At 41.7% G+C, this 115,343-nt stretch carries 96 protein-coding genes and 1 tRNA gene (1 of these 97 running past the window's edge); 56 read left to right on the forward strand and 41 right to left on the reverse strand.

Annotation, left to right across the window (positions count from 1 at the left end; all coding sequences use genetic code 11):
* On the reverse strand, positions 1-644 hold the beginning of the coding sequence (gene mgtE, locus ACSX1H_RS02745; RefSeq protein WP_439182053.1) for a magnesium transporter. The gene continues 721 nt to the left of window position 1, outside the view; 644 of the gene's 1,365 nt are visible here — the first part of the coding sequence; its start codon is at positions 642-644; its stop codon lies off the left edge, out of view.
* Positions 645-666: 22 nt separating this feature from the next.
* Positions 667-1,443: a 16S rRNA (adenine(1518)-N(6)/adenine(1519)-N(6))-dimethyltransferase RsmA gene (gene rsmA / locus ACSX1H_RS02750; protein ID WP_439182054.1), complete on the reverse strand. Its 777-nt coding sequence runs from the start codon at positions 1,441-1,443 to the stop codon at positions 667-669.
* Positions 1,444-1,606: 163 nt separating this feature from the next.
* On the opposite strand from rsmA, the gene ACSX1H_RS02755 reads away from it, so the two are divergent.
* From ACSX1H_RS02755 to ACSX1H_RS02770, 4 genes are all read left to right on the forward strand, one after another.
* Positions 1,607-2,617 carry a lysylphosphatidylglycerol synthase transmembrane domain-containing protein gene (locus ACSX1H_RS02755; RefSeq protein ID WP_439182055.1) on the forward strand — a complete coding sequence of 337 codons (1,011 nt, stop codon included), beginning with the start codon at positions 1,607-1,609 and terminating at the stop codon, positions 2,615-2,617.
* Positions 2,586-3,533, forward strand: a complete 948-nt coding sequence (locus ACSX1H_RS02760) for a hypothetical protein (protein WP_439182056.1) — start codon at positions 2,586-2,588, stop codon at positions 3,531-3,533. The genes ACSX1H_RS02755 and ACSX1H_RS02760 overlap by 32 nt, the downstream gene beginning before the upstream one ends.
* 74 nt (positions 3,534-3,607) lie before the next feature.
* Positions 3,608-4,717, forward strand: a complete 1,110-nt coding sequence (locus tag ACSX1H_RS02765) for an SPOR domain-containing protein (protein WP_439182057.1) — start codon at positions 3,608-3,610, stop codon at positions 4,715-4,717.
* Between the two features lie 42 nt (positions 4,718-4,759).
* On the forward strand, positions 4,760-5,857 hold the full coding sequence (locus tag ACSX1H_RS02770) for a glycosyltransferase (protein WP_439182058.1): 1,098 nt from the start codon (positions 4,760-4,762) through the stop codon (positions 5,855-5,857).
* A 127-nt stretch (positions 5,858-5,984) separates the two neighbouring features.
* Here ACSX1H_RS02770 and clpX read toward each other — a convergent pair whose 3' ends face one another.
* From clpX to tatC, 6 genes are all read right to left on the reverse strand, one after another.
* Positions 5,985-7,199: an ATP-dependent Clp protease ATP-binding subunit ClpX gene (gene clpX / locus ACSX1H_RS02775; RefSeq protein WP_439182059.1), complete on the reverse strand. Its 1,215-nt coding sequence runs from the start codon at positions 7,197-7,199 to the stop codon at positions 5,985-5,987.
* 77 nt (positions 7,200-7,276) lie between these two features.
* Positions 7,277-7,957, reverse strand: coding sequence for an ATP-dependent Clp endopeptidase proteolytic subunit ClpP (gene clpP, locus ACSX1H_RS02780; RefSeq protein WP_439182060.1), 681 nt, complete (start codon positions 7,955-7,957; stop codon positions 7,277-7,279).
* A gap of 215 nt (positions 7,958-8,172) precedes the next feature.
* Complete coding sequence (tig, locus tag ACSX1H_RS02785) at positions 8,173-9,528, reverse strand: trigger factor (RefSeq protein WP_439182061.1); 1,356 nt, start codon at positions 9,526-9,528, stop codon at positions 8,173-8,175.
* 142 nt (positions 9,529-9,670) lie between these two features.
* Positions 9,671-9,752: transfer RNA gene (locus tag ACSX1H_RS02790), tRNA-Leu, on the reverse strand.
* A gap of 62 nt (positions 9,753-9,814) precedes the next feature.
* The gene (gene lptB, locus ACSX1H_RS02795) at positions 9,815-10,576 is read right to left on the reverse strand and encodes an LPS export ABC transporter ATP-binding protein (RefSeq protein ID WP_439182062.1); all 762 of its coding nucleotides are present in this window, start codon (positions 10,574-10,576) and stop codon (positions 9,815-9,817) included.
* A 3-nt stretch (positions 10,577-10,579) separates the two neighbouring features.
* Complete coding sequence (tatC, locus tag ACSX1H_RS02800; protein WP_439182063.1) at positions 10,580-11,401, reverse strand: twin-arginine translocase subunit TatC; 822 nt, start codon at positions 11,399-11,401, stop codon at positions 10,580-10,582.
* A 363-nt stretch (positions 11,402-11,764) separates the two neighbouring features.
* On the opposite strand from tatC, the gene recQ reads away from it, so the two are divergent.
* The 4 genes from recQ to ACSX1H_RS02820 all read left to right on the forward strand — a co-directional run bounded on the left by recQ (position 11,765) and on the right by ACSX1H_RS02820 (position 20,971).
* Positions 11,765-13,942, forward strand: coding sequence for a DNA helicase RecQ (recQ, locus tag ACSX1H_RS02805; protein WP_439182065.1), 2,178 nt, complete (start codon positions 11,765-11,767; stop codon positions 13,940-13,942).
* Between the two features lie 429 nt (positions 13,943-14,371).
* Positions 14,372-17,848, forward strand: a complete 3,477-nt coding sequence (locus tag ACSX1H_RS02810) for a PPi-type phosphoenolpyruvate carboxykinase family protein (protein WP_439182067.1) — start codon at positions 14,372-14,374, stop codon at positions 17,846-17,848.
* A gap of 164 nt (positions 17,849-18,012) precedes the next feature.
* Positions 18,013-19,818 carry a methyl-accepting chemotaxis protein gene (locus ACSX1H_RS02815; protein WP_439182069.1) on the forward strand — a complete coding sequence of 602 codons (1,806 nt, stop codon included), beginning with the start codon at positions 18,013-18,015 and terminating at the stop codon, positions 19,816-19,818.
* Positions 19,819-19,921: 103 nt separating this feature from the next.
* Positions 19,922-20,971 carry a TRM11 family SAM-dependent methyltransferase gene (locus ACSX1H_RS02820; RefSeq protein ID WP_439182071.1) on the forward strand — a complete coding sequence of 350 codons (1,050 nt, stop codon included), beginning with the start codon at positions 19,922-19,924 and terminating at the stop codon, positions 20,969-20,971.
* A gap of 411 nt (positions 20,972-21,382) precedes the next feature.
* On the opposite strand, the gene ACSX1H_RS02825 is transcribed toward ACSX1H_RS02820, so the two are convergent.
* Complete coding sequence (locus tag ACSX1H_RS02825; RefSeq protein WP_439182073.1) at positions 21,383-21,913, reverse strand: DUF192 domain-containing protein; 531 nt, start codon at positions 21,911-21,913, stop codon at positions 21,383-21,385.
* A gap of 218 nt (positions 21,914-22,131) precedes the next feature.
* Positions 22,132-23,067, reverse strand: coding sequence for a mechanosensitive ion channel family protein (locus ACSX1H_RS02830; protein WP_439182075.1), 936 nt, complete (start codon positions 23,065-23,067; stop codon positions 22,132-22,134).
* 285 nt (positions 23,068-23,352) lie between these two features.
* Between ACSX1H_RS02830 and ACSX1H_RS02835 the strand changes: the two genes are divergently transcribed.
* Together ACSX1H_RS02835 and ACSX1H_RS02840 are read left to right on the forward strand one after the other, a co-directional pair.
* Positions 23,353-23,724 (forward strand): hypothetical protein, encoded by a 372-nt coding sequence (locus ACSX1H_RS02835; RefSeq protein WP_439182077.1) that lies wholly within the window; start codon positions 23,353-23,355, stop codon positions 23,722-23,724.
* Positions 23,725-24,135: 411 nt separating this feature from the next.
* Positions 24,136-24,861 (forward strand): SIMPL domain-containing protein, encoded by a 726-nt coding sequence (locus ACSX1H_RS02840; protein WP_439182079.1) that lies wholly within the window; start codon positions 24,136-24,138, stop codon positions 24,859-24,861.
* 67 nt (positions 24,862-24,928) lie between these two features.
* On the opposite strand, the gene ACSX1H_RS02845 is transcribed toward ACSX1H_RS02840, so the two are convergent.
* The 6 genes from ACSX1H_RS02845 to ACSX1H_RS02870 form a co-directional block, all read right to left on the reverse strand.
* The gene (locus tag ACSX1H_RS02845) at positions 24,929-25,228 is read right to left on the reverse strand and encodes a hypothetical protein (protein ID WP_439182081.1); all 300 of its coding nucleotides are present in this window, start codon (positions 25,226-25,228) and stop codon (positions 24,929-24,931) included.
* 238 nt (positions 25,229-25,466) lie between these two features.
* Positions 25,467-27,947 (reverse strand): TonB-dependent receptor domain-containing protein, encoded by a 2,481-nt coding sequence (locus ACSX1H_RS02850; protein WP_439182083.1) that lies wholly within the window; start codon positions 27,945-27,947, stop codon positions 25,467-25,469.
* 40 nt (positions 27,948-27,987) lie between these two features.
* Entirely contained in the window at positions 27,988-28,869 is an 882-nt protein-coding gene (locus ACSX1H_RS02855; RefSeq protein WP_439182085.1) for a FecR family protein, read from the reverse strand.
* Positions 28,866-29,354 carry an RNA polymerase sigma-70 factor gene (locus ACSX1H_RS02860; protein ID WP_439182087.1) on the reverse strand — a complete coding sequence of 163 codons (489 nt, stop codon included), beginning with the start codon at positions 29,352-29,354 and terminating at the stop codon, positions 28,866-28,868. The genes ACSX1H_RS02855 and ACSX1H_RS02860 overlap by 4 nt, the downstream gene beginning before the upstream one ends.
* A gap of 138 nt (positions 29,355-29,492) precedes the next feature.
* Positions 29,493-30,437 (reverse strand): hypothetical protein, encoded by a 945-nt coding sequence (locus ACSX1H_RS02865; protein ID WP_439182089.1) that lies wholly within the window; start codon positions 30,435-30,437, stop codon positions 29,493-29,495.
* Between the two features lie 286 nt (positions 30,438-30,723).
* Positions 30,724-32,844: a M3 family metallopeptidase gene (locus ACSX1H_RS02870; RefSeq protein ID WP_439182090.1), complete on the reverse strand. Its 2,121-nt coding sequence runs from the start codon at positions 32,842-32,844 to the stop codon at positions 30,724-30,726.
* A 288-nt stretch (positions 32,845-33,132) separates the two neighbouring features.
* Here ACSX1H_RS02870 and lipA point away from each other — a divergent pair, with 288 nt between their 5' ends.
* From lipA to recJ, 3 genes are all read left to right on the forward strand, one after another.
* Positions 33,133-34,005 (forward strand): lipoyl synthase, encoded by an 873-nt coding sequence (gene lipA / locus ACSX1H_RS02875; protein WP_439182091.1) that lies wholly within the window; start codon positions 33,133-33,135, stop codon positions 34,003-34,005.
* On the forward strand, positions 34,005-34,706 hold the full coding sequence (lipB, locus tag ACSX1H_RS02880; RefSeq protein WP_439182093.1) for a lipoyl(octanoyl) transferase LipB: 702 nt from the start codon (positions 34,005-34,007) through the stop codon (positions 34,704-34,706). Before lipA ends, lipB begins: the two co-directional genes overlap by 1 nt.
* 126 nt (positions 34,707-34,832) lie before the next feature.
* Positions 34,833-36,554 carry a single-stranded-DNA-specific exonuclease RecJ gene (recJ, locus tag ACSX1H_RS02885; RefSeq protein ID WP_439182094.1) on the forward strand — a complete coding sequence of 574 codons (1,722 nt, stop codon included), beginning with the start codon at positions 34,833-34,835 and terminating at the stop codon, positions 36,552-36,554.
* A gap of 24 nt (positions 36,555-36,578) precedes the next feature.
* On the opposite strand, the gene ACSX1H_RS02890 is transcribed toward recJ, so the two are convergent.
* Positions 36,579-36,704 (reverse strand): hypothetical protein, encoded by a 126-nt coding sequence (locus ACSX1H_RS02890; RefSeq protein ID WP_439182095.1) that lies wholly within the window; start codon positions 36,702-36,704, stop codon positions 36,579-36,581.
* A 312-nt stretch (positions 36,705-37,016) separates the two neighbouring features.
* On the opposite strand from ACSX1H_RS02890, the gene ACSX1H_RS02895 reads away from it, so the two are divergent.
* Positions 37,017-37,616 (forward strand): class I SAM-dependent methyltransferase, encoded by a 600-nt coding sequence (locus ACSX1H_RS02895; protein WP_439182096.1) that lies wholly within the window; start codon positions 37,017-37,019, stop codon positions 37,614-37,616.
* Between the two features lie 58 nt (positions 37,617-37,674).
* Here the strand turns inward: ACSX1H_RS02895 and ACSX1H_RS02900 are convergent, their stop codons facing one another.
* The gene (locus ACSX1H_RS02900; RefSeq protein WP_439182097.1) at positions 37,675-39,372 is read right to left on the reverse strand and encodes a Na/Pi cotransporter family protein; all 1,698 of its coding nucleotides are present in this window, start codon (positions 39,370-39,372) and stop codon (positions 37,675-37,677) included.
* Positions 39,373-39,664: 292 nt separating this feature from the next.
* Between ACSX1H_RS02900 and ACSX1H_RS02905 the strand changes: the two genes are divergently transcribed.
* The 3 genes from ACSX1H_RS02905 (at position 39,665) to ACSX1H_RS02915 (ending at position 45,139) form a co-directional block, all read left to right on the forward strand.
* On the forward strand, positions 39,665-41,920 hold the full coding sequence (locus tag ACSX1H_RS02905) for a GH92 family glycosyl hydrolase (RefSeq protein ID WP_439182099.1): 2,256 nt from the start codon (positions 39,665-39,667) through the stop codon (positions 41,918-41,920).
* A 611-nt stretch (positions 41,921-42,531) separates the two neighbouring features.
* The gene (locus tag ACSX1H_RS02910) at positions 42,532-43,827 is read left to right on the forward strand and encodes an O-acetylhomoserine aminocarboxypropyltransferase/cysteine synthase family protein (protein ID WP_439182101.1); all 1,296 of its coding nucleotides are present in this window, start codon (positions 42,532-42,534) and stop codon (positions 43,825-43,827) included.
* A gap of 115 nt (positions 43,828-43,942) precedes the next feature.
* A complete protein-coding gene (locus ACSX1H_RS02915; protein WP_439182102.1) occupies positions 43,943-45,139 on the forward strand; it encodes a homoserine dehydrogenase in 1,197 nt (398 codons plus the stop codon).
* Between the two features lie 8 nt (positions 45,140-45,147).
* Here ACSX1H_RS02915 and ACSX1H_RS02920 read toward each other — a convergent pair whose 3' ends face one another.
* Together ACSX1H_RS02920 and hemW are read right to left on the reverse strand one after the other, a co-directional pair.
* Positions 45,148-46,005 (reverse strand): cation diffusion facilitator family transporter, encoded by an 858-nt coding sequence (locus tag ACSX1H_RS02920; protein ID WP_439182103.1) that lies wholly within the window; start codon positions 46,003-46,005, stop codon positions 45,148-45,150.
* Between the two features lie 49 nt (positions 46,006-46,054).
* Entirely contained in the window at positions 46,055-47,182 is a 1,128-nt protein-coding gene (hemW, locus tag ACSX1H_RS02925) for a radical SAM family heme chaperone HemW (protein ID WP_439182104.1), read from the reverse strand.
* 102 nt (positions 47,183-47,284) lie between these two features.
* Here hemW and ACSX1H_RS02930 point away from each other — a divergent pair, with 102 nt between their 5' ends.
* On the forward strand, positions 47,285-47,710 hold the full coding sequence (locus tag ACSX1H_RS02930) for a VanZ family protein (RefSeq protein ID WP_439182105.1): 426 nt from the start codon (positions 47,285-47,287) through the stop codon (positions 47,708-47,710).
* Here the strand turns inward: ACSX1H_RS02930 and ACSX1H_RS02935 are convergent.
* From ACSX1H_RS02935 to rpiB, 3 genes are read right to left on the reverse strand one after another with little or no spacing between them, the layout of a single operon-like run.
* Positions 47,700-48,143 (reverse strand): RrF2 family transcriptional regulator, encoded by a 444-nt coding sequence (locus ACSX1H_RS02935; protein ID WP_439182107.1) that lies wholly within the window; start codon positions 48,141-48,143, stop codon positions 47,700-47,702. The genes ACSX1H_RS02930 and ACSX1H_RS02935 overlap by 11 nt on opposite strands.
* Positions 48,144-48,188: 45 nt before the next feature.
* Positions 48,189-49,559 (reverse strand): lactate utilization protein B, encoded by a 1,371-nt coding sequence (locus ACSX1H_RS02940; RefSeq protein ID WP_439182108.1) that lies wholly within the window; start codon positions 49,557-49,559, stop codon positions 48,189-48,191.
* A gap of 6 nt (positions 49,560-49,565) precedes the next feature.
* Positions 49,566-50,006 (reverse strand): ribose 5-phosphate isomerase B, encoded by a 441-nt coding sequence (rpiB, locus tag ACSX1H_RS02945; RefSeq protein ID WP_439182110.1) that lies wholly within the window; start codon positions 50,004-50,006, stop codon positions 49,566-49,568.
* Positions 50,007-50,464: 458 nt separating this feature from the next.
* On the opposite strand from rpiB, the gene nadA reads away from it, so the two are divergent.
* The 13 genes from nadA (at position 50,465) to uvrC (ending at position 64,888) form a co-directional block, all read left to right on the forward strand.
* Positions 50,465-51,460 (forward strand): quinolinate synthase NadA, encoded by a 996-nt coding sequence (nadA, locus tag ACSX1H_RS02950; RefSeq protein WP_439182111.1) that lies wholly within the window; start codon positions 50,465-50,467, stop codon positions 51,458-51,460.
* Positions 51,461-51,477: 17 nt separating this feature from the next.
* Positions 51,478-51,867 carry a response regulator gene (locus ACSX1H_RS02955; protein ID WP_439182112.1) on the forward strand — a complete coding sequence of 130 codons (390 nt, stop codon included), beginning with the start codon at positions 51,478-51,480 and terminating at the stop codon, positions 51,865-51,867.
* Between the two features lie 6 nt (positions 51,868-51,873).
* Positions 51,874-52,887 (forward strand): Holliday junction branch migration DNA helicase RuvB, encoded by a 1,014-nt coding sequence (ruvB, locus tag ACSX1H_RS02960; RefSeq protein WP_439182113.1) that lies wholly within the window; start codon positions 51,874-51,876, stop codon positions 52,885-52,887.
* Positions 52,888-52,891: 4 nt separating this feature from the next.
* On the forward strand, positions 52,892-54,352 hold the full coding sequence (locus ACSX1H_RS02965; protein ID WP_439182114.1) for a lipopolysaccharide biosynthesis protein: 1,461 nt from the start codon (positions 52,892-52,894) through the stop codon (positions 54,350-54,352).
* On the forward strand, positions 54,349-54,786 hold the full coding sequence (dut, locus tag ACSX1H_RS02970; RefSeq protein ID WP_439182115.1) for a dUTP diphosphatase: 438 nt from the start codon (positions 54,349-54,351) through the stop codon (positions 54,784-54,786). Before ACSX1H_RS02965 ends, dut begins: the two co-directional genes overlap by 4 nt.
* A 31-nt stretch (positions 54,787-54,817) precedes the next feature.
* Complete coding sequence (locus ACSX1H_RS02975) at positions 54,818-56,563, forward strand: tetratricopeptide repeat protein (RefSeq protein WP_439182117.1); 1,746 nt, start codon at positions 54,818-54,820, stop codon at positions 56,561-56,563.
* Positions 56,563-57,411: a lipoprotein insertase outer membrane protein LolB1 gene (gene lolB1, locus ACSX1H_RS02980; protein ID WP_439182118.1), complete on the forward strand. Its 849-nt coding sequence runs from the start codon at positions 56,563-56,565 to the stop codon at positions 57,409-57,411. Before ACSX1H_RS02975 ends, lolB1 begins: the two co-directional genes overlap by 1 nt.
* Entirely contained in the window at positions 57,398-58,546 is a 1,149-nt protein-coding gene (locus ACSX1H_RS02985) for a murein hydrolase activator EnvC family protein (RefSeq protein ID WP_439182119.1), read from the forward strand. The genes lolB1 and ACSX1H_RS02985 overlap by 14 nt, the downstream gene beginning before the upstream one ends.
* 117 nt (positions 58,547-58,663) lie before the next feature.
* Complete coding sequence (locus ACSX1H_RS02990) at positions 58,664-59,071, forward strand: ATP-binding protein (protein WP_439182121.1); 408 nt, start codon at positions 58,664-58,666, stop codon at positions 59,069-59,071.
* Entirely contained in the window at positions 59,071-59,493 is a 423-nt protein-coding gene (ybeY, locus tag ACSX1H_RS02995) for an rRNA maturation RNase YbeY (RefSeq protein ID WP_439182122.1), read from the forward strand. The genes ACSX1H_RS02990 and ybeY overlap by 1 nt, the downstream gene beginning before the upstream one ends.
* A gap of 41 nt (positions 59,494-59,534) precedes the next feature.
* Entirely contained in the window at positions 59,535-61,412 is a 1,878-nt protein-coding gene (gene mnmG / locus ACSX1H_RS03000; RefSeq protein ID WP_439182124.1) for a tRNA uridine-5-carboxymethylaminomethyl(34) synthesis enzyme MnmG, read from the forward strand.
* Positions 61,413-61,437: 25 nt separating this feature from the next.
* Entirely contained in the window at positions 61,438-63,072 is a 1,635-nt protein-coding gene (gene ade / locus ACSX1H_RS03005; RefSeq protein ID WP_439182126.1) for an adenine deaminase, read from the forward strand.
* Positions 63,065-64,888 (forward strand): excinuclease ABC subunit UvrC, encoded by a 1,824-nt coding sequence (uvrC, locus tag ACSX1H_RS03010; protein WP_439182127.1) that lies wholly within the window; start codon positions 63,065-63,067, stop codon positions 64,886-64,888. The genes ade and uvrC overlap by 8 nt, the downstream gene beginning before the upstream one ends.
* A 56-nt stretch (positions 64,889-64,944) precedes the next feature.
* Here the strand turns inward: uvrC and lplA are convergent, their stop codons facing one another.
* On the reverse strand, positions 64,945-65,931 hold the full coding sequence (gene lplA, locus ACSX1H_RS03015) for a lipoate--protein ligase (protein ID WP_439182128.1): 987 nt from the start codon (positions 65,929-65,931) through the stop codon (positions 64,945-64,947).
* Positions 65,932-66,122: 191 nt separating this feature from the next.
* Between lplA and dtd the strand changes: the two genes are divergently transcribed.
* From dtd to deoC, 3 genes are read left to right on the forward strand one after another with little or no spacing between them, the layout of a single operon-like run.
* Positions 66,123-66,575: a D-aminoacyl-tRNA deacylase gene (gene dtd, locus ACSX1H_RS03020; RefSeq protein ID WP_439182129.1), complete on the forward strand. Its 453-nt coding sequence runs from the start codon at positions 66,123-66,125 to the stop codon at positions 66,573-66,575.
* Positions 66,575-66,901 carry a nucleotide pyrophosphohydrolase gene (locus ACSX1H_RS03025; protein WP_439182130.1) on the forward strand — a complete coding sequence of 109 codons (327 nt, stop codon included), beginning with the start codon at positions 66,575-66,577 and terminating at the stop codon, positions 66,899-66,901. Before dtd ends, ACSX1H_RS03025 begins: the two co-directional genes overlap by 1 nt.
* Positions 66,902-66,946: 45 nt before the next feature.
* The gene (gene deoC, locus ACSX1H_RS03030) at positions 66,947-67,837 is read left to right on the forward strand and encodes a deoxyribose-phosphate aldolase (protein WP_439182131.1); all 891 of its coding nucleotides are present in this window, start codon (positions 66,947-66,949) and stop codon (positions 67,835-67,837) included.
* Positions 67,838-67,887: 50 nt separating this feature from the next.
* Here deoC and ACSX1H_RS03035 read toward each other — a convergent pair whose 3' ends face one another.
* Positions 67,888-68,862, reverse strand: a complete 975-nt coding sequence (locus tag ACSX1H_RS03035; protein ID WP_439182133.1) for a polyprenyl synthetase family protein — start codon at positions 68,860-68,862, stop codon at positions 67,888-67,890.
* Positions 68,863-69,049: 187 nt separating this feature from the next.
* On the opposite strand from ACSX1H_RS03035, the gene ACSX1H_RS03040 reads away from it, so the two are divergent.
* The 4 genes from ACSX1H_RS03040 to ACSX1H_RS03055 all read left to right on the forward strand — a co-directional run bounded on the left by ACSX1H_RS03040 (position 69,050) and on the right by ACSX1H_RS03055 (position 73,329).
* On the forward strand, positions 69,050-69,352 hold the full coding sequence (locus ACSX1H_RS03040; protein WP_439182134.1) for an ArsR/SmtB family transcription factor: 303 nt from the start codon (positions 69,050-69,052) through the stop codon (positions 69,350-69,352).
* A gap of 60 nt (positions 69,353-69,412) precedes the next feature.
* The gene (locus tag ACSX1H_RS03045; RefSeq protein ID WP_439182135.1) at positions 69,413-69,862 is read left to right on the forward strand and encodes a 6-pyruvoyl trahydropterin synthase family protein; all 450 of its coding nucleotides are present in this window, start codon (positions 69,413-69,415) and stop codon (positions 69,860-69,862) included.
* 228 nt (positions 69,863-70,090) lie between these two features.
* Positions 70,091-72,868, forward strand: a complete 2,778-nt coding sequence (gene polA / locus ACSX1H_RS03050; protein WP_439182136.1) for a DNA polymerase I — start codon at positions 70,091-70,093, stop codon at positions 72,866-72,868.
* 98 nt (positions 72,869-72,966) lie between these two features.
* On the forward strand, positions 72,967-73,329 hold the full coding sequence (locus ACSX1H_RS03055) for a winged helix-turn-helix transcriptional regulator (RefSeq protein ID WP_439182137.1): 363 nt from the start codon (positions 72,967-72,969) through the stop codon (positions 73,327-73,329).
* Here ACSX1H_RS03055 and ACSX1H_RS03060 read toward each other — a convergent pair.
* Both ACSX1H_RS03060 and ACSX1H_RS03065 read right to left on the reverse strand, forming a co-directional pair.
* A complete protein-coding gene (locus ACSX1H_RS03060; RefSeq protein ID WP_439182139.1) occupies positions 73,305-73,904 on the reverse strand; it encodes a lactoylglutathione lyase family protein in 600 nt (199 codons plus the stop codon). The genes ACSX1H_RS03055 and ACSX1H_RS03060 overlap by 25 nt on opposite strands.
* 558 nt (positions 73,905-74,462) lie before the next feature.
* Positions 74,463-74,612, reverse strand: coding sequence for a PspC domain-containing protein (locus ACSX1H_RS03065; protein ID WP_439182140.1), 150 nt, complete (start codon positions 74,610-74,612; stop codon positions 74,463-74,465).
* A 125-nt stretch (positions 74,613-74,737) separates the two neighbouring features.
* Here ACSX1H_RS03065 and ACSX1H_RS03070 point away from each other — a divergent pair, with 125 nt between their 5' ends.
* Both ACSX1H_RS03070 and ACSX1H_RS03075 read left to right on the forward strand, forming a co-directional pair.
* On the forward strand, positions 74,738-75,313 hold the full coding sequence (locus tag ACSX1H_RS03070; protein ID WP_439182141.1) for an NAD(P)H-dependent oxidoreductase: 576 nt from the start codon (positions 74,738-74,740) through the stop codon (positions 75,311-75,313).
* Positions 75,314-75,401: 88 nt separating this feature from the next.
* Positions 75,402-77,102: an ATP-binding protein gene (locus ACSX1H_RS03075; protein WP_439182142.1), complete on the forward strand. Its 1,701-nt coding sequence runs from the start codon at positions 75,402-75,404 to the stop codon at positions 77,100-77,102.
* Positions 77,103-77,124: 22 nt separating this feature from the next.
* Here the strand turns inward: ACSX1H_RS03075 and ACSX1H_RS03080 are convergent, their stop codons facing one another.
* Positions 77,125-77,505, reverse strand: a complete 381-nt coding sequence (locus tag ACSX1H_RS03080) for a winged helix-turn-helix transcriptional regulator (RefSeq protein WP_439182143.1) — start codon at positions 77,503-77,505, stop codon at positions 77,125-77,127.
* Positions 77,506-77,679: 174 nt separating this feature from the next.
* On the opposite strand from ACSX1H_RS03080, the gene ACSX1H_RS03085 reads away from it, so the two are divergent.
* Together ACSX1H_RS03085 and ACSX1H_RS03090 are read left to right on the forward strand one after the other, a co-directional pair.
* Positions 77,680-78,684, forward strand: coding sequence for a DsbA family protein (locus ACSX1H_RS03085; protein WP_439182144.1), 1,005 nt, complete (start codon positions 77,680-77,682; stop codon positions 78,682-78,684).
* Positions 78,685-78,943: 259 nt separating this feature from the next.
* Positions 78,944-81,739: an NPCBM/NEW2 domain-containing protein gene (locus tag ACSX1H_RS03090; RefSeq protein ID WP_439182145.1), complete on the forward strand. Its 2,796-nt coding sequence runs from the start codon at positions 78,944-78,946 to the stop codon at positions 81,737-81,739.
* A gap of 104 nt (positions 81,740-81,843) precedes the next feature.
* On the opposite strand, the gene ACSX1H_RS03095 is transcribed toward ACSX1H_RS03090, so the two are convergent.
* The 4 genes from ACSX1H_RS03095 to ACSX1H_RS03110 all read right to left on the reverse strand — a co-directional run bounded on the left by ACSX1H_RS03095 (position 81,844) and on the right by ACSX1H_RS03110 (position 90,348).
* The gene (locus ACSX1H_RS03095) at positions 81,844-83,565 is read right to left on the reverse strand and encodes a S41 family peptidase (RefSeq protein WP_439182146.1); all 1,722 of its coding nucleotides are present in this window, start codon (positions 83,563-83,565) and stop codon (positions 81,844-81,846) included.
* Between the two features lie 803 nt (positions 83,566-84,368).
* The gene (pbpC, locus tag ACSX1H_RS03100) at positions 84,369-86,720 is read right to left on the reverse strand and encodes a penicillin-binding protein 1C (RefSeq protein ID WP_439182147.1); all 2,352 of its coding nucleotides are present in this window, start codon (positions 86,718-86,720) and stop codon (positions 84,369-84,371) included.
* Between the two features lie 118 nt (positions 86,721-86,838).
* Positions 86,839-89,613 carry a TonB-dependent receptor gene (locus tag ACSX1H_RS03105; RefSeq protein ID WP_439182148.1) on the reverse strand — a complete coding sequence of 925 codons (2,775 nt, stop codon included), beginning with the start codon at positions 89,611-89,613 and terminating at the stop codon, positions 86,839-86,841.
* Positions 89,614-89,622: 9 nt separating this feature from the next.
* Positions 89,623-90,348 carry a hypothetical protein gene (locus tag ACSX1H_RS03110; protein ID WP_439182149.1) on the reverse strand — a complete coding sequence of 242 codons (726 nt, stop codon included), beginning with the start codon at positions 90,346-90,348 and terminating at the stop codon, positions 89,623-89,625.
* A gap of 170 nt (positions 90,349-90,518) precedes the next feature.
* Here ACSX1H_RS03110 and ACSX1H_RS03115 point away from each other — a divergent pair, with 170 nt between their 5' ends.
* The 5 genes from ACSX1H_RS03115 (at position 90,519) to ACSX1H_RS03135 (ending at position 97,120) form a co-directional block, all read left to right on the forward strand.
* The gene (locus tag ACSX1H_RS03115) at positions 90,519-91,721 is read left to right on the forward strand and encodes a DUF4249 domain-containing protein (protein WP_439182151.1); all 1,203 of its coding nucleotides are present in this window, start codon (positions 90,519-90,521) and stop codon (positions 91,719-91,721) included.
* A 12-nt stretch (positions 91,722-91,733) separates the two neighbouring features.
* Complete coding sequence (locus ACSX1H_RS03120; RefSeq protein ID WP_439182152.1) at positions 91,734-93,401, forward strand: hypothetical protein; 1,668 nt, start codon at positions 91,734-91,736, stop codon at positions 93,399-93,401.
* 65 nt (positions 93,402-93,466) lie between these two features.
* On the forward strand, positions 93,467-95,038 hold the full coding sequence (gene nadB, locus ACSX1H_RS03125; RefSeq protein WP_439182153.1) for an L-aspartate oxidase: 1,572 nt from the start codon (positions 93,467-93,469) through the stop codon (positions 95,036-95,038).
* A gap of 60 nt (positions 95,039-95,098) precedes the next feature.
* Positions 95,099-96,361, forward strand: a complete 1,263-nt coding sequence (locus ACSX1H_RS03130; RefSeq protein ID WP_439182155.1) for a glycosyltransferase family 4 protein — start codon at positions 95,099-95,101, stop codon at positions 96,359-96,361.
* Between the two features lie 6 nt (positions 96,362-96,367).
* The gene (locus ACSX1H_RS03135) at positions 96,368-97,120 is read left to right on the forward strand and encodes a glycosyltransferase family 2 protein (protein ID WP_439182156.1); all 753 of its coding nucleotides are present in this window, start codon (positions 96,368-96,370) and stop codon (positions 97,118-97,120) included.
* Positions 97,121-97,138: 18 nt separating this feature from the next.
* Here the strand turns inward: ACSX1H_RS03135 and ACSX1H_RS03140 are convergent, their stop codons facing one another.
* The 4 genes from ACSX1H_RS03140 to ACSX1H_RS03155 all read right to left on the reverse strand — a co-directional run bounded on the left by ACSX1H_RS03140 (position 97,139) and on the right by ACSX1H_RS03155 (position 100,854).
* Complete coding sequence (locus tag ACSX1H_RS03140) at positions 97,139-98,182, reverse strand: 3-deoxy-7-phosphoheptulonate synthase (RefSeq protein ID WP_439182157.1); 1,044 nt, start codon at positions 98,180-98,182, stop codon at positions 97,139-97,141.
* A 136-nt stretch (positions 98,183-98,318) separates the two neighbouring features.
* Complete coding sequence (locus tag ACSX1H_RS03145; protein ID WP_439182159.1) at positions 98,319-99,338, reverse strand: branched-chain amino acid aminotransferase; 1,020 nt, start codon at positions 99,336-99,338, stop codon at positions 98,319-98,321.
* Between the two features lie 111 nt (positions 99,339-99,449).
* Complete coding sequence (locus ACSX1H_RS03150; protein ID WP_439182160.1) at positions 99,450-100,214, reverse strand: sulfite exporter TauE/SafE family protein; 765 nt, start codon at positions 100,212-100,214, stop codon at positions 99,450-99,452.
* Entirely contained in the window at positions 100,180-100,854 is a 675-nt protein-coding gene (locus ACSX1H_RS03155; RefSeq protein WP_439182161.1) for a TatD family hydrolase, read from the reverse strand. Before ACSX1H_RS03155 ends, ACSX1H_RS03150 begins: the two co-directional genes overlap by 35 nt.
* A gap of 96 nt (positions 100,855-100,950) precedes the next feature.
* On the opposite strand from ACSX1H_RS03155, the gene ACSX1H_RS03160 reads away from it, so the two are divergent.
* The 3 genes from ACSX1H_RS03160 (at position 100,951) to ACSX1H_RS03170 (ending at position 103,795) form a co-directional block, all read left to right on the forward strand.
* A complete protein-coding gene (locus ACSX1H_RS03160) occupies positions 100,951-102,579 on the forward strand; it encodes an amidase (protein WP_439182163.1) in 1,629 nt (542 codons plus the stop codon).
* A 224-nt stretch (positions 102,580-102,803) separates the two neighbouring features.
* Entirely contained in the window at positions 102,804-103,550 is a 747-nt protein-coding gene (locus tag ACSX1H_RS03165; RefSeq protein ID WP_439182164.1) for an alpha/beta hydrolase, read from the forward strand.
* A gap of 50 nt (positions 103,551-103,600) precedes the next feature.
* Positions 103,601-103,795 (forward strand): diacylglycerol kinase, encoded by a 195-nt coding sequence (locus tag ACSX1H_RS03170; protein ID WP_439182165.1) that lies wholly within the window; start codon positions 103,601-103,603, stop codon positions 103,793-103,795.
* Between the two features lie 76 nt (positions 103,796-103,871).
* Here the strand turns inward: ACSX1H_RS03170 and typA are convergent, their stop codons facing one another.
* Positions 103,872-105,668, reverse strand: a complete 1,797-nt coding sequence (gene typA / locus ACSX1H_RS03175) for a translational GTPase TypA (RefSeq protein ID WP_439182166.1) — start codon at positions 105,666-105,668, stop codon at positions 103,872-103,874.
* Positions 105,669-105,825: 157 nt separating this feature from the next.
* Between typA and ACSX1H_RS03180 the strand changes: the two genes are divergently transcribed.
* Positions 105,826-107,148, forward strand: a complete 1,323-nt coding sequence (locus ACSX1H_RS03180; protein WP_439182167.1) for a cobyrinic acid a,c-diamide synthase CobB — start codon at positions 105,826-105,828, stop codon at positions 107,146-107,148.
* Between the two features lie 13 nt (positions 107,149-107,161).
* Here the strand turns inward: ACSX1H_RS03180 and ACSX1H_RS03185 are convergent, their stop codons facing one another.
* A complete protein-coding gene (locus ACSX1H_RS03185) occupies positions 107,162-107,902 on the reverse strand; it encodes a tRNA lysidine(34) synthetase (protein ID WP_439182168.1) in 741 nt (246 codons plus the stop codon).
* 234 nt (positions 107,903-108,136) lie between these two features.
* Here ACSX1H_RS03185 and glsA point away from each other — a divergent pair, with 234 nt between their 5' ends.
* From glsA to ACSX1H_RS03210, 5 genes are all read left to right on the forward strand, one after another.
* Positions 108,137-109,180 (forward strand): glutaminase A, encoded by a 1,044-nt coding sequence (gene glsA / locus ACSX1H_RS03190; protein ID WP_439182169.1) that lies wholly within the window; start codon positions 108,137-108,139, stop codon positions 109,178-109,180.
* A gap of 3 nt (positions 109,181-109,183) precedes the next feature.
* The gene (locus ACSX1H_RS03195; RefSeq protein WP_439182170.1) at positions 109,184-110,383 is read left to right on the forward strand and encodes a DcaP family trimeric outer membrane transporter; all 1,200 of its coding nucleotides are present in this window, start codon (positions 109,184-109,186) and stop codon (positions 110,381-110,383) included.
* 70 nt (positions 110,384-110,453) lie between these two features.
* A complete protein-coding gene (locus ACSX1H_RS03200) occupies positions 110,454-110,939 on the forward strand; it encodes a DUF1905 domain-containing protein (protein ID WP_439182171.1) in 486 nt (161 codons plus the stop codon).
* Positions 110,940-110,945: 6 nt separating this feature from the next.
* Positions 110,946-111,449 (forward strand): O-acetyl-ADP-ribose deacetylase, encoded by a 504-nt coding sequence (locus tag ACSX1H_RS03205; protein ID WP_439182172.1) that lies wholly within the window; start codon positions 110,946-110,948, stop codon positions 111,447-111,449.
* 192 nt (positions 111,450-111,641) lie between these two features.
* Positions 111,642-113,258 carry a methyl-accepting chemotaxis protein gene (locus ACSX1H_RS03210; RefSeq protein ID WP_439182173.1) on the forward strand — a complete coding sequence of 539 codons (1,617 nt, stop codon included), beginning with the start codon at positions 111,642-111,644 and terminating at the stop codon, positions 113,256-113,258.
* 135 nt (positions 113,259-113,393) lie between these two features.
* Here the strand turns inward: ACSX1H_RS03210 and ACSX1H_RS03215 are convergent, their stop codons facing one another.
* The 3 genes from ACSX1H_RS03215 to ACSX1H_RS03225 all read right to left on the reverse strand — a co-directional run bounded on the left by ACSX1H_RS03215 (position 113,394) and on the right by ACSX1H_RS03225 (position 115,288).
* On the reverse strand, positions 113,394-114,455 hold the full coding sequence (locus ACSX1H_RS03215; protein ID WP_439182175.1) for a hypothetical protein: 1,062 nt from the start codon (positions 114,453-114,455) through the stop codon (positions 113,394-113,396).
* Positions 114,455-114,940 carry an RNA polymerase sigma factor gene (locus ACSX1H_RS03220; protein ID WP_439182176.1) on the reverse strand — a complete coding sequence of 162 codons (486 nt, stop codon included), beginning with the start codon at positions 114,938-114,940 and terminating at the stop codon, positions 114,455-114,457. Before ACSX1H_RS03220 ends, ACSX1H_RS03215 begins: the two co-directional genes overlap by 1 nt.
* Before the next feature lie 75 nt (positions 114,941-115,015).
* The gene (locus tag ACSX1H_RS03225) at positions 115,016-115,288 is read right to left on the reverse strand and encodes an acylphosphatase (RefSeq protein WP_439182177.1); all 273 of its coding nucleotides are present in this window, start codon (positions 115,286-115,288) and stop codon (positions 115,016-115,018) included.
* Positions 115,289-115,343: the final 55 nt, after the last annotated feature.

A 115,343-nucleotide genomic window follows, 5' to 3' on the forward strand; every position in this document is an offset into this window, starting at 1 on the left:
ACCTTCACCGAAATAACATCCGAGTTATAAATATCTTTTACCAGCACATCAACCGGGCTGAGTAACATGCGCTTTAATGACAGAGTGCCTTTAAGGATACCGTCATTATCAACCACATACACGTAGTATATTTCATCAATTTCTTCAGCCTGCCGACGCATGCTTCGCAAGCAAGTAGGGATGCCCCAGTTTTCTTTGACCTTGATTAATTCCTTGGCCATCAAACCACCGGCCGTATCCTCATCGTAGTTAAGCAGGTCGGCAATATCACCGGCAGTAGTCACATCATCGATGTGCGACAGTACCTCTTGCTGTCGAGCATTATCCAGCTCCCCAAGTACATCGGCCGCATCATCAGAATCCATGTTATCGATGAAACGACGGGCAATCACGTCACTTGGCAGGCTCTCTAAAAACCGCTTCCGATCATCTTCCTCCAGCTCTGTAATAACATCGGCTGCCGTATCATCATCAATCAGGAAATAAAGATACTTGGCTTCATCAATGCTTAATTCCTCATACACTTCTGCAATATCGGCCGGGTGTAATCCTTCCAAAATTTCTGATATGGCTGTCTCATTTTTAGCCGCAATCAGTTCTTTCAGATTATCGATATACTCCCTAGTCAATTCAAAATTCACCATAATTACAGAGAATTAGAGGTTATTAATTTAGTGCATTAGCCTGAATCATGCTTGTTAATTCGATGAAATCATTTACACTCATTTGTTCAGGACGGCGTGTTAAAAACTCATGATCCGCAATGGCTTCCCGATTAAACGGAATGGCCTTTAAGGAATTACGGATGGCTTTACGACGCTGATTAAATATTGCTTTCACCACCTGCACAAATAAAGTTTCGTCACAAGGCAAGGCTTCCACATCGTTACGTGTTAAACGAATAACACCTGATTGTACTTTGGGCGGAGGATTAAATACATGTGATCCTACTGTAAACAGGTAATCCACCTTATAGAAAGCTTGCAACAACACGCTTAATACGCCATATACTTTTGTTCCTGGTCCGGCTGCCAAACGTTCAGCCACTTCCTTCTGCAGCATGCCTACCACTTCGGGTATCTGATTGCGATGCTCAAAAACTTTAAAAAAGATTGGCCCGGATATGTTGTAAGGAAAATTTCCAATGAGAGAGAAAGGCTCCGTAAAGACCTCCGTCAGATCCATCTTTAAAAAATCTCTAAAAAAGATCCGTCCGTTCAGCTCCGGATAGTGAGCAGTCAGATAGTCAACAGATTCTTTATCAAGCTCTATCAGGTTTAAATCGATGTTTGGTCGCTGCACCAGGTATTGTGTTAAAACACCTGTTCCCGGACCTATTTCCATCACCTTGTTGTGAGTTAGTGACAGGCTCTCGACAATTCGTTGGGCTATATCTAAATCTGTAAGAAAATGCTGTCCTAAATGTTTTTTTGCTCTTACCATATCCCAATCAATTATTTTAAGAAGTGAATCAGCCCGACGCCCGGACCTACTTTGGACAAAGAAATACAAATTTGTATCTTCGACGTCCGTTTGCGCGCAAAGGTAAAAAAACGAGCCTTAAAGCTGTTATTAAGATACCTAAAAATTTAAATTCATTCAATCAGTGAAGAAAACCTTTACCAAGCTATTACAATATATCCTTTTCCCGGCTATTGGCCTGTTTATTATCTATCAGTTATATAAAGATCAGAATGCCGCTGAAATACTGGCAGCCTTACGAAACGATGTTGATTATAAGTGGATTATTCTCTCCATCAGTCTTGGTATACTCAGCCACATAAGCAGGGCCATGCGTTGGCAGATGTTGATTGAACCAATTGAAAAAAAACCGGGCTTTATCAACACCTTTGCAGCGGTGATGATCGGATATCTGGCCAACCTAATTTTTCCTCGCATGGGAGAGGTTTCCAGGTGCGGCGTACTCAGCAAGTATGAAGGTTTATCATTTACACGCGTGGTTGGAACCGTTGTGGCGGAGCGTCTCAGTGATTTATTGATGCTTATTTTGATAATGCTGGCGGTATTAACCCTGCAATTTGATCTACTCGGTGGCTTTTTACTCAAAACATTAAAGCTGGAATCTTTTACCGAAGTACTTCTTTCACCTTTATTCTATGGGGTGCTGGCCCTTACAGCCGTTTCCCTTTTGGTAATCAAAAAATATTCGAAACAGTATCGGTCGCTCATGTTTTTAAAAAACCTGATGAAAAAATTTACCGAAGGGCTCAGTTCAATACGAAAAATTAAGAATAAGCCACTGTTTATTTTCCACACCTTATTTATCTGGCTCATGTATTTTCTGATGATATACGTGTGTTTTTACAGCATGCCCGCTACATCAGTGTTGGGCATTAGTGCCGGCATCACAATTCTGTTGACCGGCAGCCTCGGGATGATAGCTCCGGTGCAGGGTGGGATAGGGGCCTGGCATTTTATGGTCATTGCCACTCTCAAACTGTATGGTATTCCTGGCGAATCAGGTGGTGTATTTGCATTGGTGGTACATGCAGCCCAAAACCTGATGATTATCGGTGCCGGCCTAATGGCCTTTGGCGCACTGCCTCTTCTTAATCGAAATAAACATGAAAAGCCAGCTGTGGTCACTAACAGGTAAAATACTTATTATCCTTTTGTCGCTGATGGCCTATGCATACATTGGCGATAAACTGTGGCACTTTAATCACTGGCACCAACTAATTAGTTCATTACAGTTTTCGACACATACCCTGGGGCTGGTACTATTATTGGTTCTTTTATGGGGATTGAACCTGTTTTGCGAAACCAGAAAGTGGCAGATGCTGATGCGTCCATTCACTCACCTTTCGCTTGTTGATGCCTGGCATCAAGTCATGGCCGGAACCACAACAGCCGTGGGCTCGCCTGCTCGCATTGCCGAAATGGGTGGCCGAATGGCCCTGCTATCAAAACATTTACGAATGAAGGCCGCCATCATGACTACTATAGGTGGCAGTTTTCAAAGCCTTGTAATTCTATCAGTTGGTGTAACAACCATGCTTTTTTTTAAACGGGCCGGCAACTACGTGCAAATACCCTCAACCTACCATACTTTTATTATCACTGGCATAGTTATAATTTTAATTGCACTTACAGCCAGTTATTACCTCAGCCGAACAGTAAGGTATTACTTTCGCGTTATCACTCACATTAAAAAAAATAGTCTGCTTATAGCCTTGGGCTGGACCACAGCCCGCTACATCATCTTTTTAGTGCAGCTATATACCTGGTTCTGGCTCTTTGGCCATCCCATCCATTGCAAAGCCTTTATGCACCTTGCCACACTCTATTTTTTTGTCATTACCATTATTCCCTCTCACATAATGACAGACATGGGGATAAGAGGGAGTACAGCACTATTTTTATTTTCATCACTTCAAATTAGTACTCCAGTCATTATAGCAGCAACGTTTTGCTTATGGGCCAGTAATGTGGTCCTTCCCACCATTATCGGTTCCTATATTTTAATCCGCCAAAAGGTATTAAAACAGGTAGTTATGAAAAAAGAGCACTAAGTCCGTTACGTTTTTTTTAGAAATCTGATTATCTTAGGTGCCTGATTGTATTTGTTAACCAGAACAAACCAGAAATGGAAAACTACATTCTTTCATTAATCAAAGAAAATAACCGCGTTATAGTACCTAATTTTGGAGCCTTTATTGTTGCTAAAGAAAATGGCTTAAAGGTACTCTTTAACAATTTTCTAAGTTTCAACGATGGACTTCTTGTCGATTTTATTGTGGAGAAAGAGGCCATTAGCAAAGAAACTGCTGAGCAGAAGATTAATGAATACGTAGAAGGCGTTAAAGACAGCCTTGACACAAATGGCAAATATGCCATCGATGGGCTGGGAGTGTTCACAAAAGATGCCACTGGTATCCTGCGTTTTGAACAGGCCGATGAACTAGCTGAAGAATCGGAACAAGCAGCTCCAAGCGCCCCCTCATCAAATGAAAATGATGAACTCCTGGATATTGACAATACAGATGAGGAAGCTCCCGCTGACGAACCGGGTGACGTGGTTGTTGATCTGCCCGAAACATCGGTAAACAAAACAACACCCATTGCCGAAGTTGTAGACGACCAACCCGAAAGCGAACCCACTGCAGAGGACTCTGCTGAACCAGAAACAACCATTAACGAAGAAGAAAACTCAGACCCGGTAGCTGTTGCTAACCGATACCTGGAAGAGGATAATTCCAAGCGCAACCGCTCCATTGCCATCTTCCTTTCTGCTTTTATATTGCTCCCATTAATTGGTTTCTCCATCTATTTCTTTTTACTAAAAGACAACTCTCCTAAAACTACTCAAGAGAAATTAAACACAGAAATTAAGAAGGTTGAACCTAAGAATCTAACAACCAGCACTGATGCGGGCAAAATAGAAGCAGGACCAACGGATACACCTTCTGAAAAACAAGAAAAGTTAGTGCCCGTTAAAGAGCCAGAACCAATAGCTGCTAAAACCACCAAGCCTCACCAGCTTATTGTAGGCAGTTTTGGCACAGAAGCAAATGCCAATAAAATGATTGAGAAACTAAAGGCAAAAGGGTTTAATGTTGCTTTCTGTTTCCCACACAATAATCGTTACCTGGTAAGCCTTGAGTCGTTTAGCAAAGTAGCTGAAGCACAAAAGCGCCAGGAGGAAATTTTGGAGAGCGACCGAATGGAGAGCTGGATAATGACCAAACGTCAATAAAAACGCAATAGTCCACTCGCTAAAAACTGGCTTTAAGTAACTATGGCTGTAATATACCTAACCCTTTTACTGCCGCTGTTTGCCTATTCAGTGCAAATAATTTCATGGTATGTACAATGGATGAGAAGCCATGAATACCATGCCGGGCAAACCTCGCAAAAAGGAATTTCACTCATTATCCCTTTTAAGGATGAAGCCTCTAATCTGCCAGCCTTGCTCCAATCATTAGAAGCTCAAACCTACAAAAACTGGGAACTGATACTCGTTAATGACCATTCGACGGATAATGGTGTAGCTATTCTAGAGGAACTCCTTGTTAGCTTTAAGGGACCTGCCACAATTATCAACAGCAGCCAAACTGGCAAAAAAGCCGCATTATTAGAAGGAGCAAAGCAGGCCCAATACCCACTTCTGGTAACCACTGATGCCGATTGTACATTCTCAAGCAATTGGTTAAGCACCCTATCGGCTTATGCAGAAAAATATTCTCCCGATTTATTAATTGGCCCTGTAAGCTTAAAGAAAGCAAAGGGTTTCCTGCAACGCTTTCAGCAGGTTGATTTCACAGCTTTACAAATTAGCGGGGCAGCCGCGGCCTTACAGCAGCAGGCAATTATGTGTAATGGGGCTAACCTTTTGTGCTCCAAAGACCTTTATTTGAAGGCCCATTTGCAACCAAATATTGCCTCAGGCGATGATATGTTCCTTCTGGAGTGGATGAAAAGTCAGCATAAATCCATCCACTTTATAAAATCAAAAGCAGCCTTAGTAGAAACTGCACCCGTGAGCCAGGCGAAAGCCCTTTTGCAGCAACGTGCCCGTTGGGCAGCAAAAGCCCCCCACTACAAAGACAAGCGAATTGTGTTAACAGGTGCTATAGTTGCAGCAGTTAATTTAGTATTGATACTGAGCTTTATTGGCAGCTGGTTCATTCCGGAACTATGGAAGCTATGGGGCATTTACCTCTTTATAAAGTGCCTGGTCGATTACATGCTTCTAAAAGCTGGCTCCGACAGCTATAAACTTAAAATAACCCTTTTTGAAGTGATTTTTTGGCAGCTCTTGTATCCACTATACGTCATTACAGTTCTTCTATTCCCGCTGTTTTTCGAAGTCCGATGGAAAGGCCGCTCCATTTGAGATAGTTGCTTGTTATGCCGGCTAATTAGAGACCGATATCAGACAGACCCAACACTGTTAGTAAATATTTAACCAATAAAAAAGCAGCCCCTGAGAGCTGCTTTCCAGTATTTGATAATGCATCTATTTAGCTGGCTTTTAACCGAGCCATATTTGCATGTTCCATTTTCTTTTTGGCGAAATCAAGTGAGATAACCAGCTCTTTTACCTCTTCTGATGGGGCGTTAAACATGGCATCCATCATGATGGTTTCACAAATTGATCGTAAACCACGAGCCCCCAGTTTAAACTCAACGGCTGTATCTACCACATACTCCAACACTTCATCTTCAAACGTCAGTTTAATTCCATCTATCTCAAACAGCTTTTCGTACTGCTTAATAATGGAGTTCTTAGGTTCGGTTAAGATGCGGCGCAGAATCTCTCTGTTTAATGGCTGCAAGTAGGTTAATACAGGCAATCGTCCGATAATTTCAGGAATTAGTCCAAACGATTTCAAATCCTGTGGCGCAATATATTGCAACAGGTTCTGAGTATCAATTTTATCGTTGGACTTGCTGGCCATGTAACCTACTACTTTGGTATTCAGGCGCTGAGCAATTTTTCGTTCAATCCCATCAAAGGCACCCCCACACACAAAAAGTATGTTTTTAGTATCAACCGGAATCATCTTTTGCTCAGGGTGTTTACGTCCTCCTTGCGGCGGTACATTAACAACTGACCCTTCGAGCAACTTTAGCAGGCCTTGCTGAACACCTTCACCTGAAACATCACGTGTAATGGAAGGGTTATCGCTTTTTCGCGCAATTTTATCGATTTCGTCAATAAATACGATCCCCTTTTCGGCAGCTTCTACATTATAGTCGGCGGCCTGTAACAACCGAGTTAGAATACTTTCAATATCTTCACCTACGTAGCCCGCTTCGGTCAGTACAGTGGCATCCACAATTGTAAAAGGCACGTGTAGCATTTTGGCAATGGTGCGGGCCAATAGTGTTTTACCTGTACCTGTTTCACCGACTAAAATAATGTTGGATTTTTCAATCTCTACCTCGTCGGCACTACTCTTCTGCATCAATCGTTTATAGTGGTTATAAACGGCCACAGATAAGTATTTTTTTGCGGCTTCCTGACCTATTACATATTGATCGAGAAACGTTTTTATCTCCAACGGCTTTAAAAGCGTAATCTCATCAACATTAAAGGAGTTCTTCTTCTTAACCTCTTCATCCAAGATAGAATGCGCCTGTTCAATACAGCTATCACAGATGTGGCCGGACACGCCAGCAATCAGCAGGTTAGTGTCTTTCCGTTCTCTACCGCAAAATGAACATTTATCCATATATCTCCCAGTTATAAAAACACGAATGCAGAGTCAACTAAAAAGCTGATTCTGCATCGCAAGTATAATTTAATATTTTATTTACTCGAATTACGAACCAGGACTTCATCAATCATCCCGTATTCCTTAGCTTCTTCAGCTGTCATCCAGTAATCGCGATCAGAATCTTTCTCTACCTTTTTATAGGTATTGCCGGAGTGATCGGCGATAATTGTATAGAGCTCTTTCTTTAACTTACCAATCTCTCTGGCAGTAATTTCAATATCGGAGGCTTGCCCCTGCGCACCACCCATAGGCTGGTGAATCATAATACGCGAATGCTTCAGAGCCGTCCGCTTGCCTTTGGTTCCGGCCGTAAGTAGCACAGCACCCATAGAAGCCGCCATACCGGTACAAATAGTAGCGACATCGGACGAAATATACTGCATGGTATCATAAATACCTAAACCAGCATATACAGAACCACCTGGGGAATTAAAATAAATCGAAATATCTTTTGAAGAATCAGCCGACTCAAGATACAGTAACTGTGCCTGAATAACATTTGCCACATAGTCGTCAATTGGCAGACCTAAAAAGATGATTCTATCCATCATCAGACGGGAAAAAACATCCATACTGGCCACATTTAACTGCCGCTCTTCTATAATGGTTGGCGAAATGTAACTGTTCGTTACTGAAGTATATTGATCTAAAGCAAGACTGTTAATACCCAGATGCTTTGTTGCATACTTTTTAAAATCTTTTGGATCAATCATTTTCAAAAGTGTTTGTTTGAAAGTGCTAATTTAACAATTTAAGCTGAACTATTTCATATCTATGAACGATATGCCACAAAGTTAACACTTATTATAGTCTGATGGTTTTAGGATAACAACTCGGATTGAATACAGTAAAACGGGCAAGTATAAAAATAGCTCCGGCTAGTACCGGAGCTACACCATCTTTAATAGTTAAAGACTTATTTTTTGTCTTACTTCTCAAACAGTTTGTTGAAGTCATCGCGAGAAATTTCTTTCTCTTCCACTTTTATTGCCTCCTTAATGAAAGCAATCACTTTTTCTTGCATGGCACCTTCAGCCATTTGACGACGCTGCTCATCCTGCTTCATCATCTCCTGTGCATAGTTTTCCAGGTGCTCATCAGGAACACTGGTCAAACCATACTGCATAAACTGCATTTTGGCTGCTTTTTTGGCATACTCAATCACATCAGCTTCTTCAACTTTAATATCGTTGTTTTTGATGAGGCTGTTGCGGATTAACTGCCACTTAAGGTCTTCCAGGAAACGTGGCATTTCAGCTTCCAGAGTGGCCTCATCTAACTTTTCGTTTTCACGGTTAGTAGCCAACAACCAGCGCTTAAGGAAAGCCTCAGGGAATTCAACATCCACTTTACCCATTAATTTATCCTTGGCATCCAAAGAGAAACGGTATTCAGCTTCCATATCAAGGTTCTTGTTAATGTCTTCCTTGATACGCGCTTCAAATTCTTCTTCTGAGTTTACCACGCCTTCACCGAAAGCTTTGTCGAACAGCTCCTGATTCACTTCAGCATTAACAAACTCAGTTACTTCAGTTATAGTATACTGGAAATCACCCGATAAAGCTTCTGCCTCTTCTTTAGTGATTTTCAACATGTGTGAAATTTCGCTATCATTAGGGAAGGCTTTCTTCGGATCGAATACAATTACATCGCCTGCTTTAGCGCCCAATAATTTTTTCTTCTCATCCTCGTCCTTCACAATAGCCATTGACAATACCACATCCTGAGGAGCGATACCGTCTTCTTTTACCTCGCCATTTTCCAGTTGAGCAAAGTTACCTTTTACCAAGGCCTTTTCAGTAACCGCCTCAACTACTTCTGACTTACCAAAACGACCTGTGATAGAGTCTTTTTGTTGGTTAAACATCTCGTCAGAGATAGTAACTTTGTAGAAAGGCAGTTTTTCGCGCTTTGTTAGTTTGATATCCACCTCAGGCGCTAATGCCACGTCGAAAGCAAACTCAAAGTTCTCAGCGTTATCGAAATCAATTAATTCCTGTGATTCAGATGGAAGAGGCTCACCAAGCAAATCAAGCTTTTCATCAACAATAAAGTTGTGAATTTTCTCAGAAACCAGCTTATTCACTTCATCAGCAATAACAGCTTTTCCGTACATTTTCTTAACAACACCCATAGGCACCTTACCAGCACGGAAACCCGGCATGTTAACGCGTTTACGGTAGTCTTTAAGAACATTATCCACTCGGCTTGCGTAGTCCTCTTTCTCAACAGTTAATTTGATAACCGCGTTTAATGCATCAATGTTTTCCTTTGAAATATTCATTTCCTAAAGATTTAAAGTGAACCGCTCCTCTATTGTTTGCTGGAAACCAATGTGAGGATGGAATCTATTTTTATTTCACAATTTCTACAAACTTAAAAAACCGCCTCACCACCGAATTAATTCGTAAGTGAGGCGGTTATAGTGCGGATGAAGGGACTCGAACCCCCACGCCCGAAGGCACTAGATCCTAAGTCTAGCGCGGCTACCAATTACGCCACATCCGCATTTCTTAGTTTCGCGGTGCAAAGATAATTGCTTTTTCTTTGCCTCCAAATTTTTTTTCAAATTATTTTCCAGGTTGGAATTCGCGACGACGCAATTCAAAATCATCCCCCAGATATAACCGCTTCACATCTTCATCCAACGCCAATTCTTCTGCCGTCCCGGCTTTCAGTATCTTACCTTCAAAAAGGAGGTAGGCGCGGTCACAAATAGCCAACGTTTCGTGCACATTGTGGTCCGTTATAAGGATGCCAATATTTTTAAACTTTAGCTTCGCCACAATTTCCTGAATATCGCGCACAGCAATAGGGTCTACCCCGGCAAATGGCTCATCAAGCAAAATAAATTTAGGATTAATGGCTAAAGCCCTGGCAATTTCTGTACGCCGGCGTTCTCCTCCGGATAACTGAATACCCAAGCTTTTTCGAATATGCGTCAGACTAAACTCTTCAAGCAACTCCTCCAGCCTGTTTTTCTGATATTCCTTAGAAAAATCAGTCATCTGCAATACCGCCTTTATGTTATCTTCAACACTTAACTGTCGAAAAACACTTGCCTCCTGCGCCAGATAACCAATTCCCTTTTGGGCCCGTTTGTACACGGGTGCATCAGTTATTTCTTCATCGTTCAAAAAGATTTTACCGCTATTGGGCGTTATTAGCCCTACCATCATGTAAAAAGATGTTGTTTTACCGGCTCCGTTAGGCCCAAGCAAACCAACAATTTCTCCCTGCTTCACATTAACAGATACGCCTTTAACAACTGTACGGCTTTTATACTTCTTAATTAAAGTGTCGGTATGTAATTTTAATGGTTGTTCTTCCATAATTTAAACATTTACAGGCGTGTCAATCCGATTCTTCTTCTCAAGGTTTTTGGCAATAATAATCCCCGATTCATACAATATAATAAGAGGGAAACACACAAGCAACTGACTAATAACATCAGGTGGTGTGATAATAGCTGCCAACATTAGGGCAATTACAATGGAGTGTTTCCTGTATTTTATAAGAAAGTCTGATGTTACCAAGCCCACTTTTGCCAGAAAATAGATAAAGATAGGTAACTCAAAGATGATGCCTCCGGCCAATACAATCGATGTAATGGTACTGATGTATGATCCCAGATTCACAATATTCTCAACCTTCTCACTTACCTGGTAAGTTCCCAGAAAATGAACCGATAAAGGGCAAATAATGTAATAGGCAAACAATATCCCTATCGTGAACAGGGATGAGGCGAAAAATATGGCTCCTCGCGAATTGTTGATTTCATTCTGATACAGGGCGGGTTTTATAAAGCGCCAAAACTCCCAAAATATATACGGAAAGGCTACAACAATGCCGGCCACAAACGACACCCATATATGCGTTGTAAACTGACCAGACATATTTATATTCTGAAAACTAAGCGGTATTTGATTGATACATAGCAAAGGCATGTCCAACGAATCGGCCAGCCTGCATAACAGATCATTCGTAAAAAAGTGAGGACTTGATGGAGCCAATATCACTGTATCAAAAACAAAGCCCTTGAAAACAAAGGCTAAAACAGCAAAAACAAACACGCTGCCAAAAGCTCTGACGATGTGCCATCTTAACACTTCGAGATGCTCAAGAAAGGACATTTCCCTATTAGTTTCTTCAGACATGTAGCTATTCGTTAGTAAATACTTTCTGCGAGCAAAAGTAGATGATCGTACTTTAGAAAAATGTTAAAAATACTTAAAGCAAGCCTCTGAATACTGCATCTACCAGTTACATGCGAAGATAATATACCAATCCTTAACCGCAAACTTTTTGCTTAAACCAAAGATATTCTCTAACTTCATTCAACATTGCAACTCAAATCTAAGTCCATGTGACCAATTCATTATCTTCGCTTGGCTCAGGACATATAAAAGTTAGAAAATTAAAGAAAATTAAAAGGTTATCTTATTTTTGTTGCAATCTAATAATCGAGGATAACAAATACTGCCGACGCTGTGTCGAAAGTATGAAATAGGGAATTTGTTATGGCAAAGCAGGTTGATCTAAGTGCTTCTTTAAAAAAGCACTTTGGGTTTGATACCTTCAAGGGGAATCAAGAGGAGGTCATCAACAATGTATTAAAAGGGAATGACACTTTTGTGTTAATGCCAACAGGTGGCGGAAAATCATTATGCTATCAACTTCCAGCACTTATGCTGGAAGGGACAGCAATTATCATTTCGCCACTCATCGCGTTGATGAAAAATCAAGTGGATGCAATGCGTAACTTCAGTGAAGACGACGGTATTGCTCACTTTTTAAATTCATCGCTCACAAAAACGGCAATTAACAAGGTTAAAGAAGACATTCTTGCGGGAAAAACGAAATTACTGTACGTTGCACCTGAATCATTGACCAAAGAAGAGAACATTGAGTTTTTAAAACAGGTACAGATCTCATTTTATGCGGTTGATGAAGCCCACTGTATCTCTGAATGGGGACACGACTTCAGACCGGAGTACCGGCGTATTCGGCCAATAATAGGAGAAATTGGCGACTCCCCTGTGATTGCACTCACCGCCACAGCGACCCCAAAAGTTCAGCACGACATTCAAAAGAACTTGGGCATGCTCAATGCCATGGTGTTTAAATCTTCCTTTAACAGGCCCAACCTGTTTTACGAAGTACGCCCCAAAATGCACCCCTCAAAGGAAATAATCAAAATCCTGAAAAATTATGTGGGTAAATCATCCATCATATACTGCCTGAGCCGCAAAAAAGTTGAGGAACTGGCAGAAACACTGGTGGTAAATGGCATCAAGGCACTTCCTTATCATGCAGGAATGGATGCTTCAACCCGGGCAAAAAATCAGGATCAGTTTTTAATGGAAGAGACTGATGTGATTGTCGCCACCATCGCTTTTGGTATGGGCATTGATAAACCAGATGTTCGCTTGGTTATCCACTACGATATTCCGAAGAGTTTAGAGGGCTACTACCAGGAAACCGGCAGAGCAGGGCGAGATGGTGGAGAAGGCCGCTGCATCGCTTTTTACAGCTATAAGGACATCCAAAAGCTGGAAAAGTTTATGCAAGGTAAACCTTTAGCCGAACAGGAAATTGGCAAGCAGTTACTATTAGAAACAGTAGCTTATGCCGAATCGTCGGTTTGCCGCCGCAAAACACTCCTGCATTACTTTGGAGAAAAGTACCAGGTAACCGACTGTGAAACCTGCGACAACTGTGTTAATCCGAAAGAAGAGTTTGAAGCGAAAGACAGCATTGTCATGCTCCTTTCAATGATTCTTCAGTTAAAAGAGCGATTTAAATCGGATCATATCATCAATGTTCTCACCGGCAACGCCACCACTGCGGTCAAATCTTACAAACACAATGAACTGGATGATTTTGGTTCTGGTGACGAGTTTGATGAGAAGTATTGGAATGCTGTTGTTCGCCAATCGTTGGTAAGAGGACTCATCATAAAAGATATTGAATCTTACGGACTATTGCATATCAGCAAAACCGGACACGAATTCCTCAAACATCCACACTCAATTATGATGACCAAAGATCATGATTTTGATGTTGTTGAAGAAGAAACGAACACAGGAGGAACGGCTGCTATCGACAATGACCTTTTCAATATGCTAAAAGATCTTCGCAAAGATCTTTCTAAAAAATTGAACCTGCCACCATTTGTTATCTTTCAGGATCCTTCACTTGAAGCCATGTCAACCTATTATCCGGTAAGCATTCAGGAATTGCAAAACATACCTGGAGTAGGCACCGGAAAAGCTTCCCGTTTTGGAAAAGAGTTTGTTAAGCTGATAGCTAAACACGTTGAAGAAAACGAGATTGACCGACCAATGGACATGGTGGTTAAATCGGTAGCTAACAAATCCAAAAACAAGATTGCGATCATACAAAGCATTGACAGACAAATGCCTCTGGACGATATCGCAGCCTCCAAAGGTATGGAGATGAATGAACTGATTAAAGAATTGGAATCTATCGTTTATTCGGGCACACGTGTAAATATCGATTACTACATCGATCAAATCATGGATGAAGATCACCGTGATGATATTTTCTACTACTTTAAAGAAGATGCCGAAACAGATGATATCCAAGCTGCTTTAGAAGAGTTGGGCGAAGATCAATACTCGGAAGAAGACGTTCGAATTGTAAGAATCAAGTTTATTTCAGAGGTAGGTAACTAATAGTTTATGGAGTCTTGCGAAGCGAGACTCCATAAAGTTATTTTCTAATTAATTTTTAAATTATTAGTTATATTTCAATATATAACCAAACTGTTATCTAAAAAGCCTTAATATTTACAATTTTACTACATTACTAGCTTCCCTCAATTAACCAAAGTTAAGTACAACTAAACAACTCCACTCCCTTAACTACTTTATAATAATCTATCAATTAGGAATATACATACAGTCAATAGAGTTGCCTTCCTATTAAAAATAATGCCTCCGGCAGCAAAACAGCACCAATTTAATCTTTATTATTATGTTATAACCAGATTATTTATTGAAATAATTTAGAATAATTAACATTCTAAAAGTGATAAAATGTTATTAATACGTAAGGTATTTTTTTAAATTTGCTGCATATTCATAACTTAAAACGCGTACCAAATGAAAGATGATATGCTAAAAAGGCAGAAACCTAGCAAAAAGGACCGCAAGGATATGATTCAATACATCAACCTGCAACTGGCCTCCATTGGTCAACCTTTGTACTACGATGCTTGTGATGCCGACACTAAGTACTCAAACACCAAATTTCTTTCGCTAACTGAAGGATTAATCAATAGTTTCAAAGAAAAATCACGTTTGTTATCAGATCATCTGTCGCCTGCTGATACGCGTATTCAAAATTTCTTAAACAGTTACCTGAAAGATGTAAACTTTGAGGAGAGTGCTTATCGCTTACCAAGCAAAACATTTGTGCTGAACCAAAAAGGGTTGGCACGGGAAGTAAGTCTGCCACCAGATGCCAACGAGTTTAAAAGTGATCTTGTAAGCTCTTACCGTTTGAAGCAGGGTATTCTTAATAACCCTCTACACGATAAACGCACCACTAAGGGAACTTTCCATATTGTAGCCGGCGGTCTGCCTGTACCTCTTGATAAAAAAGAAGTACCAAAAATCGCATTTGCACACATGCTTAAAGCGGCATTGAACCCGTCTGACGAGATGAACATTCTTCCGTTTACCTCTACGCAGAAGGAGAAAGCCAAAACGATGGTTTCATTGTTACTTCGTCCGGTTGTATGCCCCGAAGTACCAGGTGTTATTTCCGAAAAAAGCATGGAAATACGTTTCTTTGCTCCAGGAACACTTGTTAGCAACCTCGATTTTGTTGAGAACATATTTGGAAATGCCGGCGACCATAACCTGGCCGAAAACGATGCTGCACTGGATGTTGAACACTGGACAGGAACAACTGGCTGCATCATCCTTGCTCCACAATTAATTAAGCTGAAGAAAAAAGATATCGGCCTGCCTCATTACGACGATGCCACTGAACGTCAGCGGAATGATGGTATGTGCTGGAAAGATGAAAATGAACTCTACAACGATGGTGGTGCTTTCAAAATCACTTGTCGCGACGATAGAGGCGTAGTTGTAACGCTTATTGCCGACAACTATTATGGCTATTCGAAAAAAGAAATAAAGACTCAAATTAGCTACTCGGCCAACATGGTTGGTTTGGTAGAAGAGGAGCATGCCGGTGGTGCCATAGCCTACCCTCGAGGTATTATGAGTGATAACGTGTTTGGCGAACTTTTTTCATCCAAATTAAAGGATACCTATACCTTTGATGAAGCAATGGCTTTATTGGGCGACCGCGCCACTATTTACCCTGAAGGCTATGCAGTAGATAACAAATTTACAGAGATTGTATACATTCAGGAGCATGCAGATATTGATATAGATAACTGCAAGGTGATGTGGAAAAAAGATGGTCAGGAACATTCCCTGCAGCTTTCACCGGAAAAAATATATATCCACCCATCGGGTCATAAATTCCAGTTGGCTAAACACCCAACTCAGTCGATGTGGCGAATTGTCAACACCCAACCAGAGGGCGTATTCTGTCACAAACCATGTACGGTATCAGGCGGTGGTAAATCGGAGATTTCAAAATCGATGCAAAATGCTATTCAGTATGGTACATTTAACATCGTTAACCTGGAAGAAGATTTTAAAGCGGCAGATGAAATTATCAACTACGATTTTTCTACGCGCTGGAAAACCATTCAACCAGATGCTGAACCATCACGCCCTTTCTTAAGTCCGCAGCGCACACTTGGCTCGGCTGTAAAACTACTGACTCCGTCAGATCAGTACAGCGACGAGTACAATAAGTACCTGAACACTATTCCATCTCACATTCGTTCATTGGTACTGTTTATTAAGCGCTTGTACCGTAACGAAAGCGAAAAAGGTAATTGGAAAGACTACATGTCGGTTGAATTTATCAACGGCCGTGAAGGAACCACTTTACAGTATAAAAACAACAAAGTAACAGGTAGTTATGTGCGCATCGGCTTTAAACAAGATGGCAACTGGCTGCTTCACAAACTTCGTTCAGACTTTGTTCCAAGCCAGAAGATTCAGATGGAAGATGATATTTCAGCATCCATTGTAATTCCGGCCAGCCAACTGAGCAACCTGAACCCTGAGTATAAAAATAAGAGCTACAAAGTTGTTACAAACTGCGAAAGTCACCTGTTCCAGCGTCCGGATGAGGCCATAATACGTGGCTACGATAAAGGGGCCGAAAAAGATATCGTAACTGAAAACACCTTCTTAACCAACTATGAGCCTTTAACAAAGAAAGATGCGATTGCCTTGTATGAGGATGCCATCAACTTTGATAAATACACTCAACCAGTTAAGGACCTGATTAAAAAGGTAATCGACAGCGATAAAGAAGGCTATTTTGTGGTACCTTCTCACACACGTATCGTTGACGGAACACCAACAAATAACCCTCGTTATCTGGAACGCAATATCTTTAAGGATGATATTATCGATAACTATCTGGGTGAAATTGGGGTGCGCTTATTCCGTAAAATCAAGTCAGAAGAACCGGTAATTGATGTGGTTAATGCCGTATTACCAGGCCGACGTAACAACCCAGCCGACAAGGCGAACGGTATTCGTCCATTGGCTGTATACAACCCAATTCATTACCAGGAGTTACCAGAATTGTTTATGGACTTTATCTGTAGCTTAACAGGTAAATCACCGTCGACAACTGGAGCAGGTACCGAAGGCGCACTTACAAAAGGGCCTTTCAACATGCTGGTACCAACAACCGATTTGAACAATGCGCTTCTTTCATACATATTAACAGAATATCAAGGTTTTAGCTCAGCTGCCGGTTATGTTGGCAACAGTCGATTCGACCACGATATCTCTATTCTGATTCCTGAGATATGGGCACGTTTGGTTCCTGAAGATCGCGATCCGAAGCTATTAATTGAAAATGGCTCGCTGGAGAAAATAGAGGACTTTGAACACAACGGTCAGAAGGTATTGGCCAGCCGCCTTGGATATCGCATTACCGAGAACTTTGCTTTCCGCTGCATGAACCGCTTATTTGATGAGCCACTGGCCGTGTTTAATGAGCAAATGCTGAAGCCTGAGTTACAAGGTATGGATGAGTTTGTTGATGGCATTAACAACATTGTAGAAGCCCAACAAAAGGTTGCCTTGCGTTACTTTGAAGATGGCAGTGTCGAAGGCGCTATTCCTCCATTGAAAATCTTATTGCACATCATGGCTTATGGCCAGTATGAAGGCAAGGAGATTAGTGACCCTGAACTACGCAAGTATTTCGACCGTGACTATGTAATTAATAGTGACTGGTACAAAGAACGCTTGACCTTAAAGCAAGAAAAGGAAGTGAAGTTTCATACTGAGCAAATTGCCTATCTTGAGAACTTTACGTCAAAACCTGAAAATGCAGAGATTAAAGCTGAGCTGAACATAGCCGGACGATTGGAAAAAGCTAAAAAACAATTAGCTTATGTTTCATCGGCTGCCTACTTGAAAGATCTTGAAGGCACAATTGGTGCAGATGTGATTTTCAGAGGCTAAACCAGCAGGTTATTCATTACAATACACAACAAAAGGGGGGTTGCCACACGGCAACCTCTTTTTTTATATCGTCTAAATTATTAACATTAACTTTACATAACGCTGACCACATGTGGGTAACTTTGGCCTGACAAGGGAACGAACAACCAACTAAACACCACATCATGCAAAGAGGGACCATGCGCTTGAGGTTTGCGCTGCTTACCAGCCTGTTAATCATCACATTCAGCACCATAGGCTTATACACCCATTTTTCACTGCAAAACATCCAGCAGAATATATTGATTGAAACCCACATGTATGAACTGGAGTCGCTCATACTTCAGATGCGCCGCAATGAAAAAGACTTTCTGGCGCGGGCCACGGTCGATCCCGCCTTTTATATTTCCCGGAAAAATAAGTATGCATCTAGCTTCGAAAATAATATGCAACAAGCAATCAAGCTGTGTAAAGAGCTTGCAGACGAGGAGTTAATTAAAGCCTGCCAGATGGAGCTGACGGTGGACTCCATTCATCAATCGCTAATATCCTATCAACAAATATTTGCTCAGATCCAACAGACAACACTTTCTAAAGGATATAAGGATTTTGGTTTGGTCGGTGAAATGCGTGAAGCTATACACCAGGTCGAAAATGCATTAACGAACTACAACGATGAGCACTTAATGGTACTGATGCTAATGGGCCGTCGACACGAGAAAGATTTTCTGTTACGTCACGACTTAAAATACAAACAGAAGTTTCAGGATAATATTGGCCAATTTATGACCACTATTGAGCACTCAGGCTACCCTCCTTTAGCCAAAAAACAACTTACCGAACGACTCAATAACTACCAAACCACCTTTTTAAACGTTGTAAATAAACAGGTAGAACTGGGCATTAATGAAAATAGTGGTCTCCTGGGGCAGCTAAGGGAAGAAGTACACAAAGTAGAGCCAATTATTGACCGATCAAAAAACCTACTGCTGGAAACACTCCAAAGCAATACCGCAGCCAACCGCTGGTGGATAATCAGTTTTATTTCCATTGGTGCAGCGCTGGTACTAATATTCAGTATCATCATTCTAAGAAGTGTGCGTAAAATGCTGGGAGCAGAGCCCTATGAAGTGGCGCAAATTGCCGACCGCGTAGCAAAAGGGGACTTATCTAGTTGTGAAACCATTGAGGGAAGGGCCAGTGGTGCCCTAGGAAGCATTGTAACAATGGTTCGCACACTTCAGGAAGTAATGACACATATTTCTGAGGTAGTGACACAGCTGAATAATATGGCGGAATCGTTGAATCACACTTCTCACCTTATGGCAAATGGTGCTCAGTCACAAGCCTCCTCCTTTGAAGAAATTGCTACGTCAATGGAAGAAATCAGTGCCACTGCCCAACAAAACTCCTCTAATTCGCAATACACCCTTAAAGCAACGCAGCAGGTAAGCCACGAACTGGAGGATGTCAAGGCCAAGGCCGGCCATTCTTATGAAACGGCAAAAAATATTAGTAGCCGGGTTAAAATAATTACTGAGATAGCCAACCAAACCAATCTTCTTGCTTTGAACGCATCAGTTGAAGCCTCTCGTGCAGGCAAACAAGGAAGAGGGTTTGCTGTTATTGCACAGGAGATTCAATTGTTGGCAGAACGCACGCGCGAATCAGCTAAAGATATCGTAACCATGGCCAACGACAGCCTCGACACATCAATGCTGACCACCAAAAGCCTCTTTAACCTGATGCCAACCATCAAACAAAATGCTTCGCGTTTTGAGGAAGTGGCCATGGCCAGCAATGAGCAATCGAGTGGGGTACACCAAATCACTCAAACACTGCAGGAGATCAACCACGTAACCCAGGAAAATGCGCTGGCATCGGAGCAAATGACAGACGCCGTGCAACGAATTAATGAACAATCTTTAAAACTAAAAGATGTCTTAGGCTACTTTAGCATCCGCGGAAAAGAATCGACATCCACTGTTTAAACAGCTCACATCGAAGGACCGTTACCAAATTGATAAGCAAGAGAGCCACATTTTATTCAGAAAGCAGCAGATTGGAGCCTTTTTTATTCCTTATCTTTGCAGCATGGTAAAGTATCTGATTTTACAAAATCCCGGTCATAACCGGGTGTTTTACAAGGAAGCCGGTGAACTGGCTGCAGCGGAACTAAGCATCGCCAGCCAGCGCTTGAGTGTTGAGTGCACCGATATTGCCACGCAGGAAGTAGCCGGTGTGCGCTACATCACATTGAGCTGCAACGATGACTTATCGGAAGCTGATATTAACATTCTGTCGCGACTCTCTTTTGTTTTTGCCATCTTCCATCAGTTTGGCATTTTTGCTGAAGACGGCCTTTTACCCATTCCTTTTGCAAAGTACGAGTACCTCGACAGCAAAATCAGCACCCTTCAAAAATACCCGGGTAAAACCAACGAACTCTTTACTAAAATGATGGTGAACGTGGCTTTACTTGCCAGTGATTTTACCTACGATGATGCCATCAGTTTACTCGATCCTATTTCGGGCCGCGGCACAACTCTCAACGAAGCAGCTGTTTATGGATTCAATGCTTTTGGTGTTGAAATAGAGCACAAATCCGTTCACGAAAACCAAGTATTCTTTAAAAAGCACCTGCAAAACGAGCGTTTGAAATACCTGTCCGACAGACGCATGGTATATGGCAAAAAGAAATCGGAAGCCATTTACATCGATGAGTTTGAATATGCCAACAGCAAAGAGGCTTTCAAAGATGAGACGCAAAGAAAAAAGCTCGGCGTTGTTAATGGAAACGCTCAGGATGTTGATAAATATTTCAAGAAAAACAGCTTTAACCTCATAGTGGGCGACTTGCCTTACGGCATTGCACACGGCAACTCAGGTGCCAACAAAAGCTCCACCGGCACACGCAACCCGTTAGAACTTATCCGTACCGGCTTACCGGCCTGGAAAGCGGTGTTGAAAACCGGTGGTACCATGGTGCTAGCCTGGAACAGTTTTGTTTTAGCTAAGAACCGCTTGGCCGAAGTATTTGAACAACAAGGGCTGAAAGTGCTAAATGAAGCACCATATGATGGCTTTGAGCACATGGTGGATAAATCAATTAAGCGCGATATAATTGTAGTCAAAAAGCTTTAATATTGAGTTGTCGAGATTGGTTAGCAGACCTTTACTGACCTGTTTCAGCCGATTTACAACACAACAGGCAAGTGTTGGGCAAAACTGGCAACTCATTAAACTCATAAGAACTGTAAAGTAGGTACAACTCCTTTATCAGTTTCTACAGGCCTCATACGGTTATAAAAAAATAGTTAGCGCCAAGCCTGAAAAGCATGCGTGATTAATAGTGTGCTTTTTCATCAAGACGAAAATAATTTTCCATCAAGACAAAAATGTTTTTTCATCAAGATGAAAATTTATTTCTGTCAAGGAGAAAAATTTTTATTCATTCTGATGGTTTTGTTTTAGATTTTACTTGTTGCAAGTAAGACATTAGAACTTGATATAAAAAAATGATAGGCCAACCGTTGCAAGTGACCTGAACAATGGTTATCGCGTGAAACTGATACTATCACCCTCGTTTATACCATGCTTGTTGCAAAAACCAGCCACCACCTCCACCACAAACTTGGCTGGCTTAACAGATGGAATGCCTTTTGGGGAGAAAGGCTGAGTGTGCTTATGAATCTTTACAATTTCGTATTGCTCATTTATATACAAGATATCCAGCGAAATGTAGGTGTTTTTCATCCAGAAGGATTGGGGTTCTTCCCGGTCCATGATGAACAGCATTCCCTGCCGGTCGCTCATAGTATATCGATGCATCAATCCAAGGGCTCGCTCCTGTTCATTTTCAGCAATCTCAATATCGATAATTGCTAACTGCTCAGCTAACTTTTTGCGATGAAAGGTTAAGGTGCCTTCCTTTGTAAAAGCATATTGTCCCTTAAATTGCTGCCCCTTTTGGGGTTGTGTACATGTCTTCGTGTTGAGCGTGATGGCTATCACTGCCAACCCCAAAAGAAGCAACAGGGGAAACAGGGTTTTTGTACCCTTTGTTTGTTTTTCAATTTTCTTCATATAAATGCCCAAACTAACTGAATGAAATAAGTAGTCCGCACTAAAATCCTAATCATTTGCCATTCATTCAGCAATCCTAAAGTCCGAATGGTTTAAAATTTATGACGCAATTCAACTTGTCAACATCATTTTGCAGCTCAAGCAGTCAGACGCTCAGTTCGTGACTTACCGCTGAAACTTGAAAATATATAATTTGCATCGTTATGCTATTTTAAGAATCAGCTATTAATAAAATTATGTTTGCTATTACTCTCGAGTTCCACACGCGTTCTGGGTAAACTTTCAGGATAGTTTTTCTGAATAAACTCAATCATTTTTTCGCGGACATATACCCTTAAATCCCAGGCTGTAGGTGAGTTTTTAGCACTCACCAATATCCGAATTTCTACCGTTGATTCCTTGGCATCGGTCACCTGCAGCACATTCACCTTTTTATCCCACAAATCACAAGTTTCCAATACTTTAGTCAGCTCATTCCGGAGAGCATCAAACGAAATCGTGTAGTCGGTATAAATAAATACACTGCCAATAATATCGGCTGTGGTTCGCGTCCAGTTCTGAAAAGGTTTTTCGAGAAAATAGGTAGAAGGCAGTACCAGTCGACGTTTATCCCAAATGCGCACCACAATATAAGTCAAGTTAATTTCCTCAATCCAGCCCCACTCATTTTCAACCAGTACGGCATCATCAACACGGAAAGGCTGCGTAATGGCAATTTGTATCCCTGCCAAAAGTGCGCCCACAATTTTTTGTGCCGACAAACCAATGATAATACCAACCACCCCGGCCGAGGCGAAAATCCCAATTCCTATTTTTCGGATACTTTCAATAGACATCAGGATTAAGCCCACACCAATTAAAATTATAAGGAATACCACCACTTTTTCGAGCAAATTAATCTGGGTGTGCAGCTTGCGCGACTTCAGGTTATCTTCTTTAGTGATATCATAGCGTTTCAGTAGCTTGGTCTTGGTTCGTCCCACAAATTCAATGAGCATCCAGGAGGAAGAGGCAATCAATAAACATTTACGAATGGTATTAAACAGGTCATTATCGAAAAACGCAGACAAATCAAAAATATTAAGCGCAGGATCTAAAAGAATCAATAGAACTAACAAACAGATGCTTAAAATAATTCGCAAATATTTTTTCATTGGTTTTGGCATATAATGATTACAACTAGGGATCATATGTGGCTGAACCCGTTAAATATGGCTTATGAACTCAATAGCATCCGTACTTGAACGAATAAAGCCCATTACTACCAATATCTGCATTATCTCTCAGTTACCAAAATGATAGCAGCATTTTTCAGTACCTCACCTGTTCGACCAATCTGCCGTCCTATTTAAGTAACCAAGCCTGATGTTGACAATAAACTGATGCACAGTTACATTTACGATAATCAACATGAATTAACAAATTATAAACAGGCGGCCATGAAAATTAACAAAGAAACCATTCCTACAGTTATGAATAAAGCAGGCATGCTATTACGTTCGTTGCAAAATTTTGGAACTATGACGGTTACCTACAACGAACTTCCAGCAGGAACAAATTTTTCCCCTTTGCTAAAAGGCTTAAAAAATAACCATTGCCATAGCACCCATTATGGGACTGTACTTGAAGGAGCTATCCGCATAAACTATCAGGATGGCACTGAAGAACTCATTTGTCAGGGTGACTTGTTTTATATACCAGCGGGGCACACGGCATTTGTCGAAAAGGATCTAAAAATCATCGTATTTAGCACCAGCAAAGAACACCATGAAGTGATGAACCACGTGGTTAAACAAATTACCCACAATTAAATAAATTGCAGCATCTCCCCATAAATTGGCCAAGCCCGACAACACTCTTTCAATAAAATAATTAGTGACCCTAAAGCGATGCAGGAAGAATGGACTTTTCCCTTTTGTGCATTGTAGCAGCTATTAACACCACTGGCAATCAAGCAAAAAAGTGGATGCAAGCACTCATTAGTTTCCTGTCTTGCTGACCAGATGCACCCTATCGGTTCAGCACCCAAATGTGCAGGGTTTTGAGATACACCATGCCTACTAAGTAAGGCAAAAAACGTAACTTGCCCGGTGCAAGAAAGCCTGAATACTATTCCATATTGAAAATATTTTAAGAAAAAATTCTCCTTGTTTATGGAATATGAACACCTGCTGCATCCTGCTATCAAGAAATAAATTTGAAAATTATTAAAATACATTATTATGAAACGAGCAACCTACATTAGCCTCTTCCTATTATTAGTTACCAACACTCTGTTTGCCCAAACCAACCAACGTTTAAAAGTGGAAGGACAAGCTATTATCTATGAAGTACCAGAGGAAATAATTGTGAGCCTTGATCTGACTGTTAAAGACAGTCTTTACCACGAGTGCTTCAGCAAAGCGGTTGAAACGATGGAAACCCTCAAAAACACCTTTAAGAAAAATGGTATTGACACGGAACTAATTAAGGCAAAGGGAATTTCGGTTAACGAAGCCTACGAATGGAAAAATAACCAGCGAAGCAAAACCGGTTATGTGGCCAATATTGCACTGGAAGTGAAGGGCATTTTTAACCAAAAGTTTTCAGATGCTTTACTAAAAAGTCTCAATCGCAAAGACCTTAATATAAACTACCGCTTTGCCTTTGGATTTAGTGAAGAACAAAAAGAAGAACTGCGCGAAGAAGCGATTGCCTTAGCAGTTAAAGATGCCCAACAAAAAGCCCAGGCGATTGCCAAGGCAGCTGGCATCCAGCTTGCAAGTATTGCCAATATCAATTATGGGGCCGATACTCCATTTTACCGGCCAATGAACCTCGTTATGGAGGAAGAATCAAGCACTCCAGCTATTAAGGCCAGAGCTGATAACTTTTCGGGCGTTGATCTTAACCCCAAAGAACAGCTGATTCAGAAATCAATTTCCATAGAATGGTTGTTTACCGAGTAAAACTAAAGAGGCTGTTCATTTTGTGAACAGCCTCTTCCTCAATTATGAGACGATTTCCTGATGAGCATTATTCCTCCGTGTTCTCACCTTCTGTATCTTTTGTTTCCTTGTCGCAACAAGCCTTCTTTTCAGCTTCAGTGCATGCTTCACTGGCAGTACTGTCTTTTTCGCAACAAGCTGATTTTTCAACAGCAGTGCAATCAACAGCAGTGCTGTCTTTATCTGCCTCCACTTCAGTCGCAGTTTCTTCTGCAGTAGCTTCAACTGTGGCTTTATCTTTTGCATCCTCGCCTTGGGCATTCGACTTCATTCCACATGATGACGCAACCATTGCTGTTACTGCTAATGCTAATAGAATTTTTTTCATGATTTTGATAGTTTGAGTTAATTAATGTATGTGAATGTAGTTTTTCAAAAACTCTGATTAAGAGATCCCTATCTAGTACGTCATAATCAATTCAGGGTTACATTTTTACATACACTAGATTAATGATAATAAGTAATATTGTAAGGTGATTTATGGTAGCCCTTACCAGGCAAGAGTTTCAGGTTACATCCAGTTGGTATTTTTTTTGATAATTATTAAAAGCTGTTAATTCAATGGGCTAAAAATGCACCTTTAAATACAATAAAGGAGTAAATGGCACTGCCTTAGAATTGATGTATATGGTATTAATCTGATCGATGGGAACCCGGTTTAATTGACTGTATTTAATATTATCTGCATCAGTTACATTAAGTAGAGAAACCCCTACTTCTCCGCTAAACCTTGAGGTTATCAGTTGATAAACCAGTGAAATATCCAGTCGATTATAATCAGGCTCAGTGTAGCTGTCATCGCTGTAACTGTCATACAAAGGAAGCCCCGAACCATACACGTAACAGGCCGATAAATGAAAAGGCCGAAGATTAAGCAAGCCGGCCACTTTAAGCTCGTGTCGCTGATCCTGTAAGGCTCTCCGGTACTCATCTTGCCCATAAAACGGAAAGTGTTCTTCGGTTTTACTCAAAGAATAGGAGGTCCATACCGAATGCCCGTTAAAATCCTTTTTAATGTATAAATCAACACCATAAGAACGGCTATCTCCGCTAAAAATGTAATTTTCGTCCTCGTAGCGAATAAATCTGGTAAGCTTATCGGTTGTTTTATAGTAAGCATCAACACTAAGCAAGAGATTTTTGGGCGTGTATGCCCATCCGAACACGTAATGAGTGGCCTGCAAAACAGGTACTTCATCATTATCGGCAATGGACCAGGAGTAACGGTAGTTTCCACTCTCATCCTCGACAGTGCTTTTCACCAAAAACTGATGATAATAACCCCAGGCTGCATTTAGTTTAATGTGTTTAGCTGTTTTAAACGACAAGCTTACGCGCGGATCTGCATACGTTCGATTCAAAAAAAGCGAATGATTCAGCCGTACCCCAGCCGTTAAACTAAGCCTATCTGCCAATTTTATCTTATCCTGGGCAAAGAAACTAAAACGGTTAGCCCGTTCACTTAAATCAATGTAACGTGTTTCAAAGGTATCTTCGTACAACACCAAATTATTGTGTATAAACTCGAGGCCCGAAGTGATGGTGTGCCGTGCTCCAATAAAAAATGTATTCTCCCATTGAGCAGAAAGCTCATCAACATCGTTTTGGGCATGCACATTATCTTTTAATACGCTGAAGGTATTGTGCCGATTACTCAACTCACGCAACTGTTGAAAATGCGAATACAGTGCCGAATAGCTCAGTTTTAAGTTTGATGCTAACCCGTTCGCAAATGATTTACCGTAATACAACGTGCCGCCCACCTGATGATTATCCTCTTCGGTTTGCTGCTTCCAATTTCGCCTTTCACTTTCCTGTCCGGCATTAACCACGAAATTATCATCGGCATAAAAGAGGCTCGCGAAAAATAAATCCCCATTATTTCCTTGCAAGGAGTATTTCAAATTTCCATCCCGAAACTGGTAGTCGGGCACGGCCTCAAACCGGGCATTATTACCCAGTAAACTGTATGCGCTAACATCGTCCTGGTCAAACATATTATAATACGTTTGCCTGAAAGCCAGTAATAGTGCGGACTTTTTAAAAAGCGGCACTTCAAGCATCCCGTTTAGGGTTTGATTATTGACAAACAGATTAACTCCTGGCTGGTTTAAATTACCATTCTTCCCCGCAACATTAACGATGCCGCCAACCACATCATCTTGCCGCACATCGAAGCCTCCCTTTTGTACTTCAATGCTTTTAGCCAAATACGGATTGACCGCACTAATGTTATCATTAAAGTTTTTCAGTCCCCAAATAGTAAAACCATCGAACTTAACCCGACTTGTACCTTCAGGGCTACCCCAGATAACCAAATCGTTGGGTTGCTCGCCAGACGCCAGTATACCAGGTTGCAGGCGCAGTAAATTGAACACCGAATTATCGCCATTACCCGGCAGGTAACTGGCAATGTGATGATTTAAACTGATCAGTCCGGGTGATTCACCTACCTGTATCGACTTTTCAACGATGTTGTTGGTGACCTGCACTTCTTTAATTCCATATACCGAAGGCTGCAACACCATAATATGCTGCTTCCCGGCCATTAAAACAGTATCCAGCATGTAACAACCTAAGTGAGACGCAGTCACTTCGTAAATGCTGTCCGTTTCAAAATTCATGCTGAACATCCCCTTGATGTCGGTAATGGCCTGCTGACCATTGGCCCTGATGTGCGAAAAGGGCAATGGCTCGCCCGTTTTTGCTTCAATTACTTTTCCTACTAATGTGATTTTTCTGCTGGTCGGTGGTGGTTTTAAGGGATAGATGATGTACACGCCCTGCCGCTTTTCAAAACCGAGCGGCAAGTTTGTAAGTAGTGCTGATAAAGCTTCATCAACAGAAGTAAAGATTTGCCTGATGGTAATTTCGTACTGCGAAAGCTGTTGGTCGTTAAATGAAAACTGCAACTGATAAGTCTCACGCCATTCAATGAGGATTTCATTCAGAGGCTTACTGTGGTAATCCATCTCAATAGTTTGCGACGAAACCTCGGAAATGCATAACAACCAGACTGATATTAAAAAGACAACACTTCGTTTCACGTATAAAGCTTAACTGATAATAGTATATCGCTGCACTAGCCTAATGACTTACCTGATAGCCCAAAGGCGTTGGCTCAAAATTGAGGCCCATGGACTGACAAATCATGCGCATAACCTGGTCGGCCGAACAGTTACGAGAAAAATTACCAGTGTATAAATCTTTGAAATGGCCAACCAGGTGAATGCGCACCCCATACTGACGCTCTACTTCTTCAAAAACATCTTCAAGAGGTGTGGCGGTAAAATAAAACAGTCCATTCATCCATGAAATAGCTGCTTGAGCATTGGTTTCAGCAGCACTTACGACGCTGCCATTGGATTGTATATAGGCTTGCATATTTGGTGTAATTTCGGTTGCGTCTCCACTAATTGCGCTGACAACGCGCACTTTCCCGCTGTAACAGGTTACTTTATAGGCGTTTTTACGGGCATAAATATTGAAACTGGTACCCAATACAACGGTGCGTCCAATTGACGAAACCACCTCGAAGGAGCGGCCCTTTTCCACCTCAAAAAATCCCTCTCCATGAAATTCCACTTCACGGTTGAAACGCCACCATAAAGGATGGTACTGTATAACCGAACCAGCATTCAAGGTGATGCTTGACCCATCGGGTAACAGGGCAGTTAGGTGTTGCCCCGATTCGGCATGAACGGTTTTGGCGTAAAAGCGTAAAAATGCGGTGGTAGCGAAAAGAACCATCAAGAGGGCTGCAACGGCCATGCCAAAAACAGGCAGACGCCTGGTTGTACCCATAGAAAACACTGCTTGAGCATCGGCTTTAGTATCCTCCATAACCAATTCAAGCTCATGCCAAACTTCCTCCTTTGAACGTGCGTAGTTAACATCAAGCTCAGGCAATAAATTCATCCAATCTTTTCCATTGCTCCGCTGGTCCATATGGTGCTTTTCTGTTTTCATTGTGCAGCCAGTGCTTCTCTTAAAAATTGTAAGGCATTCTTCATTCGTTTTTCAACCGCTTTAATGCTCAGCTCCAGTCGCTGAGCTATTTCGTGGTATTTCAGCTCTTCGTATCGGCTCATCAAAAATACTTCCCGCTGCTTTGGAGGCATGCGGCTCAGAGCCTGTTCATAGTTTGTTTTCAATTCTTTATAGTTCATGGCCTCTTCGGGCGATTGGCTACTTTCAGCAGCTGGCGTTCTGGCAATGAATGCCTGCTCTATCTGGTTGTGCCGGTATTTACTAATGAGTGTATTTTTAGCCATTTTATAGAGCAGTCCAACTAGCTCCTCTGGCTGTTTATCTAATTGCTTCATCCATATTTTTAGAAATACATCCTGCGCCACATCGGTTGCCATATCAGTATCCCCACTGCGGTAATATAAAAAGTTACGCAATGTGTCGAAATGTTCATCAAACAACCGTTTAAAATCTTCCCTTTTCAAAATAGTGATAATTGATAGACCTTGGCCTAGCTAATTTACTACTAATTAATTGAAAATCATCCCCCTAATTTAAAAGACCGAAGAAGCCTTTTGTCAACTTCTTCGGACCTGCTACCATACCTAAAACAACACTTGGACTTATTGTCCGTTATGATGCTGGTGTTTTTCTTGACGACGCTCTCTGACACAGTTACCAATGGTAAACTGTTTTTGTCCTTCAGCAGAAGTCATGGTTGCAATATTATCACATTGCCCGCTGCCATAGTTGATTTTGGCAAACTGTACTCCATTCTTTTCCAGTTCAACTTCGCCAGCAACAATATAGCGGCAGCCACCGCGCTTCATCAGTCGGTTAGTTATTTGACGACGATACATATTGCCGTCTGAATCTGAACAATCAACATTTCCTGTAATTTCAAACACATCATCTGAAGGATCAAGTGGCGTATTCATACCTGCCGACCATACACGCTCACATTCGGCATAATGATCGATGGTGGTACCATCCTCCAGAGTAAATGTTAAATCACGTACAATGGTGACTTTCTGTTCATCAATAAGAAACGTTTTAACAATGGTTCCGCTGATGCCAATTCCATCGATGGTAAAATCCTGGAAAGTGATTGTTCGCGTAGCGCCATTAACCAGGCGAGAATCGGTTTGAACAATAATAATGATGCCCGAAATAATACGCCCGTTGGCCAATTCAATGCCATCGCCATAATCTAATTTGATGGTGCGGGGCCAATCTCCACCTTCATCTTCAATCAGGATATTAGGACATATACCTGATTTATAGCGCTCCCTGAAACGGTGATGATTTGGCTCACCTCCTGCCTTAAGTTCCAAGTCGCCTTCTACAGCCAGCGCTGATAATGCCGCGTCATCCGTTCCTGTATACAGGTCTACTTCAAACTCGGTTGCTTCCGTTACATCATCAAGCGCTGCTTCAGTGGTCACCACAGACTCAGTAGTCGATTTCAAATCCACTTCTGCCATTGGCATTTCATTGATAATACTGTCGTTCTTATCGCAAGCTGCCAGGGCGGCCACAATTGCTAATGATACCCATACCTTCTTCATATCGTGCTTATTTAATGTGATTAGTTAATTTCATTGCCTAAGAGCTGTTGGCCAGCCAACACACTATGTTTTAAGTGCTCTTACATAAACATACCGCACAACAAAGAACTTACCCTACCCAGAAAATATATTTTTTTAAATCAACTGTGCAAATCACTGTGATACAACCCTTAAAAGAAGCACAACATCGTCAAAGCTGTTTATAATCTTGTTTAGGCAACAAAAAAAGCAGCTACCTCATTACGAAGTAGCCGCTTTTGTTGTTATTGATTGGATATGAGAGCGCTTAATCTAAACCTCGCTGACGAAGTAATGCTTCAATCTTTGGCTCACGTCCACGGAAGTTTTTATACATTTCCATGGCGTCCACAGTTCCACCTCTTTCAAGAATATTCTCACGGAACGATTTAGCAGTTGCCTGATCGTACAAGCTGGTTTCTTTGAAAGCTTCAAATGCATCAGCATCCAATACGCCCGACCAGATGTAGCTATAGTAACCAGCTGTATACCCGCTGCTGGCAAAAATATGCATGAAGTAGGTTGATTTATATCTAGAGATAATCTCTGGTATCAAACCAATGCTCTTTAAGTAATCCTCTTCAAACTGATTCACATCAAGCTCTTGGGTTTCCTTTTGGGTATGGTAATTCATATCCAATAAAGCTGCTGCCAAATACTCAGTAGTAGCAAAACCTTGGTTAAAATGACCACTGTTTTGAAGTTTTGCAACCAGCTCATCAGGAATTACCTCACCTGTTTTATAATGACGTGCATATTCCTTCATCACCTCAGGATCGCCCGCCCAGTTTTCCATAATTTGTGAAGGTAACTCCACAAAATCGCGTGGCACAGAAGTGCCCGAAAGACCATTATAAGTACAATCACTTAAAAGTTGGTGAAGTCCGTGACCGAACTCATGGAAAAGTGTTGATGCCTCATCGAAGCTTAATAACGCAGGTAAATCGCCCACTGGCTTAGAGAAGTTACAAACAATTGTTACCACCGGAGGAATGTTTTCGCCACCGCGACGGCTTTGCTTGCGGTATGCTCCACACCAGGCACCTTGCTTCTTGGTTGCGCGTGGATGCCAGTCCATATACAGAATTCCTTTATGTGAACCATCAGCTTCCAATACTTTAAATACCTGTGCATCGGCATGTGGCTTTGGAAACTCACCAGTGATTTCTTCAAATTGCAAACCAAACAATTTAGTGGCTACCGCAAAAGCGCCATCACGCACATTGTTCAGTTCAAAATAAGGACGTACTTCATTTTCGTCCAGGTTGTATTTCTCCTGACGTACTTTCTCGGCATAATACCACCAGTCCCACGAAGCCAGTTTAAAACCACCTTTTTCACGGTCAATAATGGCCTGCATCGCAGCACGCTCTTTTTTAGCTACCGGTAAAGCACGATCCCACAGTTGATTTAGCAACTCATACACTTTATCAGAAGTTTTGGCCATGCGTTCTTCCAGTACATAATCAGCATACGATTCGTAACCGAGCAGATTAGCTTTTTTAACACGCAGGTTCACAATTTCTTCGATAATTTCCTTATTGTCTAAACTATCGTTATTGTTACCTCGCATGTAGTAGCCTTTATAAAGCTGCTCTCTTAACTCCCGCTTATCGGCATACTGCAAAAATGGCAACATGCTTGGCTTTTGAGTAGTAAACACCCATTTGCCTTCTAATCCCATTTCAGTGGCTGTTTCTGCCGCTCCGGCAACAACGGAAGCAGGAAGACCTGCTAAATCAGCCTCGTTATCAATTACTAACTTAAACTTGTTTGTTTCGGTTAGTACGTTGGTTGAAAAATTATTGAAAAGCTCCGACAGGCGAGCGTTGATCTCACGCAATTCTCCCTTTTTATCATCAGCCAGACTCACCCCGCTGCGAACAAAGCCTTTGTAGGTATCTTCAAGCAACATCAGTTGCTCACCATTTAGCTCCAGCTCATCCTTCTGGTTATATACCGCTTCAACACGTTTGAATAAATCAGGGTTTAAGCTAATATCATCGCTGTGGGCACTCAATTTTTGACCAACTTCCGATGCAATTTTCATGATCCCCTCGGTACCATCAGCTGATTTCAATCCGAAGTACACAGACGCTACTTCAGATAGCATCTTACCGGCATCATCGAGCGCTACAATGGTATTTTCAAAGCTAGGCGCGTCGGCATTATTAATAATAACTTCGACCTCCTTTTTGTGCTCTGCCATGGCTTTTTCCATAGCTGGCAGATAATGCTCTGGCTTAATCTGCTCGAAAGGAGGTACATTGTAAGGCGTTGTGTAAGGACTAAAAAACGGGTTTGAAGCCTCTGCTTCATCTTTTTTTTGGTTTTGGCAAGCGGTCAGACCCATTACCACTACCAATGAAAACAATAAAATATTTCTCATCTGTCTTTATAAATTATATTGACTAAAAACGGTTGCATTCTAAAAGAACGGCAAGATATATAAATTAGATAGATTAGCTGTATGACATATAGCAATATCGAATATGTCTTATAACACATTACCAGGCATTATGGAGCTGGTGAACAAAGTCCGATATCCCCTGTTTTTTTACGACATTGCTAACATTAAAATAAAAATACAGAACACGCGATGCCAATATTACTCATTTTTTTGACCGTTAATTTTAAGTAATATTGCCTTCGCATAAAGGCTTAAACACAAGATATCATGGTGAAGATAAAAAGCAGAATCGTTAAACCAGACTGGCTTAAAATTCAACTTCCAAATACCAGCGATTATAAATGGATGCATAATACCATCCGCGATAATAAACTACATACCATTTGTACCAGCGGAAAATGCCCTAACGCAGCAGAATGTTGGGCCGCAGGTACCGCAACATTTATGATTCTGGGAGACATTTGCACCAGAGCTTGTAAGTTTTGTAACGTCAAAACCGGTAAACCCAATCCGGTGGATGTGAAAGAACCATTACGTATTGCCCGTTCTATCCAAATAATGAAGCTGAAACATGCGGTTATAACATCGGTTGACAGGGATGATTTGGAAGATGGCGGTGCCGAAATCTGGGCCGCTACAATAAGAAAAACCAAGGAACTAAACCCTAGCACATCCATGGAAGTGCTCATTCCTGATTTTAACGGTTTACACCACCTCATTCAGCAGGTTATGGATGCCCAACCCGAAGTTATATCGCATAACCTGGAAACCGTGCGACGTTTAACACCGGTCATACGCACAAAGGCGAAATACGATTTGAGTCTGAAAGTATTAAAATATATAGCAGACGGTGGTATGGTGGCCAAATCGGGCATTATGCTTGGCTTAGGTGAAACCGAAGAGGAAGTGTTTGAAACCATGGATGATTTGCTGGCTGCTGGTGTTACAGTCATGACCATTGGTCAATACCTGCAACCAACACAAAACCATTTACCGGTAGCGGAATATGTAACCCCTGAACAATTCGAAAAATATAAAAAGGTAGGACTCGAAAAGGGATTTAAATATGTTGAAAGCGGACCATTAGTTCGCTCGTCATACCATGCCGAACAACACATTAACGCCTTAAAACAACAGTAATGAACAACACTATTTTTGAAGATCTCGGCATAAAAGATTACAAAGAAGTATGGGATTACCAGGAGCAATTATTTGCCGAAATTGTCGACGTGAAACTGTATAACCGGGAGCATCCCGATACTTTGAAACCCATTACCAACCACCTGTTGTTTGTTGAGCATCCACACGTATACACATTGGGCAAGAGTGGCGTTCAAAACAACCTGCTGATTAACGAGCAGTTTCTGAAACAAATCAACGCCACCTTTTACAAGATAAACAGGGGAGGAGATATCACCTATCACGGTCCCGGCCAGTTAGTTGGGTATCCAATCCTCGATTTGGAAGCCCTTAGTTTACAAGTTAAAAACTATATTTTTAAGCTCGAAGAAGCCATTATTCAAACCCTGGCTGAATATGGTATTGAAAGCGAACGACTGGATGGAGCAACGGGCGTGTGGCTGGATACAAAGGTACCGGGCCAGTCGCGTAAGATTTGTGCCATAGGTGTCAAAGCCAGCCGCTATGTGTCGATGCATGGATTTGCCTTGAATGTAAACACCGACTTAAGCTATTTTAATCACATAAATCCCTGTGGATTTGTTGATAAAGGCGTTACTTCAATGGAAAAAGAGTTAGGTCGACCTGTTGATATGAATGAAGTAAAGGATTTATTGTTAAGAAAAATAATTAATATTTTCTCACTTCAATTAAACAAGTGACGCTAAACAACATAGGAACTAATAATCACACTTCGAAATTAATTTTTATTAACAATTGTAATCTAGGCTTTTGATTTAAGATATTTTTTCGAAAAATTTATGCTCTTAAATGGGCAATTTAGGGAGATGGAAAAAAGGTGGAGTATAAAACCCGAAAGTGACGAAGAAACAATCAATCACTTATCTGAGGTACTGAATATTAATCGTGTATTAGCTAACCTACTCGTTCAGAGAGGGGTGACTAATTACGATGAAGCCAAAGCATTTTTCCGCCCCAAACTGACCGACCTTCATAATCCATTTTTGATGAAGGATATGGAAGAGGCCGTTCATCGAATTGTTAAAGCGTTCAACAGCCGCGAACGCATCCTGATTTATGGTGACTACGATGTGGATGGCACTACCAGCGTGGCTCTCGTTTATTCTTTTTTGAGCCTGCACTACAATCATATCGACTATTATATTCCCAATCGTTACGAAGAAGGCTATGGCATCTCGTATAAGGGCATTGATTATGCGGCCGATAATGATATTACCCTGGTAATTGCACTCGACTGCGGGATAAAGGCGGTTGAAAAAATGGATTATGCGCGCGAAAAGGGGATTGATTTTATCATTTGCGATCACCACACACCGGGAGATATCCTGCCCAATGCAGCAGCCTGCTTGGATCCCAAACGCCCCGACTGCAACTATCCGGATAAAAACCTATCCGGCTGTGGAGTGGGCTTTAAGCTCATGCAAGGCTTTTGCCGCTTCAACGACTACAAGGAGTCGCAACTCTACAATCTAATCGACTTAGTGGCAGTAAGTATTGCATCCGACATTGTGCCCATTACCGGCGAAAATAGGATTCTGGCTTATTACGGACTGGAAAAGCTAAATTCCAATCCGGGAATTGGACTTCGTTCCATTATAAAAATAGCTGGTCTCGAAGGACGAGAAATTACTATCAGCGATATCGTTTTTAAAATTGGGCCCCGTATTAATGCAGCGGGACGAATTGATGCCGGTAGCGATGCGGTAGATCTTTTGGTTAGCCGCGACTCGGGCAATGCAGGCCTCATGAGTAAGGACATTGATGAATGCAATGAAACACGCAAAGACCTTGATAGAAACATCACCATTGAAGCCCACGAGCTGATTGCCTCTAACCCCGAACTGCTAAGTAAAAAATCAACGGTTCTCTATAACAAAGATTGGCATAAAGGTGTCATTGGTATTGTGGCCTCGCGCCTCACCGAATCGTTTTACCGCCCAACGGTTATCCTCACCGAATCGAAAGGTTTGGCCACCGGAAGTGCACGGTCGGTAGAAGGTTTTGATTTGTACAAAGCCATCGAATCGTGCAGCGACTTACTAGAAAACTTTGGCGGACATATGTATGCAGCAGGGTTAACCTTAAAGATTGAGCACATTCCGCAGTTTCAGCAGCGCTTTGAACAATACGTTGAGGACAACATTTTACCGGAACAACTAATTCCACAGATCGAAATTGATTCCCTCCTGCATCTTAAAGATATCACCCCAAAATTTTACCGAATCCTCAAACAGTTCAGACCTTTCGGACCGGGCAACATGAAACCGGTATTTGCTTCCAAAAGAGTGTTTGACTATGGTACCAGTAAGTGTGTAGGTAAAGACAAGGACCATCTTAAACTGGAAATAATAGAAGAACATTCGGCTGCTATTAAGCAAGGTATTGCATTTTCAATGGGCCATGTGGTAGACCATATCAAATCAAACAACCCGTTTGATGTCTGCTATACCATTGAAGAAAACGTATATAATGGCATCACCACCCTTCAGGTAATGGTAAGGGACTTTAAATTTGAATATACCGAATAGGGAATTATTTTGAATGCTTTTAAATTACTCCTCCCCAATAAAAATATACACATCAACTACTATCAGGGGTATTTCATTGTAGATAGCCACTTTTTTAGATGAGGACTCATAAAATAATAGGGGCATCATCAATAAAACACCTTTTAACATACTTTTACATCCATTTTTAAAGGGGTACTATAAAATAACTCGTCCTAATGTTTTTTAAAATATTAACTGTAAGTTAATTACACTTTATATTTTTTTTAATTAGGAGTTTGATGTACTACTTTTTTGTCTATATTTAACACGAGAAAGTTAAGCCCTTTCCCTTAAATCAGATAAAATCCAGATGAAAAAAGGCTCGGTAATCCAATCGGGCCTTTTTACGTTTTTCAGAACATTCCCCTTCACTTCCATGTTACTTTTCTTGTCGCAGCTATTGCTATATTAAATCTTCATTTTATAAATCCAGCGCACGATATGAAAGAGATGTGGAATGAACGGTATGCTTCTGATGAATATTTCTACGGAGCGGCTCCCAATGACTTGTTTAAAACATTTATCGATTCTAACCCACCAGGAAAGCTTTTATTACCGGCCGAAGGAGAAGGCCGGAATGCGGTATATGCTGCCACAAAAGGGTGGGAGGTAACTGCAGTTGACTCCAGCGAAGAAGCGGGCAAAAAAGCACTCAATTTAGCCAAAACGAAAGGAGTCAATATTCAGTACCTGATTGGAGATGTTCAAAACATCCAATTAGACGCCTCTGCGTTTGATTACATTGCATGTGTATTTCTACACCTGCCGCCCAATGAACTGACGGCTATTTACAGGCGTCTAACGGAAAGCCTAAAACCTAATGGCAAACTGCTGATTATTGGCTTTAACAAAAAGCAGCTAACCCATTCAAGTGGTGGTCCAAAAAACGAAGAGTGGCTTTTTTCAGCCGAAATAATTGCTGTGCAATTTGAAGGCCATCACCTTCTGCAATGCAGAGATTTCACGGCCTATTTAAACGAAGGGAAAGGCCATTCTGGCAAAGCAGAGCTCACAGTTGCAGAAATACAAGTTATCAAATAAACACAAAAAAAGAGGCTATCGTAAAAGACAGCCTCTTATTTTATACTTATGCTATTTCCTATTGCGGATTCACTTCGGCCAATGCTTCAGTAACGTTAATTACATAATCGGCAAGCTTTTCACATTCAGAAAATAAATCGTTGAAAATAATACCTGCTTCGTAAGTATACACCCCGTTTTTAATGTTATCCAAATGCTCCACCTTTAGCTGGTTACGGTAGTTATTAATCTCATCTTCCAGCTGCTGCGCCTTGGTAATGTGTATATCATCATCTGAATCATCCAGGTTACTAATCATTACCTGCAATGATGCATCCACCAGGTTAAACATTAAATCCAGCTTCTTTAATATCTCATCGTTGAACGTAACATTCGCATTGCGCATACGGTTGATGGTTTTAGCCAAATTAAAGTTACAATCACCAATACTCTCCAAATCATCAACCAGTTTTAGCATCGAGCGGACGCGCTTACGCCCAATATCACTTAATTTACCCTGATTAACCTGCGACAAGTAATTAGCTATTTCCACTTCAATTTTATCGCAAATACCTTCATATTTTTCTATGCGGGCAAACTGCTTACTAAACTTACTGTCCTTATCCTGAACCATCAGCTTACGGATAAATCCAAACATTTTCTGGCTATGTTTACCAAATGAGTGAACTTCTTTCCTTGCTTGCAGAATGGATAGTTCGGAGGTGGAAAGCATACCCGTAGTTATGAATTTCAATCGAAACTCTTCTTCTTCCAATTCCGATGTTGGCACCATCCGCTTGACAACCTTTTCAAAAACAGGCACAAACCAAATAAACAACAGTACATTGATGACATTAAATGTAGTGTGGAAAATAGATAATGCCGTTGGTACCGCTGCCGCAGATTCGGTTGGCGAAATACCTCCGTTGTTTATGGATACAAAGTGATCAATGGCATTCACATACCAGGGGAACACTATTAGCATCCAGGTCACTCCCAATAAATTGAAGAGCAAATGAACACGAGCTGCCCGCTTGGCTGATACATTACCTACTGCCGCGGCAATATTAGCGGTAATAGTCGTTCCAATGTTTTCGCCCATAACCATGGCTGCAGCCAAATGAAACGGTATCCATCCCTGATTACACATCACAAATGTCAGTGCCATTGTTGCACTCGATGATTGAATAACCACCGTTAAAACGGTACCTATCAGCAGGAAGATTAAGGTTGAACCAAAGCCGAGTTGGGTGTAATTCTGAAGAAAACTTAGCACTTCAGGGCTCTCTTTAATATTTGGAACCGAACCTTTCAGGTACTCTAAACCTAAAAATAACAAGGCAAAGCCAACCATAAACTCACCCCACGAGCGGCGGGAAGAATTTTTTGAAAAAATAAGTGGTAAGCCCAAGCCAATCATGGGCAGGGCATAGGCGCTGATTTTCACTTTAAAACCCAGTAAGGTAATCATCCATCCGGTGATGGTTGTTCCGATATTGGCCCCCATTATTACGCCAATGGATTCAACTAAAGACATCAGGCCAGCATTCACAAAGCTAACAACCATTACAGTAGTAGCAGAAGAAGATTGGATGATGGCTGTTACCAAAAAGCCGGTTAATACGCCTAAAAATCGGTTGGATGTCATGGCTGATAAAATCTTACGCATTCGCGATCCAGCCACTTTCTGTAAGGCCTCACTCATCATTTTCATCCCAAAGAGGAATAATCCCAATGAGCCAATTAGTGTAAGGAATTCAAAAAATGAATAATTCATAATAAAAAGCTGTGTAAAGGCATTAAGCCTCTGCATTTTGATTAATGATTCTCTATCTCAATTCGAGCCCAAAGATGTAATTTTTTTTAACTATTAAGATTGAATTAATAATGAAATAATGATTTTTTAACATTCTAACATTCTCTTTAGAATATTTCTAAATTTTCTGGAAGAACCAGACCCAAAAATAGACGCTAAATTGGTGATTATATACTAATTTGAACCTGTGACTACCTCCTGTAACAGATAAGTGCCGTTATTTTGCTTTTGATGAATAATAAAGTTTAAAATTATGACCAGACAAGCTGTATTTTTACTTGCCGCAATTACATGTTTCATACACGGGTGCTCACAAACGCCTAACAAGGTTAAGGACCGCCTGACCTCTTATGTCAATCCATTTATGGGTACAGACGGCCCGGGAAATACTTACCCTGGAGCAACGGTTCCTTTTGGCATGGTGCAGTTAAGCCCCGATCACGGACTATCGGGTTGGGACAGAATTGCAGGCTATTTCTATCCGGATACCATCATTACAGGATTTAGTCACATGCACCTAACAGGTACAGGGGCAGGCGATTTATATGATATTCTTTTGAGTCCGGTTAACTCGAAAGCTACCAAAACCATTAAAGAAAATGGCAACCGACCATACAGCACATTTAGCCACGATAATGAACATGCCGAACCCGGCTACTATCAGGTATATCTGCAAGATTATGGTATTAATGCCGAACTAACAGCCACCCAACGTACGGGAATCCATCAGTATACATTCCCTCAGGATGAGCAGTCGGGTTTCATAATAGATTTGGGTTATGCGCTTAATTGGGATGCCCCCACCGAAACCTACATTAAAGTATTGGATAACAACACCATCGAAGGCTATCGTTTCTCATCGGGTTGGGCCAGCGATCAGCGCGTATTCTTTACAGCTAAATTTTCAAAACCGTTTGAAACAGCCGAACTGTTCAACGATAACGCACTAAGCAGCCACCCCTCAGTAAAGGGCAAAAACACAAAAATCATCGTGCGCTTTGCCACTGAAGAGCAGGAAAAAGTACTGGTTAAATTAGGATTTTCATCGGCCAGCAATGCGGGATCAGGCAAAAGTCTCATCGCCGAAGCTCCTCATAATAATTTTGATGCCTATCGACAGCAGGCCTCTGATGTATGGGAGAGTGAGCTATCCAAAATAACCATTGAAAGTCATAACATCACCTGGAAGGAAAAATTTTATACCACCCTATACCAATCCATGCTGGCACCAACCCTGTTGAGTGATACAGATGGTCAATACAAGGGAGCAGATGGACAATACCATACAGCTAAAGACTACAATAAATACGATACTTTTTCTCTTTGGGACACCTTTAGAGCTGCCCATCCTTTATACACCATTATGCACCCGGATCGGGTGAAGGACTTTGTAAGCAGCTTTTTAAGCCACTATAAAGAAACCGGGCTTACACCTGTTTGGTCGATGCATGGCAACGAAACCAATATGATGATTGGTTACCATGCCATCCCCGTAATTGTTGATGCGTATTTCAAAGGCCTGCTTAATGATTTTGACAGTGAACTCTTATTCGAAGCCTGCAAATCGAATGCAATGAGTGATGAACATGGGATTAAAGAATACAGAGAATTAGGCTATGTTCCTGTTTCTTATGACCATGAAAACTGGTCGGTTTCCAAAACCGTTGAATATGCCTACGATGACTGGTGCATAGCACAATTAGCGAAAGCACTCAATAAATCGGAAGAGCATAACTATTTTATGAATCGCGCAGCTAACTGGCAGCACCATTACGATTCTGAATCATCGTTTTTACGCCCAAAACATGCCGATGGTAGTTTTCTTATAGACTTTGTTGCCAAAGACTACACCGATCATTTTTGCGAAAGTAATGCGTGGCACTATTTCTGGTTTGTTCCGCATAACATTCAGGGACTGGTTGATATTACGGGCGGCGCGCAACGTTTTGAAGAGAAGCTGGACAGCATGTTTACCTATCACCCCAAGGAAGATGACCAGCTTCCTATTTTCAGTACCGGCATGATCGGGCAATATGCGCATGGCAACGAGCCCAGCCACCATGTAGGTTACCTGTATAATTACCTCGGCAAACCATGGAAAACACAAGAGCGCATTCGTCAAATCATGGAAACACAATATGCGCCTACACCCAATGGTCATTGTGGAAACGAAGATTGCGGGCAAATGTCCTCGTGGTACATCCTTAGTTCATTAGGATTCTATCCTGTTAATCCGGCAGATGGTATTTATGTTTTTGGTACTCCTTTATGGCAGAAAGCCACACTTCAACTTCCTGATGATAAAGAACTAATCATCAACTACGAAAATGCCTCGCCAGCAAATAAATATATTCAAAAAGTATTTTTGAACGGCCAAGAACTCAAGCGCTCATACATTCATCACCACGAACTGATGAATGGGGGTAAAATAGAGTTTATTATGCAGGATACACCAAATAAACAACTTTGGACCACACCTGCTTCATATCCGCCCTCTTCAACAAAATAAAAAAACAGCACAGTGAAATAGAAGGTCTTTCCATTTCACTGTGCTATTTTTTAAAGCACAATGGCAAGCGTAACAATTGACAATATAACTACCTGTAAAATTAAGAACCTCACAGGTATATCAATACCCTTCATCCATTCTCGTACTGTCAGTAAACTTCGAGTCATCATAGTTTCTTTTTTTAGCTAAAAAACTTAGCAATTCATTACTATTACAACTCCCGATTCAATACTTCTAGACGCAGGCAAAGGTATTAAAGTTGCGTCTATTAGCATTATTTTTACAAAAAAATACCCTAACCTTAATAACGAACTGATTCCCTGTTTATTATATAATAAATAAAAAATCAATCGTTTTTAGTGTTTGAAATTCGGAGTAAATTCTCTTTATTTGTAAACGATGAATGACAATTTATTTCATATTTCTACTACCAGCTTAAAAGCAACCACAGCTTTTAACTCCACTTGTCATATGATGATGTGTATGATGATGGCACGCTAAGTGTTACAACGCATCGTATCTGAAAATCAAATCCCATATTTAGTACAGACCGGTGCGTTGAGCACAGGTAGTGGTTTAAAAATTAACATTAACCATAAAAACTAAATATTATGTCTGATTTTCACTTTGAAACACTACAACTTCATGCCGGACATGACGTTGACGAAACCACCCTTTCAAGAGCTGTACCTATCTATCAAACAAGCTCTTACCTATTTAAAGATTCGGAACATGCCGCCAACCTGTTTGGGCTTAAAGAGTTTGGAAATATTTACACCCGTATTATGAATCCAACGACCGATGTGCTTGAAAAACGCATGGCTGCGCTGGAGGGTGGAGTAGGCGCACTGGCGGTTTCATCGGGGCAAGCTGCCCAATTTATCGCACTGACCAACTTTTTAGAGGCCGGCGACAACTTTGTTTCTACTTCTTATTTGTACGGAGGTACCTATAACCAGTTTAAAGTGCAGTTTAAGCGTTTAGGCATCGGCGTAAAATTTGTACAAGGAGACAATCCGGCAGATTTTCAGGCGGCCATCGACGAAAATACAAAGGCGATATACATCGAAACCATTGGTAATCCACAATTTAACATCCCTGATTTTGAGGCGATAGCTAAAATTGCGCAGGATAACGAAATACCTCTGGTAGTTGATAACACATTTGGAGCAGGCGGTTACTTATTCAGACCATTAGAGCATGGTGCCAATATTGTGGTTGAGTCGGCCACCAAATGGATAGGCGGACATGGAACCAGTATTGGTGGTGTTATTGTCGACGGCGGTAATTTTAACTGGGGCAATGGTAAGTTTTCCTCATTTACAGAACCATCTGAGGGGTATCATGGCTTAAAGTATTGGGATGTTTTTGGCGCAGAAAGTCAGTTTGGTAACATCGCTTTTATTACACGCGCACGGGTTGAAGGGCTACGTGACTATGGTTCTGCATTAAGTCCATTTAACGCCTTCCTGCTTATACAGGGCCTTGAAACCCTTTCACTTAGAGTAGAGCGCCATGTAAGCAATGCACTGGAAATTGCTAAATGGCTGGAGCAGCACCCGCAGGTTGAATACGTAAAATATCCGGGTCTGGAATCAAGTCCGTATCATGAATTGGCTAAAAAATACTTGAAAAGAGGATTTGGTGGCGTAATGAGTTTCAAAATAAAAGGCGGGACCGAAGCAGGTGATAAATTTATTAACAGCCTGTCGTTAATCAGTCACCTTGCCAATATAGGTGATGCCAAATCACTGATTATACATCCGAGCTCAACCACTCACGAACAATTAAGTCTGAAAGAACAAAAAGCCTCCGGTGTTGAACCTGGTTTATTAAGGTTATCGGTTGGTATCGAACATATCGATGATATTAAAGCAGACCTGGAAGCTGGATTTAATAACCTATAGAAGCATTGCCATCCGATGCTAAGGCAGCATTGGATGGTTATCTTTTTACTGTATTTTTGCAAGGCAAAATATTAAACCAACAGACAAACTTTATGGGTTTGTAAAAATAGAAACCATGAAACAAAAACTAAACATTGGTCTTTTTGGCTTTGGAGTAGTCGGGCAGGGACTGTACGATGTACTTAAAACCAGTCCGTCATTTGATTCCGAAATATCAAAAATCTGCGTTAAGAATAAAAAAGAACGCTCCTTACCCGAAGAGTATTTCTGTTATAACGCTGATGATATATTAGAAGATCCTAATATTAATGCGGTCGTTGAACTTATCGATAATGCAGACGAAGCCTATAAAATAGTTAAGAAAGCCCTACAAAAGGGTAAGCACGTTGTTTCTGCCAATAAAAAAATGCTGGCTGAAAATTTAAGCGAAATGATACAGCTACAAAAGGACAATAATGTTTCATTACTGTATGAAGCATCGGCCTGTGGCAGTATACCGGTTATTCGCAGCCTCGAAGAATATTACGACAACGACCTATTACTCTCAGTAACAGGTATATTAAATGGCTCATCCAACTATATTCTCTCCAAAATATTTGACCATAACCAATCGTACGATTCGGCCTTAAAGGATGCACAAAGACTTGGCTTTGCAGAAAGTAACCCCACTTTTGACGTTGAAGGATACGACTCATTATACAAACTTATCATACTTACCCTCCATAGCTTTGGTTCAATTATAAAACCCGACGATGTGCTCACCTATGGCATATCAAATATTTCTGATTTTGATATCCGCTACGCTCGTGAAAAGGGCTACAAAATAAAGTTAGTCGGTCAGGTAGAAAGGCTCGATGGCAATAATATTACCCTGTTTGTTTTACCTCGATTTGTGCGCAAAGACAAATACATCTATAGTGTTGAAGATGAGTTTAATGGTGTAGTAATCAAAGGGAAAGCCTACGACAAACAGTTTATGTTTGGAAAAGGAGCAGGTGCTCATCCGACAGGTTCAGCTGTTTTATCGGACATTACAGCGCTGGCACATAACTATGCGTATGAGTACAAAAAAATGAAATATGCAGAAGATTTCAACTACTCAAAAGAGCACCAGGTGGAACTCTATCTGCGCTATTCGGATGAAAGTGTATTGAATAAATTCAATTTCGAATCCATCACAGAGGAGTACAAAGGACCTGAATACAGCTATAAAATTGGCTTTATAAAACTGGCGGAACTACTTAAAATAAAAGATGAACTGCGTAATTTAGATGTGTTTATTGGCATTACCGGTAAGTCACTCAATTACTAACAGTACTATTAGTTTTCTAACGAATCAATATGCACGGTGGCTTGTATATTGGTTCGTTCTTTTATTATTATCTCGTAATTGGTGGCAATATCGTGTGCCTTTTTAATACTGTAATCGGCCGGCAAACGAATATGAAAAGTCATTTCGGTATGATTGCCATAATGATGCACCAGGAAGTGATGCGGATACAACTCTAAATCGGCCACTTCAACAGCTAACCCAATAATCTCATCCCGTAATTCGTCATCAATTCCTTCGCCCAGCAGGTGACTAATGTTCTCCTTTAAAATAGAATAGGTAGTATAAAACAGCAGGAGCGAAACCAAGATGCCCAAAACACCATCGATCCACCAGTAGTATTGGCCAATAAATATTCCAACCAAAATAACTAACGAAGAAATAGCATCAGAGCGGTGGTGCCAACCATCAGCCACCATTGATTTTGATTTTGTGCGTTGACCTATTCGAATGGAATATTGTGCCATCACCTCTTTAACCACTAAAGACAAGGCGGTAACCACAATAGCGATGGTGCCATACTGCACATCACTGCGACTCTGAAGTTTTAAAATGGATTCTTTTAAAAAGCTAAACCCTATAATTGCCAGAAGCATCCCCACAATAACAGAAGCCAACACTTCAGCCCGACCATGTCCGTAGGGGTGTTCACGATCAGCTGGTTTAGCCGATACCTTCAGACCGATAAGTACGGCAACCGATGAAATACTGTCACTTAAAGTATGCCAGGCATCAGCTATAATAGCTACCGAAGAGCTTACCATACCCGCCCAAAACTTAATAGCAAATAAAAAAATATTTAGAAATATTGAACCATAGGTAGCTAATATGCCTTGCTTATTTTCCATTACCACTTCATTTTGTGTTGAACTAATTTATCCAATGAATTTTATCTTTCTAACCGACATAAAAGAAATCTGAAATAATCCGATCAGTAATCATCTTTTTATCGTGCCTTACAGAACAATAGCCCTCAGAAATACGCACGTTATTTTGCCGTAACTGCCGTTCCAGTTCCTTTTCAAAAAAACGAGTAATAACCGAGCTAAATTGAGAAATAAGCTCTACACTAAATCCTTTATTCGTCCTCAATCCCAACATAATCAACTCATTATATCTATCCTCCTCAGTCAACACCTCTTCTTCAGCAATTGAATGGCCGAGGTTCAGATCCTGAATATATTTTCGGACATCGCGCACATTCCAGCTGCGATTTTGTCCATCAAATGAGTGAGCCGACGGACCAAGACCAAGGTATTTTTGCCCACTCCAGTAACTACTGTTATGTTTTGACTCCAGGCCGGGAAGTGCAAAATTGGATATTTCGTAATTATTATATCCAGCTTTTTCTAACTCATCAACTAAATAGGTAAATTGCTCAACGCTTGCCTCCTCCGGCACTTCCTGCAACTTTCCTTTCTTTAAATAGTCGTAATAGAGCGTTCCCTTTTCGAAGGTGAGGTGATAGGCTGAAATATGCTGCACTTTACTCTCAATAGCCAGGCGAACATTTGTTTTCCACTCCTCAAAACTCATATATGGCAGCCCATAAATGAGATCAATACTCATGTTATCAATGCCGTTGTCTTTTGCAATTTGAATGGCGTCTTTGGCTTGAGTAGAATTGTGTCGGCGGTTCATTTGACGTAAATGGGCATCAAAAAAACTCTGAACACCCATGCTCAAGCGGTTCACACCCAAATCAACCAAGCCTTGAATATAAGCAGCGCTCACATCATCAGGATTGACTTCAAGAGTGAGTTCACACAGATCATTTAAATTAAAGTAGTTTTCAAAAGCCTTAAATATCGTTGCCAGTTCAGAAATACTAAGCGTAGAGGGCGTTCCTCCACCAAAGTAAAGGGTTTGAATATTATTTTTTAACAAAAAAGACGCTTTTAAATCTATTTCTTTACAAAGAGCTTTAATATATTCGTCCTTAAATTGTTGATCGGTTGTTTTGTAAAAATCACAATACGAACAGCGTGTGTAACAAAACGGAACATGTATGTAAATGCCTGCCATTGTTAGGATTGTTTCACGTGAAACATTGATAAACAGTACTTTATTAACCGGTTATCAACACTTTTTAAACACCTTTACTTTATTTATTAACAAATCACTACGATGATTTACTATTTTAAAAAATACCACAAAACTTTGAGTGTAATTTTCTTCATCACGCTGCTAAGCCTGATCAATACCTCCAATATCCCAAAAGATACCTTCAAACTACTACCACATTTTGATAAAATTGTTCATTTCCTGATGTATTTTACACTGGGATTTACTTTTATGTTCGAATACTACATTCACCATCACCAAACGCTAACAAAAATTTCGAGTATACTCGTGCTTCCATTAATCTATGGTGGACTAATGGAAGTACTCCAAATGTCAATTACCTCCTACAGAAGTGGCGACTGGTGGGATATGTTAGCCAACGGCAGCGGTATAATTATGGCCTTTTTTGCGGTTCGAGTATTCAGAAACAACGCATTTATAAAAAAATGCATTCTCTATCCACTCAAACAACCCCTTGCTAAAGTTTGATGTAGTGGGATTTATCCTGCATATTGGTCATGATTTTTGCAATGGTTTCTGAAGAGAAAAAATCATACATCTGCTTGCGAATGGCACTGTACTGATCGTGCACCGGACAGGCATACCCTTCCTTATCATTGCTTTTACAAGAGTGCATACCAATCAGACAATTAGTGAATACATCGCTGCCATCAATGATAGAAACAATGTCGAAGAGGGTAATTTCCTCCGCGGGACGGCCAATACTAAAACCTCCATGCGGACCTTTAGTACTCTTAAGTAATTTTTGCTTGGCAAGACTCTGCAATATCTTCCCTAAAAAAGGAGTTGGAATATCCAGGTCTTTAGATATTTGCTTAATCCCTATTTTCTTTCCATCTTCTTCGTTAACAGCCAAATAAATAACTGCTCTGATGGCATACTTACATGTATTTGATAGCATTTTAACTGAGTTTGTGGCTAAGGTAAGAAAATCATTAAAAAACCTTTATCTCTTTTTATTCTTTTTCCACTGTTCGCTAAAGCTTTTTGATGGAAAAGGAGGTAGTTTCTTACCGCCTCTAAAAAGAAAGGGAGAAAGGAAAGCAGCCAGCAATGTTTTGATGCGTCCATGTGCAAAAGACATTAGCAGCCTGTTATTAAGTATCCTATAAAGAATACCATTGGTAGCTTTTACGGTATTAGCTTGATAAACCTGAGCCTTTTGTCGATTATACAGCAGAAGCTTTGTCAAAGGAATTTTAACAGGACACACCTCATTACATTTTCCACAAAGTGAAGAGGCGAAGCTAAGGTGGTTAAAGCTACTGAAGACTTTAAAATGGGGAGAAATAACAGACCCAATGGGACCACTATAGGTGGCATTATAAGTATAACCACCAATATTTTTATACACCGGACAAGCGTTTAGACAGGCACCACAACGAATACACTTCAGCGACTCCTGTAAGTGGGCATCATTGTATAGTTCTGTGCGTTTGTTATCTAAAAGAAATACAACCATCCGCTGTGGACCATCCACTTCGTTAGCCTTTTTAGGTCCAAAAAACAGGTTACTGTAAACGGTTAATTGCTGCCCGGTGCCATGTGCAGCGAGTAAAGGCCAGAATAATGGCAGGTCGTCAATACCAGGTAAAACCTTTTCAATACCAGCAATTACAACATGTAGTTTTGGAAAGGAAGCCGACAAGTAGGCGTTTCCTTCATTTTCAGTAACGGCCACAGCTCCTTCACGGGCACATAAAAAATTAGCACCGGTAATTCCCACATCTGCATTGATAAACTTATCGCGTAACAAGTTTCTAACAAAGGCTGTTAATTCCTCAGCACTTAAATCTGGGTCGGTCTTAAATTGTTGGTTGAACAGTTTAGCAATGTCCTGTTTGGATTTATGCATTGCCGGCGTTACAATGTGGTAAGGCTTTTCACCGGCCACCTGCACAATGAACTCACCCAAGTCCGTTTCAACAGATTCAATCCCCACCTTTTCCAGATGCTTATTAAGCTCTATTTCTTCGGTTACCATTGATTTACTTTTAACAAGCTGCTGACACTGCTCGCTATTCAATAAATCAATTAGCTGCTCAATCAATTGTTCACTGTTTTCTGCCCAATAAACTTCGGCACCGTTGCTTTGTGCCTTTTTCTCAAATTGCATCAACAAGTCAGGAAGATGCTGCAGCACATACTTTTTAACTGCTGAAGCCCGATTTTTTGCCAGCTCCAAATCGCTGTAGCGCTCTTTCCCTCGATCCACCGCCGCATCATATCGCGACATATTATACCTGATAATACGGCGATGGGTAAGGTCTGGCGCCACACGCGCCGCATCTTTCTTGAAAGTAGTATGCTTACTCAAGCCGGTTTATTTAATAGGTATTTTTTCAATGCGCTTTTGATGACGTCCGCCTTCAAAACGAGTATTAACAAACTTATCCACAATGTTGATAGCTTGTTCAACCGTTACGTAACGACCTGGCACAGTGCATATATTCGCATCATTATGCAGGCGTGCCATTTCAGAGATTTCAACATTCCAACATAAGGCCGCACGAATGCCCTGATGCTTGTTAACGGTCATGTTAATACCATTACCACTTCCGCAAATAGCAATGCCTATTTCGTAGTCTTTATTTTCAACAGCTGTTGCCATAGGGTGCGCATAATCAGCATAATCGGTACTTTCTTCAGAGTAAGTTCCAAAGTCTTTTACCGTTATATTATTACTTTCTAAATACGATTTTATGGCTTCTTTTACCGGAAAACCAGCATGATCAGCTGCCAATGCTATTGATTTGAATATCATGATGTTTTTTTTGCAAAGATAATGATGCTCTGCTCATTTAAAAACATGTTCACAAACCTACAATTACATGTTAAGAACCTGTGAAGTGTCATTAATTACTTTTTAAAAGTTTGAATTGCTTTTATCACTAAAAATTACCATACCAGTATGTATTTGGATAAAGCGTGTTGACAACCAATATTTTTTAATCCCACTTTTGAACCGTTTTTAACTCCGGTTTAAACAGTAACAACAAAAGAAATTATTAAATTTGATGCCTATTAACACTTTGTTGATAGAGTTTAAAAAGTGATTAATATCAATAAATTAACAGATTTTAAACATGTTAATAAGCAGTTAGTATGACTTCCTCTAAATCTCATAACTATTCATACAACGATAAACTGGAATAAATACTAACCTTGCTAACAGGATATCATTATTACTATATTTTTTAAATTTCTTTCTATTATATAAATATGAATATAAAAGATAGTTGGTTGAAAAAAGGATATGTGGACGAAAAGGTTCCAACTAATATCGATATCAAAAAGGAGATATTGCGTTTGAAAGAAGAGAAAGATGCCATTATTATGGCTCACTTCTATCAAACCAACGATATCCAGGATATAGCAGATTTTGTAGGAGACAGTTTAGCATTGGCGCAGGAAGCCGCTAAAACCGATGCCAAAATAATTGTTTTGGCTGGTGTGCATTTTATGGGAGAGACAGCGAAGATACTTTCGCCCGATAAGCTTGTTTTAGTACCCGATTTAAACGCCGGATGTAGTTTAGCTGATAGTTGTCCGCCGGAAGAATTTAAGGCCTTTGTTGAGCGTTATAAGGACCATACTGTATTGACGTATGTAAACACTACTGCCAAAATAAAGGCTTTGTCTGATATTGTGGTAACATCGACCAATGCTAAAACCATTGTTGACAGTTTACCAAAAGAGGAAAAGATTATTTTCGGACCGGATAGAAACCTGGGAAATTATCTAAATAGTATTACCGGGCGCGAGATGGTACTTTGGGACGGAGCCTGTCATGTGCACGAAAAGTTTTCGGTTGAAAAAATAGTTGCCCTTAAAAAGGAGCATCCTGAAGCACTTGTTTTGGCGCACCCCGAATGTAAGAAACCTTTGTTATTGTTGGCCGATTATGTTGGTAGTACGGCAGCTTTGTTAAAGTATTCAACTACCAGTGAAGCCAAAGAATTTATTGTTGCCACTGAGTCGGGCATCATTCATCAGATGCAGAAGCAAAGTCCTGATAAGCTCTTTATTCCTGCGCCGCCAAATGATTCGACCTGTGCCTGCAACGACTGTGAATACATGAAGTTAAATTCGCTCGAGAAGTTGTATAATGCTTTAAAATATGAGTGGCCTTCTATTGATGTAGATGAAAATATCCGCACCGAAGCTGTGAAGCCAATCAACAAGATGCTGGATATTTCGAAGAAAGCTGGTCTTTAAATACTAACCTAACCCCGATGGAAAAGCTCGAACAACCTGTTTCCGTATTACTAGTTGAAGACAATGTACTTAATCAAAAGCTGATTTTTTTAAATCTGTCAAAGTATGGCTTCAAAATAGATATTGCGAACCATGGCAAGGAGGCCCTTGAAAAACTCAATCATAGCCAATATGATCTGGTTTTGATGGACCTGATGATGCCAATAATGGATGGTCTCGAAACAACCATTGCTATACGGGAACGAGAAAAAAATAGTAATGATCATCTACCAATTGTTGGGCTGACGGCAAATACCTATGATGCAGATCGTGAAAAATGCCTGTCGTATGGAATGGATGAATATATGGCTAAGCCCTTCGATTTACACGAGTTTTTCAGAAATCTTAAAAAGTTAAATATAATTTAATAACATATGAGTTTCGACATCAGGGGAAATGGGGACACCGAGAAGGAATTGGAAAAAGCACTGAGACCACTTTCTTTCGATGATTTTAAAGGACAGGATAAGATAGTCGAAAACCTGGAAATTTTTGTGCAGGCGGCCAAAATGCGTCAGGATGCTCTTGATCACGTGTTGTTGCACGGACCGCCGGGGTTAGGTAAAACAACACTTTCTAATATTATAGCGCATCAATTAGGAGTTGGTTTTAAACTGACCAGCGGACCTGTTTTAGATAAGCCGGGCGACCTCGCTGGTATCCTTACCAGTTTAGAAGAAAACGATGTTTTGTTTATTGATGAAATCCACCGTTTGAGTCCTGTTGTTGAGGAGTACCTCTATAGCGCCATGGAGGATTTCAGAATTGATATTGTGATTGATAAAGGTCCTGGTGCACGAAGTATTCAGATTGACTTAAATCCCTTCACCCTGATTGGGGCCACCACGCGCAGTGGTCTTTTAACAGCTCCTTTGCGGGCCCGATTCGGTATCAATAGTCACCTCGAGTATTATAATGCGGAAACCATAGCACACATTATTGAGCGTTCGGCCGATATCCTTCAGGTACGAATTCATCAAAACGCAGCCGATGAAATTGCCCGTCGCAGCCGTGGTACGCCCCGAATTGCCAATGCCTTGTTAAGGCGGGTCCGCGATTTTGCACAAGTTAAAGGAAATGGAACCATTGATTTATCCATCAGCCAGTTGGCTTTAAATGCTCTCAATATTGATACCTTTGGATTGGATACCATGGATCATAAAATCCTACTGACGGTTATTGATAAATTCAATGGCGGACCAGTGGGGGTCAATACTATTGCTACAGCTGTTGGAGAAGATGCTGGCACCATTGAAGAAGTGTACGAGCCGTTCTTAATTATGGAAGGTTTTATCAAGCGTACCCCAAGGGGGCGCATGGCTACAGCACATGCCTATGAGCACTTAGGACGCGAATCGAATTTGAATCAAGGAACTTTATTCTCTTAATATTTTGGGTAAACTTAAACGGCTTGCAGGTGACACCATCATATATGGGGTCAGTACTATTCTCGGACGCCTGCTAAATTGGTTATTAATGCCTTTCTACATTCGAATTATGGATAAGGCTGAAGTGGGTGGTGTTTTTAACATTTACAGCTACATTGCTGTGATGCTGGTTATTTTGACGCTGGGTTTTGAAACCGGCTATTTCAGATTCGCTAAAAAGGAAAATCGGGATGTGTTGTTAAAGAGTTTAGGAAGCTTAGTGGTGTTTTGTTCGGCCGTTTTCTGCGTGCTGGTTTTTATCTTTAAAGAAAACATTGCCTACTATCTTGGCAACGAGTATCTCAAGGCAGACTATTTTTTAATTGGAGCACTCATTGTGGCCCTGGATGCTATCACGAGTATTCCCTTTGCTAACCTACGTATAAGTAATCGTACCGTAAAGTTTGCTTTGCTTAAGTTTCTTTCGGTGGTGCTAAATATCACTTTTGTTACGTTTTTCCTTGTTATTTGCCCGTATCTGATTGATAATGGATATACCTTCTTCGAATGGTTTTATAATCCAAATAATAAGCTCTATTACGTTTTTGTTGCTAATTTTCTGAGTTCATTACTCATCGCACTTTTTCTTGTGCCAAGTATCTTTATTAGCAAGGCATCTTTTAACTGGCAGCTTATTCAACCGGTTATCCGGTATTCGTTCCCGATTATGGTTGTTGGATTATTTGGGATGCTTATTCAAAATATCGACAAGATTTTGATGCCTCATTTATTAAGCAAGAATGCTATGGAAGCGCTCGCTATTTACGGCGCTAATTACAAGATTGGTATTCTGATGGCTATTTTTATTCAGTCCTACCGATTAGCGTTTGAGCCCTTTTTCTTTAAAGAAGGAAAAGAGGCAGCATCAAATGAACTGTATGCACAGGTTTTAAAGTACTTTGTTATTTTTGGAGCTATTATTTATGTCGGCGTACTTACGTTTATTGATGTGGTAAATGTGCTCCTGTTGCCCGAATATTATGAAGGTAATGTCATCATCCCTTTTATATTAATGGGGCAACTGTTTTTTGGTATTTACTATTCTCTTTCCTTGTGGTATAAACTTACTGATAGAACCAATTATGGAGCTGTTATAAGCGGGATAGGGGCCTTTCTAACCATTTTAGGTAATGTAATTCTGGTTCCGCGTTTCGGATACCTGGGAGCCGCTATTAGCTCCTTCTTGTGCTTTTTGTTGATGACGGTTATCTCGTATGGTTTAGGTCAAAAATACTACCCGGTTGATTATCCTGTAGGACGTATTTTTGTGCACATTATTCTGGCCGTTGTTGCCGTGTTCATTAGCCAAATGTATAGCTCCGAGCAGCTATTATTTCATTTCGCCTTTAAAGGCACTATATTTGTAAGCTATTTTGCCTTTCTTTATATAATTGAAAGAAAGGATATCATAAAGATTTTATCATGACAAAGGTTCAAATTATCAATAAAAGTAAACATCAACTACCAGATTATAGCACCGAACACTCGGCTGGTATGGACTTAAGAGCGAATATCGATGGTCCGATTGTTCTGCGTTCTCTTCAAAGGGTTTTAATTCCAACGGGTCTGTTTATTCAGCTTCCAGAAGGACATGAAGCCCAGATACGACCCAGGAGTGGTTTAGCTGCCAAGCATGGTGTTACTGTACTAAATACGCCTGGTACCATTGATGCCGACTACCGGGGCGAAATTAAGGTCATTCTTGTCAATCTTTCAAATGATGATTTTATCGTTAACGATGGTGAACGTATTTGTCAAATGGTAATTGCTAATTATACCAAAGTGAGTCTACACGAAGTAGACATTCTTGAAGAAACCGTGCGTGGAAGCGGTGGATTTGGGCATACGGGTACAAATTAGGTCTGTATAAGTAAATAGTTAATAGCACAGAATGGATTTAAAACTCATTAGTTTAACTCTTGCGATTGTTTTATTGAGCAGTTGTAATTCAATCAAGCCAACTTCCGATAAAGCAATAGTTAAAGAGCAAATAGAAAAGGTACAGTTAACAGATATTCAACAGCGTAAGTTTGACTATTTCTTTTACGAAGCTAGTCGCGAAAAAATGAAAGGCAACTACGAGAAGTCTGCCATGTACTTAAGTGAGTGTCTTAAAATTGATGCAACCAGCAGTGCGGCCATGTACGAGCTTGCTCATTTATTTGTGGCCGGTAATGAGCCAGTAAAGGCCCAGGGATTGTTGGAAAGAGCAATTGCCATTGAACCTGATAATATTTGGTACAAACTGATGTTGGCTGAATTGTACCAGAATAATAAGCTCGGTTTAGAAGCCATCAAGCTATATGAGCAAATTGTTATAGATTACCCTGATAACGACGAGTACCTCTATGGATTGGCGCAATTATATCAGCGCAATAATGAATTTAATAAGGCGCTTGATGCCTACGATCAGCTCGAAAAACGCATTGGATTAAATGAGGTCATTATTCTTGAAAAGGAAAAAATACTCCTAAACATTGGAAAGAATAAATCGGCTCTTGACGAGCTCAATAAATTAGTTGATAAGTATCCAAACGAGGCCCGTTACTACGGTTTCATAGCTGATTATTACCTCTACCTTAATGAAAATGAAGAGGCCAGAAGGTTCTACAATATGGTGCTTGAAAAAGATCCAGATAATGTAATGGCCTTCTTTAGTCTCGGAAATCTTGCCTTTCAGGCAAATGACACGGCTCAGTTTATATCCTATTATACTCGTGGCTTATCGTCCAAAACAGCCCCATTTGAGATGAAATTCCAGCGGATTCTGCCATTTTTAATGGATTCAAAAAATGTCAGCGCGTATCAAAATTTCCTCATTGATTTTTTGAATGTTATTATTACTGCCCACCCTTACGAAGCTCGTGCTTACGTGTATAAGGGCAACTATTTACGAACCATCAACAAAAATGACGAGGCCATTGCTGCCTACAAAACAGCGATTACCATTGAGCCCTCAAACGAAATGTTTTGGCAAGACTACTTGCTGCTCATGATTGATAATCCGGATTATCATAAAATATACCAGAACGCCAAACTAGCTCTGGCTCACTTTCCCGAAAATGCCTTTTTCTATTTGTTAGCTGGTAGTTCGGCAGGGCAGTTGAAGGATTATGACGAAGCTTTGAGTTTGCTAAGTTTAGGTATTAAACATGTGGGTGATAATAAGGCACTTGAGGCCCAACTTTATGCCAATAAGGGAGATATCTACCATTCTAATAATCAATCGGATAAAGCTTTTGCCGCCTATGAACAATCCTTAAAAATAGACGAACTTAATATTGTTGTGCTTAATAACTACAGTTATTATTTATCGCTCGAAAATAAGGATTTAGACAAGGCTGAAAGGATGAGTAGCAAATGTGTAGAATTGGAACCAGGTAATTCAACATACCTTGATACCTATGCCTGGGTACTGTTTAAACGTGAGCGCTATTTTGAGGCGAAGTACATCATTGAACGAGCGCTGGATAATGGAGGCAACGAAAGTGATGTAATTGTGGAGCATTATGGCGATATTCTCTACATGAACGGCGATGTGGAAGGAGCCTTAAAGCAATGGAACAAAGCTGTTGAAATGGGGAGTGAGAGCGAAACAATACAGAAGAAAATTCAACTTAAAAAGTACATCGAGTAGTGTTAAGATTTAACTATTTATTAATCATCCTGGTTTTTGGTTTAGTTGGTTGTAAAACCACCAGGGAATTTTATGATAGCAAGGAGCAACTCAAAAATATTCCTGATGCTAAATTAATTAGTTCGGTAGAGGAAAATTATTTCGAATACGAATCTGTTTTTTACAAAAGGTTTAAGGCCGAGGTTAATTTTAATTCTGATACGAAGTCTTTTAAAGGTAATTTATATGTGCTCAGGGATTCATCAATAGTGGTGTCCATTAACCCTTTGATGGGCATAGAGTTGATGCGTGTTCGACTTAGTAAGGGAAAGGTGGAGATTATCGATAGAACTAAAAAAACGTATTCACATGGTAATTATGAATTCTTATGGAAAAAGTTTCTTATTGAATTAGATTATCAAACACTTCAGAGTATTATCGCGAACCAGCTATTTGTGTACCCAATTGATGAGGCCGAAAAGAATTTGAAGCGATATAAGCATTATTGTACAGAAGATGTTTATCAGCTTCAGTCAGTTAAAGAAGGTAAATACGTGCGTAAGTACAAAAAGGAAAAGGCTGAAAATATGATTTTTCATCAGTTCTCGGTATTGCCTGAAATCTTTAAAATAAATGAAGTTTATATCCGTGATTTCTCAATGAATAGTGAAATAAGGGTGTCTTACGATAATTTTATTTCTCACAGTAATGTGTTGATACCTACGCTATTTACCATTGAAGGAGCTCGTGGAAACGATAAGTTTAGTATCAGTATTAATTTTGAGCACGTTGATGTTAATGGCAGTAATGCGATTGGCTTTAAAGTGTCAGAAAAATATAAGAAAATCGACTTGAATGATGTACGTTAGAGCCTCTTTACTAGCTATATTACTGGTTGTAAGTGTTGGTGTTTCTGGCCAATCTTTAGCTGAGCTTGAAAAGCAAAAGAATGCCCTAAATGAACGTATTAACAATGCGACTTCTCTGCTTTCCCAATATTCTAAAGAGAGGACGCTCAACTCTAAAAATGTTAGTGTTTTAAACAGGCAGATCTCTGATCGGGAACGCCTGATACAAGTCTACAACGAAGAAATTCGCTTGCTGGAATCCGATATTGCAGATCTAAACCATGAAATTACTGGTAATGAGCGTAAACTGTCTGATTTAAAAGCCCAATACAGTAAGTTAATAACTGAGGCCTTTAAGAACAAAAAGCGCTACAATGAGCTCTCCTTTTTCTTTGGTGCTGAATCGTTTAATGAAGCTTATCGTCGCTATGTAATGCTCAAGGAATACAATAAGTTTAGGCATCATCAAGGCGTTTTAATTCAGCAAAAAACGGAAGAACTTAATCAAGCTAACCGCCTACTTCAGGTAAAACTTCAAACCCAAAATAACGCTCTAAATAGCCTTAGGGCCCAACACAACAGGCTGGTCGATGATAAGCAAAAAATTAGCCGTAACATTCAATCTCTCCAACAAAAGGAAAGTACCTTGCGTAAGCGCTTGCGTCAGGAGAAAAAGGCCCTTAAGAAACTTGAAGATACCATTGTTCGTTTAATTGCTGAGATGCGCAATGAGAGTACTGAACCCTCTGATTTTCACTTATCTAAAGGACAACTTGCCTGGCCTGTTCGGAATGGAGTAGTCATTAGTCAATTTGGTGAACATCAACACCCTGTACTTAAGTATGTTAAGGTTAAAAATAATGGCGTTGATATTCAGAGTTCAAGTGATCGCGAGGCACGTGTCGTATTTAGCGGAACCGTGTCAAGGGTTGTTCCAATACCGGGATACAATAAGGCTGTACTTGTCCGTCATGGAAGATTTTTGACCGTTTATGCCAATATAGATAACGTTAGTGTAAAACCCGGGGAAAATGTAACTAAAAATTCTGTAATTGGTACTATATACAATGGTGGTGGAGAAAATTCGGGCGTGCTGCACTTTGAAATCTGGGAAGAAAGTGTCAAATTAAATCCCGAACTTTGGTTGGTTAAATAATTTCACCGATTTTAAAACTATTTGCAACGTTCTAACGTATAAGTAGTTTGGTTAGTAATTGATGTAAGAGAATTGGTTAATTAACGACAAATAGTCTTACGGTTTAAGGGTTTTTAAATGGAATTAACTGTGAATAAAATTGAATTCAACTCCGATACAAAGAATATAAATATCGTAGAAAAGTTAATTGACGATTTATCTTCGCAATACGATCTACATAACGATATTTATGGAAAGCTTTTACTTGCCGTTGTAGAAGGTGTTAATAATGCCATTGTACATGGTAATAAGCTGGATAAAGATAAGCTGGTTACTGTAACCTATTCGCTTGATAATGAACGTGTAGAGTTCGTAATTCAGGATGAGGGAAATGGGTTCGATTACACGCAGATTCCTGATCCAACTAAGCCCGAAAATCTCGAAAAAACCCATGGTCGAGGTGTGTTTCTCATGCATCATCTTGCTGACGAGATAGAGTTTGAAGAAGAAGGCAGTATCGTACGAATGATTTTTAATATAGTTTAATGATTAATTTTATTAGTCAAGATGTTCCATTTCCTTCGCAGCTAAATGCGAAAACTAGTCAGTGGGTCGAGCAAGTCATTAAAAACTCTGGTTATTTACCCGGAGAAATCACTTGCTTGTTCTGTTCCGATCAATACATTATCGATGTTAACCGTCAGTACCTGGATCATGATTATTATACAGATATTATAACGTTTGACTACTGTAAAAACAACATTATATCTGGCGATTTGGTAATTAGTTTGGATACTGTTACTTCCAATTCTCAACAATTTAATTCCTCTTTTGAACAGGAATTGCATCGTGTAATCATTCACGGTATACTTCATCTTATAGGATACAAGGATAGTACTGATACAGAAAAGGCTGAAATGCGTGCTCAAGAAGATCAGGCATTATCATTGTTATCAACTTTTCATTAATTTTGCTGTTTATCTTACAGTAAAAGACTAATTTTTTTCTTATGGATTTTAAATACGATATTATTGTCGTAGGGGGAGGTCATGCCGGTTGTGAGGCCGCAGCTGCGGCTGCCAACCTGGGCAGTAAAGTGTTGTTGATTACTATGGACATGGGACGATTCGCCCAAATGTCCTGTAATCCTGCCATTGGTGGAATTGCTAAAGGTCAGATTGTTAGGGAGATTGATGCTTTGGGTGGATACACTGGAATTATAACTGATAAATCTTCGATACAATTTCGAATGTTAAATCGGTCAAAAGGACCCGCTATGTGGAGTCCGCGAGCACAGTGTGATCGCATGGTTTTTTCTGCTGAGTGGAGAAAACAACTCGAAAATATTCCCAATGTTTTCTTCTGGCAAGATTCAGTTACACAATTTCTCTTTCAGGATAACATAATTAAAGGCGTTAGAACGGCAAATAATGTATGTTTTGAGGCAGAGGCCGTAATTTTAACCACTGGTACCTTCTTAAATGGTCTAATGCACATTGGTTCAGTAAGTTCCGAGGGTGGAAGGGTTTCTGAACCACCTTCAAAAGGTATATCAGAGCAACTTCTGGGCCGCGGTTTCGAGGTTGGAAGGATGAAAACGGGTACGCCGGTGCGTATTGATGAAAGAAGTATTAATTTTGATAAGCTAGAGGAGCAAAAAGGCGATGAAGGTAATTACCGCTTTAGCTATTTACCTTCTAATGATAACGGACTCACCAAACGTAGTTGCTATATCACTTATACTAATCCGGAAGTGCATAAAGTCCTCGAGTCAGGTCTCGATGAGTCGCCAATGTATAACGGAACCATTCAAAGTATCGGCCCACGCTACTGTCCGAGTATCGAAACTAAGATTGTAACTTTCGCGGAGAAAGATCGTCACCAACTGTTTCTCGAACCGGAGGGAGAGTCTACCATCGAATACTACTTAAATGGTTTTAGTTCGTCGCTACCTCTTAAAACTCAGATCGACGCCTTACAATTGGTACCGGGACTCGAAAATGTTAAAGTCTTTCGACCTGGGTATGCTATTGAATATGATTTCTTTGATCCGACTCAATTGAAGCATACGCTCGAAACAAAGTTGGTTGATAATTTATTTTTTGCTGGTCAAATTAATGGGACAACCGGTTATGAAGAGGCGGCCGCTCAAGGTTTAATGGCTGGCATTAATGCCCATCAAAAAATTAACAAATGTGATCATTTTGTGCTCTCAAGGGATGAAGCCTATATAGGGGTACTCATTGACGATCTCGTAACAAAAGGAGTGGATGAACCTTACCGGATGTTTACCTCTCGTGCAGAGTTTCGTATACTATTGCGCCAAGACGATGCAGATGTACGATTGACACCAAAAAGTTATAAGATTGGTTTAGCGCCTCAGTTGCGAATGGATCATCTAGAGGCGAAGATGCGTTTGCGCGATGAAGTCGTGGAGTTTCTAAAAAACTTTAGCGTAAAAGCCAATTCGGTAAATGATTGGCTTGTGACCAAGGGAACCACTCCGTTGAAACAAGGTGTAAAGCTAATTGACTTATTAATGCGTCCGCAACTTGGTATTAATGATCTTATCGAAGGAATTCCAGCCTTTGCTGATTATGTCAAATCTATTGATCCCGATAGGAGAGAGGAGGTGCTGGAGTCTGCTGAAATTATTTTAAAGTACTCGGGCTACATCAATCGTGAGCGCTTACTTGCCGATAAATTCAAGCGTCTGGAAAATTTACAGATTGAAGGAAAGTTTGATTATGCGACCATCAAATCCTTATCAACCGAAGCGCGTCAGAAGCTAACCAAATTTCAACCTGAAACCATTGGTCAGGCAAGTCGCATCTCTGGGGTATCTCCAAGCGATATAAATGTTCTACTTGTATTAATGGGTAGATAATGTTCCACGTGAAACTTTTAGATTAATGGTTATAAAGGGTAATGTTGTAGATGTTTTAAAACAGGAGATCTTTCCAGCCGAAGTTAATATTGAAGGCGGAAAAATTAAAGCAATAAGTAGAATTAACGAAAAGTGTAGCTCTTATATTTTGCCTGGTCTGGTCGATAGCCACGTACACATTGAGAGCAGTATGTTGATTCCTTCACGTTTTGCTCAAATAGTTGTTCCACGTGGAACTGTGGCAGTTGTTTCAGATCCTCATGAGATAGCTAATGTAATGGGGGTTGAAGGGGTGGAGTACATGATTGAGGATGCCAAAAAAGTGCCTTTAAAATGTTTTTTTGGCGTGCCATCCTGTGTGCCTGCTACCGAATTTGAGACTGCCGGAGCTAAAATTGAAGCTGAAAATGTGGAGTATTTGCTTCAAAAAGGGGCCCTCTTTTTGGCTGAAATGATGAATTTTCCAGGTGTCATTTATGGTGATAAGCAGGTTTGGGAGAAGCTTAATTTGGCCAAAAAGTATCAGGTGCCCATTGATGGGCATGCTCCGGGCTTACGTGGGGAAGAATTAGTGAAGTACGCTAACGGAGGTATTTCAACCGATCATGAGTGTTTTTCGATTGATGAAGCGCTCGAAAAAATTGCTCGTGGAATTAAAACACAGATTAGGGAAGGGAGTGCTGCCCGTAATTTTGACGCCTTACACCCTTTGATTGAGCAAGAACCGCATCATACAATGTTGTGTACCGACGACAGTCATCCTGATTTAATTCTAGAGCATGGACATATTGATCGTTTAATTCGACTGGGCTTACGTAAAGGTTATACGATTTTTCAAATGTATCAAACGGCTGTTATTAATCCTGTTAAGCACTATAATTTGCCAGTCGGTTTATTGCAGCCCGGTGATAGTGCGGACTGTATTTTAGTTGATAATCTTGAGGATTTTAATGTGCTCGAAACCTATATTGACGGAAAGAAAGTAGCCGAAAATGGAACAGCTTTATTCGATTTGCCGGTATCGAAAACGATAAATAATTTCAATTGTTCACCCATCGATATAGCGGATTTAGAGGTTTTTGCACCTGTTTCAAATCCGACCATCAGGGTAATTACAGTCGATGACGGAGAGTTGCTTACCGGTCAATTGGAATGGAAGCCTAATGTAGATAAAGGAGCGAAGATTGAGAGTGATCTGTCTGACGATATCCTTAAGGTTGTGGTAGTAAATCGCTATAAGAATGCTAAACCGGCTGTTGGATTTATCAAAAATTTTGGTCTTAAAGGAGGTGCACTGGCTAGTTCTGTGGCTCATGACAGCCATAATATTGTTGCGGTAGGGACCGATGATGCGGCCTTATTAACAGCTATTAATTTGGTGATTAACTCTAAAGGTGGGATTGTTGCAAGCGATGGTGATAGTCATTTGAGCTTGTCTTTGCCGGTGGCAGGCTTGATGTCAACGGAAAAAGGAGAGGTGGTAGCAGAGCAATATTCTGCCTTAAATGCCTTTGTGCAACGCCTAGGATGTGATATGAAGGCGCCGTTTATGACCTTAGCTTTTATGTCTTTGTTGGTTATTCCCGATTTGAAAATAGGGGATAAGGGGTTGTTTGACGTTACCAAATTCTCTTTTACCAGCCTATTTGTCGATGAATAATTCTACCGAAAAGCATGAAAATCGCCTGAAATTAGAAGTTCAGGCTTTACCATCTTCACCTGGTGTTTACCAGTATTTTAATGAAGATGGTATTATTATTTATATTGGAAAGGCTAAAGACCTTAAAAAGCGGGTATCTTCCTATTTTAGTAAGCAACACGACGATGGAAAAACACGTTTGTTGGTGCGTAAAATTCATAAAATACGTCACATTGTTGTCGATACAGAAGAGGATGCCTTGCTTTTAGAGAACAATTTAATCAAGAAATATCAGCCCAGATACAATATCCTTTTGAAGGATGATAAGTCCTTTCCATATATTGTGATTAAAAATGAAGCCTTTCCAAGGGTGTTCTCTACACGGAATTTTGTCCGTGATGGGAGTATTTATTTTGGTCCTTATACCTCAGTAGGGATGGTGCGAACCCTGATAGATTTGTTTCGACAGATATACCCAATACGCACCTGTAAGCTGAATTTAAGTAGTGAAAATATTAAGGAAGGGAAGTATAAAGAATGCCTGGAATACCATATTGGTAAGTGTAAAGCGCCTTGTGTAGGGTTGTATAACGAACAGATTTACAACTCAAATATAGCTGCTATTAAAGATATTCTTCAAGGAAATATTTCCTCTGTTTTAAAGTATATGCATGAGGTAATGATGCAGTATGCACAAGAGCTTGAGTTTGAAAAAGCCAATGAAATTAAGGGCAAAATTGAGCTGCTGAAAGGGTATCAAAGTAAGTCAACGGTGGTCAATCCCAAGATGTCAAATGTTGATGTATTTAGTATTTTAGACGATCCAAAGGTCGCTTATGTCAATTTTTTAAGGGTGGTAAATGGGGCAATTATTCAATCCCATACCATGGAATTTAAGAAAAAATTGAATGAAAGTAGCGCTGACATATTGCTTTTGGCTATCTCTGAAATGCAAAATAGGTTGCATCTGCTCGCGCGAGAAGTGTTGGTTCCCTTTTCTCTGGACATCGAATTTGAGCGGATAAAGCTCCTGGTTCCTAAAATAGGAGATAAGAAAAAGCTGATGGATTTGTCTGAGCGTAACGTAAAATATTACCGTTTGGATAAATTAAAGCAGCAATCTTTGCATAAAAAGGAGCCGCGAGAGGAGCGTATTCTCAAAGTTATGCAAACAGATTTGCGCCTCAAAGTGCTGCCGCGCCACATCGAATGTTTCGACAACTCCAATATTCAAGGCACAAATCCTGTGGCTGCCTGTGTTGTTTTTCGTAATGGAAAACCGTATAAAAAGGACTATCGCCATTTTAATATTAAAACCGTGGAGGGGCCAAATGATTTTGCATCCATGGAAGAAGTGGTTTATCGTCGGTATAAACGGCTGAAAGAGGAATGTGAATCATTGCCTCAGTTGGTCGTAATTGATGGCGGAAAGGGCCAGTTGGGAGCGGCAGTTCGCATATTAAGGGACCTTGGCTTAACCGAACAGATATCCGTAATTGGCATTGCCAAACGATTGGAGGAGATATTTTATCCGGGTGATCCTGTGCCTTTGTACTTGGATAAAAATTCGGAGACACTCAAAATCATTCAACACTTAAGAAACGAAGCGCATCGATTTGGAATCACCTTTCATAGACAGAAGCGTTCGATTAATTTCATTAAATCGGAGCTCAATGAAATTTCTGGTGTTGGAGATAAAACGGTTGAACAACTTTTTAAGACTTTTAAGTCATTTAACAAAATAAAGGCCGCTACGTTAGAAAATTTGGTAGCCTCCGTAGGCAAGGATAAGGGGAGGAGAGTGTATTTATACTTTAATCCAGATAAAGACATTTAAATCGCTGATAAATAACTATATATGGTATTTATATATTTACCAGGTATTTTGCGAGTTTAGCTAAAAAAGCCACGCGTTATCAACTTTCGGTCGGCTTCGCTTAAATGACCAACATCAGTTGTAAATAATTTATCTTCTATTAACTCTAATGTGTGCTGACAGCCTGTCGTTAATTTTGCCATCAGTTGCATGAGAGGGTTTAAGTTTTCATCGGATGAAAGGAGCTCACATTGGGTGACAATCCCTTTTTCCACCCTTATTCGTGATTTAATACGTGGTCCGCTTTTTAGCTTATAGTGCCTGTTTAATTCAAAGTTAGGACTGTATCCATAGTTCCATTCCCATGTACTGTATTTATCGCCGGAAATAGCCTCTATTTGACTTATTTCATCCGTACTGAGTTGAAGTTGCCCAGCAGGCGTATAGAAATTAAGCAAATAGTCAAAGATGTACTTCACAAATGCAGAATACTCCATGTCTTGTTCCAAAAATGAAGCAATGTTAGCTACTTCACTGCGTACTGATTTTACGGCTTTATCCTGAATGACCATAGGATTGTTTTTTAAAGCCTTGTTCAGTAGGCTCAGGTCAGACTTAAAGAGGAGTGTCCCGTGGTGCATGACTCTGTTTTTATAAACGTGTGATGCGTTACCCGATACCTTTTTGCCGTTAATCTGTATGTCGTGGCGCTTGCCAAATGCCGCGTTTATTCCAAGTGCTTTAAGGGCCAAAAGGATGGGTTCTGAATAGCGCTCAAAGTTAACGAGCTGACCTTTTTCCCCGCTTTTTATAAAGCAAAAGTTTAAGTTGTTGTAGTCATGGTATACGGTGCCACCACCCGATAGGCGGCGGTAGATAGGAATGTTGTTTTCATTAACAAATGAATAATTGATTTCCCTAAGCGTATTTTGGTGTTTGCCCACAATAATTGATGGCGCATTCGTATATAAAAAAAATACATCTTCCTGTGTATGGCGGAGGAGGTATTCTTCCGTGGCTAAATTAAAAGCTGGTTGATAAGTAGTGCTTTTTAATCCCTTCATAATTAGATTTATATGTTTATTGCAGGCAGTTCCTGGTAACGTTATTAGGCCCTGTATCAACTGCCTGAGTTACTATGAAACTCTTAAAGAGGCAATTTGTTTATGAATAGACTGATTGGTCGGTTCTTTATTTGATTGTTATTATAGTGTAAAAATATAATTGTATTTTCGGTTCATAAAAAAATCAATTCATGCGTTTAGTTATACAACGGGTAAGTGAAGCTTCTGTGTCTATTGAGGGCGAATGTAAATCTGCCATTAAAGGCGGTTTAATGATTCTGCTTGGCATAGAAGGTGAGGACACAACAGAAGATGTGCAGTGGTTGGTAAACAAGGTGTGTAAACTGCGTATTTTTGATGATGAGCAAGGGGTGATGAATAAGTCTGTATTAGATGTTAAAGGCGATTTTTTGGTCATCAGTCAGTTTACTCTGCATGCCAGCACCAAAAAGGGCAACCGTCCGTCGTATATTCAGGCTGCCGCACCCGATATTGCCATCCCTTTATACAATGCGTTTGTAAAGCATTTAGAAGCCATGAGCGGTCGAATGGTGGGAACAGGCGAATTTGGGGCTGATATGCAGGTTCAGTTGATTAACGACGGGCCGGTAACCATTATAATTGATTCCAAAAGAAGAGACTAATGGATATATCTAAAGCACAAGAACAGGTTGACCAGTGGATTAAAACCTATGGGGTACGCTATTTTAGCGAATTGACCAATATGGCCATACTTACTGAAGAAGTGGGGGAATTGGCCCGGGTAATTGCACGAAAATATGGCGATCAGTCCTTTAAAAAGTCGGATTTAAGCAAGGATTTGGCCGATGAAATGGCCGATGTGCTGTGGGTGCTGATTTGCTTAGCCAACCAGACCGGGGTTAACCTGGAAGAGGCCTTTGCTAAAAATTTGGAGAAAAAGACCCGACGGGATGCAAACCGTCATCTTAATAATGAAAAATTAAAATAGTTTATTAATGATAACCTCTGTTAATGGGGTGATTAACTAGTTATTATGGATGGATTAATGGATAAATACCCGTTTTCGCTTTCGGCCGAAAAGATTCAACAGAGTATTGCTGCGGCCCGGGAAGAAGCTCTGACGCTCCAGGCTGATAAAGAAATTTTGAAGCAGCTATTTAACTGTATAGATTTAACATCCTTAAATACAGAGGATTCTGCTGAGAGTATCAGGGACTTTGTTGAAAAGGTAAACGATTTACACCAGTATTTCGATTTTGTGCCCCAGGTAGCGGCTATGTGTGTTTATCCAGTATTTGCGCCTGTGCTTAAATCCGGGCTTAAAGACCCCAAAATAGGACGGGCAGTGGTGTCGGCAGGTTTTCCTTCATCCCAAACCTTTTTGGACGTAAAAAAGCTCGAAACACAGCGTGCCATTGATTTTGGCGCTAATGAAATTGACATTGTGATGTCGGTGGGCGAATTTCTGGAAGGAAATTATGAGTTCGTTGGTGAGGAAATTAACGCTGTTAAAAGCGTAATGGGCGAGGCTCACCTGAAAGTCATTCTGGAATCGGGCGCTCTCGAAAAAGCCGAGGATGTATGGATTGCCAGTGTTATCGCCATGGAATACGGAGCTGACTTTATTAAAACCTCCACCGGAAAACAGCAGCCGGCAGCTACCTTTGAGGCGGCGTGTGTTATGCTGCATGCGGTTAAGGAGTATTATCAGCAAACAGGAAAGCGAATAGGCTTTAAACCGGCTGGCGGCATCTCAAATGCCGACGATGCGTTGGTCTATTACTGCCTGGTAAAGCAAATCTGTGGACCAGAGTGGTTGAATAATCAACTGTTCAGGATTGGGGCCAGTCGCCTCGCCAATCATTTAATCAGCGACATTGCTGAGTTGGAAAGTGGTTTTAGAAAAGAAATAAAGTATTTTTAGAGTTTATAGCAGCTCACGTCCACACAATAAATCATGAGGCGTGAGCTGGTTTATTTTTTTCTTTTCAGTGTATAATCCACCATGGTTAAGAGGGCTGTTTTTGTTTCCGAATCGGCATAATGAGCCAGGTTATCCTTTGCCTTCTGGGCATACTCTTCCATTTTTTGGGTGGCGTATTCAATACCGTTATTCGCCTTTACAAAGGCAATAATCTCCTGCACCTTTTTTTCGTTCTTATGGTGGCGACGAATCAGTCTTAGAATATTCCTTTGGGTTATTCTGTCGACTTTATTGAGCGCATATATCAGTGGCAAGGTCAGCTTCTTTTCTTTAATGTCATTGCCAGTTGGTTTGCCAATCAGCCCGTTTTGCTCATAGTCAAACAAATCGTCACGAATCTGAAACGCTATACCAAGGTTTTCACCAAACTCGGCCATGTTTGTTAATTGCTCTTCGCTGGCATTAACCGATAGGGCACCCGCTTGCGTACATGCCGCTATCAGGGTGGCCGTCTTTTTTCTGATGATTTGGTAGTAAACGTCTTCGGTAATATCCAATTTACGCGATTTCTCAATCTGCAATAATTCACCTTCGGCCATTTCACTAACTGCATTAGATACGACCTTCAAAACGTCTATCTGTCCGGTATTTAACGATAGGCTAAGTCCTTTCGAAAGAAAGAAGTCTCCAACAAGTACAGCAACTTTTGATTTCCAGAGTGCGTTAATGCTGAAAAAGCCACGTCGCTGATAGGTTTCGTCCACAACATCATCGTGGATTAAAGTGGCGGTATGCAAAAGCTCAATTAATGCCGCTGCAATGTAGCTCGATTGGGAGGTCTCCCCATTCAGTTTAGCTGAAAGAAATACCAGCATGGGGCGCATTTGTTTTCCTTTACGCCGAAGCACATAATTAGTGATGATATCCAGCAGAGGAATTTTGGATTTTAATTGCTCCTTAAAAAAAGGTTCAAATTCCTTCATTTCCTCTTTGATGGGTGTTTTAATAACAGTAATATCCGACATAATGATAACTTTCTAGTAAAGGGTTCGCAAATTAGCGATAAGCGTTGAAATAATACAAAATTAAGGATTTTTAGTTCATCATATTGATATTATCTAAATATTTAAATATTTTTGCATATTCGTAATGGTAATATAACAAGATAGTTATATATTTGCATTTGTAAGTGTTTTAAAGAAAGTGACCAATATGAAGATTAAGGATTTAGATACGGAGATGCTCGACCGGGCAGCGGGTATGCTGAAAGCAATTGCGCATCCAATGCGCATCGCAATACTAAGCCATTTGGAAGATGGCAATAAACTAACGGTGACCGAAATCCATAAACTACTGGATATTGAGCAGTCGACGACCTCTCATCATTTGGGTATCTTAAAAGATAAAGGGGTTTTGGCCAGCGAAAGACAAGGTAAAAACACCTTCTATTACCTTAAACACAATAGTTTACGCAACATAGTGGATTGTGTGAGTAAATGCACCATTGTAAAGTAACGAATCAGCAAAAAAGGATATGAAGACTGATTGGTTTCAGTCTTTTTTTATGTAGTGAAGATGGCAAAGATAAGACTGACAAAGGAGTTTAGGTTTGAGATGGCGCATGCCTTGTGGAACTATGATGGCTTATGCAAAAATTTGCACGGGCATTCATACATCTTGAATGTAACAGTGATTGGTGAGCCAATAGAGGATGAGGATAATCCGAAATTAGGCATGGTGATGGATTTTGGCGATTTAAAGAGTATTGTCAATGACGAAATTGTGGACCGCTTGGATCATGCCGTGGTAGTGAGTAAAAAAGCCCCTTCGGAACAATTGCTGGCTTTGCCCCAAATGGGCGAGCGACACGAGGTGGTTGATTACCAGCCAACTTGCGAAAATATGCTGGTAGATTTTGCCGAACGCATTAAAAAACGTTTACCAGAAAATATTCAACTATTTAGTTTAAAGCTGAATGAAACAGCCACCAGCTATGCCGAGTGGTATGCAAGTGATAACTGTTAACCACTAGCTAACCGTTCTTAGCAGTTGGCATTGTAAAAGGATGCCATCTTTATTTTAACCATAAATAAGGATGCCATCCTTTTTATTTATTGCCAATAAGAAGCCACACAGGCTTTGAACAATCCTTATCAATGAGTGTCTTGTAAAACAGGCGGTAAATTAAGCCAGAAGCTATCAGTCAGTAGCCAATAGCTTTTTATATCTTAGCAAAAAAAACACGATAAAGCCATGGTTGAAGAAAAGAAGGATTTGTATTTGCTGGATGCTTATGCGTTAATATACAGGGCGTATTATGCTTTTATACGTAGCCCACGTATCAACTCAAAAGGAATGAATACCTCCGCCATATTTGGGTTTACTAACTCTTTATTGGAGATTTTAACCAAAGAAAATCCTTCACATATTGCCGTTGTATTTGACCCGTCGGGGCCAACATTTCGGCATGAAGAATTCCCCGAGTACAAAGCCAATAGAGAGGCTACACCCGAAGATATTAAACTATCAGTTCCTTACATCAAGCAGCTGATTGAGGCAATGAGCATTCCTGTTATTGTAAAGGATGGCTTTGAAGCCGATGATGTTATCGGAACCCTTTCTTATAAAGCTTCACAGGCTGGTTTTACCACCTATATGGTGACCCCGGATAAAGATTACGCCCAGCTGGTGAAAGACAATGTGGTGATGTATAAGCCCCGCAGTAAGGGCGGCGGCATCGATAAATGGGGTGTTGAAGAAGTGAAGGAGAAGTTTGAGATCGATGAGCCCCATCAGGTGATTGATATTCTGGCTTTGTGGGGCGATACGGCCGATAATATTCCCGGATGCCCCGGTGTAGGCGAGAAGCGGGCAAAAGATCTGATCAAAACCTATGGCAGTATTAAAGGGATTTACGAGCATATCGACCAGCTAAAAGGGAAGCAGAAAGAAAACATGATCAACTTTCGCGACCAGGTAGAGCTATCCTATCGTTTAGCGACCATTCGGTTAGATGTGCCTGTGGAGTTGGATGTTGAGACCTTGAAGAAAGATAAGCCCAATATGGAGGCGATCAATCAATTGTTTGACGAGCTGGAATTCAAGAATCTGGCAAGTCGCATCAATCAGTTATTTGGGACCTCACCTGTGCAGGGCGATCTTTTTGGAATGGCTGCACCTGCAGGTAATCTGGAAGTTGAGCTGGCTCCAAGTAATAGGCTGACCATTAATGATATTGTGCACCACTATTATTTGGTTGATAGTGAACAAAAATTGGCCTCACTAAAGGCTGAGCTAAGCACAAAACCGCAGTTTTGCTTCGACACAGAAACAACTTCAGTGCACGCTATGGAAGCCGAACTCGTGGGGATGTCATTTGCGTGGAAACCCAACGAAGCCTATTATGTGCCGGTCATGATTAATGGCAAGGTTAATAATGAATTAATTGCTTCATTTAAAGCTGTGTTTGAAGATGGCAATAGCGTAAAAATAGCGCAGAACCTGAAGTACGACATGCTGGTGCTCAAAAATTATGGCATCGATGTAAAAGGACCCTACTTTGATACCATGGTGGCGCACCATCTTCTGTATCCAGGCCTGAAAAACGGCATGGATTTCATGGCTGAAACTTACCTAAACTATTCACCTATTTCCTATGAATCGGTTGTTGGTCCTAAGGGTAAGCAGCAAAAAAACATGCGCGACATGGCCCCTGAAAAGGTCTTGGATTATGCGGCAGAGGATGCGGATATTACCTTACAGCTCGCCAATAAATTTCAGGATGAACTCAAAGGAAGTGCTGTGGAGAAGCTGTTTCACGAGATCGAGATGCCATTGATTGAGGTGCTTGCCGATATGGAGTTCGAAGGAGTGAAACTGGATGCAGAGGCCCTGAAGGAGTTCGCTGAAAAATTACGCGAGCAAATCATTGCTTTGGAGAAAAAGATTGAAGAGTTGGCTGGTTTGTCATTCAATATTGCGAGTCCAAAACAGGTGGGTGAAGTGCTGTTTGAGCACCTGAAAATTGATGCAAAGGCTAAAAAGACAAAGAGCGGACAGTACAGCACCAATGAAGAAACGCTGCAAAAGCTAAAGGATAAGCATGAAATTATTCCGGCTATTCTGGATTACCGTGGTTTGGTCAAGCTGTTGAATACCTATGTGGAGGCTTTGCCAAAACTGATTAATTCGAAAACAGGCCATATACATACCAGTTACAGTCAGGCCACTGTTGTAACCGGACGTTTAAGTTCCAATAACCCTAATCTTCAGAATATTCCAATTCGCGATGAAAACGGGAAGGAGATACGTAAGGCGTTTACTGCATCCGACGAGGAGCATGTGTTTCTGTCGGCCGACTATTCGCAAGTAGAGCTGCGCTTGATGGCCCATTTTAGTGGCGACCAGCACTTGATTGATGCCTTCAATCGCGGGGAAGATATTCACGCGGCCACGGCAGCGAAAACCTTTAAAGTGCCTTTGGAAGAAGTAACGGCAGATATGCGCCGCAAGGCCAAGACGGCCAACTTCGGAATCATTTACGGCATTTCGGCATTTGGACTGGCCGAGCGCTTAACCATTTCGCGCAAAGAGGCCAAAGAAATTATTGATGGCTACTTCGAGAGTTTTCCGGGTGTAAAAGCCTTTATGGATGAGAGTATAGCTAAAGCACGCGAAAACAACTATGTAGAAACGCTTTTTGGGCGTAAGCGTCACCTCAGCGACATCAACTCCCGAAATGGGGTTGTACGAGGCATGGCTGAACGTAATGCGATAAATGCGCCAATTCAGGGCACTGCGGCCGATGTTATTAAGCAAGCCATGGTGAATATCCACCAGCGCTTTAAAAACGAAAATATAGACTCTAAAATGATTTTGCAGGTACACGATGAATTGAACTTCGATGTGCTGCAATCGGAGCTTGAGCAAGTCAAGGCGATTGTCAAAGAGGAAATGGAACACGCCATTAAACTATCCGTTCCGTTTGATGTGGATATGGGAACGGGCACTAACTGGTTAGAGGCGCATTAAGTATTTACAGAATGCCTGAAGTAATGTACCTTAACTGGTTATTGGATATCAGGCGTTTGCCAAACGAATTGAGATAGTTATAAATACAAGCTTGCTATATGAAACCGAAAGAAAAGATTAGCTATAAAGGAAAAGAATTTTTCTGCTCGCTGGCTTTTGCATTGCATTTGATAGGTGATAAATATAAAAGTCTGATTATTTATCACTTAAAGGATGGGCCGATGCGTTCGGGGGAACTTCAAAAGAGCATTACCGATATTTCAAACCGTATGTTTACCTACTCAATTAGGGCCTTGGAAAACGATGAATTAGTAGCAAGAAAGGTGTATCCGGTGGTACCACCAAAAGTTGAATACACCCTTACAGATACAGGTAAATCACTTGTCCCCATCATTCTTGAACTGAACCGATGGGGACAAAGTTTTGCCGATAATCATCATTTATATGCTCCGGCAGAATAGTGTAATTCGTAGGAATGCGAGTAAATTTCAAAGACGGTACCAAAGGGGTCTTCTACATAACACATTCGGAATGGTTTCTCGCCCGGGTAATACTCTCTGATTGGCATGCGTTGCTTGCCACCCGCGTCCACAATCTTCTTAACAAGTCCTTCTACATCAGGATCCTGCACAGAGAAGTGGAATAGGCCCGTTTTAAAGGGTTCAAAAGTCGGAGGCAGGTCTTTACTTGGCTTGAATTCAAAGAGCTCAAAGCCAATCTTATCGCCCGATGAGAGATGAGCTATTTTAAAACTTCCCCAACCTTCGCCAAACACATCAATGCACATCTGACCAATTGCCGTTTCCTTCTCTTCAACCACAAGGGTGGGTTCCATAAGTACATAAAAACCCATTACTTCGGTGTAAAATTGAACGGCCGCTTCAATATCGGGCACCGTAATACCGATGTGCGAAAATGTTTTGGGGTAAGGTTTTACCAACTGTTCGTCTGTTTTCATAGTTGTTGTTTTTTGTGAATAGCCCTGTATGGCAATTATCCCTAGTAAAGCAACAAGGGCTAAGAAATTTTTGTTCATTGTTTTCTATGTTTTAAGGAGGCAAAGTAATTGGTAAAAATATTGAAAAACAAGATGTTACATTGTTTGCAGTTAGTGACATGGGTGTGTATTTTAAAGGGCGACAAGGGCTTATCATCTCAAAAAAACAATTTATAATTGCTTGTTAGGCATGGTCTCCGTTAAAATGCCTTTGTGTGAATGAAGAAGTATAGCTCAAAATCAAATTAATAAGGTGTGGTGCATGAACGGCAGCAGAAGAGGAGAGTCGTTAATAAGTGCCAGGATAAGTGCATTTGTCTGCTATTTTCCCTTTGTCTGTATGTGAAAAACGGCACGCTTAATGGTGATTTGGGGGGCAGCTATTAAGGCAGCTTGCTTGAAGAATAATTTGGGCTGCTTGGAGGGGTATTAAGAGCACTTATGCAGGCTGTTTCAGTTCTTAACTAAATAACTGATTTACGATTATTCAGCCGTATTTCAGGTAAAATGAGCTGGATATTTAGGAGAATGCTGGCATAACAATGGAATGCGGCAGGTGTGTTTTTGATCCTGCCAGTTCCTTCAAGCTTAAAGCGCTTATTTGGAAAACAGCTTAACTACCCATAAAATGAGGTACAAGCCCAATCCGGCGCCTAAAAACAGCACTGACACAACAAATGCTACGCGGATTAGTGACACACTCCATCCAAGCTTTTCGCTCAACCATTCTGATACACCAAGAATCATATCGTTCTATCTTTTTGATTTATAACTAATGCCTAAAAATAGGAATAAATTGTAGTTTTGATGTGCACCGGCAGTAATTATGCCCGTAGTGCTTAAAGACAACTTTCTAAACCTAAACTAACTGTATGAAAAAGATTTTGATCATCAATGGACATCCTGACTCTCAAAGCTTTTGCAAGGAGATAGCACAACGTTATTTCAAAGGAGCCAATAAGGTGGCTCAGTGCGAACTCATTAACCTTGAAGAACTGGAATTCTCACCTATTCTGAAGCATGGCTATCGGAAGCGCACACAACTGGAGCCTGATTTACAACAGGCCTGGGAGGCCATTAAAGCGGCCGATCACCTGGTATTTGTTTATCCTAATTGGTGGGGCACACAACCGGCTTTGTTAAAGGGGTTTATTGACAGGGTGTTTTTGCCCGGTAGGGCGTTTCGCTATCGGGAAAACTCTGTATTTTGGGACAAGCTGTTGAAGGGTAAAACGGCTCGTCTCTTTGTTACCATGGACACGCCAAAGTGGTACTATCGATTAGTTTTTAAGCAACCCGGCCATGAGGCCATGAGAAAAGGGGTGTTGCATTTTTGCGGGGTAAAACCAGTGAAAATTACCGCCTTTTCGCCTCTCAAAACATCTTCAGCAGCCAAGCGATTAAAGTGGTTAGAGCAGGTGGAACAATTGGGTGCGGCTGGCAGGTAACTATTCGTGTTAATCACAAGCAACTGGTTGCTAATGGTTTCATATTGACGTAATTTATGGGTGATTTATTTAGTTTAAAAATCACCATTTGAAACAGATATATTTATCGGTCGTGCTGGCGATAGTTTTTGTGCTTTCGCAACCATTTTTCTCCCTGGCACAAAAGGTCGTGAGCCTAAGTCAGCCGGAGCAGGAGTGGCTAAGTCAGTATAATGGGCACATCCGCCTGGCGCCGGACCCTAAATTTGCTCCTTTTGAATTTTTTGATGGGGAAGGAATCTATCAAGGGATGGGAGCGGAATACATTCAGCTCATTGAGGAAAAGACCGGGCTCCATTTCGCCATAATCCGCTATGGTGATTGGAGCAGTATCATTGAAGCGGCACAGCAAAACGAAGTTGATGTGTTAGGCGTGGCTGCTATGACCGATAAGCGACTCGGGTACATGAATTTTTCTAAGCCCTACCTAACTAGTCGAGCCGTGATAATTACGCGGGTAGGGGTTGATAAAAAGCTCTCGATTGACGACCTGAGTGGGATGGAGGTCTCGGTGGTGAAAGATTATGTGTGGGATGAATTTATCCGAACCGACTATCCGGAGCTACACATCGATTATGTAACGGATCCGCTGGTGGGTATGCGCAAAGTGTCGTTTGGAATGAGCGATGCCATGGTTATCAGTATGGCAGCGGCCTCTTATTACATCGAAAAAGAAGGGTTTACCAACCTAAAAGTAGCCGGAGAAACCAACTATGCAGTTGAGTATTCCATAGCCGTGCGAAAAGATTGGCCGGAGCTGCTCGCCATCATAAATAAAGGGATTGATAAAATAAGGGATCGCGAAAAAGAGGCGATTAATGAGCGCTGGCTGTTTCATAACTACTCGGTAGGGTATTGGAGTAAGCAATTGGGTTATGGGCTTTTAATTGTTTTGAGTATTGTTTTGGTGGTGGTCATTATTCTGTTTGTATTTAATAGTCGATTAAATGCTTTAGTGCGGGAGAAAACCAAGGCTTTACAACAGGAGCGGGAGGAGCTTATTGAAGTGAATCAGCAGCTTGTGGTGGCCCGCGATAAAGCGTCAGAAAGTGAGCGCCTGACGAAAGCTTTTCTTACCAACATCAGCCACGAGATACGCACCCCCATGAACAGTATTATTGGCTTTGCCCAACTGATTGAAATGGATCAGGTAAAGAAGGAGGACCGCATACACTATGCTTCTTTGATGATTAAAGGCGGACAACAGCTGCTGTCGATTCTCGATAGTATTATTCAGCTGTCTAAAATGGAGTCGGGCATTGTAAAAGTGATGCCTTCTACATTTGATGTTTATGCCTTGCTGCGCGAAACCCATGAGCTGATGCAGCCCCTGGCTCAACAAGCTGGGCTTTCCTTCGAGTTACATATTGATGATGAGAATAAGCGCATGCGTATTAACAGCGATCGGGTGCTGATTCAGCAAATACTCAATAATATAATCAGCAATGCCATCAAATTTACTCCGCAAGGTAAAGTGGAACTGCATGGTTCGTGTAACGACGAACGGCTCGTTATTTCTGTAAAGGATACGGGTATTGGGGTTGATGAAGCCGAAAAAGAGGCCATTTTTGAGCCCTTCAGGCAGGTCAAGCATCGCTTATATACCGAAAGCGGGGCCGGGCTGGGGTTGGCCACAGTCAAAAAAATTGTGGACGTACTTAAAGGGCGTGTGTGGCTCGAAGCCAATCGCCCGCAGGGAACAGTGTTCCATGTGGAACTGCCTTACCAGAGCAGTGAAGAAACAAGCTAGCAGCTATATACGTTTTTATCTCTCATACTGAGCACGATTCGTTCCCCTGTCCACTGATGGATTTGCGGTAAGTGATGCCCCAGTTGGCTATAGCATCAATAATGGGCTCCAGGGTTTTGCCATAGTCGGTAATCGAATACTCCACGGTAACAGGCTTTGTGTTTCGAACGGTGCGGCTGATTAGCTGGTTCATCTCCAAATCCTGAAGCTCCTTTGACAGCATTTTGGTGCCAATTCCGTCCACTTCGCGCATTAAGTCCATAAACCCCATGCCATGGCCTTCAATGAGGGTACCAACAATGTGGAACTTCCATTTGCCCGATAGCAGGCTCATGGTGTCGGTAATAGCCTGAATTCTTGTTTTGCAGGTGGATGAATTATTAATGGTTGCTTGCTTTTTCATGTTATGACCTTTTTGATGCTCCTACAAAACAACAGAATGGGCAGATAGTTTCAAAAAGGAAACTACTTTCCAACAGGAAAGACATAGCCATTATTTAGCCGGCGCCTATTAGATTTGTCACAAATTATTGAAGTGGTTGAGAATGCAATCGTTCACCATTAAAATGAATTAAGCATGGCGTATATACGAGTTCTGTTATTAGTAGGCCTTAGTTTAACCGGCATTGTGTTAAAAGTAAACGGACAATCAAAAAACAATACATACATGGAAAGCAAACAAGTAAACCCTCTTCTGTGCGACCCGGCCTCGGGCATTTGTGAGTTGCCTTCAACGAATAGCGAAGCTGCAGAACCAGCAAAAGCCGTTCCTTCTCAGGAAATGGTAAAGGTGATCTATTTCACCGATCCAATTTGTTCATCGTGCTGGGGGATTGAACCACAGCTAAGAAAACTAAAGCTGGAGTATGGCGGGCAAATAGTGATAGAATACCGCATGGGCGGCTTATTACCTGACTGGAACTATAACAGCGGTGGCATCAGTAAACCCTCGGATGTGGCCCACCATTGGGACGAGGTGAGCAGCTATTATGACATGCCCATTGATGGCGATCTTTGGCTGGAAGATCCGCTGTCGTCCTCCTATCCGCCATCAATAGCCTTTAAGGCCGCTCAACAGCAGGATGCAGAAAAAGCCATCCGCTTTCTTCGCGAAATCAGAGAGATGGTGTTTCTGAAGAAGATGAACATTACCAGGTGGGAGCATCTGGAGGCAGCGGCCAGCAACGTTGGACTGGATGCGAAACGCTTTAAGAGCGACTACGATGGCCAGGCGAAGGCTTTGTTTGAAGAGGATTTGCAGCTGGCACGCACCTACCGTGTGCGAGGTTTCCCCACCATGTTCTTTGAAAACCAGGCCGGAGCTACGCAAATGGTGTATGGCTCAAGACCCTATGCTGATTATGAAGCCGCCCTTCAGGCCCTGAATAGCAAGCTTCAGAAGCAAGCTTACGATACCTCCTGGGAAGCTCTTTTCGATATTTACCATACCCTTACTGCCAGGGAATTTGCAGAGCTGTCGGGTATGGACAGGAGAGAGGCAGAGGCCCTGCTGGAACAGCTGAGCAAACAGAGTATATTAAAGCAGTTATCAACCAAAAACGGATGCATATGGCAGCGCTGATAGCTTGTTGTTAGTGGTGGTTTTGTATTGAGGTAGGTGTGGAGCACTAAAAGAGTGATGCTGTCCATTACGAACTATTCGGATAAGAAATAAAAAAGCGCTTACCAATCGGCAAGCGTTTCTTTCTTGTGTTGTATCAACACAGCTTGCTTATTCGTTATAAGAAACTTTGTATTGTTACATGATTTTATTTAATTGCTGGCAAAGAGTATCTTATTATTTCTTACTAATTTTTTGTCCCATTAATGTTTTGTACAGTATGCGAAAAAATATAACAGTTAAACTTTTATTGTCAGTCTTTATCACCGCTGCTTCTTGTATTAATAGTATTGCACAACAGGTTGTTAAACTATCTGATCTGGATATTTCATTGGCCCGACAATCTTATGGTGCACCTGTGCGAAATCTGTCGGTAACAGGCGAGCCATTATCTGTTGCCGGCCAGGTATTTAAAGAAGGGATAGGCGTTCATTCGCAATCATTGATAAAAGTGCGGATGAATAATGGAAGTCGTTTTAGGGCAATGGTTGGGCTCAATGATTCAAACATCAACTACAGCGATTCTGCCATACATACCATTCCTTTGGTCGACGGCAAGCGGGTATATTACCTGGTAACAGGAGAACAAAAGCAATTTATTGGCATAGAAGGGGAACATGGAAAACCGGATCGGGGAAGTGTGGTTTTTAAACTGATTCATAACGGGGAGGAGGTTTATAACAGTGGAGTTATGCGACGAGGCGATGCACCCCGATCAATTGACATGAACATACGCCGTGGTGTGCTGGAGCTTGTCGTTGAAGATGCTGGCGATGGTCAAAGCGGCGATCATGCCGTGTGGCTCCGTCCGCAAATCGATTACTTTGAAATTGCGCCTTCTATTGTGTCTTCCGATTATTCAGCTCCTGATAAGCAGGATGAGTCTATTAAAGAGCAGCTGGACAACCAGATGGCAAAATTATCGGAAATTAAGATGCCTCTGACACAACCAGATTATGATTGGTTGATTGACCCTTCTAAAGTAAAGGCAGAGGTATACCGGGCCAATAACAATAAAGACCTGGTGTTGAGTAATGGTTTAGTGGCACGTGTATTTAGAGTTTCACCGAACCTTGCTACAATTGATTACTTCAACCAAATGACAGGCGAAAGCTTGCTAAGAGCTGTTTCCAATGAGGGTACATTGACCATTGATGGGAAAACGTATGCTATTGGTGGGTTGAGTCAACAGCCTGAATATGCTTATACACTGATGAAATGGGTAGATGAGCTAACTGCCACACCCAATGCTTTTCAGCTTCAGCAGTTTGAAGTTAAGGATATTGAGCAGCGCATGAACTGGAAACAAATGCGTTGGGCAGCTAATACCCAAATGCCAACAGGCAAAGAGCTGATTTTTACCCTTACTCTGGAAGATATTATTGTTAAGGTGCATTTTGAGCTTTACGATGGAATACCAACGATTAGTAAGTGGGTGGAAGTGCTGAATAATGGACCACTACTGGTGCAACTCAATCAGTTTAAACTGGAGGAGCTGGCCATGGTCGAAGGGGAGAGTCTTGTTGGAACACCAAAGGAGTGGATCAAACCTAATATTCACATTGAAACCGATTACGCCTTTGGAGGGATGCAGCAACGCAACTCAGATGTAACAACTTATTGGGAACCAGATGCGAGGTATACCTCGCAGGCCAATTATCCACTGCAAACACCTTGTTTGTTAGAGGTGAAACCGCCGCTGGGTCCTGAAACGGCCATACGACCGGGTGAATCGTTAAGTACCTTTCGGGTCTGGGAAACGCCAATGGATAGTTACGATAAAGAAAGACGTGGGCTGTTCATTCGTAAAATGTACCGGACTATTTCGCCCTGGACAACCGAAAATCCTATCTTTCTGCATCTGGTTAGCTCCAAAGAAAAAGTGGTGAAAGAAGCGATAGACCAATGTGCTGAGGTAGGTTATGAGATGGTGATTTTGAGTTTTGGTAGTGGGGTCAACATGGAGGATGAGTCGGATAACAACTATGCCTACTTCCAGAAACTGGTTGAGTATGCCAAATCAAAAGGGATTGAATTGGGCGGATATTCCTTGTTGTCCAGCCGATGGATCAGTGAAGAGGTGGATGTCATCAATCCTGAAACGGGTAAACGAGGTGGAATGATCTTTGGTTCATCGCCCTGTTTGTGTAGTGAGTGGGGATACAATTACTTCCGAAAAATAAGGACGTTTTATGAGAAGACCGGGATGAGTGTTTTTGAAAATGATGGCTCTTATCCAGGTAATGTTTGCGCTTCTACCACTCATGCTTACCATACCGGTTTGGGCGATTCGCAATGGAAGCAATATGCCCAGATACAAAGCTTGTACCAGTGGATGCGTGGACAAGGTATTTACATGAATATCCCTGATTTTTATGTGCATTCAGGCTCCAATAAAACAGGGATTGGTTACCGTGAAGTCAACTGGTCATTACCAAGAGATCAGCAGTTGGTGCTGGGCCGTCAGAATATTTATGATGGTTTGTGGGATCGAATACCCAGCATGTGCTGGACGTTTACACCATTGACTCAATACCATGGCGGTGGAGCTGCTGCGACCATTGAGCCATTGAAAGATCATTTGAGTGCATATGAAAATCAGATGATGCAAAACTATGGCTCCGGTGTACAATCCTGTTACCGCGGACCACGGCTTTATGACGCTCCTGAAACCAAAGAACTTGTCGCTCGTGTGGTTGAATGGTATAAAAAGTACCGTATGATTCTGAATAGCGATCTCGTTCACCTGCGTCGCCCGTCGGGAAAAGACTGGGATGGGTTTATGCATGTTAATCCTCAGCTCAAGGAAAAAGCTCTGGCGATGTTTTTCAACCCAAGCGATGAAGATATGGAAAGAGAAATAACGTTACCGCTTTACTATACCGGATTAACCCAAAAAGCGATGATTCGCGAAAAAGAAGGGAAGGCAAAAGCCTATAAATTGAATCGAGAGTACGAGGTGAAGTTGAAAATACACATCCCTGCGAATTCGTATAATTGGATAGTCATTGAGTAAGTAGAATAGCTATTGAAAGAGTGACTAAGAATGGAGGCTGTCAATAAAATTAAAAAAAGCGCTTACCAACCGGTAAGCGCTTTTTCTAAATATCCTATATGTCTTTAGCTCTTTTTAGAACGGGACGGACGGTCGCCGGCATGGCTGACCACTGAGCCATCTAACAGGCCATTGTATTCGCTCATGTCCTTTAATAACTTCTTGGCTGCTTCCAGCTCGGTATCGTTTTGCATAGAGGCGATAATTGACCCTTTTTGGTAGTAGTAACGCTTGGTTATCTCCAGCACCAGTAACTCCTTAATTTCGTCCTCAAATTGGCGCATATCCTTTTCTACATCCAGCTTTAAGAGTTCTTCCATGGCGGCAAAGTCCTCTTCGGCCTTTTCGTAGTAACCTTCACGTTTGGCCGTTTTCACCAGGTCTTTAAACTTCTCTTGTGATAGTGATTCGTATTTGAAATCTTCTTTGGCTTTTACGAAGTCAACAAAACGCGAGTACTCTTCTTCCGAGATGGAAAATTCTTCAGGTGCAGAGATGTCTTTATTTCGCAGTACAAACTCAGTGGCGTAGTCAAACAACATTTGCTGTACTACTAAAGCAAAGGTAACGTTGGCATACTTGTGCGATTCCACCATGATATCGGGCGAAATACCCCCGCCATCAAATACCGATCGGCCATTCTTGGTTTTGTATTCACTGATGAGTGAGTCAGCCACAAAGCCAACGGCTCCATCTTCATCGCGGTGGGTGTAATCCAGCGCCTGAATACAACGGCCTGATGGAATGTAGTACTTGGCGGTGGTTACTTTCAACTTGGCATTGTAGGAGAGGTTACGGGTTGTTTGTACCAGTCCTTTACCAAAGGAGCGCTGGCCAATAACTACTGCACGGTCCAAATCTTGTAATGCACCCGATACAATTTCGGAAGCAGAGGCAGAGCCACGGCTAATCAATACCGCCAATGGCATTACAGTGTCAATGGGCTGGCGCATGGCTTTATAGGTTTTGTCCCACTGTTTTACTTTGCCGCGTGTACTCACCACTTCTGAGCCTGATGGTACAAAGAGGTTCACAATCTTAACGGCTTCATCAAGCAGGCCGCCCGGGTTGGCTCTCAGGTCAAGCACAATGCTCTTGGCGCCCTGCTTATCGCGTAAGTCCAGAAAAGCTTTTTCTATTTCCCGGCTGCAATCCTGGGTAAAGTTATTGAGCTGGATAATGCCGGTTTCGTCGTTCACCATGCCATAGTAGGGCACTGGGTTGATCTGTATTTTTTGGCGTTCCAGTTCAATGTTAATTGGTTTTTTCTCGCCAGGGCGTTGCACTTTAATTTTTAAAGTGGTTTTTGCCGGCCCTTTCAGTTTTTCGCTAACATCCGAAGTGGCTTTTCCCACCATGTTATTACCGTCTATTTCCAGTATTTTATCGCCTGCTTTCAGGCCAGCCTTGGCCGCAGGAAAACCTTCGTAGGGCTCAGCAATCACAACGTGTTCGCCTCTTTTTGAAATTAAAGAGCCAATACCCGCATACTCCCCGGTGGTCATAAAGCGAAAGTCTTCCATGTCCGATTCGGGGATATAAGTGGTGTAGGGGTCCAATGATTCCAGCATGTTGTTAATGCCTTCGGTAATCAATTTTTCCGGGTCTGTTTCGTCCACGTAATAGCTGTTTACTTCACGAAACAGGGTGTAGAAGATATCGAGGTTTTTTATGACTTCGAAATTGCGTTTATCATCGTTGAAGCTATACAGTCCCAACAGCATCACCATCACCAGCGAGGCACCAGTGATCCATCTTACTCTGCGAGTTCTTAAAAATTTATTCATATCCAGTCCTTATCGTTTTTACCTGAAATGTTGCCTAGCTGAATGACTGTATCCTGCAAGGCCCTTGTTATTAGTGTGGTTCACAAAGTTAATATTTCATATAAAAGAATCAAGTTGTCCGCCTAATGTGTGACAGCACTTTAACTTAACCTTAACCAAAAAGAGGGCTTAAAGTTGTGTTAGTTTGCTGGCCTGTTTTGAACTCAAAGCGATGTATTTAGTCAATTCCCCAAAGTACTTCATCCACTATCAGACTTCTGTCCTCAAGCCGGACGGGCTTATCCTGTTTCTCCTTGATGAGAAAAGGATACAAAAGAATCAAGACTACAGCACTCGATGACCCACCAGGTAAACGTTTCAGGCAAAATTTAATGGATTTACAAAATGGTATCAATTTTGCTTTCTTCCACTTATTACCGTGGGTACCCCATCTGCGTTGCTGAGGTCGGGAAGTGGACAACAATCACAATACGTTCTTACCTTACCCCAATCGAAACAAGGTTTCGAAGCAATCGCTCGTAAGGGAGAGTTGCAGAGAATGCGGAATGGTGGCCTTTGAAAAAGGGGAAGAAAGCCTTATTCTCCAACCGGACAGGCTTAGTCTGGTGCATGGTGCTCGTTTAACTCTTTACTAGCCTTGCGTTGCTGAGGTCGGGGAAGCGGACTACCACTATAAATTGCTGTAAGTAATGTATCGTCCTAAAAAAGTCGACAGGAACAGTTTTCCCCCTTGGCGAAGGGGGACTGTATGAAATGTTAGAGAACTTTGAAAATAGTTAGGGGGATTGACAGCACTCAGCAGCTTACTCTCCTTTACCTATGCACTCAAATCGCAGTCTGCTGGAGTTCCCGTTTTCATCTGTAATTACAAGCGTATGCCAGCCTTTCTCGGGTGCAATGGCTACCTGGTGATGATATTGTGTTTCTCCAATAAACTTGTTGTTCAAATGCCAGAACAAGCGGGCGGAGGTTTCCCGATGCGTGGCTTTGCACACAATGCGCCCCAGATTTCCGTCCAACTCCTTGGGAACATAGAGCTGTGCATTGTTCTGCGGATAGATGATGTCAATAACATGCTGTTGCTCCAGGCAATCTGCTCGAAAAGGAGGAAGTGGTTTATACAAAGGGTTACGCGATTGATAATACCAGGCCATCACAGGTGGAAGAACAAACCAGCTAAGGTGTTGCATGCGGTGAGGTGGATAGCAATCGGCATTAACACGGTGCTTTTTTTCGGCATCGAGGTGTATTAGCTGATGATAGGGGCAGATTGGTGCTTCGTGCTGAATGGCCGGGATGTAGGCCGTGTCGGCATCCGGACAATGTGGCGATGCTTTGTATCCACTCTGTTGGCAGATACGAGCAGGTTGCAGGTCGTCATACGGTTGGTTGAACCAGGAGGTGGCAGGGAGTTGCCGATACAATTCAAATAGGACGGGTGCGGCCGCACTACCACCTATAATTCCCGGACGACCTTCGCCACTGGCGTTACCCACCCACACGCCTACGGTGTATTCGGGGGTAACCCCCACTGCCCAGGCGTCGCGATACCCAAAGCTGGTTCCGGTTTTCCAGGCAATTTTCCGACCCGATGAAAAATTCTCCCACCCGGTTTCTTCCTCCGGGCGTTGTACATTGGTTAAGGCTTCAAAGGTATGATAGATGGAAGCGGCTGATAGAATCGGCGGTTGAAAGCTGTAACTAGTCTCTGAAGGATTTGTGTTATCAATAAGTTGTGCCTGCCGAAAATCAACCCTGTTATAGCGGCCCGATTGGGCGGTGTAAGTCTGCAGGCAACGTGCCATGGAGGCATAAGCGGACGATAGCTCATACAGCGTGGTTTCTGCTCCACCTAATATAAGTGATAGCCCGTAATGCGAAGGTGCTTTATCGATGGTGCTGAGTTCGAGTTTTTGTAATAAATCATGAAACTTATTAGTGCCATAGTCGTTTTGCAAGCGCACAAATGGTACGTTTAAAGAGCGCGAAAGGGCTGTGTGAGCCGGAACGGCCCCATCAAACTGCCGGCTGTAATTCTTAGGCGAAAAATCGCTGTAATAGGTGGGGATGTCGGCCAGCAGCATCTGCGGTAACAGCAAGCCTTCATCTAATGCGGCGGCATACAGAAACGGTTTGAGCGTACTGCCTGTGCTGCGTTTAGCCTGAATGATGTCTACGTCGTGCCCATCTCTGCTCGTATTAAACGATGAGTTGCCCACATAGGCCAATACTTTACCGGATTGGTTATCAATGATGATGGCGGCCAGGTTATGTATTTCGTTGTTGCGATAGATGCTGTAGAAATTTTCAATAATTTGATTTGAGGTTAGTTGAATTTGTTGATTAATAGTGGATTGGAAACTATTTTCTCCGGACAAGCTGCATAAGGTATTGAGCAGGTGAGGTGCTTGCTGTGGCAAGGCGATGGGTTTATCGGGGAGTGGTTCATCGCAGGCCAGCAAGTACTCAGTTGAGTCAATCACGCCATGTTGATGGAGTTTTTTCAGCAGTCGATTGCGTTTCGCCAGAAGTACCTGGCGGTTGCGACCCGGGTGAATCAGTGCCGGTGCATTGGGCAATACGGCAAGTAGTGCCGATTCGCTCCACGATAACTCGTTAGCTGAACGGCCATAGTAACGCCAGGCAGCTGCTTCAATGCCCACCACATTGCCGCCAAAAGGTGCGTGAGCGGCATATAAATTCAGAATCTCTTCTTTGGAATAACGCCATTCCAGTCGGGTGGCCTGAATGGTTTCAATCAGCTTGTTCCACAGGGTACGATCGCGATCAAAAGCCAGTCGGATTACTTGCATCGAAAGTGTGCTGCCTCCACTTTTTACCTGGCCTGCACGGATGTTTTGCCAGGTAGCTCGTGCCAGCGAAACAGGGTTAAATCCCGGATGGTAATAGAAATATTCATCTTCGAAAAGGAGGAGGGCCTGTTCAAACTTAGAAGGAACCGAGTCACCTGCTTCGAACCGCCACTGGCCGTCGTCGGCAATGTGAGCGGAAAGTAGCTGGCCATCATGCGAGTTGATCAGTTTTGAGTAAGGCGCATCAAACAGTTGTTGGGGTAAACAAAAATAGTAGGCAAGGAGCAGTATGCCTGCTGTAGCCCAGAAGTATCGTTTGCGGATGTTAATAGCCTTTATCATGGATTCCAAAATTATAAAACTTCCAGGGGCAACAAATAAACGGACAAGTAATAAAAAACAAATGGATGCCATTGCTAAGAACAAGGACATCCATTTGGCTTGTTGAGATTATTTCGTGCTAGAAATCGTCTTTGGCGTTACCCATGAACTTAAAGTTGTAGGTAACTGTAAAAATGGGTTGACCAAATATGGACATTTTATACCCCTGAATGCGATCACCTTCGCTACGGAAAAAGATGTTATAAGCATTCTGACGACCCATTAAGTTGTAAACGGCAAAGGTCCAAGAGCTGTGGTTCAGTTTTTTTGCCACCAGGTTTCCGTTGATAGTGGCTGCCACATCCAGGCGGATGTAATCGGGCATGCGCATCGAGTTTCTATCTGAGTAATACACCTTATCGGCACCACCAAAATTATAATAGGCGACAGGTGCTGTGAAAGGTCGTCCTGTGCTGTAAAACAGGTTCGTGGAGATGTTCATCCGGCGACTAAATTTGTAATTGGCCACCACCTTAAAATCGTGTGGCTTGTCGTAATTGGCAGGAAAGTAGTCGCCATTATTCACTTGCTCTTCGTCAAACTCGCCATCAATTTTGTGCAGAATGCGCGAATAGGTGTAGTTAACCCATCCGGTGAGTTTACCTCTTTTTTTCTGTAGCATTAACTCAACACCATAGGCTTTTCCTTTGCCATTTAGCACATCGGTCTCCAGGTGTTCGTTCATCACTAATTGGGCACCTCCTTTGTAATCAATTATGTTATCAAGTGTTTTGTAGTAGGTTTCAACAGAGGCCTCAATGCTTCCGTTTCTGAAATTTTTATAGTATCCAATGGAGTATTGGTCGCCACGTTGGGGTTTTAGGTATTTATCGCTGAGTTTCCAGATATCAGTTGGTGCCATAGCTGCTGTATTTGAGATCATCTGTATGTACTGATACATTCGGTTATAGCCTACCTTTAATGAGCTGGTTCCACTCAATCGGATATTGGATGAGAAGCGCAGTTCTGGCCCTGAATAAAAGGATACCGGGCCATTGCCATGCTGTGTTGTATCAATTACGTTTTCGGTTGTACGAGGTAACCCCGAAGCATAATTGTATTGTGTTTTTGGACCGAAGTTGCTGTAAAAAGAATAGCGCAAACCGGCAGACAAGGACATGAAATGTGTTAGATCAAATTCATCACTAATGTATAGCGCAGCTTCCAAGGCTTTTTCATGTTCCAGCTCCTTATAGGCAATGAGTGATTCGGTGGATGATGGCTTTTGTTTTCCGGGTGATAAATCGTACCAGGTAGCATTTAGTCCAAAATCAATCTTATGGTTTTTACTTGAATGGTAAGAAAAATCAGACTTGAAACTGTATTGATTTAGCATATAGTCGATCTGATGCAGCAAGCTGGAATCGGTCCGTGATTCGGTGGTGTAATCGTAGTTGCTCACAATCCCCGAGAAAGTTGAGAAAAGCTTGGGACTGAAAATATGTTTCCATTTGACGGTGGAGGCTATGGTATTGTATTCAAAGGCATCCTCTGTATAATAGTCAAAGTCATCATGGCTATAGTAGCCGGTTACATACACACTGTTATTGTCATCGATATCCCATGAGAAACTCCCTTGTAAATCGTGGAAATTGGCTGAACTGTTTTTGAGTTTGGCATCATCTAGTAGCTTTAGAACCCAGTCGGAGTAGGTGGTTCGGGCAGCCAATATAAAGGAACTTTTGTCTTTTTTAATGGGCGACTCAAGGGTCAGCCTTCCCGAAACAGGACTAATGCCTCCGTTTAGCCGGGTCTCTTTGCGGTTTCCTTCCTTAACAGTCATGTCCATCACCGAAGAAACTCGTCCGCCGTACTTGGCTGGAATGCCACTCTTGTAAAGAGTAATGTCTTTGATAATGTCGGAGTTGAAACCCGAAAAGAAGCCAAAGAAATGGGAGGTGTTGATGATGGGGGCATCATTGAGTAAGATAAGGTTTTGGTCCGTACTGCCTCCACGCACATTAAAACCATTCGATGCTTCACCAACACTTTGGACACCAGGCAAAAGGAGAGTGGTTTTTATAACGTCGGCCTCGCCCATGCCCAATGGCAATTGCTTGAGGGTTTTCATACTAATCTTTTCCATGCCCATCCGTAGGTTTCTTACCGGATCTTCATTTTTAGCAGTAATGGTTACTTCTTTAAGTGAGGTGGGCTTGCTTTTCATACGAACATCGAGCGAACCGTCGGAATGTATAACAATATTACGGTAAGTCGTTTTCATCCCCACCGATCGGTATTCTACTTTGTAACGGCCGGTAGGCAATGAAAATGAATAATGTCCGTAGAGATTGGTAACTGTTCCGTTTTTTAAATCATCTACATAAACAACGGTTCCAACAAGGGGTTCACCGCTTTCGATATCTGTAATTTTCCCGCTTAAAGTTGCCACCTTTGAGTAGGGCGTTTTTGCTTGATTGCCAATGGTGAAAAGCATGTACTCTTCGCTGATAGTTCGCTCTTGTGCCTCTTCTTTTTGTGGTGCTTCGTAGATGATGGAATCGGTCTTAAAGGCTTCTTCGTCTTTAATATAACGGGTAAATAGTTGGGCGTAATCTGTTTTGATTTGATAACCTTTAGTGAATACCACTTTTTTTTGTGGAAGAATGGTATAGTTGAGTTCACTATTTGCAGATAGCCATTGAATGGCCGCTTTGATGGGAGTTTGCTTGAAGTTGATTTCGAAATATAAACTATCTGTCCAGGTGGGCGAGTAGAAAAACTGATATTTTGACTCTTCTTCCAGCAGCTCAATTAGCTCGGTAAATTTTACTGAATCCCTTTGTAATGTTATAGTTTGGGCAAACGATGCAATGATTGGAATGAAGAGTAGAAATAAGGTAAGGCGTTTCATAAAGGGAGCTTATAAGGTGTCGATGTAGTTAGCTAGTTGGACCAGTTGGTGTTTATTCATTCGTTTGTAGGACAAGCTAATGGATTTCATTTTTCGTTTTAGCTGTTTTTTGCTGTCAGGAAATAGTTTCAATAATTCGCTACGTCTGCTTACATCGTGAAATCGGTTATCATAGAGAAGAAACCATTTGGTATCATGGCGATAGGTTGTAAGCGCATCGTCAACACCGCTAGCCATAATGTGTTTCACTAATAGTATTGATTCATTTGATTTATGGATGCGCTCGTAAAAGCCTGGCTCTAACCCCAGTGGTCTGTAATTGACCTTGTAATTTATAAGGTGAAAGGTTTCTTTGTCAAAAGAGATGGTAAATGAGTCAATCAAAGACTTGTTTATCTGAATGTATGTATCAGAAAATTGTATTTGGTCAGGAATGACTATCAATAGGTCTTTGTAAATATCATATGTTAATTGCTTGTTAGTATACGATTTGCCATCAATATAAATAGTTCCCATCCCCGATGTTTTGTTTAAATATGGGTTATCTTGCAAGGGGGGGTGGTAGGGTTTGTACTCTCTGCCATTGATGTAATTAAGTTCTTTATCAAAACTTTTTCGGTACAGAAACAGTGCTGTATCAGCGTTAGCTAAAGCGTTGGTTTGGCTTATCACTGGCGCGCACACCATTAGTAAGAGCGAAAAAAGGAATAGCCTTAATGGGGTTAGGTCTTGCATATGGGGTTGTTTTAGTAAAGTGTTACAACAAAAATATAAAAAGCCTTCAATTATATATTGTTTATAGGTTATAAATCAAATAATTATATCAAATTGGTATGTCATAATTGATTTTTTTTTTGCAGATTTGAGCTTATTATAACTGAAGACACCACTTAATCTAACTCCAAATGTTTCAAAAAACAGTCTACGTATTTCTGCTGTGTATAAGCTTTGCTTCCTGCCTGGAGCCCTATGATGTTGATGTTTCTGATTATGAAGATTTACTGGTCGTGGATGCCCTCATTACCGATGAAGTAAAGAATCATAAAGTGTATCTTTCACGTTCTGTTCCTAACCTCGATATGGAACCCGAAGTAGAATCTGGCGCTTTGGTCATTATTGCCGATGAAAACAATAATGAAGAAGTATTGACCGAAATTAGTCCTGGGGTCTACGAAACTGATAAGCAGCAGTTTCTCGCCAGAGTAGGAGGTACATACATCTTAAGTATCAGAACCAGGGAGGGTGAAAACTATGTTTCGAAACCATGCACCCTATTACCACCGACTCAAATTGATAAAGTACATTACAGAGCTGCGAAACAGTGGAACGATGATGAAACAGAGGAGCTATTTGGAGTTGATATATTGGTTGACGGAACTGCATCCGAAGATGCCTACCTGAGGTGGATATACGATGAGGATTGGAAGTTTATGGTGCCATTTCCTGAAAAAATGCAGTACAACTATTCGTTAAACGATTGGGAGTACATTAATCCAATCAATGTGGTTTGTTGGAAAAGTAGTTCTTTTAGCGGTGTTTCAATTTACTCTCCATTAAATCAGAGTTCTACAGCTATTAATGATATGAAGGTGGGCTTTGTGGCTTCTGAAGCAACAGACAAATTAACCGTGCGCTACAGTGTAAATGTCAAGCAAATGAGTATTTCTAAAGAGGAGTATGAATTTTGGAACAAGCTAAAGATTTCTTCTGAGGACGTGGGCGATGTGTTTGGAACACAACCTTTCTCAATTAAAGGGAATATTAAAAATGTAAATAACCCGAGGGAGCCTGTTTTGGGTTACTTTCAAAGTGGAAGTGTTGCTTCTGAAAGAATTTATATAGACCGAGAGACGGTTTCAGACATGGGTCTACCGATTATTAAATATGATGACGGTTGTCATATAGATACTTTTAAAGTTGATGGATTTGCCTATTCCTCAGCCCTTCAGATATATGAAGAACAAGTTGTTCCGGGATTCTATCAATTGAACGATGCCATTTATGCTGAGAATGGATTTGCAGTTGTTGGCTTAATGTTAGCAAGGCCTGTTTGTGCTGATTGTAGCATAACCGGACAATTGCAACAGCCTGATTTTTGGGAAGATTAACCTGACATACCTATGAAAAACAAACTTTTATCCCTAACTATTCTTTTGTTGTTCAGCATAAGAATTATTGCACAAGAGCAAATTGTAATGACAACTGATCGCACTATATATATAGGTGGTGAAGATATTTGGTTGACAATAAGCAATTTTAACACCGAATCAAGTATGCCCTCAAACCTAAGCCGGGTCGCTTATGTTGAATTGTTAAACCAGGCTAATGTTCCCATACTTCAGGAGAAACTATACTTATCTGATGGCATGGCGACAGCAAAGTTAACTGTTCCCGACACCGTCTCTACCGGTAACTATTTGCTAAGAGCTTACTCCAAGTGGATGCGCAATTTTTCCCCCAATTGTTTCGAAAGTACAGTTGTTTCTATTGTTAATCCGTTCGCTAGTAACTCCTTGCCTGAAAAAATGGATTCCCCAATAAATCAACGAGTGATGGATGAAGCGACGCGCCCGTCAGCTAGTCTAACCAACTTGCAAAAAGTTTACTCAACCCGGCAGAGCGTCCACTTAACCATTGATGTTGAGGAACAGGATTGGCAATGGCTGGGGGTGTCAATCGTCAAGTCGTGTCTGTATCAGCCCAACAAGTCTGCAGTATCAGCGAATAGTATGGAAGGAGAATTGAACAAGGATCCATTGTTGCTGCCCGAGCATAATGGGGAAATTATAGAGGGAACCATTACTGATCTTGAAAACGGACATCCGGTTGTTGGTGAAAAGATGATGCTTAGTTTTGTTGGCCAACAGCCTGTTCTTAAGTTTTCAACCACCGATTCAACAGGAGCCTTTATTTTCGAAGTCAATAGTTTTGGAGAGCAAGAGCTGGTTATTCAGCCCTATTCGCCCGATACAGCTAAGTTGAATTATAAAGTCACTTTAAAAGATGCCTACTCGGGACAATACGCTGACCTGAATGTACCGGATTTAATAATGGACTCAATCACCATCAAAGAAATCAACAGGGCGATTGTTAACATGCAGATCAATACTATTTATTCGAGCTTTTTACCTGATGTGGCAATGGCTGACTCCATTCAAAGAGCCGAGGCCTTTTACGGACAGCCTGAGAAAACAATCTTGATAGACAAATACATTGAACTGCCAAATATGGAAGAAGTGATTCGGGAAATTGTTCCATTTGTATATCTAAGAAAGGCAGATGGCGAATACTATGTGAAAGTTTATGAAGATCAATCACTCTATCCTAGTGAAGGCAAGACAATGACTTTTGTTGATGGCGTGCCGGTTAGCGATTTTAGTCGCATCCTTGAGATGGCTCCCTCATATATTGATAGAATCGAAGTTTTAAATCTCAACTATTATTATCAGGATGAAAACCTGGGGCGTTTGCTCATGTTTTTTACCCGTGAAGGAGACATGGGGAATATGGAATTTGATAATCGATTATTTCGGCAGGTGCATAATGGTTATCTCAATAGCTATCGCTACGCATCTCCCGATTATACGGATGTCAGCCGAAGGAATTCCAGATTAGCCGACTACCGAAATACTTTGTACTTTGCTTCATATAAGGGCTTGAAAGATAAAAAGCAAATTAACTTTGAGTTCTCAACCGGCGATGACGTTTCTGAGTATACCCTTATTCTTACCGGCATTAACAAAAATGGTACGAAAGAGACTATTTTAGAATCATTCAAAGTGGAATAGTAAAGTCAATTTTAAAAAAGAACCTTTATTCTTTCTACATTTGTGCAGGTACAAAGCATTTTCTGATGAAAAGACATTTTGATTTTTTAGTGATAGGTTCGGGCATTGCCGGGTTAAGTTATGCACTAAAAGTAGCAAAACATGGTTCTGTAGCTGTTGTAAGTAAAACAGAGCTTAAAGAAACAAACACCGCCTACGCACAAGGAGGTATTTCGTCGGTAACTTATGCGCCCGATTCATTTGATAAGCACATTGAAGATACTTTGATTGCAGGTGATGGTGTTTGCGACATGGCGGCAGTAAAAAAAGTCGTTGAAGAAGCACCCGAGCAAATCAGTCAGCTTTTGAGCTGGGGAACCAACTTTGATAAGAATGATGATGGACGTTTTGATTTACACCGCGAAGGTGGACATTCTGAGCATCGTATTTTACACCATAAAGATAATACCGGGGCAGAGATACAGCGTGCTTTAATTGAAGAAGTAAAGCAGCATCCATCCATCACTGTATTTGAAAATCATTTTGCGGTTGACGTCATAACCCAACATCATTTGGGAAGGGTGACCGAGCCCTGGATGCGCGATATTCAGTGTTATGGAGCCTACATCCTGGATAAAAGCCATGGGATAATTGAAACTTTCCTGGCTAAAACAACGCTGATGGCTACCGGCGGCATTGGGAGTGTGTATCAGACCACCACTAATCCCTTAATTGCAACCGGCGATGGAATAGCTATGTTGTTTCGGGCCAAAGGGATTATTGAAAACATGGAGTTTGTGCAGTTTCATCCAACAGCACTTTATAACTTGTCTGAACGCCCATCGTTTCTGATTACTGAAGCCATGCGCGGATATGGAGGTATTTTAAGGCGCAGGAATGGCCAGGAATTTATGCACAATTACGACGAGCGGGGATGTTTAGCACCTCGTGACATTGTGGCGCGTGCTATCGATAATGAATTGAAAAACAGGGGAGATGAGTATGTGTATCTGGATGTGACCCACAAACCAGCAGAAGAAACGCGTCAGCACTTTCCAACCATCTATAACAAGTGCCTTTCTTTGGGTATTGATATCACGAAAGACATGATTCCTGTTGTGCCTGCTGCACACTATTTGTGTGGGGGTATTAAAGTAGATCTGAATGGACGCAGCTCTATTAATAACCTGTATGCTGCCGGGGAGTGCGCCAGTACAGGGTTGCACGGGGCTAACCGCCTGGCTAGCAATTCATTGATTGAGGCTTTGGTGTTTTCGAATGCCGCAGCGCAGGATGCAATAGATAAAGTAACCAATATTCAATTTAATGAGCGAATACCTGATTGGAATGATGAAGGCACCTCTCATCCTGAGGAGATGATTCTGATTACTCAATCAAATAAGGAGGTGGAACAGATTATGAGCAAGTACGTAGGTATTGTGCGCTCAAATATTCGGTTGAACCGCGCCTATGACCGTCTGGAGGTGCTGTACCGCGAAACGGAAGCTTTGTACCAGTCTTCTAAAGTGTCGGAAAAGATATGCCACCTGCGTAATAAAATTAATGTAGGATATCTGATCATTAAAATGGCGCGGAAACGCAAAGAGAGCAGGGGTCTGCATTTTAATATCGATTTTCCCGATAAGCTGGAAGATTAATTCACTTGCCCTGTTTGTTACAATGATTAAATTTATGGTCAGAAAACCAGAACAACTAAATTGAAAATCCTTCAGATAAATAAAACCGATGCGGGAGGAGGCGCTGCTGTAGCAGCTAACCGCCTCAACAGAGCCCTGCGCAACAATGGCATTGAGTCAAAGCTGTTGGTGCAAGATTTGCGGCGCAATGAAGAAGGTGTGTATGCGGTGGGTTCCGGATTTGGCTATAGACAAAAAGCTTTCGCCCGTTTTGCCTGGGAGCGTCTCACGTTCTTGCCTTATGAGCGCAATGCTTCGGTGCGTTTTGCATTTTCGCCTGCCAATACCGGGATTGATATTTCCCAACATCCTTTGGTGCAGGAGGCCGACATCATTCATCTGCATTGGGTCAATCAGGGCTTTTTATCAATCGAGACTTTAGGAAAATTATTAGCCTGTGGGAAGCCGGTTGTGTGGACACAACACGATATGTGGAGCTTTACTGGCGGGTGTCATTATGCTGGAACCTGTCTTGAGTTTCTCGAGTTCTGTTCCTATTGTCCCTTTCTTAAAAAGCCGGGTAAGAAAGATTTATCGGCACGACAGTTCGCTCAAAAACGAAGAATATACAACGAAGCACCTTTAACTATTGTTACATGTAGTAAGTGGTTACGAACACTATCTCAGGAAAGTAAGCTTTTGCGTAGAAAGGATTTTTATAATATTCCGAACCCCATCGATACGAGCTTTTATACACCTCGCAACCAGCAGGAGGCGCGTGAGAGGTTGAAGCTGCCACAGGATAAGAAGCTATTGCTGTTTGGAGCAGCAAATGTTGATGATCCACGCAAAGGGATGCGCTATTTTATTGAAGCATTAAATATATTGGCTGAGAATTTCCCTGTTGTTAAAGAGGATGCTGAGTTGGTAGTATTTGGTAAGATGAATGCTGAAACAGTGAAGCTGTTTCCTTTTAAAACCCACTCCTTTAAATTTGTTTCCAATCCCGACACATTGGTCGACCTTTATAGTGCTGCAGATAGTTACATACTGCCATCGTTGCAGGATAACCTGCCCAATACCGTGATGGAGTCTTTGGCTTGTGGTACGCCCATTATCGGGTTCAGTATTGGCGGGGTGCCTGAGATGGTAACTCATCAGGAATCGGGTTACCTGGCTGAAGTGAAAAATGCCTTGAGTTTGGCGACTGGAATCTACGAAACACTGTTCGTCAATAAATTGGATCAATACCGCCTGAAAGCCCGTCAGAAGGCCGTGGAGTGCTATTCCGAGGAAGTGGTGGCAGAGAAGTACCTGAAAGTATATAAATCACTATTAAAGTAAAAGTTAATGAAGAGGCCTGTTATTAGCATTATTACAATTGTTTATAATGGGAAGTCAACGCTTCAGAAAACCATTGATAGTATTGCACAACAAGACTATGATAGTATTGAATACATCATTGTTGATGGTAATTCTAATGATGGAACAGTTGCTTTAATTGAGCGTAATAAGTCCATTGTTTCAAAGTGGATTAGCGAGTCGGATGATGGTTTGTATGATGCCATGAATAAGGGATTGGGCATGGCCACCGGAGATTATGTCTGGTTTATCAATTCGGGCGATGAAATTTACGACAAGCAGACAGTGAGTCAGATGGTTGAAGGGCTAGGGGAGCACTGGCCCGATGTGATCTACGGTGATACGGTGATGATCGATGCTGATGGAATGGAAATTGGGGATCGTCGCCTTAAGCCACCTAAACAGTTAGGCTGGAAAGATTTCAAGAATGGCATGTTGGTGAGTCATCAATCGATATTGGTGGCCACACGAATAGCCAGTAATTATAATACCAACTACCGTTTCTCGGCCGATTATGAGTGGTGTTTAAAGGCGTTGATGGCCGCCGGTTCGGTGCATAATTCCAATCAAATGCTCTCGCGTTTTCTTGATGGAGGCTTAACTAAGCAAAACATCGTGCCTGGCCTGAAGGAGCGTTTTGATATAATGCGGCGATATTTTGGGCTGCTACCAACCATTGCAAGGCATATCCCTATAGGATTGCGTTTTTTGAAATATGTGGCTTTAAACAGGCGATTTTAGGACTTTTCAATTTAGGTTCTAAAGAGTCGCCGCCAGTTCTTTCAATAACTCTTCTGTTTCATCCCAGCCGATGCATTCGTCGGTGATAGAAACACCATATTTTAATTCATTTTTATTTGGGGTAAGCTGCTGGCAGCCGAAGTTAAGGTTGCTTTCAATCATAATGCCCATGATGGAGTGATTACCGTTGCTGATCTGGCGGGCAATGTCTTTCGCTACTTTGGCTTGGTTAACCGCCTTTTTACCGCTGTTGGCATGGCTGCAATCCACCATGATTCTTGGTTCAAGGCCCGCTTCTTTTAATTTCTTTTCATATTCGGCAATGTGCTCAGCTGAATAGTTTGGTGTTTTACCTCCTCTTAAAATAATGTGGGAGTTGATGTTACCCTTTGTCTTTACAACTGCTACTTTACCTTCGGGGTTGATGCTGACAAAATTATGGGGGGCAGCAACCGATTCTCGGGCATTGATGGCAATGTCAATGCTGCCATTGGTGCCGTTTTTAAAGCCCACTGCCGATGACAGGCCGCTGGCCATGTTTCGGTGGCTTTGCGATTCTGTTGTCCGGGCTCCTATAGCCGTCCATGAAAACAGGTCCTGAATGTATTGTGGGGTTACAATGTCCAGTGCTTCTCCGGCAGCTGGCAAGCCTAGGTCGGCAATATACAAAAGGAGTTCGCGCGCCATTTTCAACCCATCTTCTACCTGGCAGCTATCATCCAGATAAGGATCGTTGATGAGGCCTTGCCAGCCTATAGTAGTGCGAGGCTTCTCAAAATAAACACGCATCACCAGGTAAAGCTTATCACTTACATCATGAGCCAGTTGTTTCAGTCGCCGGGCGTATTCTTTGGCTGCATCGATATCGTGAATGGAGCAGGGGCCTACAACCACCAGCAGGCGTTTGTCCTTGCGGTGAAGGATGCGCTTAACGGTATTCTGGCCATCCAATATGGTTTTGGTGATGTCATCTGTTAATGGAAACAGTTGCTTCAGTTTGTCCGGCGTAATTATTGGCTCTTCGGCAATAATGTTTAAGTTTTCGATTCGTAAGTCGGTCATGCTGTGGTTTGTTTAATGGCAAGCAAAGGTAACATCTTGCCTAATATTATAAAACTGAAGGAGAGAAGGATTGCTCACTACCGAACAAAAAAACCGCAGTCTGCACCGCGGTTTTTCTGTATTTCATTTGATAGAATTACTCAACAACAGTAACCCAATTATGAGTGTCTGGTTCATCGCCATACTGAATAGCTCTCAGTTTATTGTAGAGTTTTTCAGATATTTTTCCCGGATTGCCATCTTTACTAAATACATAAGATGCACCGGTTTCAATATCATCAATCTTACCGATAGGGCTAATTACAGCCGCTGTTCCACAAGCTCCGGCCTCCTCAAATGTCGACAATTCTTCCAAAGGAACCTGACGACGTTCAACCGTCATGCCCATATCTTCGGCCAATTGGCAAAGGCTCATGTTAGTGATTGATGGGAGAATGGATACGGACTTAGGGGTTACGTAGGTGTTATTTTTGATACCAAAGAAGTTGGCCGGGCCGCATTCGTCGATGTATTTCTTTTCTTTACTATCGAGGAATAATACTGCTGAATAGCCATTTTCGTGGGCTTCGTGACCGGCACGTAAGCTGGCTGCATAGTTTCCGCCCACTTTAATGTTACCTGTTCCCAGTGGTGCTGCACGGTCGTACTTCCGTGAAATCATCATGTTGGTTGGTTTGAAACCGGCTTTGAAATATGGACCAACAGGCATTACAAATACCATGAACAGGTATTCGTCGGTTGGAGCTACGCCAATTTTTGGACCGGTTCCAACTAATAACGGGCGGATATATAAGGATGCACCTGACTCGTAAGGAGGTACAAAGCGTTTGTTGAGTTCAACGGCTTTCAATACTGCATTCACAAAAATGTCCTCAGGAACGGGAGCCATCATAGTGCCGACAGCAGAGTTGTGCATACGCTTGGCATTTTCTTCAATGCGGAAAAGGCGGGTTTTGCCATCTTTCCCTTGAAAGGCTTTCAGTCCTTCAAACGCTTCCTGTCCGTAGTGTAAACCTGTGGCTGCCATGTGGATGTTAATCTGATCGGAAGAATGTACCTCCAGTTCACCCCATTTGCCATCGCGGTAGTAACATCTTACGTTGTAATCTGTCTTCATGTAGCTGAATGACAGGTTGCTCCAATTGATATCGTTCATTTCGGTATGATTTAGTACATGTGTTATTTTAAGTTAAGAATGGTAAAGGTACAATATTCAACTTATAATTTAAATGATAAAAGGCATCTGTTGCCCCTTTGTTGGTGTTCACTATTTGAAAAACAAAAAGATAGCAGATAACAATGTGATAGTATATATAAACAAACGGTAAGGTTTTTCCGGTATGTAACCTACAATTCTCTTGCCGATAAATGTACCGCCTATTAAAATTGGTATCATTATGAGATTAAGCTGGAGGGTTTGCCAATTGATGGTTTGCCAGCTCACAATGTGAAAGGGGACTTTAAAGGAGTTCAGCAGCAAGTAAAACCAGGCTCCGGTGCCAATAAAGGCCGCTTTGGGCAGTCGCATCGATAGCAGATACAGGTTAAAAATAGGGCCGGCCGCATTGCCTATCATCGTTGCAAAACCGCCAGTAAGACCTAGCGTGTTGGCCAAAAACTTTGAGTTGGAAATATTTATTTTCCCTTTGAATTCATTGTATAGGAGGAGGCCTACGCACACCAGTATGGCTGTTCCCATGGTGTGTTTGAACTGGGCATCGCTAATTTTGGTGCCAATAACTACCGCGACTAAGATACCTACAACTGCCGGCGGGATTAGCTTTAAAATGAGTTTGATATTCGCATTTTTGTGGAAGAAACGCAGGGCCATTAGGTCGCCGGCTAACAAGCAGGGCAATATTATGCCAACCGATGCTTTGCCTCCGTAGAAATGGGCGAATAAAGGAATAACGAACATGGAAAGGCCTTTAAGCCCGGCTTTCGATACGCCAATAAAGAAGGCGGAAACAATTGTGATGCTCCAGGTGGTCCAGTCGCTATTTAAGGGGTTGATGAATTCGAGTATCGACATTGAATAAATGCTTAAAATTATCTTGAATAATATTCTGTAATTGAATTATTTCAAGATTCAATAATTGGGAAGCTTTTTCATAAATGGATTCAATGCGAAGCTGAGGATTGTTATCTGTTTCCAAAAATAGTCGATTGTGGGGAATAAATGGCAATGATTGACTCACCTTTGAGTTCTTTTTTAGAAGGGCTTCTCCAACCGAGAAGTAAAAACCTTGTTTGAGAGCCTGCTCCATTGTTTCTTTTGGTGCATTAAAGCCATGAAAGATCCAGGCCTGAGCTGGCTGAATATCCTTGCGGAGTTTGATGATTTCCGAATAGGCCTTTACGCAATGGATGATTAATGGCTTTTTTAGCTGTTCTGCCAATTCAATTTGGGCAATAAAGATTTCTTTTTGAATGGCTAAATCCGGACCTTTAAGCTTGTCGAGGCCACATTCGCCAATGGCTACAACATTTTTTTGGGATACTTTAACTTCCAGGTCGATGATTGTAGTTGAATTGTTTATATCCCATGGGTGAATGCCAGTAGATTTGTATGAAGGGGCGTGGTCTGAAATGATCTCACATATAGGTCTATTAACTATTTGTATGAGGTTAGTTTGATTCCTTGGGTGATGGGTGTGAAAATTAATGAGCATGACAGTGGTCGATTTATTACAAAGGTAATCATATTGGATACTTGGAGAGAAGTATAAAATGCTTATTTTTAGTTATCTATTATAATCTCAACTACAATGAAACGTCGCGATTTTCTTCTCACTTCAGTTCTGAGTGCAGTTGGACTCAGTCTACCTGCTTGCAAACAGTCGCCTGTCTCAGGCAATTCCAATCATGCCTCCTACAGTAATTTTGAGTTGTCTGAAGCAACCATACAAGAGCTTCAGGAAAAACTGCAATCAGGGGAGTTGACCTCTGAGCAGATAGTTCGACTGTACCTGAATCGTATAAAGCAGTTAGATAAAGATGGACCAATGCTTAATGCAATAATTGAGGTGAATGGTGACGCAGTTCATATAGCTAGACAATTAGATGAGGAACGAAGTTTGGGAAAGGTGAGGGGCCCGCTGCATGGCATACCGGTTTTACTCAAGGAAAACATTGATACGGCCGATCAGATGATAACATCGGCAGGTTCATTAGCATTAGCCAATCATCGGGCTGGGAAGGATGCTTTTATAGTGACTCAATTGAGAGCTGCCGGAGCTGTTATTTTAGGGAAAACTAATTTAAGTGAATGGGCTAACTTTCGCTCCACCAATTCGAGTAGCGGATGGAGTAGTCGGGGTGGTCAAACCCGTAACCCATATGTGCTGGATCGCACACCATGCGGTTCTTCATCAGGTTCGGCAGTGGCTGTAGCTGCCAATTTGGCTCCCCTTGCCGTAGGTACTGAGACAGATGGTTCAATAGTATGTCCTTCAGGTATAAATGGGATTGTGGGGATTAAACCAACGGTTGGCTTGTTGTCACGCTCTGGAATTATTCCCATTTCCGAAAGTCAGGATACGGCCGGACCAATGGCCCGAACCGTGAGAGATGCGGCTTTGTTATTGACGGTGATGGCAGGAGAGGATCAGGCTGATGCAGCCACCGCAAAACGGCCTGGTCAAACCAATATCTACCTCAATTTCGATGACAATGTACTGTCTGGAGCTCGCATCGGGTATTTGAGTGAAATGGTAGCTTTTGATAAGCGGGTTGCAAGCCTTATGAATGAGGTTGTTGTTGCTTTAGAAGGTAAAGGGGCTGATGTTATTGAAATAGGGTTGCCATCATCTGTAAAAGAATTGGGGCAATATGAGTGGACCGTACTTCTGTGTGAATTTAAGGATGGGATAGAACGCTATTTGAGAGCGCATCCGGCATGTGGATTTCAGTCGTTAAAGGAGCTGATAGAGTATAATGAATTGAATAGTGATAAGGTGATGCCATGGTTTGAACAAGAGGTTTTTGAGGCAGCTAATGCCACTAAAGGTTTAGATGATCCGAAGTATGTAGAGGCCAAAAAGAAATGCAAAGAGTTGTCGCAGACGAAAGGCATCGACCAGTTAATGGCCGATTATAAACTGGATGCCTTGATGGGTCCCACCAATGGCCCGGCCTGGTGCATCGATTATGTAAATGGGGATAATTTTGGTGGTGGCAGTTCGCAGTTAGCGGCCGTCGCAGGTTATCCGAGTATTACAGTGCCGGCTGGCGCCATTAAAGGTCTGCCAATTGGTGTCTCATTCTTTGGGTTGCCCTGGACCGAGAGTCGCCTGATACAAATCGCTCACTTATACGAAAAGATAAGTCATAATAGGTTAATACCAACTTTTGTAAAACAACTTACTGCCGAGGATTTAGCTATTAAACCATCATGACACAAGCAAGATGATTCAATCTTCATCCTCAAATGCCGCAAGGGCTGAGTTAGGGTTGCTCGGTGTGCTCCTTAACTTTGGACTTAGAGTCACTAAAGGTTTATTAATATAATTGATGTGAATTAAGAAAAGCTAAAATTGAATAGGGGTATTTGTGTATGTAAGTTGTCTTATTATGTGTCTTTTTATTAGTGACAGCTATTATTTTAATTACATCTATTTTTATGAAGAAAATTGTTCTATTATTAGTGTTGCCCATGTATCTTAATCTTTTTGCGGAACAACCATCTACGATTGTTTTTAAAAGTAAGGATGGTTTGAAAGTTACAGCCGACTTATATGTTGAAAGGCCAACAGATTCTCCGTTTATTATTCTATTTCATCAGGCAGGATGGAGTCGTGGAGAATATTTAGAGATAGCCCCAAAGCTTAACCAATTAGGATATAATTGTATGGCTGTTGATCAGCGTTCAGGAGAGGTTGTAAACAATGTTGTTAATGAAACCGCAAAGAGAGCGGTGGAAAAGGGGTTATCAACTGAATTTATGGATGCTGTGCCAGATATGATGGCTGCAATTAATTATGTTCAGTTAAATTATAATCCTTCAAAGCTTATTATTTGGGGTAGCTCTTATTCGTCAACTTTGGTTCTTAAAATAGCTGCTGATCACCCGTCATTGGTCGATGCAGTATTGGCTTTTGCACCGGGTGAGTATAGCAAATACTTTGGCAAGTCAGGCAATTGGATTGCTCCTATTGTTGACAAAATTCAAATTCCTGTTTTTATTACCTCAGCTAAAAGTGAATATGAAATTTGGAAAGGAATTTATGAGGCAATTGGCTCGACTCATAAGCGGTATTTCCTTCCTGAATCTGACGGTAATCATGGTTCCAAAGCACTTTGGAGTAGGTTTGATGACAGTCTGGTATATTGGGAGGCGGTTAAAGAATTTTTAAGTGCCTTGGAGTAAGCGCTGCAGGTTTCTACTTTCATATTTCAAAGCTTGAGTGGATAGCTGTTTTGCTGTGTATTGCTCTGGTATTGGCAATGGAATTGCTTAATTCGACCATTGAAGCACTTTGCGACTATGTATCGGCCGAAAGGCATGAGCTGATTAGGAAAGCTAAGAATATGGCAGCAGGTGCGGTCTTAGTTGTATCAATAGCCGCTTTTGCGGTAGGACTGATTATCTTTTTACCGAAGATATTAATATAAAAAAGGAGATAGGCACATGGCTATCTCCTTTGTTTTGCTCACCCGGTAGTGTAAAAAATACCGGTTATATCACTTGTTACTTATTAGCGCGTTTACGTTCGTGCTCCTGAAGTAATATTTTTCTCAGACGAATGCTCGAAGGAGTCACTTCAACATATTCATCGCCCTGAATATATTCTAAGGCTTCTTCGAGGCTAAAGCGAATTGGAGGAGCCAGTTTTACCTTGTCATCCGCACCTGATGAGCGCATATTACTCATCTTTTTAGCCTTGGTAACATTGATGGTAAGGTCACCTTCTCGGTTGTTTTCTCCCACAACCTGACCCATGTAAACATCTTCCTGTGGAGCAATAAAGAACTTACCTCTATCCTGAAGTTTGTCCATGCCGTAAGCGATTGAGGTACCCGATTCGATAACAATTAAAGAACCATTGATACGTTTTTCAATATCGCCTTTCCAGGGTTGAAACTCAATAAAGCGGTGGGCCATAATGGCTTCTCCTTGCGTGGCAGTTAGCATGTTACTACGCAATCCGATGATGCCTCGTGATGGAATATTAAATTCTAAATGCACACGATCGCCTTTTTTCTCCATCGATTTTAGGTCACCTTTTCGTTTTGATACCATTTCAATGGCGGTACCCGAATGTTCTTCAGGCAGGTCAATAGTAAGGTCTTCAATTGGCTCATGCTTTTCGCCCATCACTTCCTTAATAATTACCCGTGGTTGTCCAACCTGCAGCTCGTAGCCTTCGCGGCGCATGGTTTCAATCAATACTGCCAAGTGCAGTACGCCACGTCCATATACGTTCCAGGCGTCAGCCGAGTCGGTCTCTTCAACGCGTAGGGCCAGGTTTTTCTCCAGCTCTTTATCTAAACGATCTTTTATGTGGCGAGAGGTTACATACTTTCCTTCTTTGCCAAAGAAAGGTGAGTTGTTAATCGTGAATAACATACTCATGGTTGGTTCGTCAATGGCAATTGGAGGCAGTGGTTCAGGGTTTTCAAAATCGGCAATGGTGTCGCCAATATCAAAACCTTCAATCCCAACGAGGGCACATAATTCACCGCAAGAAACCTGCTCGACTTTGGTGCGGCCCAGTCCATCAAAAACGTTTAGTTCTTTGATGCGAGTGCGCATAATGCTGCCGTCACGTTTCACTAAACTCACATCCTGATTGACTTTTAGTTCGCCCCGTTGCAAACGCCCAATGGCTATACGACCCAGGTATTTGCTGTGATCGAGAGAAGTGATTTGTAGCTGAGGTGTACCTTTGTTAATTTCAGGTGCTGGGATGTGCTTGATGATGGCTTCGAAAACAGCGTCAATATTGTCTGTTTTTTTCTGCCAATCTTCGCTCATCCAGTTTTCTTTTGCCGAACCGTATACCGATGGGAAGTCTAACTGCTCTTCGGTTGCATCCAGCGAAAACATCAGGTCGAAGACCGACTCGTGGACTTCCTCGGGGCGACAGTTGGGTTTATCCACCTTGTTGATAACTACAATGGGTTTCAACCCAAGCGAAATGGCTTTTTGCAGTACAAATCGTGTTTGTGGCATCGGTCCTTCAAAAGCATCTACCAACAGCAGAACACCGTCGGCCATATTGAGTACACGTTCAACCTCGCCGCCAAAGTCGGAGTGACCCGGCGTGTCAATAATATTAATCTTAATTCCTTTCCACATTACTGACACATTCTTCGACAGAATGGTGATACCACGCTCACGTTCCAGGTCGTTATTGTCCATAATGAGTTCACCAACTTCCTGGTGTTCTTTAAATAGCTTGCCAGCCATTAACATCTTGTCAACCAGTGTGGTTTTGCCGTGGTCAACGTGCGCAATAATGGCGACGTTTCTAATCTCTTGCATAGCTTAAATCCAAATGAGGCGCAAAGGTACTGCTAATTTTTGGTTTTCAGCACGATGTGATTCATAAAATTGAGTTAACGAGCAATAAAAAAACGCCTGCGGAGAACAGTTTTCTGTATCTTTGCCGTATTTTTTGTACAAAATTACCACAATGACCATGAAGAGAAGTTTTTTAATTGCAGCCCCTTCCAGTAATGCCGGAAAAACCATTATTACACTTGGTCTGATAAAGGCTTTGCGCAAACAGGGGTTTGATATTCAGCCGTTTAAGTGTGGGCCGGATTATATCGATCCTCTGCATCATTCGCAAGTTGCCGGTCAGTCGTCTTACAATCTGGATTTATGGATGGCGGATGCAATGCATGTGAAAGAAATTTTTTGGCGACAAATGCAAACAGCCGATATAGGTATTGTGGAAGGCGTAATGGGTTTGTTTGATGGGGCGAAAAAAGATAGTGGAAGCTCAGCTGAAGTGGCACGCGTGCTTGATTTACCAGTGGTGTTAGTGGTTAATGCAGCAGCCACAGCCTATTCGGTGGCACCTTTGTTGTATGGATTTAAAAATTTTAATCCCGATGTAAAGGTCAAAGGAGTGATCTTCAATCGGGTATCTGGCGAATCACATTATCAGTTTCTTAAGGAAGCCGCTGCCGATGCCGGTGTGACGTCTTTGGGATATGTGCCTAAAGATGAGCGCATGGGGCTTGAGTCGCGTCACTTAGGTTTGTCTTTAACTGAAAATGAGGGGATGCTGGCGGCCGTTGATGTGGCTGCCAATTTAATTTCTCAGCATGTGAACCTGGACTTGTTGCTAAGTATCTCCTCAGAAAGTGTGGAAAGAACGGAATCGCCTAACAAGGTCAAGCTTTCGTTATCTGGCTTGAAATTTGGCGTAGCTCACGATGAAGCCTTTAATTTTATGTATCCGGCCAATGTTGATGTACTTAAAGAAATTGGCGAGGTAATATATTTTAGCCCACTAAATGATAAGGTAATACCCGAATGTGATTTGTTGTGGTTTCCGGGAGGTTATCCAGAGTTATATGCAGAGCAATTGGCCCACAACCATTCGATGCTCAATGCCATTCGTGATTTTGAGAGGCAAGGAGGCAAACTAGTGGCCGAGTGTGGCGGCATGATGTACTTGGGGCAATCTGTTCAACTTAAGGATGGCAGTCTGCATAAAATGCTTGGGTTGTTCGATTATGTAACATCACTGGTTGATATGAAACTGAAATTAGGGTATCGATCATTAGAGATGGAAGATCAGGTGTTTAGAGGCCATGAGTTTCATTATTCAGGAGTAACCGTTGATTGCAGGCAAAAGGCTGATAGCATTGCCAAAACAGCGCGCAAAACTGAAATTGATATGCCGGTTTACAAAACAGAAAATGTTTGGTCATCCTATTTTCATATCTATCTGGGAGAGGCAGATAGGATGCAGGCTTTTTTAAAGATGCTTTTAAAGGACAAATTCTAGCGATTATTTAAACTTAAGGAAGGTATTCAAAATCAATTTTTTTCATTGAATTAAAAATATTGATACGTGCTTTGGGGTTGATGCTGCTCATTTGCTCAACTATATCGCGTGCTTTCTGCCGGATGGTATGGTCCTCAAAAGGACATTCCTGCTTTAGAGAGGGGAAGTTCATCAGTTCCGCATATTGTTTTATTTCCGCGTTGGTTAATAAGGTTAAAGGGCGAATAACTTTAAGTTTATCTTCAAACATATTTAAAGTGGCGGGGATGGATGAAATGTTGGCATGTTGGGTCATGTTCATCACCAGTGTTTCAACCGCATCGTCCAGATGATGGCCAAAAGCCAACGTTTTAATGCCCAAAGTATGAGTGAGCTGAAAAAGTTCCTTTCTACGGTTTCTGGAGCAGGCAAAGCAGGGTTTTTTATTCCCGGCCGATTTCAGGTTAGCACGGGTGGTCACGAGGTGCAGGGTCACATCCAGTTGGTCGCAAAAAGTTTGCAGCCATTGGGTATCGATTTGATAGGGGACGTCTTCTGTAATGATGTGAGCAGCATGTAATTTGTAGGTAATGGGTAGTGCCTTGCGACGGCTTGATAAAATCTCGAGCAGTGATAAACTGTCCTTACCTCCTGATACCGCTATCATCACCTGATCGTTGGCATTAATCATCTGGTGTTGATTAATCGCTTTTCCTACAGTTTGCCTTACCTTTTGAATGAATGCCTGCTGTTGCTTACTAAACGTTTTTTGCATCGCGCAAAGATAGTCGATTTCCTATTTTTGATGGAGCTTCGGATTTCAGGAAAACATATCAGGCACTTTAATGAGATTAATGTGAGCGTCTTGTATGTTGGTAGCCAAAACGATGTGGCTTTTGTAATTTCTTCTGATAAAGATGAGTAGTGAAAACCGGCATGTTTATCAGATATTGCTTTGTTTGCTTTCTTTCAATATATTTCGAATTAAAGACCACTAAAACTTAACTGTATGCTCAAGAGATATTTAGTAATTGTCATATTCGCATGCATACCCGCTATCTTTCTTTATGGCCAAGTTGCCAAAAGCCCGGTAGCTCCTGACTATACCCGTTTAAAGCAAATCCTAGATGAGGCCTACCATGAATTTTTAACAGATTCAACGGGGACACCAGCAGACTATATCCCCGAGCTGGCAACTGTGAATCCCGATTTGTTTGGGATATGTATTGTCACTGTTGATGGTCAAATTTTCTGTGTTGGCGATGTGGAGCATACTTATTCCATTCAGTCCATTTCAAAAGTGTTTACCTTGGCTATGGTGATGGAACAAATCGGGAAAGAGGCCATCTTGGAGAAGCTGGGTACTGAGCCGACCGGTTTGCCATTTAATTCTGTTACCGCTATTGAGCAGCAATCAACACGAGTAGGTAATCCATTGGTTAATGCTGGGGCGATTGCAACTGCCAGTTTGCTCGATGGTAAAAACGAAGCTGCCAAATGGAAGACCATACTAGCCTATTACAGCGCTTGCGCAGGGGAGCCGTTAACCATGATGGATGACGTATATGCATCGGAGGCGGCTACTAATGGCCGAAACCACGCCATTGCCAGATTGCTTGATGCTTATGGCGTCATGTATGACGATCCGGAGAAAGCAGTAGACCTCTATACGCGTCAGTGCTCTGTTGGGATGACGACTAAACAATTGGCAGCGATGGGGGCAACTTTAGCCGCAGGTGGTGTCAATCCGTTTACCGGCGAAAGAGCTATGCAGGCCACTAATGTACCGCAAATATTGTCAATAATGCTCTCTTGTGGCATGTATGATTACTCGGGCACCTGGTCGTATTTAACCGGCTTACCTGCAAAGAGTGGTGTTGGCGGTGGTATTGTGGCGGTGGTGCCTGGCAAAGGGGCTATTGCCGCATTTTCTCCTCGGCTTGATGCGGCAGGGAATAGTGTGCGCGCACAAAAGGCTATAGCCTATATTTCGCAGCATTTGAATATTAATATCTTCGATCCTCAGTCCGTTGGGGTGAAGCAATCGAATTAGGCAATGAGGAATAGTTCTTTTATTCTTATAGCTATTTGGCTGCTGTGGGTTTCGCCGTTTGCAGCAGCTCAGAATGATTCAACTTCTTTTCGAATTTATGGGCATGCCATGATGGATGCAGGGTATAACTTTCATCAGATTCATCCGGATTGGAAGGATGTGGTGCGGCCATCTCAACTACCGGCTTTTAAGCAGCAGTATGGGGCCGATGGCAATATCTACTATGGGGTTCGCCAATCAAAGTTGGGTTTTGAAAGTATTGTACCAAATGCCTTGGGAGCGCTCAGGGTTATTTTTGAATTTGAGTTGATGGGAACGGGTGTGGATGCTGGTCAAACGACTTTTAGGCTCCGGCATGCATATGGCGAGCTGGGGCAATTTGGTGCTGGTCAGTATTGGAGTCCATTTATGGATATTGATGTTTTTCCCAACTCAATCGAATACTGGGGACCTTCGGGCATGGTGTTTTTCAGAAACATTCAATTCCGTTGGATGCCTTTGCAGGGTGAAGATAAAATAACATTGGCTTTGGAGCGGCCAGGAGCCAGCGCTGATGGAGGCATTTACAAGGATAAGATACAATTGCGAGATGTAGATTTTCGTTTTCCATGGCCCGATTTTTCGGCCGAATTCCGAAAGGCATTCTCTTGGGGCTACCTCGAGCTGGCCACCATGTTGCGTTATATCGAGTGGGAAGATTTAGATGCGGATGATCAGATCAACCTTTCAGATAAGGTCATCGGATGGGGACTAAATCTGAGCTCTAATCTTCATTTTTCATCTTCAACTATTGGTCGATTTCAGTTCGTTTATGGCAAAGGTATCCAGAATTATATGAATGATGGAGGTGTGGACATTGGAGTGGCTCTAAATCCCCGAAGTGGGTCGCAACCATTAAAAGGCGTTGTGCAGCCCGTACTTGGTATTGTGGCTTTTGTTGATAAGCAATGGAATGAACAATTCAGTTCATCGGCAGGTGTTTCGCTTCTTGATATACAGCATGCTGATGCTCAGGCACCAGACTCCTACGCACAAGGACAATATGCATTAGCTAACTTACTTTATTACCCGGTTGATAATGTGATTGTGGGGCTTGAGTTGCAATATGGCAAACGTAAGAACTTTTCTGATGGCTTTAGTTCCGATTTGCTTAAAATCCAATGCTCATTTAAGTATCAGTTTTCCGCTGGGCTTAAGGGCTAATTGCCCATGCGATAGCCGTTTTATGCTGAAATGCATTGTGCTTCTCTGTTTTGTTTTTGATATTTGACTCATGGGTACATCTTCAAATAGCGCATTGGTAGATAAAGTGTACATGCTTGAAAAATTCGCTGGGAAAGGCGGCTGGACTTATGCATTGATACCCGAAGTAGAACCGGACAGGAAAACCTGGTTTAATTGGGTAAAAGTGCATGGCACCATCGATGGCTTTGAGATAAAGCATGCACGATTAATGCCGATGGGAAATGGTCAACTGTTTTTGCCGGTTAAGGCGGCTATTCGAAAAGCTATTGGGAAAGAAGCTGGTGAATGGGTGCACATTGTTCTGTTTCCCGATAATTTGCCTGTTAAACTTCCACAAGAGTTAATTGATTGTTTTGAATTGGAGAATAAGGAATTAACGGTTTTATTTAGTCGTCTGACCAGCAATCAGCAACAGGAGCTGATTAGCTGGATTTATGAAGCTAAAAAGGAAGAAACCAAGGCAAAACGGATATTAAAAGTAATGAATTTTCTGAAGGACAAGTATAAAATTTAGTGTGTTATGGAGATACAACTGGTTCAGGGAGATATTACTCAAATGCAGGTCGATGTCATCGTTAATGCAGCCAACTCGGGGCTGTTGGGTGGTGGCGGAGTGGATGGTGCCATCCATCGGGCAGGAGGGCCAGTAATTATGGATGAATGTCGCAAAATCAGAGCCCGTCAGGGTGGTTGTCCCACTGGGGAGGCCGTGATAACCAATGCTGGTAACCTGAAGGCCCATCATGTTATCCATACCGTTGGGCCTGTGTGGCAAGGAGGTCGTAGCGGCGAATCCGAAAAGCTCAGAGCCTGCTATGTCAACTCATTAAAACTGGCAGATGAGCATTTGGCCGGGTCCATTGCTTTTCCTAACATCAGTACCGGTGTTTATGCATACCCAAAGAGTGAGGCAGCACGCGTGGCCGTTGATACGGTTAGGAACTATCATTCCCGCACCATCAAAAAAGTCATTTTTGTGTGTTTTGATGCGGAGAATTATGCCCTTTATCAGCACTTGTTGTAACAATAATTTTACGGCTTCATATTTATTAACATTTCTAAGTCTGCCATTTTCAGGGTGATGAAAAAATTATTATTGGGCTTAAGAACTTTCTGAAAGTGATCGTGTTTAAAGCCTAGAAGACAAAAATGCATCTGAATAGATAACGAATCAGGTGCTCTAATGGGGAAACTTAGTATCGTGTTAATGAAAAATATGAAGTTCAGAACAAAACTGATTCTTATCGTTTTTGTTCCTCTTTTTGCCGCTACCGGCATTGCTGTATACGTTTCATCATCAATGCTTAAAAAGCAGGGGATTGAAACACTCGAACGGAAAACCAAAGCCATCCTTACCAGAATGGAAGCTGTTAGGTCTTATGTAGCCACTCAGTTTTCTATTAAGGACGAAATTGATGAGCTGAAAAGCCTGCATCCCGATGGAGTTATCTCCAGTGCCGAGAAGGCAAGTATGCTTAAGAAAGTGCCAATTTTTGCTTCCATGGCAGTGGGCGAAAACAATGCTGAAGAAGATAGCTATGAGTTTAGAGTAGCTTCGTTAAAAGCACGAAATAAAGATAATAAGGCCAACGAGCTGGAGGCTCAGTTTATTAGGCAATTTGAGGCTGATCCTACTCTAACAACGCTGAGTTATACCAACAAAGAAACAAACGAGTTATGGGTGATGCGGGCGGTTCGTCTCTCCCAAAAGCAAGGCTGTTTGTATTGCCACGGAGCGCCGGCAACAAGCCCATGGAACAATGGGAACGACATTTTGGGCTATCCGATGGAGAACTACAAGGATGGTGATATTGTGGGCTTATTTATTATTAAATCGAGCCTCGATGCACACACCAGTGAAGTGCAGGGAAATATCCAGGCGGCTATCTATAAAATTATCCTGATTATGTTGGCGGTTCTGCTTCTGGTCACCTTCATCAGCATTTATTTTATCCGCAACACCAATCGTAAAATACAGGATATTATTAAGGTTAATAAAAAGATTGCTGACGGCGATCTTACCCAGAAAATGGAAGTGAGCGGTACGGATGAGTTTTCGCAAATTGGGCAGCATCTCAACCTGATGCTCGACTCATTGGCTTCGGTAGTGAATTCGGTTAACGACACGGCCGAGTTGCTGACGCGTGAGAGTCAGAACACAACTGTGCTTTCGAAAGAGCTGGCTGATTCATCCAACGAGCAGGCGGCCTCTGTTGAAGAAATTTCGGTGTCGATGGAAGAAATGACCGCAACCATTGAGGTGAATGATCAGAACGCCAGAACGACCGAGAAAATAGCTAAACTGTCGGCGTCTGAAATAAAATCGGGGAATGATTCGTCTCAGCTGGCCATTCAGTCCATGAACTCCATTCGCAAAGAACTGGAAATTCTGGAAGAGATTGCGCAGCAAACAAATATCTTATCATTAAATGCCTCTGTTGAGGCCGCCAGGGCCGGAGAGTTCGGAAACGGGTTTGCGGTGGTGGCAGCCGAGGTTCGAAAATTGGCCGAGCGCAGTCGGATTTCGGCCAACAGCATCAATAAAAGTTTTTCAGAAGGATTGGTGGTGGTGGCTTCTACGGCAGATAAACTGACCGAGCTGGTGCCTGACATTGGTAAAACATCGGAGTTGGTGGAAGAAATTGTTACTTCAAGTAGCGAACAGAAATCGGCTGTTACAGAAATAAATAATGCCATTCAAGGGCTGAATCATTCAACCCAAACCAATTCCCAGATCGCAGATAATATGTCGGGCAGAGCAATGGATTTAAATCACTATGCCGAATTGCTTCAGCAGCGGATTGCTTTCTTCAAGCTTGATAAGCCAGATTGATATTATAAAAGAAAGAAGATTGAAATAGCAGCGGTTGATTGGCAACTGCTGCTATTTTTTTATCGGTTGGGGCGGTGGCTATAAATCAGGAGTCTGGCAGCCTAACTGTTTCGCTTGCATATCTATGCAGGTGGCTTACTTAAGTCTGCGGTTCAGCTCAATATTTTCGCCCTTAAGCTGATAGCCAACCACCTTGCCATCAGCGTTATAGTATTTATTCATCTCCACGGGTTCTTTCGATAAGAAATTCATGACTTTCACCCCGCCTTCGAGAAGGGCCAATGCTGAGGATGGTTTCTTTTCCTCTTCACTGATTTGTTGATAGATAGAAGCTAATTCGGCTTGCACTAAATTGTTGTTCATGTACTGAGGCATCAGCACATTTAAACCATGTTCATAGCCATTAATTGGTTGGTGTTCCAAGCCTTTTATTTGGCTTCTGGTGGCCAGATATTGTGCGGGTTCTACTTCTTGAAAGTCTGCCCTGCCGGGTTTGTCTGGTTCAGCGGTCTGCGACTGCTCCTTTACATACTCTGAAGGCTCTTTAAGTGGCGTGTTTTCAACAGGAGTAGTGGTTTTAATTGCTGGTGTTTGAACCGCCTCTGTTTGCACGCTGGCAGGGTGTGAGAGCGTGGGTTGTGTTTTCTGCACATCGCTCTTTGCTATGATTGGTTCAGTTGTTTTTAAATGATTCGAGCCCATCCACACCGATAGAAGAATGGCAACACTGGCAATAGCTGCGATACCCCGGTGGGCGGTTACCTGCCTGATGGCCGGAAAGAGTTGAAAGCGGCGAAGCCTTCTTTTCTCCTGATAGAGAATGGTCGTGTCAGCACTAAGGTACACCTGGGAATAGGCCGCAGCAGCTTGAGTGCGTGTCTTCTGGTTTGGCTCGGCAAGCAGAAGTTCTGCCTTCTCTGAGGAGCTCAATCCATCCTCTGCTTGTTTAATTAGCAGGTAATCGGCAACGGGCATATCAAAGGCTTGGGCCGGGTGTTTTAAAAGGGATTCTTTTATGTTGCAGCCGGCATCAGCTTTCTCAGGTTGAATCGTTAAGCTAACATCGGTTTCTAAATCGCTTTTTAGCTCCGGATGATCGTCTAAAAAAGCATGCAACAGCTGCTTATCCTTGTCAGAAATAGTTCCTTCAAGGTAATCCAGCAAGTAAGCTTCGTAATTATTTTTATCAATCATCATTAAACTAGCACTTGAATATTACCAATATACGCTTTCAAAAATTTTCTGGCTCTGAAAATATACACCTTCACTTGAGCTTCGGTTAAACCCGTTATCTCGCTTATTTCTTTGTATGAATAGCCTTCGTAATCACGCATCATCACTACCAGTTGTTGGGTTTCGGGCAGCTGTTCAACGGCTTTGTGTAGCACCTCGTTAAGGTCGCTGTAGCCATCCGTATGCGAATGATTTCTGAAATCTGCTTCATCCCATTGGGCCTGCTTTTTTTCGCGTCTGATAAGGTCGATTAGGGTATGGTAGGCGGCCGAAAACAAGTAACTTTTTACTTTTAGGAACGCCACTTCAGTGTGTTTCTTCCACAATTTTTCATAGGTATCCTGTATAATGTCTTTCGCTTTATCTTCATCTTTAATGTTTTTGAGGATAAAGCGATAAACACTATCTGAATAGAGGTTGACGGCTTGATTAAATTCTTCCAGGGTCATGTTGTTTGTTAAATGACAAATGTATGACGCACTTTGATGGAGAGATGTTACACGCTTTCCTTCAAAAAGTGAAAACTAAGGTCGTTTTATTTTAAACTGCCGATAGCCGTAGAACGGAATGTCACTCACCATAAAGGTATCAACTCTGGATTGAGCGGGTCCTTTTTTGCAGGTGTGCAGAAAATGGTGCAGGTTTTCGCATTCTCCCTCAGCATCAATTTCGACTTTTCCATCGGGTAAATTCTGAACATATCCGTTAATATTGTGCGCTTTTGCTCCATCGGCCACAAAATAGCGAAAGCCAACTCCCTGCACCCGGCCATCAACAATAACTCTAACTCGTTTCATGTGCATTTCAGTCATATCGCAAAGATTAAAATTAGCAAAGTATTGTTGAGATGGA

Origin of the sequence: Carboxylicivirga taeanensis, from assembly GCF_051851475.1 — a bacterium.
Classification (GTDB): domain Bacteria; phylum Bacteroidota; class Bacteroidia; order Bacteroidales; family Marinilabiliaceae; genus Carboxylicivirga; species Carboxylicivirga taeanensis.

Excerpts from the sequence above, each read along its gene's own strand:
- rsmA (WP_439182054.1), bottom strand. The coding sequence starts at position 1,443 with ATGGTAAGAGCAAAAAAACATTTAGGACAGCATTTTCTTACAGATTTA.
- ACSX1H_RS02760 (WP_439182056.1), top strand. The coding sequence starts at position 2,586 with ATGAAAAGCCAGCTGTGGTCACTAACAGGTAAAATACTTATTATCCTT.
- ACSX1H_RS02765 (WP_439182057.1), top strand. The coding sequence starts at position 3,608 with ATGGAAAACTACATTCTTTCATTAATCAAAGAAAATAACCGCGTTATA.
- ACSX1H_RS02770 (WP_439182058.1), top strand. The coding sequence starts at position 4,760 with ATGGCTGTAATATACCTAACCCTTTTACTGCCGCTGTTTGCCTATTCA.
- clpX (WP_439182059.1), bottom strand. The coding sequence starts at position 7,199 with ATGGATAAATGTTCATTTTGCGGTAGAGAACGGAAAGACACTAACCTG.
- clpP (WP_439182060.1), bottom strand. The coding sequence starts at position 7,957 with ATGATTGATCCAAAAGATTTTAAAAAGTATGCAACAAAGCATCTGGGT.
- tig (WP_439182061.1), bottom strand. The coding sequence starts at position 9,528 with ATGAATATTTCAAAGGAAAACATTGATGCATTAAACGCGGTTATCAAA.
- lptB (WP_439182062.1), bottom strand. The coding sequence starts at position 10,576 with ATGGAAGAACAACCATTAAAATTACATACCGACACTTTAATTAAGAAG.
- tatC (WP_439182063.1), bottom strand. The coding sequence starts at position 11,401 with ATGTCTGAAGAAACTAATAGGGAAATGTCCTTTCTTGAGCATCTCGAA.
- recQ (WP_439182065.1), top strand. The coding sequence starts at position 11,765 with ATGGCAAAGCAGGTTGATCTAAGTGCTTCTTTAAAAAAGCACTTTGGG.
- ACSX1H_RS02810 (WP_439182067.1), top strand. The coding sequence starts at position 14,372 with ATGAAAGATGATATGCTAAAAAGGCAGAAACCTAGCAAAAAGGACCGC.
- ACSX1H_RS02815 (WP_439182069.1), top strand. The coding sequence starts at position 18,013 with ATGCAAAGAGGGACCATGCGCTTGAGGTTTGCGCTGCTTACCAGCCTG.
- ACSX1H_RS02820 (WP_439182071.1), top strand. The coding sequence starts at position 19,922 with ATGGTAAAGTATCTGATTTTACAAAATCCCGGTCATAACCGGGTGTTT.
- ACSX1H_RS02825 (WP_439182073.1), bottom strand. The coding sequence starts at position 21,913 with ATGAAGAAAATTGAAAAACAAACAAAGGGTACAAAAACCCTGTTTCCC.
- ACSX1H_RS02830 (WP_439182075.1), bottom strand. The coding sequence starts at position 23,067 with ATGAAAAAATATTTGCGAATTATTTTAAGCATCTGTTTGTTAGTTCTA.
- ACSX1H_RS02835 (WP_439182077.1), top strand. The coding sequence starts at position 23,353 with ATGAAAATTAACAAAGAAACCATTCCTACAGTTATGAATAAAGCAGGC.
- ACSX1H_RS02840 (WP_439182079.1), top strand. The coding sequence starts at position 24,136 with ATGAAACGAGCAACCTACATTAGCCTCTTCCTATTATTAGTTACCAAC.
- ACSX1H_RS02845 (WP_439182081.1), bottom strand. The coding sequence starts at position 25,228 with ATGAAAAAAATTCTATTAGCATTAGCAGTAACAGCAATGGTTGCGTCA.
- ACSX1H_RS02855 (WP_439182085.1), bottom strand. The coding sequence starts at position 28,869 with ATGAAAACAGAAAAGCACCATATGGACCAGCGGAGCAATGGAAAAGAT.
- ACSX1H_RS02865 (WP_439182089.1), bottom strand. The coding sequence starts at position 30,437 with ATGAAGAAGGTATGGGTATCATTAGCAATTGTGGCCGCCCTGGCAGCT.
- ACSX1H_RS02870 (WP_439182090.1), bottom strand. The coding sequence starts at position 32,844 with ATGAGAAATATTTTATTGTTTTCATTGGTAGTGGTAATGGGTCTGACC.
- lipA (WP_439182091.1), top strand. The coding sequence starts at position 33,133 with ATGGTGAAGATAAAAAGCAGAATCGTTAAACCAGACTGGCTTAAAATT.
- lipB (WP_439182093.1), top strand. The coding sequence starts at position 34,005 with ATGAACAACACTATTTTTGAAGATCTCGGCATAAAAGATTACAAAGAA.
- recJ (WP_439182094.1), top strand. The coding sequence starts at position 34,833 with ATGGAAAAAAGGTGGAGTATAAAACCCGAAAGTGACGAAGAAACAATC.
- ACSX1H_RS02890 (WP_439182095.1), bottom strand. The coding sequence starts at position 36,704 with ATGTTAAAAGGTGTTTTATTGATGATGCCCCTATTATTTTATGAGTCC.
- ACSX1H_RS02895 (WP_439182096.1), top strand. The coding sequence starts at position 37,017 with ATGAAAGAGATGTGGAATGAACGGTATGCTTCTGATGAATATTTCTAC.
- ACSX1H_RS02900 (WP_439182097.1), bottom strand. The coding sequence starts at position 39,372 with ATGAATTATTCATTTTTTGAATTCCTTACACTAATTGGCTCATTGGGA.
- ACSX1H_RS02905 (WP_439182099.1), top strand. The coding sequence starts at position 39,665 with ATGACCAGACAAGCTGTATTTTTACTTGCCGCAATTACATGTTTCATA.
- ACSX1H_RS02910 (WP_439182101.1), top strand. The coding sequence starts at position 42,532 with ATGTCTGATTTTCACTTTGAAACACTACAACTTCATGCCGGACATGAC.
- ACSX1H_RS02915 (WP_439182102.1), top strand. The coding sequence starts at position 43,943 with ATGAAACAAAAACTAAACATTGGTCTTTTTGGCTTTGGAGTAGTCGGG.
- ACSX1H_RS02920 (WP_439182103.1), bottom strand. The coding sequence starts at position 46,005 with ATGGAAAATAAGCAAGGCATATTAGCTACCTATGGTTCAATATTTCTA.
- hemW (WP_439182104.1), bottom strand. The coding sequence starts at position 47,182 with ATGGCAGGCATTTACATACATGTTCCGTTTTGTTACACACGCTGTTCG.
- ACSX1H_RS02930 (WP_439182105.1), top strand. The coding sequence starts at position 47,285 with ATGATTTACTATTTTAAAAAATACCACAAAACTTTGAGTGTAATTTTC.
- ACSX1H_RS02935 (WP_439182107.1), bottom strand. The coding sequence starts at position 48,143 with ATGCTATCAAATACATGTAAGTATGCCATCAGAGCAGTTATTTATTTG.
- rpiB (WP_439182110.1), bottom strand. The coding sequence starts at position 50,006 with ATGATATTCAAATCAATAGCATTGGCAGCTGATCATGCTGGTTTTCCG.
- nadA (WP_439182111.1), top strand. The coding sequence starts at position 50,465 with ATGAATATAAAAGATAGTTGGTTGAAAAAAGGATATGTGGACGAAAAG.
- ACSX1H_RS02955 (WP_439182112.1), top strand. The coding sequence starts at position 51,478 with ATGGAAAAGCTCGAACAACCTGTTTCCGTATTACTAGTTGAAGACAAT.
- ruvB (WP_439182113.1), top strand. The coding sequence starts at position 51,874 with ATGAGTTTCGACATCAGGGGAAATGGGGACACCGAGAAGGAATTGGAA.
- dut (WP_439182115.1), top strand. The coding sequence starts at position 54,349 with ATGACAAAGGTTCAAATTATCAATAAAAGTAAACATCAACTACCAGAT.
- ACSX1H_RS02975 (WP_439182117.1), top strand. The coding sequence starts at position 54,818 with ATGGATTTAAAACTCATTAGTTTAACTCTTGCGATTGTTTTATTGAGC.
- ACSX1H_RS02985 (WP_439182119.1), top strand. The coding sequence starts at position 57,398 with ATGATGTACGTTAGAGCCTCTTTACTAGCTATATTACTGGTTGTAAGT.
- ACSX1H_RS02990 (WP_439182121.1), top strand. The coding sequence starts at position 58,664 with ATGGAATTAACTGTGAATAAAATTGAATTCAACTCCGATACAAAGAAT.
- ybeY (WP_439182122.1), top strand. The coding sequence starts at position 59,071 with ATGATTAATTTTATTAGTCAAGATGTTCCATTTCCTTCGCAGCTAAAT.
- mnmG (WP_439182124.1), top strand. The coding sequence starts at position 59,535 with ATGGATTTTAAATACGATATTATTGTCGTAGGGGGAGGTCATGCCGGT.
- ade (WP_439182126.1), top strand. The coding sequence starts at position 61,438 with ATGGTTATAAAGGGTAATGTTGTAGATGTTTTAAAACAGGAGATCTTT.
- uvrC (WP_439182127.1), top strand. The coding sequence starts at position 63,065 with ATGAATAATTCTACCGAAAAGCATGAAAATCGCCTGAAATTAGAAGTT.
- lplA (WP_439182128.1), bottom strand. The coding sequence starts at position 65,931 with ATGAAGGGATTAAAAAGCACTACTTATCAACCAGCTTTTAATTTAGCC.
- dtd (WP_439182129.1), top strand. The coding sequence starts at position 66,123 with ATGCGTTTAGTTATACAACGGGTAAGTGAAGCTTCTGTGTCTATTGAG.
- ACSX1H_RS03025 (WP_439182130.1), top strand. The coding sequence starts at position 66,575 with ATGGATATATCTAAAGCACAAGAACAGGTTGACCAGTGGATTAAAACC.
- deoC (WP_439182131.1), top strand. The coding sequence starts at position 66,947 with ATGGATGGATTAATGGATAAATACCCGTTTTCGCTTTCGGCCGAAAAG.
- ACSX1H_RS03035 (WP_439182133.1), bottom strand. The coding sequence starts at position 68,862 with ATGTCGGATATTACTGTTATTAAAACACCCATCAAAGAGGAAATGAAG.
- ACSX1H_RS03040 (WP_439182134.1), top strand. The coding sequence starts at position 69,050 with ATGAAGATTAAGGATTTAGATACGGAGATGCTCGACCGGGCAGCGGGT.
- ACSX1H_RS03045 (WP_439182135.1), top strand. The coding sequence starts at position 69,413 with ATGGCAAAGATAAGACTGACAAAGGAGTTTAGGTTTGAGATGGCGCAT.
- polA (WP_439182136.1), top strand. The coding sequence starts at position 70,091 with ATGGTTGAAGAAAAGAAGGATTTGTATTTGCTGGATGCTTATGCGTTA.
- ACSX1H_RS03055 (WP_439182137.1), top strand. The coding sequence starts at position 72,967 with ATGAAACCGAAAGAAAAGATTAGCTATAAAGGAAAAGAATTTTTCTGC.
- ACSX1H_RS03060 (WP_439182139.1), bottom strand. The coding sequence starts at position 73,904 with ATGAACAAAAATTTCTTAGCCCTTGTTGCTTTACTAGGGATAATTGCC.
- ACSX1H_RS03065 (WP_439182140.1), bottom strand. The coding sequence starts at position 74,612 with ATGATTCTTGGTGTATCAGAATGGTTGAGCGAAAAGCTTGGATGGAGT.
- ACSX1H_RS03070 (WP_439182141.1), top strand. The coding sequence starts at position 74,738 with ATGAAAAAGATTTTGATCATCAATGGACATCCTGACTCTCAAAGCTTT.
- ACSX1H_RS03080 (WP_439182143.1), bottom strand. The coding sequence starts at position 77,505 with ATGAAAAAGCAAGCAACCATTAATAATTCATCCACCTGCAAAACAAGA.
- ACSX1H_RS03085 (WP_439182144.1), top strand. The coding sequence starts at position 77,680 with ATGGCGTATATACGAGTTCTGTTATTAGTAGGCCTTAGTTTAACCGGC.
- ACSX1H_RS03090 (WP_439182145.1), top strand. The coding sequence starts at position 78,944 with ATGCGAAAAAATATAACAGTTAAACTTTTATTGTCAGTCTTTATCACC.
- ACSX1H_RS03095 (WP_439182146.1), bottom strand. The coding sequence starts at position 83,565 with ATGAATAAATTTTTAAGAACTCGCAGAGTAAGATGGATCACTGGTGCC.
- pbpC (WP_439182147.1), bottom strand. The coding sequence starts at position 86,720 with ATGATAAAGGCTATTAACATCCGCAAACGATACTTCTGGGCTACAGCA.
- ACSX1H_RS03105 (WP_439182148.1), bottom strand. The coding sequence starts at position 89,613 with ATGAAACGCCTTACCTTATTTCTACTCTTCATTCCAATCATTGCATCG.
- ACSX1H_RS03110 (WP_439182149.1), bottom strand. The coding sequence starts at position 90,348 with ATGCAAGACCTAACCCCATTAAGGCTATTCCTTTTTTCGCTCTTACTA.
- ACSX1H_RS03115 (WP_439182151.1), top strand. The coding sequence starts at position 90,519 with ATGTTTCAAAAAACAGTCTACGTATTTCTGCTGTGTATAAGCTTTGCT.
- ACSX1H_RS03120 (WP_439182152.1), top strand. The coding sequence starts at position 91,734 with ATGAAAAACAAACTTTTATCCCTAACTATTCTTTTGTTGTTCAGCATA.
- nadB (WP_439182153.1), top strand. The coding sequence starts at position 93,467 with ATGAAAAGACATTTTGATTTTTTAGTGATAGGTTCGGGCATTGCCGGG.
- ACSX1H_RS03135 (WP_439182156.1), top strand. The coding sequence starts at position 96,368 with ATGAAGAGGCCTGTTATTAGCATTATTACAATTGTTTATAATGGGAAG.
- ACSX1H_RS03140 (WP_439182157.1), bottom strand. The coding sequence starts at position 98,182 with ATGACCGACTTACGAATCGAAAACTTAAACATTATTGCCGAAGAGCCA.
- ACSX1H_RS03145 (WP_439182159.1), bottom strand. The coding sequence starts at position 99,338 with ATGAACGATATCAATTGGAGCAACCTGTCATTCAGCTACATGAAGACA.
- ACSX1H_RS03150 (WP_439182160.1), bottom strand. The coding sequence starts at position 100,214 with ATGTCGATACTCGAATTCATCAACCCCTTAAATAGCGACTGGACCACC.
- ACSX1H_RS03155 (WP_439182161.1), bottom strand. The coding sequence starts at position 100,854 with ATGCTCATTAATTTTCACACCCATCACCCAAGGAATCAAACTAACCTC.
- ACSX1H_RS03160 (WP_439182163.1), top strand. The coding sequence starts at position 100,951 with ATGAAACGTCGCGATTTTCTTCTCACTTCAGTTCTGAGTGCAGTTGGA.
- ACSX1H_RS03165 (WP_439182164.1), top strand. The coding sequence starts at position 102,804 with ATGAAGAAAATTGTTCTATTATTAGTGTTGCCCATGTATCTTAATCTT.
- typA (WP_439182166.1), bottom strand. The coding sequence starts at position 105,668 with ATGCAAGAGATTAGAAACGTCGCCATTATTGCGCACGTTGACCACGGC.
- ACSX1H_RS03180 (WP_439182167.1), top strand. The coding sequence starts at position 105,826 with ATGAAGAGAAGTTTTTTAATTGCAGCCCCTTCCAGTAATGCCGGAAAA.
- ACSX1H_RS03185 (WP_439182168.1), bottom strand. The coding sequence starts at position 107,902 with ATGCAAAAAACGTTTAGTAAGCAACAGCAGGCATTCATTCAAAAGGTA.
- glsA (WP_439182169.1), top strand. The coding sequence starts at position 108,137 with ATGCTCAAGAGATATTTAGTAATTGTCATATTCGCATGCATACCCGCT.
- ACSX1H_RS03195 (WP_439182170.1), top strand. The coding sequence starts at position 109,184 with ATGAGGAATAGTTCTTTTATTCTTATAGCTATTTGGCTGCTGTGGGTT.
- ACSX1H_RS03200 (WP_439182171.1), top strand. The coding sequence starts at position 110,454 with ATGGGTACATCTTCAAATAGCGCATTGGTAGATAAAGTGTACATGCTT.
- ACSX1H_RS03205 (WP_439182172.1), top strand. The coding sequence starts at position 110,946 with ATGGAGATACAACTGGTTCAGGGAGATATTACTCAAATGCAGGTCGAT.
- ACSX1H_RS03210 (WP_439182173.1), top strand. The coding sequence starts at position 111,642 with ATGAAGTTCAGAACAAAACTGATTCTTATCGTTTTTGTTCCTCTTTTT.
- ACSX1H_RS03215 (WP_439182175.1), bottom strand. The coding sequence starts at position 114,455 with ATGATGATTGATAAAAATAATTACGAAGCTTACTTGCTGGATTACCTT.
- ACSX1H_RS03220 (WP_439182176.1), bottom strand. The coding sequence starts at position 114,940 with ATGACCCTGGAAGAATTTAATCAAGCCGTCAACCTCTATTCAGATAGT.
- ACSX1H_RS03225 (WP_439182177.1), bottom strand. The coding sequence starts at position 115,288 with ATGAAACGAGTTAGAGTTATTGTTGATGGCCGGGTGCAGGGAGTTGGC.